The sequence below is a fragment of the Vibrio sp. D431a genome (genome assembly GCF_030248655.1).
Taxonomy (GTDB): Bacteria; Pseudomonadota; Gammaproteobacteria; order Enterobacterales; family Vibrionaceae; genus Vibrio; species Vibrio alginolyticus.
The window spans coordinates 1-115,343 of sequence record NZ_JAHGAP010000033.1; the positions used below are offsets into that span (position 1 = coordinate 1).

Genomic DNA, 115,343 nt, shown 5'->3' on the forward strand with positions numbered 1-115,343 from the left:
ACTGTTATGTTATAACATTTCCTTGTTTAGGGCTCTACAATTTGTTGTTTAAAGAATTGATCTCACAACCAGTAGTCTCCTATTGAGAGAGAGTAAACGTTGATTTCTTCACAAGCGCTGTCTGACTTGACTCTACATGGGGTGGGACTGTGTCAATATGTCCGTGAACTAGAGCGAAATCGTAACGATTACTAGGTCTCATAGCCCTAGAAAATCAACGTTATTAAAACCTTTACCTGACCTTTTTAACGCTTGGGAGGAAGATATATGAGCATTGATGTAGTTGAGAACCCGCTTCGTGTCCAAACAACATCATCGTTGGCGATATCGACATCAGCGAACATACTTAGCGACATCTACAAACCAGAGCACAATATTGCCATATGGCAGCGAACGCTCTCGAAAGAGTTGACGAAGGACATTAATCTGATGCTGGCTCAGGAGCCTAGATTGGCACTGGTACAAAGTGTCACGCCAGATGATGCTGCACAATGGGTACGAAGCAAGTTAGAGGGCTATGCGTGTGCTGATGCGCTGAGTGAAGATGTTGCTTTAATCGTCGATATGTTCTGCTGTTTGTTTGAGGTTAAAGAAGCAGGTTTGAGACTAACTCGCCTAGACAGCCCGATGTGCCCGAAATTTCACTTTGATCGTGTGCCTTGCAGACTTGTCATAACTTATACCGGCCGAGCGACCGAATGGTTAACCAACGATACCATTGATCGCACTAAACTCGGTGCCGGTAGTCTTGGTCAACCTGATCACCTATCGGGCTTATACGACTCTGAAAGTGCCATACGACGAATGCAGCCTGGCGATGTTGCCCTGCTCAAAGGAAGTGGTTGGGAAGGCAATGAAGCCACTGGACTTATACATCGCTCTCCACATGTTGCAGATAATGAACGTCGCTTACTACTCACATTGGATTTCATCTAGAGATATGAGAAAGCTCAAAACGGTAGATGACGTCATGAAGCAGGTAGAGAAAATCTGCCTGCTGCGAGGTAAACAACTCACTACTAAACGGAAATTGATACTGACTTCGCTGCTATATGCGGAGAAGCCGCTTTCTGCCTACGAACTAGTTGACTACTGCAATCACAACTTTTCTCAAAACATTCAAGCGATGTCGGTTTATCGAATACTCGATTTCCTTGAAGCAGAGCACTTTGTCCATAAGCTCAATACATCTAGTAAATACGTCGTTTGTTCTCAAATCGCGTGCGATCAGGAGCATGGCGTTCCACAGTTTTTGATTTGCTCTCAGTGTGGAAAGGTTAGTGAAATAGCGGTTGAAGCCAATGTTATTTCTAGCGTATGTGCGAAAGCCATACAAGAAGGCTTCACCGTTCTTAGCCCACAATTTGAGATTTCCTGTGTTTGCGATGAATGCGCAAACCGCCCCCTATGAGGCAGACACACGATCTCCCCTTATAGCTTCACAAGGTGACCGAGTATTGGCCACCTTTTCAAATTATCTAAAAGAATGAATTATGTCAGCAACATTGATTAAAAACGCGCGGGTGGTCAACGAAGGAGCCATTACCGAAACAGATTTACGTATTGTTGATCTAAGAATTGACAAGATTGCTACTAATATATCCGTACAACACGGAGATATTGTAATTGATGCTAAAGGGGCTTATTTACTGCCAGGCATGATTGACGATCAAGTGCATTTCCGAGAACCTGGGCTGACACATAAAGGCACAATTGCAAGCGAGTCGCGGGCAGCGGTAGCCGGCGGTATTACAAGCTACATGGAAATGCCCAATGTTAGTCCGGCTACAACGACTATTGACTCGTTAGAGCGCAAGTTCGCTCTCGCTAAAGAAAGCTCGTTTGCGAATTATTCTTTCTACCTCGGTGCAACCGAAGACAATCTTGAACAGATTAAACAACTTAACCCCAAACAACATTGTGGTGTGAAAGTATTTATGGGGGCATCAACAGGAAATTTGTTAGTCGAAGATCCGCAAGCGTTAGAGTCAATTTTTCGTGACTCTCCAGTACTCATTGTTACTCATTGTGAAAGTGGGACTGTTATTAAACAAAACCAGCAAAAGCAAAGGCTTAAGAAGCCAGGTTTCACTATCGAAGACCATCCCATTTTGCGTGACGAAGAGGCCTGTTACGCTTCATCTTCTTATGCGGTAGAACTTGCCAAAAAGTATCACAGCCAACTGCATGTGCTGCACATCACAACGGCGAAGGAGCTAGCACTTTTTGACGAGGGAGACATTCGAGATAAATCAATCACCGCGGAGGCTTGTGTTCACCATCTTTGGTTCAGCAACAAAGATTATGGCGCTCTTGGTAATTTGATCAAATGTAATCCTTCAATCAAGTTTCCTAGTGACCGCGATGCGTTGTTAAAAGCGTTAAATACGGGGCAAATAGATATCATTGCAACAGATCACGCTCCTCACACTTGGCAAGAAAAACAAGTGCCTTACGAGCAGGCTCCAGCCGGACTGCCGTTAGTTCAGCATGCGTTACTTACTCTCTTCGAGCATGTCCGTTTAGGTCATATGAGTTTGACTCAAGTAGTCGAAAAAACTGCGCACAACCCGGCCATTCGCTATGGCATTCAAGGCCGAGGTTTTATTCGTGAAGGTTACTACGCCGATTTGGTGTTGGTTGATGCTCATACCCCAACACGAGTTAGCAACGAAAACAGTTTATATCACTGTGGTTGGTCGCCTTTTGCTGGACATGAATTTTCAGCTCAAATTCAAAAGACTTGGGTCAATGGCGCGCTAGTTTATGCCAATAACAAAGTCATCGATAAACCAGCTGGAGCGATGCGTTTATCCTTCAATCGTTAAGTCGCTGACCGTAAAAAAAGAGCCATAAACAAACTGGAAGCATTATGTTAAGAAGAAACCCAACGGGCCATATGCCACAGGTGTCCTCAACAGCCTTTATCGATCCAACCGCTATTATCTGTGGCAAAGTCATTATTGAGGATAACGTTTTTATTGGACCCTATGCTGTTATTCGAGCTGACGAAGTTAATAACCATGGAGACATGGAAGCTATCGTCATCAAACGTGACACCAATATCCAAGATGGTGTCGTAATTCACTCTAAGGCAGGGGCTGCGGTGACCATTGGTGAGCGCTCATCCATTGCTCATCGTTCGATTATTCATGGTCCTTGCCAGGTTTGTGATGATGTTTTCATTGGCTTCAACTCCGTCGTGTTCAATAGCGTCATCGGTGAGAGGTGTGTTATTCGTCATAACTGTGTCGTCGATAGCCTCGATTTACCCGCTTATTTCCATGTACCACCGATGACCAATATTGGTGTCGGTTTTGATTTAGAGAGTATCTCTAAAGTGCCGCCAGAATATTCAGCTTTTTCCGAATCCGTCGTTTCTGCCAACCATGAACTAGTCCAAGGCTACCGGAGAATTGCCAATGAACTTTAATAAGCCACTGATTTCGCGAGTGCCGACTAACATCATCACTGGCTTTCTCGGGGTGGGGAAAACATCGGCAATAATGCACTTATTGACCCATAAACCGAGTCATGAACGTTGGGCTGTATTGGTCAATGAATTTGGCGAAGTTGGTATTGATGGCAGCTTGTTACAAGGCCCAAAAAAACAACAAGACCAAGTGTTTATTCGAGAGGTCCCCGGGGGATGTATGTGCTGTGCAGCAGGTCTTCCGATGCAAATCGCCTTAAATCAATTATTGTCTGAAGCAAGGCCAGATCGATTGTTGATTGAGCCTACAGGTCTTGGTCATCCTAAAGAAGTACTGCAAGTGCTATCGACCGAGTATTATCGTCAAATTCTCGCTTTGCAAAAAAACATTACTTTAGTCGATGCACGTAAACTATCGGATCCTAAGTACACTGAGCATGAAACGTTTAACCAGCAAATCACTATCGCAGATACAGTGGTAGGTAATAAGCGCGATCTCTATCAAGATGAAGATGAGCAAAAGCTGACGGCTTATATAGCAAAGCTCGGTCTGCGGGAAACAAAATTGATTTTCGCTGAACATGGCGTTATCCCTTTTCATGAATGTGAGGGAGCGACTCGTATTGACGTGCAAAAAACGCCCTCTGTTCTTTATCGTGAAAGAGAGAAAAAGTCACTTGTTCCTGAGTTGCCTATGCCTGAGAGCGGCATTCTAAAAGCAACCAATCAGGGGGAAGGTTTCTACAGTATCGGTTGGCGTATCTCCGCTGAAAACGTGTTCGATCATCAAAAGCTGAGATTATTGCTGCTCGACCTCAAGGTCGAACGAATGAAAGCGGTTTTTATCACGGGAAGCGGTATTTTTGGTTACAATCTAACATCAGATGGACTCACAGAGTTTGAACTAGACGAGTGTTCAGAAAGCCGCCTAGAACTGATCTCTTCCGGTCTAGATGACCAATTTGAAGATAGATTATTTCGATGTTTGGAGAAGGCATCATGATAGAAAAGAGAAAACTCTCCTTTTAACCATAATGTCTTACCTCCTTAAAATTCTAGTGGGGTTTCTTTTAAAGCTGCGCTTAGGGCACTTATGCTGCCGTATTAGGGTGGGGTTAGTACCCGTATTTTCTGCCTATACGGTTCAGGCACAGTTTTATTCATGGGGTGAGGTATCCACGTTACACGTGGCCTAATTACTTGCTTTAAGTTACACGGAAGAAACACGTCTTTTTTTAGCGAGGGCCATTGCTATATTTGCGGTACTGTAGGCGCTCTCATTGATAAAGTGCGGGTAAATTTCCCCTTTGCCATTCCAATGGATATCATAACCAGCGAAAGTCGCTAATAAAGGTGCTCCTGGTTTGACCACCTCAAAATCTCTGCCACAAATAGTAGGGTGTACTAGTGCTTGCCGCATACCCTCTTGATCAAGTGGAACCCTGATTTCTTCGGTGTAAAAAAACGCCTCATAATCGCTCAGTAAGCCTATTTGGTTGAGGTTGTGCTTTTCAACATAGTCCAATACTGCGGTAAGCATCTGTTTCATCAACTCCAACGTACTGTACTCTAGCGCACCATGTGCTTGCGCCCCGACCTCAATCATTATTCCATATTGCCCAGCAGTGCAAAGGTAAGGTTGCTCTTGCCATTCTTTTCGCTCTTCGAAAAGGACATGTGCTGATGGCATTCGTTGTTTGACGTACGCGCCCAGTTTCCGATAAAACACATCGTTAGAAAGCAAAATCAACGTCGCTCCCATATTGCTTGTTGTATTGTGCAGGTCAACAATCAACAGTTTTTCTTGGTTTGCATATTTCTCGATAAATTGATGTGCAATCTTGCTTTCATGCAAATCAGGACAATGATTGCTATTCATTGCTGAGAACTCGCGATTTAAGTCTGTATCGATGTATCGGACGTTGTGTTTTACTGCATCGGAGTTTGCGATGATCGAGCAGGCTGAAAAGGTTGATCTATTGACAGAGTAACGTTTTTCTTTGATTAGTTTATGTAAATAAATACCAGAAAGTTCGTTTCCGTGTGTTCCTGCAACGATAAGTGCTGAATTGAATGTGTTCATTATTGAGCCTTCTCAAAGAGAATGGGTTGAATGACTGGTCTTCTCTTAGCCAATCCAGTGAACTGGATAAACGTTTACTAAACTGAGTAAAAATAATTCTAGATATGTTATAACATAACAATCGTTGTTATTGATACTTAGTTTCTCATGAGTCAGTTTAAATTTATTGTTTTAATCGTTGCTGTGTTTTGTTTTTCGGTCGCTTTGCTTCTACCTACAGAGGATGAGCCAAATCAAGATAGTCATAGCACTCAACTGAATCAAAGCAGTGATTCGTCACCACCTCCATCTTTAAAGATAGTGACTCCCTCAGATGTCAGTTTGACTCCGTTGCCTAAACCTAAACAAATACACTACATAGTTAAAGTGGGAGATACGCTCAGTGGTATCTTCGCTCAATTGGGTCTCCCTTACGGTATTTTGCAGCAAATTCTCTCAGTTGATCTTGATCACCTCCAGCTAGATATGATTAAGCCCGGAGAAGAGCTTGAATTAGTGATGGATGACATGGGGCAATTGAGTCAACTAATTTATCATATGAGCCTTGTAGAGAAGGCTATCTACACTAGAGAAAACGATGGCTCCTTCTCTTACGAATTTCAGGAAATTTCAGGGGAATGGCGTGAAACCTTATTTTCGGGAGAAATCAAAGGGAGTTTTTCAGTCTCGGCACATCGAGTTGGATTGACATCAGGCCACGTCGCAAATATTACGCAGGTGATGAAAGATAAGATTGATTTTGCGCGATCTCTTAGAGCCGGTGACCGTTTCGATATATTAGTGAAACAGCAATATTTAGGTGAACACAAAACTGGCAATAGTGAGATTAAGGCTATTTCTTTTAACTTAGCGAAGGGCGAAGTCGCTGCATTTCTAGCCGAGGATGGACGGTTCTATGATAGAGCTGGTAACAGTTTGGAGCGAGCGTTTAACCGTTATCCTGTCGATAGGGCATACCGCCGAATCACCTCTGGGTTTAACCCTAAGCGTAAACACCCAGTGACGGGAAGAGTCACCCCGCATAACGGAACGGATTTCGCGACACCAATCGGTGCGCCAGTTTATTCTACTGGGGATGGAAAAGTAATTGCGGTCCGCAAGCACCCTTATGCCGGTAATTATTTAGTGATTGAACATAACAGTGTGTACAAAACTCGTTACCTACACTTGAATAAAATCTTGGTTAAAAAAGGTCAAGTTATAAAGCGTGGGCAAAAAATAGCCCTCTCTGGGAATACTGGTCGTTCAACCGGACCACATTTACATTTTGAAGTTTTAGTTCGTAATCGTCCGGTTGATGCAATGAAAGCCGACTTACCTATCGCGAAGTCGCTTCCTAACATCCAGAAACCTTCATTTTTGGCGCGAGTATCAGAGTTTGATTATCTAGTAGAAACGAAAAACTGAGTCCCGACAATTTGTTAGGGCTCAGTTATGCTATTTTGTGTTGTGAGGTTGGAGCAATAGGTGAGTCTCAATATGTGTTCCTAGAAGAATAATGACTGCGATTTTTTCTTTTACGTGCGTCCACATCCGCAACATCGGACGCTTTGCAACAACCTCCGCCTTTGATCGGCCTACGAGAAAACATCACACCAATTGCGAGCATCGCAATACAACTTAGGAAAATAAGAACGGTAAGAACTAAAGTCATAACACCACCTCCTATAAATCGCTGTATTGTCATCTTTCTCCAATTTTATAAACAAAGCAATGGTCGTTTTGTAACCACTTATTGTTTTTATCAATAGTCAGACCTTTGCTGGTGATGAAACGTGCTGAGAAACGAAGGCGAGTTCTGAAAAATCAGTCTCTGTGGTCTTTACCGATTCTTAAGCTTTGGGTCTAAGACAGCAATTGGATTCCTTCTATAACTCATCAAATTGTTATGTTATAACATGTGTTTATTCAGAGTTTGTAGGTCAAAGGTATGCCATCAATTCCAGTCACTATTTTGCATGGGTTTCTCGGGTCAGGGAAAACCACTTTTTTACGCAACATTCTTCAACAAGCCGATTCTTCTGGTATTGATCTTTCCGTTATTGTGAATGACATGAGTGAGTTAGACGTTGATGGCGTGCTTATCTTAAATACCGATGCGGTGAGTGAAGAGCAGGGCAACTTTGTCACGATCAGTGGAGACAGCATCAGCAGCCCGAGTGGTGTAAAGCAGCTCGATAAAGCCCTTAAAAAGCTCTGCGCAGAAAAATGGCCAGAATGGATTGTGATTGAAACGTCGGGCAGTAGTCATCCTTTGCCTTTGGTCGAGTACTTCAAAAGTAACGCACAATTCGCACTCAAAGACGTAATTACGTTGGTGGATGCGACTTGGTTGCGAGATGACTATCGACAAGGTTCTGCCTTAATCCCTAAGTGGCAGGAGAACGTGCAGCAGGGTGTTCGCGGCGTTGAAAACTTGTTGGTAGAGCAAATCATGTTCTCAAACCGTATCATGCTCACCAAGACGGACAAAGTGGACGACAATACCGTTCGCAACATCGCGCAGGCGATTCACCCGCTTAACGTTTACACCGAGATAATCAAAACGTCGTGGGGAAACTTGGATATCCGCATGTTGAAAGGTGAGCAAGACTACAATTTCTTCCTTGTTGAGCAGTTAATCGCAGAACTTCGTGAGACGGTGAATGAGCCGTTGAATCTCTCTGATAAAGACGAACAAAGCCTTGTCGCGAAAGTGATCAAAGATGATCGACCTTTTCATCCTGCGCGTTTGTGGAATACCTGCCACCAGTATTTAACTAAAGGTGTGTTCCGCAGTAAAGGGTTCTTTTGGTTTCCAACTCGAGACGATGTTTCACTGCTTTGGAGCCAAGCAAGCGGCAATGTGGGGCTTGAAATTACAGGCTTTTGGCGCGCTTCGGTAATCAATGACGAATCGCAAAACTTCACTGAGGAACATCGTCAAATCCTGCAAGATAAGATAGACAGTGTTGAAAGCCGCTTTGGTGATCGTCGTTGTCGCTTAACGGTGATTGGGCAGGAAAACGAAGTCGATGCGTTTATTGATGCGCTGGAAAACTGCTTTTTAACGGAAGGGGAATTGGAGCAATGGCAACAAGGGGCAACATTTGAAGATCCTTGGCCAAAGAAAATAGCTAAGTTGAGCCAGAAGAAGACGGTTTGAATGCGCTGGTGAGGATTCCCTCGCTGCATGCTTGAATCTCAGCTTGTTCCAAGACGGACTTGCTGCGTTGGTTCTATATAACAAAATTGGCTCAGTGTAACTAAAAAGCCTCCCGAATGGTGGGAGGCTTTTTTGTATCTCAGTCGTTTACTGTTCCCATTCAGGGAAAGGGTCTTCCAGAGATAACCAATAGTCGAGCCCTTGCTCCATCTCATCTTCTGTTAACAAGCATTCGTTAAGACGAGCAATCAATTTCTCTTGCTCTAATCCCTGACCAATAAACACCAATTCTTGTCGCATATCGCCGTATGGTTCTTGCCAAATGTCGTTTATAGCATCTAGGTAATCTTGATCCGTCGGCCACTCCTCCTTCGGAATCGCTTTCCAAAACATACCCGCAACACCATAACGTGCGATGCCTCCCGCTTGGCTCCATTGGCCGACAAACTCTGGTCTGGTTGCTAGCCAAAAGTAACCTTTGGAACGAATCAGTTTGCCGTAATCTTTCGCATTGTGGAGGAAGTCGTAAAACTTCTCTGGATGGAAAGGGCGTCTCGCATGATAGGCAAAGCTGGAAATGCCGTATTCTTCGGTTTCAGGTATGTGCTCGCCTCGCATTTCCTTCAACCAACCTGGGGCTTGTTGTGCCTTTTCAAAACTGAAGCTTTGTGTGTCGAGTACCGCATCAAGTTCTACTTCACCATTCGAGATAGGAAGAATAGTGGCCGATGTATTGAGAGTTTTAAGAATAGCAAGAAGCCTTTCGATTTCTGATTTCTCAGCGAGGTCGGTTTTACTTATCAAGATAACGTCAGCGAACTCTACTTGATCAACGAGCAAGTCGGCGACGCTGTGTTCATCGTCTTCACCTAAGGATTCGGCTGTCTCTGTTAAGAACTTAGCTTCATCGTAATCACGCAGAAAGTTAATCGCATCAACTACTGTAACCATGGTGTCTAAACGTGCAACGTCTGAAAGTGAGAGCCCGTTTTCATCAGCAAACGTAAAAGTCTCTGCAACGGGAAGTGGCTCGGCGATGCCAGTGGACTCGATAACTAAGTAATCGAATCTGCCTTCTTGCGCGAGTTTAGTAACTTCTTCAAGTAGATCCTCACGCAGGGTACAACAGATGCAGCCGTTACTCATTTCAACCAACTTTTCTTCACTGTGGTTGAGAGAAACTTCATTCTGAACGGTCGCTGCGTCGATGTTGACTTCGCTCATGTCGTTGACGATGACCGCCACTTTTCTGCCTTGTCTATTGTTAAGAATATGACTTAAAACGGTTGTTTTTCCTGCGCCTAGAAAGCCGGACAAAACCGTAACAGGGAGTTTCTGGGTGTTCATGCTCATGCTCTTTATAGTGTAATGTTATAATATAACAATTAATATGGTCGGTGATCTTAACTCTGGCATCAAGCAGTTTGTGACTGTGTCGAGTACTGCACCTTATTGGCGCATTCATTCGTCGTTAAGTTATACAGATTCAGATGTACGGAATTTAGAGAGCGAACTCTTATCTCGGTGTGGAGGTTCTATGAACGAAGAGAAAAAGCATGTCATGACAGAAGAAGAAATTCTTGCAGCGCCCGAGGCGGATTATATGAATGAAGCTCAGCTCGCATTTTTTGAAAACCGATTATTTGAGCTTTATGAATCGACGTTAGCGCATATTGAACGCGCGAAAGAAGAGATGATTGCGCCAATGGAATTCAGTGACGAAAGCGATAGGGCGTCCAGTGAGGAGCAATCTGCAATCGCATTAAGAATCATAGATAGAGAGCAAAAGCTGTTACCTAAGATTCAACGATCGTTGGCTCGCTTGCGCGCAGGGGAGTATGGCTATTGTTTAGAGTCCGGAGAACCTATCGGCATTCCAAGGTTATTGGCACGACCTACTGCTGAATATAGTGCAGAAGTAAAAGCTCAAATGGAGTCAAAAGAGCACTGGTATAAACACTAAAGCCTCACTATCTTATGACGTCGATATTCTTCTCGTTCACTTGTTTTTTTTGATGTTCTCTGAGAAGTCTAAAGCGATGGCGACTACCGTTAGGTATGGTAGTCATTACCTTTGAGATATTAATAGTTATCGATAGGATAGAAGTAAGTTCTGTATTGTAAATAACGCACCATTTTTGTTTTTCTGAATGAGCTCTCGCTATGTTAGCGTCAAACATTTTCTCTGCTACTTCAAGCTGATCTTCTATCCTTAAAGCTAAATTGGTACTGGAGAAAGTAGCATGATTGACTTTGTGGCAACTTTTATCTTTTTCTTTGCTGTCATCGATCCCATAGGTACTGTGCCCGTTTTTATCGCAGCCACAAAAAGCTATGAAGAAGTGGCAAAGCGTAAGGTCGCTCTGTTTGCGACTCTATTCTCCGCTGCTATCCTACTGTTTTTTGTTGTTGCTGGTGAAATCATACTTACAGCAATGCGTATTCCCTTGTCTGCGTTTCAAATCTCGGGCGGTATCGTATTGTTCTTGTTTGCTTTGACTATGATATTTGGTGAGAGTAAACCAGCAGAAGAAATCAGAACGCTCAATAGTCATCATGATACAGCAGTTTTTCCTCTAGCCATTCCATCAATTGCTAGCCCTGGCGCAATATTAGCCGCCGTTTTACTCACAGAGAACGTGCGGTTTAATATTTGGGAGCAAGTCCAGACCGTGGCTGTGATGCTACTGGTACTATTGGTTGTTTATATCTTGCTATTAATGGCCAGCGGCATACACAGGATTATTGGGAATACAGGAGCTAGCGCTGTAAGTCGGATCATGGGGTTGATATTAGCCGCTGTGGCCACGACCAACACTCTGAATGGGATTGAAAGTTACTTTGACCTTTAAGGCTGTTTCGCAAACTGAGCTGAAGGTATACGTTAAGAGCTAATTTTACGGCGAGATGACCGACCACCTGACAATCACTTTTCTGGCTGTTACTTCTAGCCGGATGTAATCCTTCAGGCTACTCGTGACGACCTTGTTTAAGAGGACCACGGAAAAGTTGAAAGTAAAATGCATAGATGTTGAGGGTATATATCAGATGGGGGAACTGGAGCAACACTTGCCCCCATTGAGCTGTGCCAATACTCAAAGATTAGCTGCTAGAAAACAATATCGATAATTTCTCCGCCTAGGCACTACTCTATAATCTTGTAGTCTCGCAGTATATAGAGCCTAGCATGGAGGAATTTATTAGCTTCAACGTGCCAAGACAAGACTTTTTCATGCCGTGAGAGTATCTGAAAAGTCGGGAGGCTGAGAAGTTTATTCAGTATGGCTCTTATTGGGCAGTTTATGGATCAGCCAGTAACCAAGACTCATACTAAGAACTACAGCCGCAATTCCAATCAGGTACATTGGAGACAAGGTTTCAAAGTCTATAATAATGACCTTTCGGGAGATTGCCATCAGCGCGGTGGCCATGACGATTTTTACATGAATAACATTTTCTCTCAGGTAAATAGTTATATTGATGAAAATTTCAATAGCAATTAAAACGGCCATAAAAGCACCAAAAGTGGCTAGCATATCTGAAATCGTCAGAATGAGTTTAGGTGGCGTGATAAGTTTTTGATATATCGTCCATGCAACATCTATCACACCCATGACGATTACAAACAACATAACTATCGACAATACTCTTACAGACCAATGAATCACTATCTGTAATTTTTTTGTTAACTTATCATTTTTATCGACTTCCATGGCCCTGTTTCCTTCGCTTGTTTATGTTCACTTAACCTTCATATGTTGAAGCTAGACAATTGAATACATGTCGTTTAAAGCATAGTTGCTGTGGTGAGAGATAGAAGCGTCCGAGGGAAGGAAGTTATGAAACTTAGGAGTGGGCACAATGTTGGACACATAATGTAATCTCTGGTGTCATGCGTTATTACCTCATTACCTCATTACCTCATTACCTCATTGCCTCATTTCTGATCGTGACGAGTCGACTGGTGAGGTGGTGATTCATCACCTTCACGGCAAACTGAATGAGCGGATACCACAACGTATTGATACTGGGCAAATCGATGCGCTTGTTGCTGGTTCCTCCGTGCGTTGTTAATAGAAATACAAGCGAATAAGGAGTGGGTAATCGCTCAAAAGTCGGGTGGAAAAGCGGTAAAACGGCGAAAATTATTGGAACTAAGTCAAGGCCCTTTTTTTAAATGAAAAGGCTTATTGATCTGAACACACCACTTCTCCATATAAGTATATCCACAAATACAAACCTCAAATTGGCGATAAAGAGCTTTAATATTGATAAATATATAAACAACTTGGGTGCTGAAGAAATTTCAGTATACTGCGCTTAGGTTACACTGGAGAAAAAATCGCCGTATTCCCTGCGGGGTCCTTTGATAAGAAATAGAAATCGCGTTTGAATATGCAACCAAACGATTTTGCCGCTTGCAGTTTATTCGGTATACAAATAATAAACCTTTGACTAATCCGAAGGTCGGTCAAATGAGAGAAAGTCATGTTTTTTAATAAGTCGCTTCAACAAGAAAATCAACGATTAAAGCAGGAGTTGCAAATCCTGCAGCAAATCCAAACCAGTTTAGATGAAGAGATGATCCGCTTAACATTGGATAGTAAAGGCCTCATTACTTCTGTAAATACTAAGCTACAGCAAGAACTTTTCTTAAATGATGATGAGATCTTAACGAAATCAATTACTGAATTGGTACCGTCAAATTCGCGCAATACAGATCACTTTCATCGAATGAAGAAAGCCGTCCAAGATAAAGTGTTCTGGAATGGGGCATTGCAAGTACAGAAAGGTAATGGTGAGGAAGCCTGGTTAAGAACGATTATCCAGCCTGTTTTAAATGAGCACAGAGAAGTAGAAAGCTTTTTTGTTTTTGCTTCTGAACTTACGCGAACGATCAAATCATCCCGTGAGCAAGAGGACATGCTAAATGCATTAAGTCGTTCTATGGCGGTGATTGAGTTCACATTAGATGGCCATGTTTTAAAAGCCAACGATAATTTCCTAAACACAATGGGTTATACGCTTGATCAGATTCAAGGGAAGCATCATCGCATGTTTTGTGATCAGGAAGAGTCGAGCTCTCAAGCTTACCGTGAGTTTTGGCAACGTTTAGCAAAAGGGCAATTTTCATCAGAGCGATTCAAACGAGTTAACCGTTATGGTGAAGAGGTGTGGCTAGAGGCTTCATATAACCCTATCCATAACGACAGAGGAGAGCTCTACAAGGTCGTTAAGTTCGCGACAGATATTACCCAGCAGGTGATGCAGGAACAGAAAATGGCCCAGGCTGCGCAATTGGCGAACGAAATCTCCCAAGAAACTGGTACACAAACCCTGCAAGGGCAAGAGGTTATAGGCTCAACGTTAGAAAAGATGCAGATACTTTCCGAGCAAATGCAGCAAGCGAACACCGCGATTGACGAGCTTAAAGCGCACTCATCGCGTATTAGCGAGTTGGTAAATAGCATCAGTGGTATCGCTGATCAAACTAACTTATTGGCGTTAAATGCGGCGATAGAAGCGGCTCGTGCGGGTGAGCATGGTAGAGGTTTTGCCGTTGTTGCTGATGAAGTCAGACAGCTTGCTACAAGAACCAATGCAACCACCGATGAAATTGTCACAATGGTCAGTGAAAACCTACAGCGAACAGATAACGCAGTTAAGCTGATCGCTAAATGCCAAAAAGAAGCACTAGATACGCTAGAGCTCTCTGAAAAAGCAGGCAATGTGATGAATGAAATACAAGATGGCGCTAGCCGTGTTGTAGAGGCCGTGGAGCAATTTAACCGCTCGTTGTAGTTAATCAATAGGTTTTCATTGTAGGGGCGATGGGTAAAAAGCAATTCACCTTATTCAACCTGTATTGAGGAGCGTTGAAGTCGCAATACTACTCCTGCCGCAGTCAAGTTAAGCGTTTTGAAGGAGGGGTAGTTCGACACCCGGTACAGGTTTTAGCCAGTTTGCTTGCTGTATAGAATGCTAAAGTAATTTAGTATGCGAAAAGGCTTGCCTTAAGACTTTGCCTGCATTTAATGTATCTAGCAGCAGAACTTCAATCTGCGTGACAACAATACAGGAGAGGATCGGGCTTTCACTTTTTCGCTCGACACAAACCCCTTTCAAATTTACACAATAGCGCAGTAAAACTCTCTTGCTGCGCTATTGTGTGTTCCATATTTTGTGAGTACTTATGTTTAACTCAGAACGTAAAGCGACGGTTATTCTGGTTGCGACGACGATGATCGCGGCACTTGGCTGGATATTCTCTAAGGAAACAATACAGGGTTTACCACCTTTTGGCTTTATTGGGGCGCGATTTACTATCGCTTCGCTCTGCTTACTGCCTCTATGTTACAGACCTTTGCTGAAAGCAAACTTAAAAGATGTGCTTTCTGCTGGTGGTGTCGGGCTCCTGTTAGGCAGTGCCGTTATGACATGGATTTACGCTATTTCTATCAGTGATACTCTCGGGGAGGGCGCATTTATCATGAGCCTTTCCATGCTGTTTGTGCCGATTGTTGCATGGGTTATGTTTCGTCAACGACCACAACGAATTTTCTGGCTTTCTTTGCCTATCGCTGTATTAGGTCTTGCTTGTCTTTCTTTAGTTGGTGGCTGGAAACAATCGGCCAGTCAATTGTGGTTTCTTGGTGCAGCACTGGTTTTGGCGCTTCATTTTAATGTGAATAGCAAATACTCTCAAAAACTACCTGTGCTGCTGCTTACTTGCGTGCAACTTTTTTCAGCAGGTTGCTTAGGTTTGTTGGTTTCATTTTTTATGGAATCTTTCCCGGCAGAGGTTGACTCCTCTATTTGGTGGTGGTTTGCGTTGAGTACCTTATTAGCGACGAGCTTGCGTTACGTAATGCAAACCATGGGGCAAAAATTTGTTCAGGCAGGTAACGCTGCTCTAATTATGATATTAGAACCAGTTTGGACGGTTATTCTGAGCGTGCTGTGGTATGGCGAAGTGCTAACGGCAAATAAACTAGTAGGTTGTGTGCTTATCTTATTTTCTCTAATTATTTATCGTACTGGCGGGCGGTTTCGCTTCCCTACTCGAAAGTAGAGCAAGTTAACTTGGGTTGGGAGAATTTGAGGTGCCGGATGGCCTTCTACGAAAGTGATAATACGCGGTTACGCAATGCTAATGACACTTTTGATGTAGGCTGCCGACCCAGCTCTTCGCTGATCATCCAGCCAGCTTTAGCCAGTAGCTCTAAGTCGATCCCCGTTTCTATTCCTAACCCTTGGCATAAATATAGTACATCCTCCGTTGCGACATTTCCTGATGCGCCATGAGCGTATGGGCATCCACCCAGCCCAGCTACACTGCTGTCGATGGTATTGATGCCCATACTCAATGCTTGATGAATATTGGCGAGTGCTTGTCCCCATGTATCGTGGAAATGGACAGCAAGCTGGGGAAGAGGTGCAACCAACATGACGGCTTCTAGCATAGCAGCGATACGGTTTGGCGTGCCTGTACCGATTGTGTCGCCTAGAGACACCTCATAACACCCTAAATCGATGAGTGATTTGACCACGCTCGCCACTTGTTTAGGGGCTGTCGGGCCATCGTAAGGGCAGTCGGCAACGCAGGATAGATAGCCACGAACAGGGATGCCGTGTTTGGTGGCTAATCGCATTACAGGTTCGAAGCGAGTTAGGCTTTCTGCAATCGAGCAATTGATATTGTGTTGGCAGAATCCTTCTGAGGATGAAGTGAAAATTGCGACCTGATTGGCGTCAGCCTCCAACGCTTGTTCTAAGCCTTTTAGGTTTGGAGTCAGGGCAGAGTAGGTAACATGATTTCGCCGTGTTATTGCTTTCATGACCTCTGTTGAGTCCGCCATTTGTGGCACCCATTTGGGTGAGACAAAAGAGCCCACCTCAATATGCGTTAACCCAGTATCAGAGAGTAAGTTGATCAGCCGGATTTTAGTCTGGGTCGCAACAGGAGATTCATTTTGCAACCCATCTCTAGGACCTACTTCGACAATCTTTACTTTGGAAGGTAGCATTACTTGTCCTGTGACTTGGTGACCCAACTTGGGCTACGTTTTTCAAGAAACGCTTGCAGCCCATCTTGACCTTGGGGTGATACTCTAATGTCCGCAATGAGCTTGCTAGTATAGTGAATCAGTTGTTGATCGATGGGGTTTTGATGACATTGATGGCAGAGCGTTTTCGCTTTACGCATCGCATCTGGGCTATTAAGTAGCAACGTCTTGATTACGCTATCGACCGCATTTTCAAGCTGTTTGGCTTCTTTCACTTCGTGCACAATACCAAACCGTTCGGCATCTTCGGCTGAAATGACTTCACCACTTAAGATATAGCGTCTAGCTTGTCTATTCCCCATCGCGCGCATGACGTAAGGCGCAATGGTTGCTGGAACTAAACCAAGCCTAACTTCACTTAAGCAAAAGTTGGCACTTTGGCTTGCGATGGCGATATCACTACAACAAATCAACCCTAAAGCACCACCATAAGAGGAACCTTGAACAACTGCGATGGTGGGTTGAGGGAACGAATCTAATGTTTCCATGAGTCTTGCCAAGTTTTGGGCATCAACGAAGTTATCTTGCCTCGTGCTTTCGGCCATCGACTGCATCCAATTCAAATCGGCCCCGGATGAAAAATGCTTACCGTTACTTCTTAATACCAAGCACCGCACATCCGTTCGTAAAGCGAGATAATCTAGGCGGTGGATCAGCAAGTCGATCGTACAAGCGTCAAAAGCATTGTGTTTAGCTGTTCTGTTTAGGGTAATGGTCGCTACGCCATTATCATCGACATGCCAAAGAACATCATCTTGCCTTTGGGCGTTGGGAATAATGCTTGGTTGCATTTCCTGCATACTTACTTCCTTAATTCATCTTTGGATATTTACATTCTGAAGACGCCAAACTCGCTATCAGGAATGGGGGCGTTTAATGCTGCCATTAACGCTTGACTCAACACCTGACGCGTTTTTTTAGGGTCAATAATTCCGTCATCCCATAGCCGAGCACTCGCAAAATAGGGATGTCCTTGTGTTTCATACAAGTCTATGATCGATTCTCTAAAAATGTGCTCTTCTTGCTCTGACCACGCTTCCCCCTGACGTTCCTTCGCGTCTTTTCGAACTTGTGTTAAAACGCCTGCTGCTTGTTCTCCGCCCATCACAGAAATACGCGCGTTCGGCCACATCCACATCATGGTTGGATCATACGCTCGGCCGCACATGCCGTAATTACCAGCGCCGTACGATCCACCGATGATCACGGTAAACTTCGGCACGTCAGCACAAGCGACGGCCATCACTAACTTGGCGCCATGTTTTGCGATGCCTTCTTCTTCAACCTTTTTTCCGACCATAAAGCCGGTAATGTTTTGGAGAAAGAGAAGCGGTGTTTTCCGTTTGGCGCACAGCTCAATAAAGTGCGCGCCTTTTTGTGCCGATTCAGAAAACAAGATACCGTTGTTTGCCACAATACCAATCAAGTGTCCTTGAATACGAGCGAAGCCACACACTAGCGTTCTGCCATACAAGGCTTTGAATTCGTCGAAATCAGAATCATCGACGATGCGGGCAACAATTTCTCGAACGTCGAATGACAGTCGTAAGTTGGCATTCACTATTCCGTAGATTTCTTCTGCGTCGTAGCGGGGAGGAAGCACGGTGTTTTCTGGCTTAACAGGTCTTGTTCTATTGGCATTGGCAATGGCTTCTCTCGCAAGCATTAGGGCATGTTCATCATTTTCAGCGTAATAATCTGCGACACCAGATTTTCGACAATGCACGTCTGCACCGCCGAGCTCTTCACCCGTCACGACTTCGCCAGTGGCCGCTTTCACCAAAGGTGGCCCCGCCAAAAAAATGGTGCCTTGCTCTTTAACCATAATGGACACATCCGCCATGGCAGGAACGTACGCGCCCCCAGCAGTGCAAAGCCCCATCACAACAGCAACTTGGGGGATGCCTTTCGCCGACATTCTCGCTTGGTTAAAGAAAATGCGACCAAAGTGTTCTTTGTCGGGGAAGACGTCGGACTGATGAGGGAGATTTGCGCCACCGGAGTCCACCAAGTACACGCAGGGGAGTTGGCAACGTTGGGCAATCTCTTGCGCTCTAAGGTGTTTTTTTACCGTGAGTGGGTAGTAGGTTCCGCCTTTTACCGAAGCATCGTTGGCGATGACCATGCATTGAATCCCCTCTATGATACCAATGCCGGCGATAACGCCAGCGCAGGGGATCGCTTCGTCATACACTTGCCAGGCGGCAAACTGGCTGATTTCAAGAAAGTCAGTGTTGTCATCAAGCAAGCGCGCGATGCGTTCTCGTGCGGGGAGTTTTCCTTTTTGCCTCTGGTGCTGAATGGCTTTTTCACCGCCGCCCTGTTTGATGGTCTCGATGTGTTGATTAAGTTGAGTGACCAACGTTTCCATCGCAGCTTTATTGGAAAGAAATAACTCGTCAGTTGGCTTAGTTTTACTTTTGATAATGGCCATAATGACTTCCTTGTCGTATGTTCCGTTAGCGAGATTCTTCGAACAACTCTCGGCCTATTAACATGCGGCGAATCTCTGAGGTACCCGCGCCGATTTCATAAAGCTTTGCATCACGTAGCAAACGACCAGCAGGGTATTCATTGATGTAGCCATTCCCACCGAGCAGTTGTATTGCATCGAGTGCCATTTGTGTGGCGAGCTCTGCACTGTACAAAATCGCTCCTGCCGTATCTTTGCGTGTTGCGTTACCTCGATCACAAGCCGCTGCGACGGTATATACATACGCTTTTGCTGCACTCATTCGAGAGTACATATCGGCGATCTTGCCCTGAACTAACTGAAACTCGCCAATGGATTTTCCAAACTGCTCTCGTTCATGTACGTACGGGACCACAATGTCCATGCAAGCTTGCATTATCCCGAGTGGTCCGGCAGCGAGGACGACGCGCTCGTAATCCAGCCCACTCATTAACACCTTGACGCCTTTATTCAACTCGCCAAGAATATTCTCTTTTGGCACTACGCAATGGTTAAATACAAGTTCGCAAGTATTCGAGCCTCTCATGCCTAGCTTGTCCAGCTTTTGAGCATGAGTGAAACCTGCGAAGTTACGTTCAATAATGAATGCGGTAATGCCACGTGAACCTGCGCTGACATCCGTTTTAGCGTAAAGCACCACTACGTCAGCATCGGGCCCGTTTGTTATCCACATTTTGTTGCCATTCAGTACAAAATGGTCGCCCTTGTTCTCCGCTTTCAGTTGCATGCTTATCACGTCTGAACCGGCATTGGGCTCACTCATCGCTAGGGCGCCAACGTGCGTACCATCAATGAGTTTTGGAAGGTATTTTTCGCGTTGAGAAGGCGTGCCGTTACGAAAGATTTGGTTGACGCACAGGTTAGAATGAGCGCCGTAGCTTAAAGCGACAGACGCAGAGGCACGGCTGATTTCTTCCATGGCAACAACATGAGCGAGGTATCCCATGCCTGCACCACCAAGCTCTTCATCGACGGTCACACCAAGCAACCCCATTTCTCCCAACAAAGGCCATAAATGATTCGGGAACTGGTTATCGCGGTCTATCTCAGCGGCGATGGGCGCAATATGTTCCGTAGCAAAGGCATTAACGTGTTCTCGGAGCATATCGATGGTATCACCAAGTCCGAAATTGAGTGGGGTATAGGTGCTTTTCATAACGTCTCCCGGTATCAGAGGTAAGGTGGAAAAGCCGGTAGCGGTGTTGCTAATTGAGTATAGCGTTTATGTCTGCTTGCTTTTGAGTGTTTGAATACAACGCTCCTTAGCGGCATTCAACTCAGCCATAACGACGCTGATGTCGTTGAGTTGTTGTTGTAGGACGGCTTGTTTCTCTTCAATGATATTGAGCATTTTCAATAACTGTCCTTCGGTTTGTTGCATGTCGTAGAGCTCGAAAAGTTCACGAATTTCTGCCAGCGAAAAACCGAGCCGTTTCCCTCTTAAAATCAGTTTGAGGCGAATTCTATCCCTGCGTTGATAAACGCGCATATTGCCTTTTCGCTCTGGTTCAATCAGACCCACGTCTTCATAAAACCGGATACTGCGAGTAGTAATATCAAACTCCTTGGCGAGGTCACTGATCTTGTATTTTTCCATAACATACTTACCTCGAATAAAAATCCAGTTTCTGGAAATCGAACCTTAAATGGGAAGGCCGAACATCAACTTTGAAATATAAACGTCTGCTTGGTGTGTTTTTTCATCTCATTGTAAAGGCTAGTGCTATGCTTACGTAAACGTCAAGAAATCGCGGAATGAAAGTTTGTTAGTGAAAAAGGCGATAAAGGCTGGTGTGGCGCTTGGTGAGTAATTCTATGTAGGGTGTCATCAGTCTGCCAAGTGTTCACATATACCTTAAGGGAATGCGAATCATGGGAAAAGACATCTGGATTGTCAGCGCGAAAAGAACGCCAATTGGGCGCTTTCAAGGCAAGTTGCAAACTTACTCTGCTCCTCAATTAGGCGCACTGGCGATCAAGGCGGCAATGCACGAAGTGAATGTGACTTCGGTGGATGAAGTGTTCATGGGATGTGTGCTTCCAGCAGGGTGTGGACAAGCTCCTGCGAGGCAAGCATCTATGGGGGCAGATCTTCCTTTGGGTGTAGGGTGCACCACCATTAACAAAGTGTGTGGCTCTGGCATGAAGAGCGTCATGTTAGCGCACGATCTCATTAAAGCTGGAACGATTCGCTCTGCCATTGCTGGTGGTATGGAAAGTATGACCAATGCGCCGTATTTGCTGAGGGAGGCGAGAAAGGGAATGCGTATGGGGCACCAGTCTGCGTATGACCACATGTTTCTCGATGGGCTACAAGATGCTTACGAAGGGCACTTAATGGGTGTTTATGCTCAGCAAGTCGCTGACAGGCTTAAGTTCACCAGAGAGCAAATGGATGAATGGGCCGTGATGTCGGCAAAACGTGCGTTGGAAGCTCAAGAGCGAGGCTTGTTTGCCGATGAACTTTCGCCGGTTTCACTCAATACCAAGTCAGAACAAGCGGTGCTGAACTACGATGAGCACCCTCGCTCGATTGACCTTGGTAAAATTCCTCAACTCAAACCTGCATTCGATGAAAAAGGTACGGTGACCGCTGCTAATTCGAGTGCCATTTCAGATGGCGCAGCGGCTCTTGTGCTTATGGATGAAGACACTGCGCGTCATCAGGGGCTTAAACCACTTGCGATCATCAAGGCGCACTCTACACATGCCAGAAAACCTGCAGAATTTACTTTGGCACCCGTCTACGCAATTGAGCAACTGCTGTTCCAGCTAGATTGGTCAATTTATGAAGTGGACCTGTGGGAAATCAATGAAGCCTTTGCCGTCGTGACACAAATAGCGGTGGCGGAACTTGGACTAGATACGAGCAAAGTAAATATTAAAGGTGGAGCCTGTGCGCTTGGGCATCCGATAGGGGCTAGTGGCGCACGAATTCTGGTGACATTGATTCACAGTTTGCGTCAGCTACAAGCGTTAGGCACCAATGGTGATCTCGAAGCCAAAAAAGTGATGCGGGGTGTTGCGTCACTTTGTATCGGTGGTGGAGAAGCCACGGCGATAGGCATTGAAATACCGCTTTAATTGAAATCAGAAAGGAGTAAATGATGACTCGTTTGGTTCCCTTGTTTATTGGTGGCGAGTTTCGTGAATCTCAAACATCGGATTGGGTTGAGGTAACCAATCCCGCCACTAATGATGTCATTGCGTACGTTCCATGTTCCACAGAGCACGAGATGGAAGCCGCCATTGATAATGCGAAAGAGACATTCCAATCTTGGAAGGAAGTGGCAGTATCCGAGCGTGCCAGAGTCATGCTTCGCTATCAGCACTTGCTCAAAGAACATCATGATGAGCTTGCCACACTGCTTTCTCATGAGACGGGTAAGATTTTAGCGGATGCCAAAGGCGATGTGTGGCGTGGTATCGAGGTGGTTGAGCAGGCGGCAAACATTGCTAGCAACATGATGGGAGAAACCGTCGAAAACGTTGCCACGGATATTGATAGTTACTCAATGATTCAGCCCTTAGGTGTGTGTTGTGGGATCACGCCGTTTAACTTTCCTGCCATGATTCCGTTGTGGATGTTCCCAATCGCCATCGCTGCGGGCAATACGTTTGTGCTCAAACCCTCCGAACAAGTGCCATTGACCTCTATTCGTTTAGCCGAACTATTTGAGCAAGCCGGCGCGCCAAAAGGGGTGTTGCAGATCGTTCATGGCCGCAAAGAGCAAGTCGACTTTCTGCTGGCTCATCCTGATATTCGAGCGGTGTCATTTGTTGGCTCGGTTCCTGTTGCCCGTTATATCTACACTACGGGTACGAAACACTTTAAACGCGTTCAAGCTTTTGCTGGTGCTAAAAATCACATGGTGATCATGCCTGATGCGAACAAGGAACAAGTGGTGAATAACTTAGTGGGGTCCTCCGTTGGGGCGGCGGGGCAGCGTTGTATGGCAATTTCTGTTGCGGTATTTGTCGGCGATTCAAAACAATGGATTACAGACCTTAAACAGGCAATGGCGAAAGTACACCCAGGGCCTTGGGACGATGAGCAAGCTGCTTATGGCCCACTGATCAGTGAGCAAGCCAAACAACGCGTATTGGACCTAATCGAAGATGGCAAACAACAAGGCGCAGTGTGTGAACTGGATGGCAGTCAGTGTGAAGTGGAAGGCTTTCCCGATGGAAACTGGATTGGCCCAACCTTGTTTAGCGGTGTAACAGCGAATATGTCGATTTACACGCAAGAGATATTTGGCCCTGTTTTAGTTTGTATGGAAGTCGAAACGTTGCAAGAGGCCATTGAGTTGGTGAATCGCAACCCATACGGGAACGGCACTTCCATTTTTACGGCTAATGGCGCTGCTGCGAGAAAATATCAGCATGACATTCAAGTCGGTCAGGTTGGGATCAATGTGCCTATTCCAGTCCCTTTACCATTTTTCTCCTTTACTGGTTGGAGAGGCAGTTTCTATGGTGATTTACATGCGTATGGTAAACAAGCGGTACGTTTTTATACCGAGACTAAAACGGTGACGGCACGTTGGTTTGATGACGATATTCCAACGGGGCCTAATTTGACCATCCAACTGCGCTGAGTGAATAGAAGGAGCTTTTATGGACTTTGAACTTAATGAAGATCAACGTGCATTTGCCGATACCGCTCAGCAATTTGCCGATGAGTGTTTAGCACCGATGGCGGCGGAGTGGGATGAAAAGCAGATCTTCCCCAAAGACGTATTGAGAGAGGCGGGGGAACTGGGGTTTCTCAGTCTCTACACTCCAGAAGCGCAAGGTGGCCTAGGGCTGAGTCGCTTGGATGCTTCAATTATCTTTGAACAACTGGCCATGGGATGTACGTCCACTACGGCGTTTATGACGATTCACAACATGGTCAGTTGGATGATAGCCAGTTTTGCTACCGATGAAGCCAAAACGCAGTTCTGTCCGAAATTAGTTACGGGGGAGTGGTTAGGCTCCTATTGCTTAACCGAGCCTAACGCAGGATCAGACGCCGCTGCACTGACCACTTCCGCTACAAAAAAGGGAGATAAGTATGTCATCAACGGCGGCAAAACCTTTATCTCTGGCGCAGGAGAGACAGATGTTTTGGTCGTGATGGCGCGAACCGGAGAAGCGGGTGCCAAAGGCGTGTCTGCATTTGTTGTTCCTGCTCACGCAGATGGTATCAGCTATGGGCGCAAAGAACCCAAAATGGGTTGGAACAGCCAACCAACACGAGCGGTTACTTTTGAAAATGTCGTTATTCCAGCTAGCCATTTACTGGGCGAAGAAGGGCAAGGTTTTGTCTTTGCGATGAAAGGGCTTGATGGAGGGCGTATAAATATTGCGACCTGTTCCGTCGGTACGGCTCAACAGGCCCTTGAACAGGCGACACAATACATTCAGGAGCGTAAGCAGTTCGGCAAGTCGCTTGCGCAGTTTCAAGCCTTACAATTCAAATTAGCAGACATGGCTACAGAGCTAGTGGCTGCTCGGCAGTTAGTGCGCTATGCCGCCAGCAAGCTCGACCGAAATGACCCAGATGCCACGGCTTATTGCGCGATGGCAAAACGGTTCGCAACCGATGTGGGCTTTCAGGTTTGCGACCAAGTGCTGCAGCTTTATGGCGGCTATGGTTACATCAAAGAGTATCCAATGGAGCGTCATTTCAGAGATGTGCGTGTGCATCAAATTCTGGAGGGAACGAACGAAATCATGCGCTTGATCATCGCGCGCCGTTTGCTCTCTGAGGAGTCGGCCTTGCTGTAGCGAAGTATTGGATTTGCTCATTGAGAAAGGATTCAGATATGCCATTAACCCAAGAAGCCATTCAACATACGATCACTAATCACGTTGCGGTGGTGACGATGAACAACCCGCCAGCCAATACGTGGACAGCAGAGAGCCTCAAGGTACTGAAGTCGCTGATACTCACACTTAACAATGATAAGCAGGTCTACGCACTGGTTTTAACCGGCAGTGGAGAAAAGTTTTTCTCTGCTGGTGCAGATCTCAAGCTATTTTCTGACGGTGACAAAGCGGTTGCGTTAGACATGGCGCGATGCTTTGGTGAAGCCTTTGAAATGCTCTCGGAATTCCGTGGTGTTTCCATTGCCGCTATTAATGGTTACGCCATGGGTGGAGGTTTAGAAGTGGCATTAGCTTGTGATATTCGAGTCGTTGAAGAGCAAGCGGTACTTGCTTTACCTGAAGCCAAAGTCGGACTTTTGCCCTGCGCTGGCGGTACCCAAAACCTCACAGCGTTAGTAGGGGAAGGCTGGGCAAAGCGTATCATTTTATGTGGAGAGCAAGTCAGCGCTGACAAAGCAAAAGAACTAGGCCTAGTTGAGGAGTTGGTTCCCAAAGGTGAAGCTTTAAGTAAAGCGCTGGAACTTGCTGAATCTGTTGCGAACCAGTCGCCATCTTCTGTCGCCGCATGCAAGGCGCTCATTCAAAATATGCGCTCGGCGCCACTGAAGCACGGCTTAATGAAAGAGCGAGAGTTGTTTCTGAATCTTTTTGATACGGAAGATCAAGTTGAGGGTGTTCGCGCCTTTTTAGAAAAACGCCCACCGCAATGGAAAAACCGATAGGAGGCCACATGGCAGGGATGGTAACCATTAGTGAAATAGAGTGCTTAGATGGCGTGCACCGCATTGGTATCGCAACGTTAGACAACACCGCTTCATTGAATGCATTGACGTATGACATGTTAGTCCAACTTAACGATCAGCTTATCAAGTGGCAAGACGATCCGCATATGGCTTGTGTGGTACTGACTGGCGCTGGAGAAAAAGCATTCTGTGCTGGTGGTGATGTTCGAGCTATGTATCACGTCATGCATAACGAGAGTAAAGAAAAAATCGTAGAGTTCTGTACGAACTATTTCTCGTTGGAGTATGAGTGTGACTATCTCATCCACACTTACAACAAACCCATTATCGGTTGGGGAGAAGGTATTGTCATGGGCGGTGGGATGGGGCTTTTTATGGGAACCAGCCATAAAGTTGTGACAACAACATCACGCCTTGCTATGCCAGAAATCAATATCGGACTGTATCCTGATGTGGGAGGTACGTGGTTTTTAAGCCAGATAGATCCGCAAGTGGGCTTATTCCTCGGATTGACAGGTTCAATGGTAAATTCAAGTGACGCTGTCACTATTGGTTTGGCCGATTGGTTACTGTTGGAAGAGCAGTATCCCACCTTACTGGATGAGCTAAAGCGGCTCCAGTGGGGCAAAGAAGATGCGAAAGAGTTGGTAACTGCACTACTACAGTTAATGGAAGAACAAGTTATTGATAGCAAACCAACCACGCAAATTTGTCCATACTTAGATCAGATAGAGGAAGCGTGCAAAGGCTTTGATCTTAATACGATAGCACAGCGAATCATGGCTATCGACGGGAACAGTCAGTGGATAGAAAACGCGAAACAAACGTTCGCCGCAGGCAGTCCGATCACCGCGCATATTTGCTTCAGACAAGTGAAAGAATACCACAGCTTACCACTTGCAGGTTGCTTCCGCTTGGAGCTGAGTTTATCGGTTCGCAGTGCCTTATTAGGTGAGTTTAAAGAGGGCGTCCGTTCTCGGCTTATTGACCGGGATGGCGAACCTAACTGGATGTTTAACAATGTCAGTGAAGTCGATGAAGATATCATCGATACCTTGTTTACCTCACTTTGGCCGGATGACGAACATCCGCTTGCTGATTTGGGTGAACAAACACTAGGTCAATAAGGAGAATGATCATGAGTACCATCGCATTTATCGGTTTAGGAAGAATGGGGCATCCGATGGCGCAAAACTTATTAGCGTCTGGATTTAACGTGCAAGTATTTGATGTCGATAGCGAAGCGGCAAAGCAACTTGCACCTTTTGGTGCGGTGGTGGCGAGCTCTATCGAGGAAGTCGTGGATGGTGCAAGCACGGTCATCACGATGCTACCAGCAGGATCTCACGTTCGTTCCGTGTATCTTGGCGACTTACACGGCGGCGTAGGTGTCCTCAATCTTGTCTCGCCAAGTACCTTGATGATTGATTGTTCAACCATTGATCCGGACTCTGCGCGATTAGTCGCCAATGAAGCGGCAAATAAACGCGTGTTGTTTGTCGACGCGCCCGTTTCGGGGGGCGTTGCTGGCGCTAAAGCGGCGACATTAACCTTTATTGTTGGTGGTTCGGATCAAGCGTTTTCTAAAGCCAATGCGATTTTGCAGTATATGGGAAAAAATGTTTTCCATGCTGGCAAAGCAGGCGATGGTCAAATGGCGAAAATCTGTAACAACCTTATGCTCGGCATTTTAATGTCTGGTACGTGCGAGGCATTAAACCTAGGTATCGATCATGGACTCGATCCAAAAGTGCTATCAAACATCATGCTGCAAAGCTCTGGCCGAAATTGGGCATTGGAGCTTTACAATCCTTGCCCAGGCGTGATGGACAGTGCGCCAGCCAGTCACGATTACCAGCCGGGCTTTATGAGCAAACTCATGCTAAAAGATCTCGGCTTGGGGTTAGATGCGGCGTTACAAACACATTCTTCGGTTCCGATGGGGTCGTTAGCGCGCAACTTATATTCTTTCCACAACGCGAGCGGCCACGGCGAGCTCGATTTCTCAAGCTTATTTGAGTTATACAAGAGTAAGAAAGGCTAGACCGAGTTTTGTGACAAACCAGCCCGAGATGGTGACCTAAAACGCGCATCATTTCGGCCAACTTAGACTAGTTGAGATAGAGAACATTACGAGCTATGGAGTGCACCAATATGGACATAAAAAGTAGTGTTATTGCCATTACAGGAGCAGGGCAGGGGCTTGGGCAAATGATGGCCATTACCCTTGCTCAAGCTGGCGCTGATTTAGCGTTGTTGGATGTAAACGCCAGTGGCTTAATGGAAACACAAGAGCAGTGTCGAATGCTGAGTGCGAAAGCGTTGACATATCAAGTGGATGTCACCAACGAAATCGATGTTGAAACCACGTTTGAAGCGATTATCCAAGATTTTGGTCAACTCAATGGGTTAGTCAATAACGCTGGCGTGTTAAGAGATGGGTTACTTGTAAAAGCAAAAGATGGCGTGATCAGTAAGATGTCTTTGGATCAATTCAATTTGGTCATGAACGTTAACGTGACAGGAACATTTTTGTGTGGGCGTGAAGCTGCCGTCAAGATGATTGAGAGTGGCTCCCGAGGCGTTATCATCAATATTTCTAGTGTTGCGAGAGCAGGGAATATCGGACAAACCAATTATTCTGCATCTAAAGCGGCGGTCGCGACCATGGCGACAACATGGGCTCGTGAGCTCGCAAGATACGGTATTCGCGCGGCGGCGGTTGCACCAGGTGTAGTTCATACCGCGATGGCAGAGCAAATGAGACCCGAAGCCATAGAGCGACTAGAAAAGATGATCCCAGTTGGCAGGATGGGCGAAACAAGCGAAATCGCGCATGCAGTAAAATACATTATTGAGAGTGATTACTTTACTGGCAGGGTTTTAGAAGTGGATGGCGGCATTCGTATGTAAGTGACCACTGAAATAAGGCTCTGATAGACCTGAATAATAAGTCTCTTTCCATTTCAACATTTTCTATGTTGTGGAGTGCTAATTCTGCGCAACCCAAATGTATTTACAACTTATGTTTGGATTTACCTTGAGAATGATTTCTCACAATCCAATAAAGAGATGTAAATACCACTCAAATATTAAGTGAAATCATTAATTTGATGTTGATCACACTTTTGATTTTTTAGCTTCCGCTTCTCATTAAGGCTATCTGCGTAAATGAAGTTGATAGTCAGTCTCATCAATTTTTAGTTTCAACTGTTTGTTTTTAAATAATTAATTGTTGAAGCACGAGAAATTCGTGTTGAGGTTAATATTCTATTTAAAGTGTGTAACTTCCATTAATGGAAGGTTAGTTTCCAGTTGTGGCTAATGAGCTTTAACTTTTTACTCCTCATAATGCGCCAAATGTAACATAGTGTTTCAAAGTGTAACAATAAACTCACACTAAGAGTGTGGTTTTGATCTCCACTCAATTCCGTTTTGTTTCGCTCTGAGCCCGACGTTACTCATGCTCAACACATAAACATTCTAATGACTATAACAACTGGTTCTTGGCTTGATACCAATCGTATCGTAGCAAATAACGGTTCATCCTAGCTGGTAAAATGCTTGATGACGAAGTTGAAAAAATTGTAAGTAGAATAACTACTTATCGAGGTTTTTTCTTGTTCTCATACATTACCTCTGCGCTATTTGTGAGCTCTTATTTACTTTGATTGGCATCTGCTTTGAAACCAGACAACCATCGAGAAAGTTAATGGAAGCCTCAAGATATAAACGCATCTTGTCGAGGGGAAGTTTGGCGTCCGTCATACTTATGCTCTCAGGATGTAATTCAGCTTTACTTGACCCCAAAGGTGCCATTGGTGTGCAAGAAAAAGAGTTAATTATTACTGCTCTTTTGCTGATGTTGATCGTTGTAATCCCTGTGATTTTAATGACGATTTACTTCGCTTACCGATACCGCGCCTCTAACACTGAAGAAGAGTACGCACCCGAGTGGTCACACTCGACCAAAATCGAAGTGGTGGTATGGACAATTCCAATCATCATCATTGCGATTCTTGCGACGATCACATGGCGTTCGACTCATGAACTAGAGCCATCCAAACCTTTGGAAAGTGATGTTAAACCAATGACCATCGAAGTGGTGTCACTCGATTGGAAATGGTTGTTCATCTATCCAGAAGAAAACATTGCGACGGTGAACTATGTGGCGTTCCCGAAAGACGTGCCAGTGCAGTTCAAACTGACTTCGGACAACATCATGAACGCGTTTTTCATCCCTCGCTTAGGTACACAGATCTACGCGATGCCAGGCATGGTAACCAAGCTCAACCTCATAGCGAACCACGAAGGTGACTACAAGGGTTTTGCATCGAACTACAGCGGCGAAGGCTTTTCGCAAATGAAGTTCACAGCTTCAGCAATGTCTGATCGTGCTGCGTTCCTAAATTGGGTGCAGAAAGTGAAGGCGAGCCCTGATCGTATTGAAGATTGGGAGCAATACAGCTCACTGGCAGCGCCAAGTATCGCAGAGCCAGTCACTTTGTTCTCTAGCGTTCCTCCGTTCTTGTTCACCGACGTTGTGACTCAGCATCCTGGTTCAATGAACTGTTTGCCTGAAAACCAAGGATAATCGTAATGTTTGGAAGATTAACTCTTGATTCAGTTCCATTCCACGAACCTATTATTGTCATCACCCTAGCGGTTGTGGCGCTGGTTGGTTTAGCCGTAGTTTACGCGGTGACCAAAGCCGGAAAGTGGCAATATTTGTGGAATGAATGGTTTACTTCAGTAGACCATAAAAAACTTGGCTTCATGTACATCGCAGTAGCGATGGTGATGCTTGTTCGTGGTTTTGCTGACGCAGTCATGATGCGTAGTCAGCAACTCCTTTCTTCTGCGGGTGAAGCAGGTTACTTACCACCGCATCACTACGATCAAATTTTTACTGCCCATGGCGTGATCATGATCTTCTTCGTAGCGATGCCATTGGTCATTGGTCTGATGAACATCATCGTGCCATTGCAGATTGGTGCGCGTGACGTAGCTTTCCCGTATCTGAATAACTTGAGCTTCTGGCTGTTTGTTGTAGGTGTCATCCTAACAAACATGTCTCTCGGCTTAGGTGAATTTGGTCGTACCGGCTGGTTGGCGTATCCGCCGCTTTCAGGTATTGAGGCTAGCCCAGGAGTCGGGGTCGACTATTGGATTTGGGCGCTGCAGATATCAGGTGTTGGTACGACGTTAACAGGCGTGAACTTCTTCGCGACCATTTTGCGTATGCGTACACCGTCTATGCCAATGATGAAGATGCCAGTTTTCACTTGGGCGTCTCTGTGTGCAAACATTTTGATCATCATTTCATTCCCAATCCTAACGGTGACTATCGCTCTGCTTACGCTGGATAGATACCTAGGCATGCACTTCTTTACCAATGATCTTGGCGGCAACGTAATGATGTACGTCAACCTGATTTGGGCTTGGGGTCACCCAGAAGTGTACATCTTGATCTTGCCAATTTTTGGTGTGTTCTCAGAAGTCACCGCAACCTTCTCACGTAAAAAGTTGTTCGGTTACACATCGCTAGTTTGGGCTACCGTAGTTATCACGATTCTTGCCTTTGTCGTTTGGCTACACCACTTCTTTACGATGGGGTCTGGCGCGAACGTAAATGCCTTCTTCGGTATTGCCACGATGATCATTTCTATCCCAACAGGGGTGAAGATCTTCAACTGGCTATTCACGATGTACAAAGGCCGCATCCGCTTTACGACGCCAATGATGTGGACGGTGGGCTTCCTTATCACCTTTACTGTTGGTGGTATGACGGGCGTACTAATGGCTGTTCCGGGCGCAGATTTCGTTCTGCATAACTCAGTATTCCTTATCGCTCACTTCCACAATGTTATCATCGGTGGTGTGGTGTTTGGATGTTTCGCTGCGATCACTTACTGGTTCCCGAAAGCGACCGGTTTCACCATGAATGAAACTTGGGGCAAACGCGCGTTCTATCTTTGGATTATTGGTTTCTTAATGGCGTTCTTACCGCTTTACGCGCTGGGCTTCATGGGGATGACTCGTCGTTTAAGCCAAGACATCAACCCAGAATACTTCCCACTGTTGTCGATTGCCGCAGCAGGTACGGTTGTGATTGCGCTGGGCGTATTGTCTCAGTTCATCCAAATTTACGTGAGTATCCGTGACCGCGAGCAAAACCGTGATCTAACTGGTGACCCGTGGGGTGGTCGTACTCTTGAGTGGGCAACATCGTCTCCACCGCCGTTCTACAACTTTGCGCACCTACCAAAAGGTGATGTGCTGGATGCCTTCTGGTACCAGAAACAAAGTGGCGAGTTCGATCCAACTAAAGAAGTGGAATACGAACGTATTCATATGCCAAAAAACACGGCAACAGGCATCTACGTGTCGGCTTGGTCGCTCCTATTTGGCTTCGGCATGATTTGGTACATCTGGTGGCTAGCGGCGGCAAGTTTGGTCGGTATTATCGTGACGTGTATTCAGCATAGCTATAACGATGATGTGGATTACTACGTGGAAGTTGAAGAGATCAAAGCAATTGAGGCTGAACGTCGAGCTCAGCTTGAAGAAGCGAAGAAAAACTCAGTGAAAGACAGCGAAAGTAAAGATGATCTGGAGGTGACGTATGCAAACTAATATCGCAGCACATCACGACCATGATCACCACCATGACACGAATGGCAACAAGCTATTTGGCTTCTGGGTTTACCTGATGAGTGACTGTGTATTGTTTGCGACCTTGTTCGCGACTTACGCTGTGCTGTCGAGCAATTCAATTGCGGGCCCAACAGGTAAAGACATTTTCGAACTCCCATTCGTGTTTGTCGAAACCATGCTGCTGCTGTTTAGCAGTATCACATTTGGTTTTGGCATTATCGCGATGAAGCGCAACAACGTTGCTGGTCTCAAACGCTGGATGTTAGTCACGTTCGCGCTTGGTCTTGGCTTTATCTGTATGGAGGTCTATGAGTTCCATCACCTGATTGAAGAAGGCTATGGGCCACAAACAAGTGCATTCCTGTCGGCATTCTTTACGTTGGTTGGTACGCACGGCCTGCACGTAACCTTTGGTCTGATTTGGTTAGCGGTAGCGTATCATCAACTGTCGACGAAAGGTCTGAACGACAATATGGCAATGCGCTTTAACTGCTTAAGCCTATTCTGGCACTTTCTAGATATCGTTTGGATTTGTGTCTTTACCATCGTTTACTTACTGGGGGTAATGTAATGGATCAACATGTAGAAACCAGTTCGTCAGATTACGTGAAAGGCTTTATTGCCTCACTGATTCTGACGGTAATTCCGTTCTACTTTGTTTGGACGAAATCATTACCAGATACAACGACCTATGCGATTCTATTTGGATGTGCATTAGTGCAGATATTTGTTCACTTTAAATACTTCTTGCACATGGAAACAAAAACATCCGACGGACGTTGGAACCTTGTATCACTGATGTTTACCGCCATTGTTGTACTTATCCTTATCGCTGGCTCGGTATGGATCATCTACAACATGAACGTCAACATGAAGTTGTAGGTCAAGGTATGCTGAAAAGTTATTTGTCTATCACTAAACCGGGCATTATTTTCGGCAACCTGATTTCTGTTGCGGCGGGGTTCTTCCTCGCCGCAAAAACAGAACCAGCCAGTCTAATGCTGTTCGTTACGACGTTAGTTGGTGTTGGGTTAGTCATCGCTTCAGGTTGTGTGGTGAATAATATTTTCGATCGTGATATCGACCAGAAGATGGCACGTACACGAAATCGTGAAACAGTGAAAGGCAATATCAATATCGATATTGCGTTTGTTTATGCACTTGCTTTATTGCTGGTAGGAACCGCACTGTTATTTATCCGAGTGAACCCACTATCCGCTGTCGTCGTGTTGCTTGGCTACGTGTATTACGTGTTCTTTTACACGATGTGGTACAAACGTAACTCGGTGTATGGAACCTTAGTGGGAAGTATCTCAGGCGCAGTTCCGCCATTGGTGGGTTACTTAGCGGTAACAAACTTCATTAGCTTGGAAGCGATTTTACTCTTTACCATGTTCTGTCTCTGGCAAATGCCGCACTCGTATGCCATTGCCATGTTCCGCATGCAAGACTACCGAGAAGCCGGGATTCCCGTATTGCCACTTAAAGAAGGCATTCATAAAGCGCATCGACACATGAAAGCGTATGTCGTAGCGTTTGGAGCAGTATCGTTGGGGTTATTTTTACTAGGTGAAGCAGGGTATGAATACTTAGCAGTTGCAGCGGTTGTTTGCTTTATGTGGACGAAAGTGACCTTTCGCAGCATTGATGACAACAACTACATCGCTTGGTCAAAGTCGGTGTTTAAAGTCTCACTGCTAGTGGTGATGGGGATTAGTGGTGTGCTTGGCGTCGAGTTGATTCCTCTAGCTCTGTAACAACCAAACCTAAGCGTTTGCTAAGCGCCAATATCTTTTGCTGCTGAATGCATGAATGACCTTACCTAGAAGTAAGGTCATTTAACTTTCTATTGTCCTTTATTTTCCCTGTTTTTCCTGTTCCTCCTCTAGCTTCACTATCACGTATTCATATCTAAAAGCAAAAACAACCAGTGTGTAAAACATAGTAGATCGCGCGTTTCCGCTGACTCGTAATAATGTCAAGAGATAGCGACGATTAAGCTAAAAAGTATAAACAGCGCAATAACTCTACTTACCATATGAGAATTCAATATCGATAGTTTGTAATGTAAACATTTGGGGGGAGTGCTAGTTCCCATAGCAGCATACAAACTAACAATGTGAATGTTTGAGTTGAATCACCAGCTAGCGAAATACAAAAGTTTTACGACTGAAAGTAGGTGAGGAAGCATCTTAGCTCCAGTGAAATGAACACGATTAAGAATCATCTTTTTACATAATCTAAAAACTCACTAAACATTAACCCAGATTAAAGTTTTGTCGTCTCCGAGGCATTAAGGTGCGCCTGTAGTTTGCAGGTCTCAAGGATTCAGAGAAGGAACAGCCATACATCGTGTATCGCTGTTCCTTTTTCGTTCTTGTTTACTTGCGAAAAGATAAAACATAAAGACAACTTTAAGAGGACTGGTTTTGAGCATTTTGTTTTCCGAAGCCCGCATTGGCAACATGATCCTAAAGAACCGTTTTGTGCGAAGCGCAACGTGGGAGAACATGGCGACCGAAGATGGTCACATGACGGTAAAGCTTTACGATATTTACGAAACGCTTGCGAAAGGGGAAGTTGGGCTTATTGTCACGGGTTATGCCAATATCGTTGAAGAAGAGAAACCCAACGCAGGTATGATGGGGATCTACAACGACTCTTTTATTGAAGAATACAAAAAGCTAACAGAGCTAGTACATCAACAAGATTCTAAAATCGTGATGCAAATTGCTTACGGTGGCACCAAAACCACCCATAACGTCGGTGAGCGTGTCATCTTCGCTCCGAGTGACGTGCCTGAGCGTGGTACAAATACGCAAGGCAAAGCGATGACAAAGGACGAAATAGACTACATCGTAAAGGCATTCGCATTGGCGAGTAAACGTGCTCAAGACGCTGGTTTTGACGGCGTAGAGATTCATGCGGCGCACACTTATTTAATTAACCAGTTTTTAAGCCCGTACTATAATCGTCGAGAAGACGAATATGGTGGTGACTTAGAAAATCGCATGCGCTTTCTTTTAGAAATTTATTCTGAAACCAGAAAGCTGGTTGGAAGCGAATTTCCCATCCTCGTAAAACTGACGGCAACAGAGTTCTTTGACGGCGGTTTAACGTTCGATGAAACTCGCGTCGTCTGTAAGAAACTTGAAGAAGTAGGCGTTGATGCGATCGTCGTGTCTGGCAATATTCACGGCAAAGCAAACGAACTTGTTGGTCAAACGTTCGATGGTTACACACTACAAGAAGAAGGTTACTTTCACGAATATGGTCACGTGATCAGTCAGGACGTTAGCATACCGGTGATTACTGTCGGCGGGCTGAGCGACATTGATGCGATTGAGAAAATTGCAGAAAACACAGATATCCAATTTTTTGCTGTGTCACGCCCTTTATTGGCTGAGCCGCAGTTGATCAAACGTTGGAAAGAAGGCAATCGCGCACCAGTAGATTGCGAACGTTGCTCAAAGTGTCGTACCAAGCGTGGTAACTTTTGCGTGGTGTATAAGAACCGAAATCGTCGCAAAAAATAAAACGAAGCGACTACACAAATACAAATTAGCCTCCACTCTGAATATGGAGGCTTTTAATTATCCGCATGTTAATCGAACCATTATTTATCTTCTTTTTGATAGTTTAAATAATGCACACAAAGATCGTGAAATGCTTTAGCTTGAGGCGAGATCGTGCGATCGGTTAACGTAAATATACCAATTTGCCTTTCAAGTGGTGGATCGATAAGCGGAATCCAAACCAAGCGTGTTTCATTGGTTGGGAAAGCAAGCTTCGGTAGGGTCGTGACACCAATCCCAAGTTCTAAGACAGAAAATAGCGAAGTAATATTTTCGACCGAATAGAGCGCTTGCTGACTCAGAGCTCTTGCTGGGGTTGGATCTAGAAGTGTACAAGTGCCGTTACGGATAAAGGGTTGTTCCAACAAAGTTTGCCACTCGATTCCTTCTGGATGACTCGCAATAGGGTTGTCCTTTAAACACACCACGCCTATTGGATCGGCTAACAGCGGCGTAAAGTCAATGCCGCCCTCATCGAGGTGAGAGGGGTTACCGAGCGCTAAGTCGACTTCACCGGAGAGTAAGCGAGCCTCGACGCCCGCCGCGTTATCATCGATCAAGCTTACTTCTACATTTGGATACTGCTCGCAAAAGGCACCCAACACGCTCGGGATGAGTTTCGCTGCAACAGAAGGAACGCTCGCAATTCGCACTCTCCCTTGCTGTCCGGCCGCGGCAGCTTTGAGATCGTTGTCCAGCGCACTGTAGATATTGAGAAACTGAACCACTTTGGGCAGACAAACTTCACCAAACGGGGTCAATTTGGTTTTGTTTCCGGGTTCAAACAGCGTTTGCCCTAGAATTTTTTCAAGCTCTTTTATCGATGTGGACAGTGCCGCCTGAGAACGATTTGCACGATGTGAAGCGGCTCGAAAGCCTCCTTCCTCGACTACCATCACAAAATGCATTAATTGTTGAAGCTTAATACTCATCCCTAATGCCTCTTAATCCCTTTATTTACGTTATTTTAAATAGAGTGATAAGTTTAATTTATCAAATGTCAAAAATTTACCGTTAGATTTATCGCCTGTCAATGTGCATCATTTAACCATATTGAAACAAAGCTGTTACAAAGGTTGAAAGGCACGTGAATACTCCTACTAAAAAACACCCAGTTAAAACCAGTCTATTTGCTTCTAAAGCGCCGCTTGAATGGGCGATAGTCAACAACGGAACCCTGTATACGGCTCAAATTCCTATTGATGACACAGGCGCGGTTGTGGAAGGCGGTATCGAAGCACAAACACGTCAAACCTTTAACAATCTCATTCACACCCTGGAGTGTGCAGGGGAGTCTTTGGACTCGGTGTTGCAGGTCCTGATTTATGTGACCGACAGAGAATACTTAAAGACCGTTAACCAAGTGTACGCGGAATATTTTGAAGCGCCGTACCCAAATCGCGCCGCCATGGTGGTTGCAGGGTTAGCGCGAGAAGAGATGTTGGTGGAGTTTGTCGTCTACGCGTCGGCAAGCCAACCAGAATAAATCCAATAAGAACAATTAGAGATCAGTGAGTGGGTGGCTTGCCATCACAAATCGGAAGAACAAGGAAAGAACCATGACTTTTATTAACAATGTTCAAGCAGAAAAATCCCTCTATATAGCGGGTGAGTGGCAATCGGGCATGGACACCATCGCCAATATTAACCCTTCTGATATCAGCGAAAACATTGGCGATTTCGCACAAGCGAGTGTGTCGCAAGTAGAGCAAGCGATTCAAGCGGCTAAATCAGCGCAGCCAGAGTGGGAAAAAACACCAATCGAGCGCAAGCAAGCAGTGCTACAAGCGATTGGTGATGAGCTCATTGCACGATGTGACGAATTGGGCACCTTACTTTCGCGTGAAGAAGGTAAGCCATTTGCTGAAGGTCGAGGTGAGATATACCGTGCTGGCCAATTCTTCCAATACTTTGCTGCTGAGGTTCTGCGTCAAATTGGCGATAACGCTGCTTCCGTCCGTCCAGGTGTCTCCGTTGAAGTTACTCGTGAAGCCGTCGGCGTTATCGCCATTATCTCTCCTTGGAACTTTCCAACAGCAACAGCGGCTTGGAAAATCGCGCCAGCACTTGCGTTTGGTAACAGCGTCGTCTGGAAGCCTGCCAACCTAACCCCAGCAAGTGCCGTTGCGCTGACAGAGATTATCCATCGCCAAGGTTTACCTGCCGGCACGTTTAACCTCGTTTTGGGTAGCGGTTCGCAAGTCGGTAATACCCTTATCAATTCGAAGGATGTGAACGGCGTGAGCTTCACTGGTTCTGTGGACACAGGCCGTAAAGTTGCAGCGGCAACGGCACCAAATTTTGTGCGTTGTCAGCTAGAGATGGGTAGCAAAAATGCGCTCGTAGTGGCAGATGATGCAGACATTCAAATTGCCGTTGAAGCGACAATCGCAGGCTCATTCTCGGGTGCAGGTCAAAAGTGCACCGCGTCTTCTCGTCTTGTGGTTATGGACGGAATTCACGACGCGTATGTTGAAGCGCTAATCAAACGCATGAGCGAATTAAAAGTGGGTCACGCACTGGAAGAGGGCGTATTCATGGGTCCTGTTGTTGATGGTAACCAGCTGAATGCGAACTTTGAGTGGATTGAAAATGCACGCCAAGCAGGCGCGGAGCTGGCTTTCGGTGGTGAGCGTCTGAGCCTAGAGCATGACGGTTACTATATGTCACCAACCCTGTTCTTGAACACACAAAACAGCTGGGAAGTGAACCAAGAAGAAGTCTTTGCACCAATGGCAAGCGTGATTCGCGTTTCTGATTTGGATGAGGCGATTGCAGTCGCGAACGATACGCGCTTTGGCCTGACAGGCGGCATTATCACGCAAAGTCTGCGCAATAGCGCGATCTTCAAACAGCAAGTCCAAACGGGCTGCGTCATGGTTAACTTGCCAACTGCGGGTACAGATTATCACGTCCCATTTGGTGGCCGTAAAGAATCTAGCTTTGGCCCTCGTGAGCAAGGGCAGTACGCCAAAGAGTTCTACACCGTGGTGAAAACCGCTTATCAGCGCCCTTACTAAGAACAGCAGGGTAGCTGATGGTGTCAGTTACCCGCACTGAAAGGCTAAGAAATTGTTTAAGGAGTGGTTATGTACCAACAACGGATTGTGATTGACGGATTGCAGTACTGCAATTGGGATCGAGAGTATTTCCAAACGCTTAAGGCGAGTGGCATTACCGCCGTTCATGCCACTATCGTCTACCACGAAACTGCGCGCGAAACCTTAACGCGTTTTGCTGAATGGAACTTGCGCTTCGAGCAAAATGCGGACCTCATCATGCCTATTTATTCAATGGCAGATGTAGAAAAAGCCAAAGCAGAAGGCAAAGTCGGCATCTTCTTCGGCGCGCAAAATTGCTCACCTATCGATGATGAAATTGGTCTGATTGAAGTGATGCGCCGCCAAGGTCTGCTGATCATGCAACTGACCTACAACAACCAAAGCTTACTGGCGACAGGTTGTTACGAACAAAACGATTCCGGCGTAACTCGCTTTGGTAAGCAAGCGATTGAAGAGATGAACCGAGTCGGGATGATCATTGATATGTCCCACAGCGCGGAGCGTTCGACGTTGGAAGCTATCGAGCTCTCTTCGCGTCCAATTTGTATCAGCCATGCTAACCCGACGTTTGCGCATGACGCACTGCGCAACAAATCCAACACCGTGATCAAAGCACTGACGGAGCGCGGTGGTTTGATTGGATTCAGTTTATATCCATTCCATTTGCCAAATGGCAGCCAGTGCACGCTGGATGATTTCTGCCAGATGGTAGCGAAAACCGCAGACATGTTTGGCGTCGACCATTTAGGTATCGGTAGCGATTTGTGCCTAAATCAGCCGCAACAAGTGTTGGAGTGGATGCGCAACGGTCGTTGGTCAAAAGCGATGGATTACGGCGAAGGTTCAGCAAGTAACTCGGGATGGCCAGATGCGCTGCCATGGTTCTGCGGCAGCGCAGGGATGGAGAACATCTACAACGGATTAATGGGTCACGGATTCAGTGAATCTGAGGCTGGAAAAATATTGGGTGAAAACTGGTTCAACTTCCTTAAAGAAGGATTAGAGCCTATTTCATAGCATTCCCCAAAGTAGGAACCGCCTGCCCACATAATAACAATACGGCAGGCGTAAAACTCACATTTGTAGCCAGTCTTTGGCTGCTGCAAAGAACCTCTGGAGCCAGAGTATGTCTGATTTAACCAATAGCATGAAAGCTTCCACGATGAACGTGTCATCGGGCAAGTCGAAAGCAAAACACAACACATCAACAACAGAAAACACGACGGACAAATTAGGACTGAATAACCCGGCCTTTTGGTATAGCGGTGGTTTCATCGCGTTGTTCGTTGCTATTGCACTTTATGACGGCGAGCTGTTATCTACGATCGTTAACGCTGGCTTTGGCTGGGCAGTTCAGGTATTTGGTCCATACTGGCAGTTACTGCTGCTTCTCACTTTTCTTATTGGTCTTGGCTTGGCTGCAGGGCGAACAGGCAAGGTGATGTTGGGCGGGATTGCAAAACCAGAAATGGATTCTTTCCGCTGGATGGCGATTATTTTCTGTACCTTATTGGCTGGTGGTGGCGTTTTCTGGGCCGCGGCTGAGCCTATCGCACACTATGTTAGCCCACCCCCTTTATACGGCGCGCAAGATAACCCGCAGCAAGGTGCGGTGAATGCGTTGTCGCAATCCTTTATGCACTGGGGCTTTCTGGCTTGGGCGATTGTAGGTAGCTTAACTTCGATCGTGGTGATGCACCTGCATTACGACAAAGGTTTACCACTAAAACCCCGTATTTTGCTTTACCCAGTCTTGGGCGAACGAGCACTTAAAGGCCAACTCGGTGCATTGATTGACGCGTGCTGCATTATCGCGGTAGCCGCAGGCACCATCGGGCCAATTGGGTTTCTAGGCTTGCAGGTTAGCTACGCGTTAAATGCGCTGTTTGATATTCCTGATGGCTTTACCACTCAGCTTATCATCATCTTGTTTGCGATTGCTCTTTACACCTTGTCAGCACTCAGTGGATTAAGCCGAGGCATGCAACTGCTTAGTCGTTACAACGTGATTCTGGCAATGGCATTGATGGTTTACATCCTGTTTTTTGGCCCTACGAATTTTATCTTTAACGGATACATTCAAGGTGTAGGAAGCATGTTGGATAACTTTATCCCAATGGCGACTTATCGCGGTGACGAAGGTTGGCTAAGTTGGTGGACAGTATTTTTCTGGGGCTGGTTCCTGGGTTATGGTCCGATGATGGCAATCTTTATTGCGCGTATTTCCCGTGGTCGAACTATTCGCCAAGTTATTTCCACCATCAGTATTGTGGCTCCGTTAACCACCTGTTTTTGGTTCACGATTGTGGGCGGCTCAGGTCTTGCGTTTGAAATTGCTGAACCGGGTAGCGTGAGTGCGGCGTTCGAAGGCTTTAACCTGCCAGGTGCTTTGCTTGCGGTGACTCAGCAACTACCAATGCCAATGCTGACTTCAATTCTATTTCTGATTTTAACCACGATCTTCATCGTCACGACGGGCGACTCAATGACCTACACAATCAGTGTCGTGATCAGTGGTGAAACGGAGCCGAATGCGATCATCCGTACCTTCTGGGGAGTAATGATGGGTGTGACGGCATTGATCCTGATTTCTCTTGGCTCTGGTGGCATCTCTGCACTGCAATCTTTCATTGTGATTACCGCGGTTCCGGTTTCGTTGATTCTGTTACCGTCACTTTGGAATGCGCCGCAAATCGCAATCAAAATGGCGAAAGAGCAAGGGCTATAACAATTATCTAATTCAAACAACGTGGAGCTTGTGCGGGTGTTTTCCTCCTGCATCCGCACAAACCCTAGTATTCTTACAATAACAAATAGGTGGTGAGCAAAATGGATGCACATCGTTCTACTTATACGGAAGCAACTATGCGCGATGCAGCGATTGTCATGGCAGCCGAAAGGCTTGGCGCAATGCACCAAAACCGAATCAGCTTTGTTCGCAGTCTGATTCGTAATATGGCAAGCCAAAACTGGCAAGTAACCAAGCATGAGTGGCAGCTTTGTCCTCGTGGTTATGGTCATGTGATTTACAAATTGACCACGCCAGAGCACGTTTATCATTTGGTGGTATTCTGTGATGAAATTGCCGACGACGAGCGTAATGATCGCGTAATTGCTGAAAAGTGGGACGTCACATTTGCACTGGTTCAAGGCTATGTTGATGTTACTTTGTTGGAAAGATTGCGAGAAAATGTACCGCTGCAAGAAGCGGGACGTAATCCAAACAACGTACTTGTTCTTGCTCGCGCAAACAAAAGTGTGCGCGTGTTTGAGCACATTGTTAGCGCGCTTTCTCAAGGCGAGCAGCCTGAGCCGAAAGAATTAGCGGAAGTGGGTTATATCCTGCGTACCACAGCTGTTTATGGTAACGGAAAGTTTGGTATCGCCGACTTCAAACTGTTAGAGAATAACTCAGATTTCAGCCAGTCTTTTAGTGCGCAAATGTGTGCCGTATATATGTTGCGTGAATTCAGCCTAGATTGGGTGCACTATCTGGCACTTCAACAAGGTGGCGACAACGCGGTGGCTTTGCATCGTGGCTTGCAGCGCTACCTTGGTGTCGGTAATGCTACTGGCTTAGGCATGGCTCCATACTTGATTAATCACCCGTGTATTGTTGACCAATGGATGACCTCTCGCGAACGTGCGGTAGCGCGAGTCTTTGCGATGCCGTGTGAAGCGTCGTTCCATGATCCTTTGCAAGGATTGCTGCAAAAAGCACAGCGTCATTTAGAGCAAGTCATCACCATTAATGAACATCAAGACAGGCTCAATCATCAAGCGATAGCAGACATCAAACAACTGCTATCGGAGCTAACAACGTTAATGGCATTACATCCGAACTGGGCGAGTTTGGTCGAGCATAAGAAAACAATGAGTGTGGAAGCCCAAGAAATCCTCACCTCTTGCTTGATCGAACTCTACCCATCTTTAGTGGATGAATTTGCTAGCCAAATGAATACGGATGAAACGTTATCTATTCCGGGCGGGAAAAAGATCCAAGATTTACTGGAAGTGTTGCAAAGCAAGTACCGCTGGGCGATTGATGCGGATTACTCACTAGCCGAGAACAACTACTGGTTCTGGTATCGCTCACAAGATAAAGAAGAGCCAAGGCTTGGTGTTCGCGGGGAAGAGGCTGGAGAAGAAAAAGAACTGCCGCTTGATATTGGCAGACAAGTGAATCGCTTGTACCAGGCCTTGCTTGACTGTGATGTAGAAATGTCCGTAGCAGAGTTTCTATTGCAAAAACCGGCTTATCGTTCGATCACACGTCGCGTATGGACGTTAGGCAACCGTGCGATGGGGGATATTCAAATGAATGTGCTGCGTAAAGATGCGTTACCAATGCACTTACTGCGCTGTAAATTGGCGATCTTTGGTGCGACTAAGTTTGATCCGCGCTCGGATCGTTGGGTTCGAGTAACTTTCTTCCAAGGTGCGCCGTTGTTAGATGAAATTCACGCCCCTAAACTGGCAGACACATGGATTTTCCCTAGCATGCCGCCGCGTGACGAAATTGCGCAAAGTGATAATCAAAAAATCAATGGAGGATTTGCATTATGATCGTCTCTCACAACGAATTGGTGGCCGCGGTTAATAAGGCATTTCTTGGCATGCGCCGTCACTGTGGTGAGGCGGATGTCATTGCGAACATGGTGGCGGACTTGCAAATGGTTGGCTTACATGGAGTTCGCCATTTTAATAACGCCAGTCTGTTTCTTGGGTTAGATTCAGACTGCGCCGTATCGGTGACCAACAGCACACCGTCAAGCATAGAGGTAGAACTGCACAACGGGAGTGTGGCGTGTCATTTACCCGCGGTGTTGGATTTCGCGCTCGAGAAAATGATCAACCGTAAGTCGATTACCATTACGTTGAAACAGTGTCATAACCGTTGGTTGGGTTTCAGTGAGTTGTTGAAGCTCTCTGCGAAAGGCATTGCGTGCCGTGCACAATGGGTCAATGGCTCTAGTCCCAAGCGAACGCTTTATGTGTTAAACCGCGGACGAATCGCACCAGAAGTCTTTTTCTCGGATCAGTTTGATGGGCATGATACGGATTTGCATAGTATGGTTATCGAGCTCTCCGTGAACGATTTCGATATCGAGAAAAGTGCACAAGGATATACCACCCACATTGAAGGCGATGAGTTAAGCCGTACGCAACAAGCTTCTTGGCAAAATGGTATCTTTGTCGAAGACCAAGAATGGGAAACGCTGAAACAAACCGCAACCGCGTTGCTGGTGGAGAACAGTGAGCGTTCTATGCTCGGTGCTGGTGGTGTGGTTTAAGCGATGAAAGGCGATGATTCCAAGTAGAAGTGATGAAGGCTGCTCTTTAGCGGCCTTTTTTGTGCGCGAAGTTTGGTCACTTCTGAAGTTCAAAGACTATGATTACCGTTATCCGCAAGATGGATCAACACAGGTAAGAAAAATGGTTCTGCAAGAGAATAAAAGAAATGCCATTGCGTTTTACGAAACCGCCTATAGAGGTAATCCAAGAAAGGCAGTTGAAGACTACGTAGGTGATGAGTACATCCAGCACAATCCATTAGTTGGAAATGGCCCCGAGGCTTTTATCGAGTATTTTGAGCGGATGCAAAACGAGTATCCCGATAAAGATATTACGTTTGTGCGAGCTATTGCTGAAGGGAATTTGGTGGCACTACACACTCACCAAACATGGCCTAATGATATTGAATACGTGACAATGGATTTCTTTCGTTTTGATCATAATGGGAAGATTGTTGAACATTGGGACGCTCTGCAAGAGATCCCTAAAGAAACATTGAATGGTCACACCATGTATTAACGAGTCGTTGACGAGTCTCCCATGCCGTTTATTCAAACGGTATGGGAGGTTAAATGATTTGTGGCACTCGAAGTATTAATCATCAAAGCGCTTTTTCGATTCTCACCGCGACGTCTTCAGATACCCAGCCTTTCCACAAGTCAGGGTAGGTATTAAAGAAGTAAAACATCGCTTCTTCACCGTCCGCGTAGTTATCTTCCATCCAGGCCAGCATTTCACTCATTTGCTCGTTGGTAAATCCGCGTTTCTGCAAGTACGCGAATGCTTGGGGTTCTTTGCTCGCAAACGCCTCCGTTGTTACTGTGCGAACTGGAGAAGGTGGGTACATTGTTACTTTTGGTGAAGTGCAATCAGGCTGAGTGGTACAGTTGCGATACTCTTCTAAATCTGTTCCGCTACCAAAATCCACTTTGACCATATCATACTTGCCCAATACGGGAGTCGGTGACCAGTAGTAACCAAACCAAGGTATTTTGCGGTCATAGGCTTTAGCGATGGTGCCAGCTAGTGCTGCGCCAGAGCCTGGGTCAACCATCTCAAAGCCGTGCTCACTTAACCCTAATGCATTAAACAAGTGACCGGAGGTGATTTGGCATGTCCAACCAGCAGGGCAGCTATAGAACGCGAACTTGTCATCATCCTCTGGGTGTTCAAATAGTTTGGCGTGCTTGATGACGCCTTCTATCGTCGCGAGTTCTGGATACTGTTTTACCAGATAGGCGGGAACCCAAAACCCTTCTTCACCACCATTGACAAGCGATTCACTAGCGATGCGCAAGCGTTTATCCTCAATCCCTTTATCAAGTGCTTCTTTAATACCGTTTGTCCATAACTCTGGCGCAACGTCAGGCTGTCCCTTTTCAATCATAGAGGTGCCTGTAGGAACGCTATCACCAGGGATCAATTCCGCATCGCACTGGTAGCCTTCATTTAAGACAAATTGGTCGATGTGCGCCATTAAGCTTGCCGAATTCCAATTCATGTCTGCGATGGTTATTTTTCCGCATTCGTCCGCATTTGCATGAGTAGATAATGCTGATAGCAGCAGAACAGAGAGCATTGAAGGTGTCGTCTTCATGTGACTGAATTTCCTTGTCGTTGTCATTTACTTCAGTATATACATCGGTTTATAAAGATTCAGTGAACAAGTTTTTTTCAGTGACGTTGAGCATAAAAACGGCGATTTATGAAGCGTTTGGTGAGAGGGGTTGAAAGGGAGTTAATGTAGCAAGAACACTCCTTCGTAGCCGCCAATCTCAATATGAGAAACATAGTCGCCGATGTTACCGTCTTGATCTACAGGTCGCATAGGCTCTGGAAGCGCGATTGTCATCTTCGGTGAGGTGAAATAATCGATATTCTTGCCAAAGAAATCAGTTCGATACAGAACTCTGCCTTTGGTGAATTCTCGGGCTAACACCATCTCTGTAGGGCCATGCATCACTACCGTATCGTCTGAGTGATACGCAAAGTACGTATGGGTTGGTAACAAATCGATAGAGCCATTGGGCAAGTCAGGATGAGCCACTTTGCTCATAGAAGCATCTCCAATGACTGTGTAATCGGCAGGATAGGGCGTGCTGGTGGACATCATTACCGGAGTCGCCTGATATCCCTCTGGTGTTTGATTGGCAGGCTCTCCCAAATCAACGGCAAGCAAGGTGCTAGGTTGATAAGCAATATTCTTTGGTACGCCTGCTTTCCAGAAGTTGTCACCTGTTGTGTTATTACTTCCATATAAGTAGCCATTGTTCCACTGATTAAAGTAACTGCGCTCAGGGTGATAGTTTAAGTAGAACACCGCTAGTGCAGAGTATTGGTCCTGTTTCCAGTTATCCTCAGTGTTGCCAAAGTATTGAACTCGACCATAACGCGTGGTCGCTTGATAAATCACTTTCTGACCCGCTTTGGCGAGTGCAGAGTTATCCCAAAATTTAGCCAAGCCAGCATAGCCACTAAAGCCGGTAGCAGGGAAAAGGTAGTGCTCGCGCAAGTACAAGGAGCCAGCGTTAACCAAGTGGTTTTGCCCATTACGACCGAATAAGTTTGCCGTACCTATGTTGAGGCCAATTAACGCATCTTCATCCAGCGTTGCCAGTTTATTCAAGAACGCCGAGAATTGCGCTTTGTAAGCATCGTCAGCAGCTTGGCTACCCGCCACCAAACCAAGTTCATCCACTGTGCCTCCGGAATATATGTAGAACTGATTTGCACCGAGTAACTTATTCGTATCGTCGTTGTACGCACCATTTAAACCTTGTTTCGCCCATTCAGCTTGGTAATAGTGGCGCATTGTATTGGTAAAAACGGGATTACCGAGATTGGTCAATGCCCAAGAAGAGGTTTGATTCCACATACGACCAAATGGAATAACCCGTGACTCCCAACGAAATCGGGCCGTTGCATTCTTATTCGAACGGTTTTTGTATTCATTCCAAGAAAGATAATTGTCTTGGTTTCGATCTGCAGATTTGTCGAAGCCACGAATTTTACGCCAGCGTTGAATGGTTTGGCCTTCCGGTGTCTCCGTTGGTGCTCCTGAGATATTGACGGCAGGGAAGCTATTTTTGAGTTGAATGTTTTCGAGACGTGGGCGGTTTTCTATGTTGCCGTCATGCCAAGTAATTTTCGCAAAGTAAAGGCGGCCGCCGTCGCGTAAAAAGGTGGAGCCAAAGTACTGACCGCCACCATAAGTTTTTCCGCTACCATCATGCGTTGTAGCGCGAACCCAATCCGAAGGAACAGACCAGTTTACTGTTTGGTTTTTAGTCATGTTCTCAGTTTTGTCTTTTTTAATCGCGAAGCGTTTCCATTCTGTTACCCGACCAAACGAGTCGATAGCAGAAGGGTATTCAATCGTGAAGCTGCCGCCTTGAGCAAACTGAGAGAACGTAAAGGCTAAGCGGTCGAACTTCTCTGAGTGATAGACATAGAGGGCTCCACCATTATTCGCCTGGCCAAATACATCAGCATCCCATGGCGGTGGTTGATATAGCCAAAAGCCGGCGTGGTCAGCGCTGGCGGTATAGCCAACGATCATCGGTTTTCGATTGAGTAAGGTATTTTCACCATGGCTTGAGTCGACTTCAGCTAGGATAGTGTCTTCAGAAAAGTGGAGAAAGAAATCTTCGTAGTCAATTCCATTCAGTTCTGCTTGGTTACGTATATCGTTTTCCAGCCAACCTGAGTTAAGTTCCAGCTTTTGGTTGTACATGTAACCAAGCGCTTTTACACGCTCGTTATCACTCTTATCTTTGTAAGCTCCAAACACGATATCAGCATGATCCAGTTCCCATTCACGTGTAGCCACAGCAGAGATAGGCTTATCTTGAAGATCAATACCCTGTTCATGCAATCCAGGTAACACGATTGCTGTTCTACTCCAAACGCTGGGTATAGAAAGTAAGCTCAGAGAAGCAAGTGCAATGAGAGAAAAACAATGCGACTTCAACATGGGGTTATCTCACTCATACTTAGATGACTCGAATTAAAGGCCAGAATACAAAGAGAAATTATAGTCCATTCACAAAGTCCTAATCAGGAACCCGCCGATAGAAGGCTTTACCGGAAATCGAGGGGAGCCCGGCAAAAATGAGAAGGTCTGCGTCGGGTGTAGTACGCTCAAAGACTCAAAATTCCGTCTACACAAGCACAAAAGTAACCAGAATTTTAACCTTGTTTCGATTGCCATCATATTGTTGGATTTTCATCAACAATTTCAGTTAAAACCAACTGATTAAACCAGTCATATTCTCTGTTGTATTGATTGCTTATCATACAAAAATTTAACAAAATTAATTTTTATACATTTTTATTGCATAAAAAATCCTTTTGAGTAATATAAATGCCAAGTGACAATTAATGCGGTATGTCAGCATGACTATTCAGGTAAGCGGAATCAATAAATCCTACGGTGAGACACAAGTGCTTCACGATGTCAGCTTTAAGTGTGAAAGCGGCGAAACACTGGTGTTACTTGGTCCAAGTGGTGCAGGGAAGAGCTCTCTACTACGTGTTCTTAACCTTCTTGAAGGTGCGGATAACGGCAAGCTAAACATCGCAAATGATGTTTTTGATTTCTCTACTGAAATCAAAGAGAAACAAGGTTTAGCACTTCGTCGTAAAGTAGGCATGGTGTTCCAGCAGTACAACCTATGGCCACACATGACAGTGATGGAGAACCTGATTGAGGCTCCGGTAAAAGTCGCTGGCATGGATAAAGAAGAAGCGAAGAAGCAGGCAATGCAAATTCTTGCGACGCTGCATTTGGCAGACAAAGCGGATGCATGGCCGATGCAACTTTCTGGTGGTCAGCAACAACGTGTGGCGATTGCTCGTGCATTGATGATGAAACCGGAAGTCTTGCTTTTTGATGAACCGACCGCTGCGCTTGATCCGGAAATTACTAACCAAGTCGTTAAGATTATTAAAAATTTAAGCGAAACCGGAATTACACAAGTAGTTGTGACGCACGAAGTGGATTTCGCCAAGAAAATCGCTAGTCACGTACTGTATTTAGAAAAAGGACACATCGTTGAGCACGGCACAAATGATTCGTTTTCTAACCCGCAAACCGCCCAGTTTGCTGACTACTTAAATCACTAAATCACTAAATCACGTTTTTAAAGTTCAGTCTATTTAACAGATAAGCTCGGCTGTCATTGCGAGTGTCAGCCCACTAAGTACACACGGAGTATTGCAATGAAAAAGATTCTACTAGCTTCACTAATCGGCCTTTCTTCTGCAACTATGGCAGCAAACGCAGCAGCACAAGAAGAGATCAAATTCGCGATGGAAGCGACTTACGCACCGTTCGAATACATGGATGAAAACAACCAAATTCAAGGTTTTGATGTGGATCTGGCGAATGCATTATGTAAAGAAATGGAAGCAAAATGTACCTTCCACAACCAATCTTTTGACAGCCTGATCCCTGCATTAAAATTCAAGCGTTACGATGCGGCTATCTCTGCCATGGATATTACTGACGCGCGTTTGGAGCAAGTGAATTTTTCTGACCCTTACTACGACAACTCAGCAGCGTTTGTTTCTATCAAAGAAAAAGTGGCTGATCAAAAAGCACTAGAAGGTAAGCGTGTTGGTGTTCAAAACGGTTCAACACACCAAAGTTACCTAATTGAGCAAATGCCAGGTGTAACAGCGGTTCCTTACTCAAGCTACCAAGACGCATTCATCGATATGAAGAATGGCCGTATTGATTCTGTATTCGGTGACACAGCAGTCGTAGCAGAATGGTTCAAGAAAGAAGATAACCTAGCGTACGTTGGTGAGCACGTTACTAACCCTAAATACTTCGGTAACGGTTTCGGTATCGCAGTAAACAAAGGTAACGACGAGCTAGTGAACAAGCTGAACACGGCACTGAAAACAGTGAAAGCGAACGGCGAATACGACGTAATCTACAACAAGTACTTCGGTAAGTAATATGGCACTAACGGGTTACTCTTTATCGCTTGTTCAAGCTAGTTGGATGACTGTCCAGCTGGCCTTCACAAGCCTTTTAGTCGGTTTGATTCTGGCAGTGGTATTCGCCAGTGGTGAAATGTCTCGCCGCGTTTTCGTTAAATGGCCAATGACGGCGTTTGTGACGATTGTACGTGGTTTGCCAGAAATCCTTGTCGTGTTGTTTATCTATTTTGGTTCGACGCAGGTTCTGTTTTTAATCACCGGCGACTTTATTGAAGTTAGCCCGTTCTTGTCTGGCGTGGTGGCGTTGTCATTGATCTTCGCTTCTTATGCTTCTCAAACTCTACGTGGCGCATTAAAAGCCGTTGGAAGAGAGCAGAGAGAAGCAGCAAGTGCACTCGGCATCAGTCAAGCACACGCTTTCGTTCGCATTGTTTTGCCACAAGCAGTAAGACACGCGCTACCAGGCTTAACGAACCAATGGTTGGTTTTGCTGAAAGATACCGCGCTTGTATCACTGATTGGTGTAACGGATTTGTTGAAGCAAGCGCAGCTAACATCTGCAGCGACGCATGAAGCGTTTACTTGGTACGCAACCGCTGCGGCGATTTACCTAGGCATTACTTTGATTACACAACGTGCCGTCAAACTGATTGATAAGAAGTTCTCAATTCAAGGCATGAGCATGGGACAGGAGGCAACTGCATGAACGAACAACACGTTTGGCAAATGCTGGATGGCTTAGGCACTAGCCTTCAATTGACCGCCGCTTCCTTGGTTGTCGGCTGTCTCTTAGCTCTGATGATGACGCTGACTCTGATCCTACGTACTCCGGGTTTGCATTGGGTAAGTCGTGGCATCATCACCTTGTTCACAGGTACGCCTTTGTTGGTACAGATCTTCTTGGTGTACTACGGTCCGGGCCAGTTTGATGCTGTAAGAGAAAGTGTATTCTGGACATGGTTAAGCCAACCTTGGTTCTGTGCGATGTTAGCGCTAGCACTCAATACCGCGGCATACAGCACTCAGTTGTTCAAAGGAGCGTTTAACGCGATTCCTTCCGGTCAATGGCAAGCGTGTCGTGCATTAGGCATGAACAAAACCGCGACACTGAAGGTGCTGCTGCCATACGCCATTCGCCGCGCTGTTCCGGCTTACTCGAACGAAGTGATTTTGGTCTTCAAAGGCACCTCACTAGCAAGCACGATTACGATCATGGATCTGATGGGTTACGCGCAGCGCATTAATGCACAAACTTACGATACGTTGACGGTATTTGGTATTGCGGGCGCATTTTATTTAACGGTAAATGGTGTGCTAACTCTCATTTTCCGTCAAGTAGAGAAGAAAGCATTGGCGTTCGAAGCCGCATAAACCTTCAATCAACACTCAATTTAGTTCCACAGTGCCTCTGCAACTGACTCTCTTGCAGGGGCATTTTTTATATTCGTCATGGAAAATTCCTCAAGTTCCACCAAACTTAATTCAACGCAATTGCATTGGTGGCATCATGGAAAGAAGACACTTTTTAGCGCTGTGGACATTGTTGTTCGCACCCTCTCTAAAAGCGAAAACACCAATGCGGCCGACGCCAGCACAAACAGAAGGGCCATTTTATCCAGTGGTGGACATTCCTCTTCGTCAAAACTTGATTCTGCAATCGGAGGGCTTGCTTGGTGAGCCTATTGTGCTGCAAGGCAAAGTCGTAGATACAACAGGAAACCCCGTTTCAGGCATCAAGGTAGAAATCTGGCAATGTGATGGGCAGGGGATTTACGATCATCCTAAGCAGCCAAGTAATGATAAGTTTGATGCTCATTTTGCAGGCTTTGGCGCGGCAGAAACCCAATCGGATGGTCGCTACTTATTCCAGACTTTGTATCCAGTGCCTTATGCCACTCGTCCGCCGCACATTCACGTTAAGTTGTGGCGGGATAACCAAGAGCTCCTGACCACTCAGTTGTACTTAAAAGGCAATACTGGTGACGAATGGTGGGGTGGTAAAGCCCGTGATTATCTACAGTTTGAAACCATACGAATCGACGGGCGATTAACGGGCGAATTCAACTTTGTGATTGGTTAGCGAGTTTAGTTAAGCCATTAACTCAACCAATTGCGCCAAGCATTCTTTATCCAGTATCGGATGAGGCTCGACGCCCGTGACCAAAACGATATCCACGGAAGGTAGCGATGGCATATCGTCTAAGATCTTAAGATCCTCGCTAACGCTAATACTGCCCATCGCACCGATAGCCATGCCTGAACGTACAATCGCTCGTTGTGCAGAGGCCGTATTGCAACATGCCAGTAGTTGATAAGGAGTACCACGTTTGGTTAATCCGTCTACTGCTGCCGCATGGTATTTGCAGTCGGTTTGGAATAGGGCGAGAGGGAGAGGTTGGGCTTGCTCGATGTCAAAATCAGGATGAGCAATCCACACGCCTTTGTCGCTTGCTAGCCAGTAACCTTCCTCACTGTCCGGTGCTCTTGTCACAATAGCGGCGTCTAGCTTTCCTTCATCAAGTTTTTCTCTCAAGGTGATGCTCGGCTCACTAAAGACTTGAATCGAACATGTGGGCTCAGATTGCTGTAATACGCGGATGACTTTAGGCAGGATATTATCGTTGTAATCCTCGGGGCAACCCAAGCGAAGAGGGCGCTTATTTTCATAGCGTTTCACTTGTTTCAGTGCTTGATTGTGCAAGCTGACCAATTGTTCGGCGTGAGAGCGCAGTGCCAGCCCTGCTTCACTCAATACTAGGTTGCGACCTTCTTTTTCAAACAAGCTGACGCTGAGTTCGTCTTCCAGCTTACGCATTTGTGCACTGAACGCTGATTGGGTGCGATTGATCTGCTTGGCTGCTCGAGTGAAACTGCCCGTTTCTACAAAAGCAAGAAAGCTGCGTAACGCATCGATATCCATATCTAAAACTCATCCATCGTTTTTGTTGAAGTGTTCCATCAAAACTATCCGTTAGTCCCCTTAAATACAATCAGATATTGTGAATGGGTACTCAAAACACGAACCGCATGGAGGCGTCATGAAACTGTTTATTGCTAACCAAAACTACTCAAGCTGGTCACTGCGCGCATGGGTGATCTTTTCTCAATTCAAATTGGATGTGGAAGTCACTAAGCTGACGTTATTTACGGAGGATTTTTACAAGACCTTGGAAGGTATTACACCAACGGCTAAAGTACCGACCTTGGTGGATGGCGATGCAACCGTGTGGGATTCATTAGCGATTTTGGAATACGTAAACGAGCAATACCTGCAAGGTAAAGCATGGCCAAGCAACTCCGCAGAACGGGCTAAAGCACGCGCCATCGCTTCAGAAATGCACTCGGGTTTCTTTGATTTAAGAAACGAACTCCCAATGAATATCCGCGCGCGCAGAAAAGTCGATTTAACTGAAGGTGCACGTAAAGATATTGCACGTATTGACGCTATTTGGGCAGAACAAGCCAATCTGTATCCAGACGGCTGGTTATTTGGAGAATGGTCGATTGCAGATGCCATGTATGCACCTGTGGCATTGCGTTTCCAAACTTACGGTATCGAGCTATCGGAAGGTGCCAAAGCTTACCAACAGAAGGTGCTAGCAAGTGAATCTCTAAAGCAATGGTTGGAAGAGGCGAGCCAAGAAACGGATATCGTAGAAGAAGATGAAGCAGGGGTAGAAGTATAAGCGCATCTTGCGATCGCCTGTAGCAAGGGAAAGCATGACAAAGCACGCTTTCCTCTTCTAGGATGGTTGTCGTTTCCGGCGCGTTTAAGCTAGGTGTTCAACAATCGCTCTGCCTACGCCGTGTGCGCTCGTTGGGTTTTGACCTGTGATGACACGGTCGTCCACAATCACAAGCTCTTGCCATGGTTGCACTTTAGAGTATCGCGCTGCGCCACGTGCTAGAGACTCTTCCAATAGGAATGGGATGTCGTTGATGGTGCCGAAGTCGATCTCTTCTTCGCGAGTGAAACCTGTTACTGATTTAGACGCAAGCAGCTTTTCACCATTGCTAAGCGTGATAGGGAGAAGAGCGCCCGGACCATGACAAACTGCTGCCACAATACCGCCATCTTCATAGTGTTTCGCAGAAATCTTGGCAAAATCTTCGTTGCTCGCCAGGTCTGAAAGAAGACCAAAACCACCCGGATAGAAGATCGCATCGTAGTTGTCACCGTTGATTTGTGACACTGGAATCGTGTTGTTGATGCGGTTCTGGAAATCATCATCCGCCAAGATTTTCTCGTTTACTGCGTCGCCTTCGATGTCGGTTCCGTACAGTGGTGCTTGTCCACCTTTGATAGAGGCAATGTCGTAATCGAAGCCAGCACCCAGTAGCTCGCTAAGGGCATGAGTGAGCTCTGGCGCGTAAGTTCCGTTTGCTTGGTCAGTTTCACCAAGGGTCGCATGGTTCGTCACAATGATGAGTACTTTCTTCATGATGGTTTCCTTTTTGGCTTACGTGTATTTGTTGAACACCTTCATACTAATTGCTAAACAAATAAGTGATAATACGATTAATTGGCAAAACATTATTGCTATATAGCAAAGGTAAGTATGGACAGTTTTGAAGGCATCAATGAGTTTGTTACGGTTGCTGAGAGCTTAGGGTTTTCTGCAGCGGCAAAACAGTTAGGTTGCAGTACCAGTCACGTCAGCCGCCAAGTCACAAGATTAGAAGAGCGACTAGGTGTCGCTTTGTTAGCGCGTTCGACAAGAATGGTGAGTCTAACGGAAGCGGGGCAAGCGTATTATCAGCAGTGTAAAGAATTGGTTATTGGACTTCAGCAAGCCAATGAGCAACTCACCACGCAGCAAACTCAATTGAGCGGTACGTTACGCGTGAGTGCCGCTGGTGCGTTTTCTGAGAACCATGTAGCGCCTGCCTTGATGGCGTTTGCCAAGCAACATCCTAATCTCACGGTGGAGATCAACTTCAACACCAGTATGGTCAACTTTATCGAAGATGGTTTCGATTTTGCCATTCGTTACGGCAGGTTGAATGATTCAGGCTTGGTTGCGAGAAAGCTGGTGGATCGTCCCATGGCTGCGGCAGCCAGTCAGCGTTATCTTGATGAACATGGTTTGCCAACGCACCCTGAGCAACTCAAGCGTCATAGCTGCATTATTGCCAACAAAGACGTTTGGTTGTTTGAAAAAGACGGCAAGCCTTTAGATGGCGTAAAAGTGCAGGGCAGGTGGAAGAGCAATAACGCACACACGGTTTTGCAAGCCTGTGCGGAAGGGTTAGGCGTGGCGTACTTACCCAAGAGCAGTTTCAACGATGCTATTTCGTCTGGTCGTTTGGTTCCAATCCTTGAACCCTATTGGGGAAGTGGTAACAGCAGCTGGATTGTGTATCAGAATCGTCACTTTTTGCCACTAAGAGCGCGATTAGCTATCGATTTTCTGCTTGAACATTTTGCCGATTGGCAGGAGTAATGATGCTCTGCCAATCGGTTTATTTATCCATTTGTTAGATCGTAAACATACTAACGTTTCTACATGTTTTGATAGCTCGGTCCGCCGCCACCTTCTGGTGCTTTCCATGTGATATTTTGCGAAGGATCTTTGATGTCACAGGTTTTGCAATGCACGCAGTTTGCGGCATTGATTTGGAACATTCGCTCGCCTTCGACTTCTACCACTTCATACACACCAGCAGGGCAGTAGCGCTGGCTTGGCTCATCAAACTTCTTCAAATGGACTTGAATTGGAATATGAGGATAGGCGAGTTGCAAGTGGCAAGGTTGATTTTCTTCGTGTTGTGTACCAGACAAAAATACTGATGAGGGTTTATCGAAGCTGATTACACCATCTGGTTTCGAGTATTGAATAGGTTGGCACTCATCAATTGGTTTCAGCTGTTCGTGATCGTGCGAAGGATCTGTGATTGTCCACGGGATTGGTTTCTTAAGCAGAGGCTGCCACAGATTGTGTTCGAAGGTGGAAAGTGCGCCGCCGAGTACGCTGCCGAATTTGTGAATGTTCGCACCAAAGTTGCGTGTGTTACTGAGTTCTTCATACAACCATGAATCTTCAAACTTGGTTTGGTAATCCGGTTCCGAATTGGATTGTGTGAATGCTTCGGCAATGGCTTCTGCGGCTAACAAACCGGATTTCATCGCAGTATGGCTGCCTTTGATCTTAGCGACGTTTAAGGTGCCCGCATCACAACCAATCAATAAACCGCCGGGGAATTGCTGTTTCGGCAGAGAAGACAGTCCGCCTTTCGCAATGGCTCTTGCGCCGTAAGCGATGCGTTGAGCGCCTTTCAAATGTTGTTCGATTGCAGGGTGGTGCTTAAAGCGTTGAAATTCGTCAAACGGACTTAAGTAAGGATTGCTGTAATTCAAGTCGACAATAAGCCCGACAGCGATTTGGTTGTTCTCCATGTGATAGAGAAAACCGCCGCCTGTGGTATTTGTTTCACTCAAGGGCCAGCCAGCGGAGTGGATAACACTGCCAGATACATCCTTACTGTCAGTGGGTAACTCCCATATCTCTTTTAGGCCAAGCGCGTAGTGCTGTGGTTGCTTTCCTGCGTCTAGGTCGAACCTTTGAATAAGTTCTTTACCCAGATGTCCGCGACAACCTTCAGCAAAAAGGGTGTATTTTGCCCTTAGCTCGATACCTGGTTCAAAGTTAGGTTTGGCCTGGCCGTTCTTATCTAGTCCCATATCGCTCGTGTTAATGCCTGTCACGGCGCCAGTCTGATCATAATTGATGCTTGCAGCGGCAAAGCCCGGAAAAACTTCCACCCCAAGATTTTCTGCTTGGTTAGCGAGCCAACGGCAAAGGTTGGCAAGGCTAATTACGTAATTATTCTCGCCATTTATCATTGGACGCGGTGTAAGGATGTGAGGAACTCGAATATGGTTTTGTTCAGTAGTAAGATAAAGGAAATTATCTCGTTGAACCGAGGCTGCTAGCGGGGCCTCCATTTCTTTCCAGTCGGGGAAAAGCTCATCTAAGGCACTAGTTTCAAAAACAGCGCCAGATAAAATATGTGCGCCCACTTCTGAGCCTTTTTCTACAACGCAAATTGAAAGTGCGTCACCTTCACTGTCTTGGTTGAGTTGAGCTAGCCGACAAGCGGCGCTTAAGCCTGCGGGTCCGGCCCCCACGATCACGACATCAAACTCCATGCATTCTCGTTCCATCTTTATGCTTCCTTTCTATTATCGTCATCTGCGTGACAGGTTTTTGGTTTCTATACAGAAAACTATAGCTCAGTTGACGTTAACGTGAAGTGGACTAAGCTCAAGTAATGGATCTGACGTGTTATATGAGGCATGACCATGGAAGACCGACCATTAGCAACACTTGTGCTCGCAGAGCATGACAACCAATCGTTGGCTGTAGGGACGCTGTGTGCAATTAAAGCGGCATTTGAGATTAAGGATGATGATAAATCGCTTCCTGTTTCTGTGTTGCTTATTGGATATCAGTGCCAATCAGTTTTGGATGAGTTGAATTGCGTTCAGGGTGTTGCAGAAATTATCTGGGTTGATGCGAAGGGATATGAACATGGCTTAGCGGAAAATATCGCACCTTTGATCTCACAAGTAGCCAAAAACTACTCACACATTCTTTCTCCTGCCAGTACATTTGGTAAGAATGTGATGCCTCGTGTGGCGGCGTTGCTTAATGTTGGTCAACTTTCTGACGTGATGACAATCGAGTCTATCGATACGGTGATTCGTCCAATTTATGCTGGAAATGCATTGGCGAGAGTCACGTCGAATGATCCCTATAAAGTGATGACCATAAGAAGTACGGCTTTTGATGCCGCAGAGCTATCTGACACGCCAGTTGTCCCTAAGCTTACTCAAGTCGACACGGTGATTATCAATAAACTTAGTGAGTTTGTTTCGCAACAAACGCCAGAAAGTGAGCGACCAGAATTGCCAGCGGCTAGAGTAGTGGTGTCGGGGGGGCGTGCATTCGGGAGTAAAGAGAAGTTTGTTTTAGTAGAACAATTGGCTGACAAGCTAGGTGGAGCGGTAGGGGCGTCACGAGCGGCGGTCGATGCGGGCTATGTGTCTAATGACCATCAAGTTGGGCAAACCGGCAAAATTGTTGCACCGGAGTTATACATTGCCGTCGGAATTTCTGGCGCGATCCAGCATTTGGCGGGAATGAAAGATTCCAAGGTGATTGTTGCAATTAATAGCGATCCTGATGCGCCTATTTTTGACATTGCAGATTATGGATTGGTCGGCGATTTGTTTGTGGTAATGCCTGAGCTGTTAGAGAAGCTGTAGATATAGTCTTGTTCCCTAAAACAAAAGGCTTCCAAATTGGAAGCCTTTATCATTTGATTTTTATAAGTTACTTTTCGCTCGGACGTTGCAGGTGCTCTGCAAGTACTTTCGTAAACCTTGCAGCTTCACCACCAGTACAAGCGCGATGATCAAACGTTACGGATAGCGGCATTGCTTTCACCGAAATTGCTTGACCGTTTCTTATCACTACTCGGTCGAGTATTCGGCCCGCGCCGACAATAGCGACTTGTGGCGGTGTGACGACAGGTGTTGCGTAAATACCGGCAATCGCGCCGAAGTTGGAAAGCGTAATCGTCGCGTGCTGCAATTGCTCACGACCGATTTTTCTCTCTCTGATCCCTTCAACGGTTTGATCGAGCCAACGACGAACATCTTGTGGCTCGTATTCATCTGCGTGGCGCAAGACTGGTACGTACAATCCATGACGGCTATCTACTGCAATTCCTACATTGACCGTTGTGTGTACACAGCGTGTCATGGTTTCGGCATCAAACCAAGCGTTTAAAGCAGGCTCTTCTTGACACGCATGAACAATCGCTTGAACAAGGCGGATACTGATATCTTCGTTTGGCAGCCAATCTTCCAACAACGCTTCTTCCGTAATGGTTACGGCAGCAACATGTTCGTGCGATTCGGTCATAGACGATACCATGGTACGTCGAGCACCTTTCAAAACTTCGGTGCCTGGACGCTGTTTTCCGGCTTCGTCGTAAATATCGGCATCTACGATAAGTCCGTTCGGGCCACTACCTGACACAAGGTTAAGATCTACCCCAAGTTTTTGTGCCAACAAGCGAGCCGAAGGCAGGGCGGTAACGAGGTTACTTTCTGTCGTGTTGTGGTTGCCACCAATCCAGAAATCATCAACGTTAACATGATGCGCTTGGTGAGAAACGCTACCGACGACGGTTGCGGCGTCAGCAGTGGCTTTTTTCTCTGCCGTTACTTCTCTCCCGGCACCTGTTTCATCAATCTCTAGCAGTAATGCACCAATATTGACGATTTCACCTTCCTCACCATGACGGCTGACCACACGGCCCGAATAGGGGGCAGGGACGTCGACCGTCGCTTTTGCTGTCTCTACGGTTAAGATCACTTGATCTAATTTAACCATGTCACCGACATTAACGTGCCATTTTACAATTTCTGATTCAGCGAGGCCTTCGCCGAGATCGGGTAAGTTAAACGTCTTCATTTCCAATCCTCCACGAGTTCGCGCGCTGCGGTCACAATGTCTTCTTCCTGAACCATGAAATAATCTTCGTTACGGTAATAAGGCATAATGGTGTCCATTCCAGTTACTCGTTTAGGTGGGGCTTTAAGTAAGCACATGGCGTGTTCAGCGGTTCGAGCTAATAGCTCAGATCCCACACCACAAGTTTTACTCGCTTCATGAACAACGAGTAAACGTCCAGTTTTTTCTAGTGAGCTGAAAATCGTCGCGGTATCAATTGGCTTAATACTCGCCAAATCAATCACCTCGACTTCAATTCCCTGACTAGACAAGGTTTGCGCGGCCTGAAGTGACTCTACGACGCATGCGCCCCAAGTAACGAGCGTGATATCTCGCCCCTTGCGTAAGGTGAAGCAGGTGTCGAGTGGGAGTGCTTCGCCGTTATCAACGACTTCAGATTTAACGGTGCGATATATGCGCTTCGGTTCGAAGAACATGACGGGATCATTGCTTCTAATTGCAGCGAGAAGTAAGCCGTATGCGCGTTGTGGAGAAGAAGGAATCACCACTTTAAATCCAGCAGTGTGAGCAAATAACGCTTCCACGCTTTCTGAGTGGTGTTCCGGAGCGTGGATACCGCCGCCAAATGGCGCACGGAAAACCGCGGGACAAGTGAGCCGACCGCGAGTTCTGTTACGCATTCGAGCCGCGTGGCACATTAAGTGCTCCATCGCAGGAAAAACGAAACCTTGAAACTGAAATTCGGCGACAGGTCGTAATCCTTGCGTTGCCATACCGACCGCAACCCCGCCGATTAAGGCTTCAGCGAGTGGCGTATCGATGACTCGTTTAAGACCAAACTCTTGCTTGAGTCCGACAGTGGCACGAAATACACCACCATTATCGCCCACGTCTTCACCTAATACGACAACATTGGGGTCTTGTTGCATTTCGTGGTGCAGGGCAAGGTTTACTGCTTCAACCAACGTTAGCTCAGCCATGTCTGCCTCCCTGCATTCTCATTGCCTTGTTGATGAGTTCATCTCTTTGTGCATGAAGCTCTTGAGGTAGCGATTCATACAAATAATCGAAACCGGTTTCTGGTGCTTGTGGCGGTAAGCTCAGATAGCGTTCAACAGCTAACTCTACTTGCTCTTTACAGTAATCTAGCCATTGCTGTTCTTGTTCGTCGCTCCAAGCGCCTTGATTAAGGAGATACGTTTTAAGACGTGCGATAGGTTCGTATTGCCATGCGGTTTGAACATCATCTTCTTTACGATAACGAGTCGCATCATCGGCCGTAGTGTGGTCACTCAGTCGGTAACTCACCGCTTCGATGAGTGTTGCGCCTTTCCCTTTTCTTGCTCTCTCAAGGGCGGTTTTAGTTGCATCATAAACGGCGACGACATCGTTACCATCGACAGTAATACCCGGTATACCTGCACCTTGCGCTTTTTCTGATAAGAAATCGGCGGCACATTGGAGACTACGCGGCACTGAAATTGCCCACTGGTTATTGTTTACGACGAAAACAAGTGGAATATTCCAAGTACCTGCGCAGTTTATTGACTCAAGAAAGTCCCCTTTGGATGTACCACCATCGCCGCACATGACTAGCGCAGCTTCATGGTTACCTTGAATTTTTAGCGCGGAAGCCACCCCGACAGCATGCGTACATTGCGTCGCTATGGGTACACAGTAGGGAAGGTCTCGGCTAGGAACCGGACTGCCCTCAGGAGCAAAATCACTCCCGCGCTCATCGCCACCCCAGTATTGAAGGTTCTTTTCCATGCCAATGCCACGACACCACATCGCAGGCATATCGCGGTAGTAAGGGACAAACACATCATCGGCTTTAAGTGCTCTGCCGACCGCAATGCCTATGGCTTCCGCGCCTAAGTGTGAGGGATAGGTCCCTAGCTTACCGGTGCGTTGCAAGGCAACTGCTTTGTTGTCGTAAGTGCGAGTTAATACCATGTCTCGGTAAAACCCGACCAATGTTTCAGTGTCAGCCCAGTTGGGTAGTTGGCCGACGAGGTCCCCACGATGGTCGATAAACCGATGCATGGGTAATGCCTGAACGTTCATCTCAAGCTCCTTTTGACGCTGCGGGTCTTTTGGACTGCAGCTGTTCATACAAAACCAGAGTTTGTATGGGTACTCAAACTCTGATATCAGCGCAAAGGCCATACCTAAGGTTGCGTGTGCTTTCGATAGCGGTAGGCATCTGTTCGTTCCTTAAACTATTTGTCGATAACATCGCTGCGACTATTTCACCGCAAGATACAGAGAAAGGCTTTTCTGTATCTAACCCTCTAACTAAATCGTGGTATAGCTAGATACAATAAGTGTAAACAAATTGTTAAATTATGCTTCATTTTGACTTTCGATCAGTAGTAAAGTTTTGCTTACACCCTGATTTTGCAGAGTAATATGCTGATATTTTGTTGGTGGTATTTTTAAACTCGAATTTAATTACTGGTTAATGAAACATATTTGCAACAAAATTTGGCTGTAAAATTTGACAAAGTGAGTCATTATTAATGAATCAACTCAAACAGTTGCTATATGATGAATTGCAAATTTTTGTTGTGCTCGAAGCCTCGACCTTATGAGAATGCATAACTTCTTCCCAACTGAGTGGAATCAAGGTAGGGTGACGGCATTACAAATGTATACCCTCGGCAGTCCTTGAGCTTATCCAAAGTAGGTGGTGCTCAAGCGGAAGTGATTATGGAGAAGTTATGTACCACGCTCATGTTTATTTTCCCCTAAGAGAACAAGATAAAGCGCAAGCCTTGAACGAGATCATCCGTCAAGAGCGTCAAGATGTGCTGCGTGTGTTTCCATTAGTTGGAAGGTTAGTTGGCCCACACAAAATGCCGATGTTTGAAATTCACCTAGAATCATTGAGTGAAGAGTTCTTGGCGTGGCTTGATACGATTCGAGGCGATTTTTCTGTGCTTATTCACCCAGTAAGCGAAGAAGAGTTGCTCGATCACACAGAACGCGCGATTTGGTTGGGCAGAGAGATTGGTGTATTTGAAGAAAAGTTAGAGAAATAGTTGCCTTCTCGCCCATGCATGACCGCTTTGAATCCTTCTCTTCTCATTGCGGTCGCAGCTTCTGCTTAACGCCTCATCTTCATTGATGGGTGCGGAATCCCTCTCTTACGCTTTGCTGTAGCCATTTTTGTGCTAAACCTAAAAGTAGGCTTTCGAACTTCACGCACAAAGCGTGAAAATATCGCTGTTTAGCATGCCATTAAATGAGTTTTGGTGGTAATAAAATAATAAGTCTTTGATAAATCAAATAGGTATAGCAGGGAAGTGCAGTTTACGACCCCAACGCCATTGGCAGTGGCGCCGATAATTTCTGAGGGGGAAGGGTATGTTTTCAATACTCTTGGTTATACTTGCACTCTATATATTTTGGCTGTTGTTTCGCAACGGGCCTGAGTTTGCCGAGCGTACCGCCCAAAAAAAACGTGACTGGGTAGGGCCTACCGCCAACAAAGAAGAATGGCGAGGATTTTGTAGGGATGTATTTCAGCCGTTCAGTTCTCAAACGACTTTCTACGCTATTGCTTATTTTGCCAATTACGTAGCAGCAGCGAACGCAATATCTTGGTCAACGATATACGAAGGCGATTATCCGGTCATCATAAGCCGATTTGGTAGCTACTTCATTTTAAGCACGCATGATGCACTGGTCGTAGCTGGGTTTATTGCGCTTGCTTTCTTTATCATTAATTGGCAACTTGCCATGCGCTGCTCCGGTATTCTTAGCCAGTATCTAGTGCGGATTCTTATTATTAATCAAAAGCGCTTTGTCGCGATTAGCTTGGTGTTTTGCAGCTACTTTTCGTACCTACTGACGCTTGGTATATTCTGGCTGTTCCATGATGGGTATTCAATCTGGCATGGATTAATGCTTAGCCCTGTGTTCCTGCTGTTAGCTTTATTGGTAGCGGTTGTTGTGCCATCTGCAAAAAGAGAAAATAGTGTACCTAAGTAATCCCGAGATGGTTTGTTCAGCGGGAATAGTTTGGCTTGTAGACTAGGTAGTGATGTAAAGGACTAGCCAGTCTAAATCACGAAGCGGCAACAAAGTATACGAGCCGAGATCTTTACTTCATCAGGTATTTGGATGGCTTTGGGGCGTTTACTTAAGCAAGGTAGGCTGCACTTTTAACTCGATCAGATTATCACGTTCTGGTTTAGCCTTATCGAATGACAAAATAAAGCTGCAATTCGATAACCCTAGACAAGATGATATGTCTTCGTAAAAGGGTGAAGTGTTCGTACTGGGAACTTAGAATTAAAAAACGCGGCCAAAGAATAGCCGCGTTTATTAGAATAAGAGATTTAACTTTCTGTCACAGGTTCAGAGGCTTGTTCAGCGCTTGAATCCACAGCTTTTACAAGTAGTAGACCAACACCTCCAACGATGGCACCACATAGAATAAACACTAAGCGCCCCCATACTGGGTTAGGTAGCAGAGCCATAAACATGACACCTATACCTGCGACCGCGATAAGTTTACCCAGCATTTGACGTTGCTTGTTATCGAGCTTTCTCTGTGCCACTGATTCCGCTACAAGAGGCGTTGATAGGTTTTCAAAGAACTTATCGACATCTGCTTGACGTTTGTCAGTTAGAGGTTTGTAGAATAGAGTCGACAACATGAAGAAGCCACCAGTTAGCGTCATGTGTCCGATTAGACCTATTGCTACTTTCACATCAGACCATTCTCGGCTAGTCAACTCCTCAAGGCCAAACGCCGATGACACCATATCAGCTGTGATAACAAACCCAACAAGGTAGGAAACGATGCCACCCACGACTAGAGTTCCCCAACCGGCCCAGTCTGGAGTTTTCTTGATAAAGAAGCCTAAAAACGCTGGAATTGTCATTGGGAACCCGATGAGCGCACCAACGTACATCATAGTGTCGAATAGACTCAGACCTTTTAGAGAGTTTATAAACTGCGCGATTAGAATAATTGCAACGCCAAATACCGCCGATGTTGCTTTAGAAACAGCGACTAGCTCTTTCTCTGATGCTTGGCCCTTACGAACGATCGGTTCATAAAAGTTCTTTACGAAAATACCTGAATTGCGGTTAAGACCAGAGTCCATAGAGGACATCGTAGCAGCAAACATTGCAGCGACCAGAAGTCCAACCATACCTGCTGGCATGTACTCTTGAACGAAATATAGGTACGCGAAGTCGCCTGCTTTGTTACCAGCATCTGGATAAGCTGCCGCTAAATCAACACCTTGGCCTGCAATATACCAAGAAGGCATGAACCAAATGAAAACTCCACCCAGCATCAATACACATGCTAGCAAAGCTGCTTTTTTTGCATTTTTAGAGTCTTTTGCAGCTAGGTAACGGTAAGAGTTCAACATATTGTTTGTAATAGAGAACTGCTTAACGAAGATAAAGAACGCCCAAATACTAAAGATGCTTAAGTAGTTCAGGTTGTTACCTGCAACAAAGCTCCCACTTTCTGCGACTGGGAAGTTAGAGATAATTTCAGTAACGCCACCACCTTGAACAATAGCAACGGCTGCACATGTGATCGTTACCGCCATGATGATGACCATTTGCATGAAATCGGAGGCGATAACCGCCCAAGAGCCGCCAGTTACCGACATCGCAAGTACAACTAAACCGGTAATCCAGATGGTTGCTGTCATATCAAAACCAAAAATACCTGAAGCTATAATAGCAAGGGCGTTAAGCCATACACCTGCAGAGACAACACTGTTTGGCATCGAAGACCAAGTAAATACTTGTTCGTTTGTTGTACCAAAACGCATACGAATGGCTTCTATGACAGTTACGACGCGTAACTGACGAAATTTCGGTGCAAAGTAAGCGAAGTTCATGAAGTAACCAAACGCGTTTGCAAGGAAAATAATGGCGACAGCAAAACCATCATTGTAGGCTTTACCAGCGGCGCCAGTAAATGTCCAAGCAGAGAATTGAGTCATAAACGCCGTTGCTCCAACCATCCACCAAAGCATGTTGCCGCCACCTCGGAAGTAGTCGCTTGTAGTACTAGTAAAAGTTCTGAACATCCAACCTATTGCGATTAAGAATAGAAAATAGATGCCCACAATGAGAGTATTGAGTTCCATCTTTAGACCTTTGAAGTAGTTTATTGTCCTAAGTAATAGTAACGTTCGTTCCTCTTATTTGTAGTACAATAACTCAAAACCGTGACCAGTAAGGCGTAATAAACCCTTTAATTAATCATACAAGTGATCGGTGTCAGATATTGCTTTTCTCTGAAGCTGCTAAAAGTGTCGAGTTTAGGTATGGGTTCTATGAATATACTTATAAAGAATCTTAAGTCCTCTAATAAGAATGGACGCGGATTTATGCATATCTGGCAGAGGGATATAACATCGATTGATGTAGGATTGTTAAAAAAAAGCCCATGCAAGCCTGTACTGCATGGGCCAAACGGTACTAGTACCGCGAGCTGTCGGCTGAAGTTCGCAACAGCGGCTTTACATGATTACTAACCACTACAGATGACGTTCGAGGGGACATCACCTGAATTCGGTTGTTTATGTAACGCTGCTAGATCTTCGACAATCATTGCGCACATGCAATGCTAAGCTCTCTAAAATGTAGTTATGATATGGAGCAACTAATCAGTTTACACTCGCTCTGATGTTGGCAAGTGACAATGGCTATTCGCTGCATTTTGCTAACGTCGCCTCCATTAATGATATTGTATTATTAATCAAGGTAAATGCTGATGATACCAAATTGTGACAGAGAACATGTTTAGCAAATAGGCCTGTGATCTGGATGATTACAGGCTAAGCCGGTAAAGGGGCCCGACTGTCGCTTTTGTCTGAGGTGCGATACGGGTTTGTTGAACTAATAGTAACTCTGCAGTTGCAATTGCATCTGCAAGTGCATTATGGCCGTTGTAAGCGGGTAACCCGTAACGTTCCCTTGTCGCTGCTAGAGTCACATCTGATTCATCGGAAGCATTGATAGCTCTTTGTAACCTTTTTTCTATTCGCAAGGTGTCTATCCAAATGAGCGGCAACTCTTTTATGTTGAAAACTCGCTGTAAATATTGATTAATAAAGCTAGTTTCGACTATACATCCGTGCGCAACAATAACTTTGTTTTCTGCTGCTTTAAAGAATGTCCGCATTGCTTCATGAATAGAGATTCCATCAGTCAGCATTTGTTGGGTAATATGGTTAACAACTATGGTTTCGGGCTTAATTTTTGAGTCGCTATGTACATAAAGGTGTTGGCTTGTTGCTAAGTCAATATGGCCTTGTCGAATCTCTACCCAGCCCATGGAAAGAATGACTTCTTCCTCACTGTCTAAGCCAGTTGTTTCAAGATCAAGAACGATGAACTCAGTGTCAAAAGCTCGTTGATTTACGTCCAGATTTGGCGAGCGAAGCAGCTTTTTAAGATAAAGAGGGATGTGCTTCTTTTTACAGTGCTTTTGTCTCTGACGATTTTTTCGTGTCAATGGATGAAAGTACTCAAGTAAGCGCTTCATTATCGGCTCCCAAAACGGAGTTTGGCGACTTCTTGTAGATCTGCAATGATGCGGAACGCGTCTTTTAAATGTTGACGTTCAAAACTACCGAACGTATTGGGGTCAATGTGGTTATTTGGCTCATCTCCACTTTTTAGTGCTTCTAATTGATGGGCAAATCGAAACGACAAGATGAATTGATATGCGTTTATTATATTTTTGTACGCGTCATGGCTGAGCAGCCCTTTTTCGTTAGCTGCTTTAAAACGCTCATCAGTTGCAGTGAGGTCACATTCAACTGCAAGACCATAAATCCTTGCAAGATCAATGATTAGATTAATCGCGTATTTTTTTACGTCGAGCGTTTTCTTGTTCTCTCCCGATTTTTGTAATACCAGGCTATTGAATATTCCTAGCGGTGGGTTTGTTTTCACCGCATCGTTAACTAACATCGTAAGGAATTCTCTATTAGCGTTGATGTTAGAGTGAAGCTCATCGCGGAGTATCTGTTCAAAGTCTTTGTTTCCATAAACGGTTCGGATTTCTAAAAAGACACTGATATTGAGGAGGCGCTCGTATTCAGGATTTGCCACCCATTTCTTATAGTACTTTTTCCAAACAGAGAGAGGCTGGCACCATTTAGGGGTCGCTGCCATAAATTTCCCTGGACACAATGGATAGTTACATTTATTCAGACCATTACTTACTATCATTGCTAAATGTTTGAAGTAGATACGGTCGTTATCTGTTGCCGAATCATCTAATACGATGGCGCTATCTTGATCTGACAGCATATGTACTTCTTGGCGAGCATGAGAGCCTGCCACAATCCAAGAGAAGTCACAGGGAGGTGTTCCCAACTTATCAATGGCTATTTGTATTAACCTACGAGTGTACGCATCCATAATCATGGTCATCACTTTACCAATGATTTCTGGTGAAACCCGTCCTTCGACTAATGCTTCAAAAATAGCTTGGCGCTCAGACGTAAAACTAGACAAAGCTTTGACACTGCCAGCATATTTGATCTTTTCAATTAAAAATATTGCTTGGACTCGATGGTTTTGAACCAAGTGCGTTGTTGTCAAAACGCCAACGACGTTATTGTCTTTGACTAGGGGTAAATTTCTTATGTTGTGCTGCATCATAATGGAGGCAGCATGCAGAACTAAATCGTCAGGATGAATTGTTTTAGGATCAGGCGACATGACTTCGACGACTGGTGTTGAGATGCTTAATCCTTTAGCGATGACTCGCTTTGTCATATCTCGGTCGGTAATCAGTCCAACTATTTTATTATCACGATAAACGACAGCGCAGGGAGAGCACTTATCGATCATCTCGTTGGCGACTGACTGAATGGATTGCTCAGCGGTTACAATTGCAACTCGACCACTAGCAACTTCCTCTACACGCCGAATAAACAACCCTTTTTCTTTGTTAGACCACACGACATCTAATGCTGACTTTAGCCGTACCTGAGCTTGTGATGCAAAATGTTCAGCACATTCAGGATGAGAAGTGCACAACTTTTTCAGCGCAGCATTTGGAATTACATAAACTAATGAATTTTCGATTGCAATTGCTTTGTATTCTTTTCCGCTTTCGACTTCGTTACCAAGAAAAGTGAAGCCAAACAAATCTTCCGGACCAAGTTTAGCTCTCAATATGCCATCAGATTTACGCTGTTCGATAGAGCCAGTTCTAATAATATAAAGTGACTTTTCGTTCTTAGAAGAATACTGATCAACAACATCCCCCTTGCTTAAATAAGTGATCTTAACAGATGAAGCAAGCTCGCGAAGTGCACCTTTAGGTACCTTGTCAAACGGATCAATCTGGCTGATAAACTGTATGATATTTGGCAGTAGCGAGTCGGTCATAACACAACATTCTCAAAATACATTTGTATTACTATATATCAAAATGTTGATGGTGTGCCATAAAGAATGGAGGAAACGAAATTAAAAAAGCACGCGAGATGCGTGCTTTTGCCTAGTTATTAGATCGCCCAAGCCCTAAGCTTAACTGGCTTCAGGTAAGCGATGTTTTGACTCCAACAAGTGGTTAGCCGAAGCTTGACGTGCTTTTTCAGCATTGCCTGCCATTATTGCTTCATAAATCTCACGATGTTCTTCGATGCACGTATTGCCTTCCTCAGATGAGTGAGCAATAAAGTTAATGAACATTGTAGTCAGAACATGCCCAAACGGTAAGAAAAAGTCGTTTCCGGTTGAGTTAAAAATAATGCTATGGAAACGAATATCTACATCCATCCAGCGCGCTTTGTCCAGTTCGTCTGCTTTAGCGACTTCCAACATATCTTGGAATGCTTCTGATAGCTGAATTCGCTGTTCCGCAGTGGCATTTTTCGCTGCGAGTGCACAAGCTTCAGGCTCTATCGCGCGTCGTAACCCCAAAAATTGATGACAGAACTGATCTATCTCTGTTAGACCGTCCATCCATTCAATTAATTGTGGGTCTAAAAAGTTCCAGTACGCTCGGTTGATGACTCGAGTACCAACTTTTGGACGTGACTCGAGTAAACCTTTTGATGTTAAAAGTTTTACGGCTTCACGCAAAGCTGTGCGACTGATACCAAACTGTTCACACAGGGACATTTCTCCTGGAAGAATGGACCCTTGAGGGATCTTGCCTGACAAAATGCTACGAGCAATTTCGCGAGCTACTTGCACATGTAAGCTGCGCTTGGAACCGGAGATAGAATGAAATTCACCAGACATAAAATCACTTATCGTTAAAATTGTATTATTTAAGCTTGGACTATATCATCCAAAGTGTAGCTCACCAAGAAGATGTTTACGTAATAACAGTTGTCTTCACAAATCCATTTTGAATCTCCGACTGCTTTATGAAGCCTTCATGATTATGATACTTAGCGTATAACAGATGAGGCCACTGATTCTTACATCATTCCTTATTTATTTGTTAGCTCAATATGTTAGTTAACTCTAGTCGCGCCTACTTATTGTACTCACTGATTTTCAATACACAGCACACAATTTGAATAGAAGGTCAGGTTTCTTGTTAAATAAAGTGATATTGTATTATTATATACTAAAGATCGGTGTGCATGATGTTACTACTCGACCATTCAATATTGAGTTTGGCCAATATACCTCGCGAGTAAAAATCATATTCATAAGATCGTTAGATTTTAGACGCTAAATAACAGTGCTTTACATTTACACAGAAAGTCTCCGCCTTCAAAGCGTGTTTCATTTGGCCTTTTCTAATTATTAGCTAAACAAGTCGTTTAGGCTGCTAGCAATGAGGAATATAGATGGCAGAGTTTTCACTTCTCGGGAATTCAAATCACAAGATACATGTACAAGTAGCAAGACAGATTTCTCGCAAAATATTGTCAGGAGAATTAAGTCAAAATGAGAAGCTCCCGAGTGAAATAGAACTGTGTAAGTTGTTTGGTGTTAGTCGGACAGCACTACGAGAGTCGACGAAGTTGCTGTCTGCTAAAGGCTTAATTATCTCTAAACCAAAAGTTGGAACTACGGTACTACCAAGAAACTATTGGCATTTTCTTGATCCTCAACTCTTAGAGTGGATCCAAGATTTAGAAGATACTAAGCCGTTTCTATCTCAGTTTTTAGGATTGCGTAAAGCCATAGAACCAGAGGCGTGTGCGCTGGCAGCCCAAAATGCCAATGCTGAGCAAAGAAAGCTGTTGTCAATTGTATTTCAAAGAATGACGATGGCAGCACGATGTCACGATTATGATGAGTGGATTGCTAACGATCATTTGTTTCATCAAACGATATTCCTTTGTACCGATAACCAATTCTACGTTCCCTTCAGCAATATACTTTCGACCATATTTAAGGTGTTTATTGACAAGTCAGTTGAAGGAGGGAGGTTCTGCCTTAATGAGCACCGTGCAATTTATGATGCAATTATGGTCGGAAACTCATTTCAAGCTCGTTTAGCCTCTCAAACGCTGTTAAATGATGAGAATCAGAGGCTTTCCGACGCCGTGAATAGTTAAGAGCTTGCGTACATTTTATTGACTAAAAAGAGTTTTCTGTCGTTTCTTTTTGTCATGAACTTTGCCTAATGACAGAGCTCTTTAGTTTAAACGTTTAACCTCATTACAAAGGTTTACTAATGTTTTCCCAACCATATATAAAGAAAAACTTATCTCTTGCTTGGCCGCTTGCTCTTAATGCTTTGTTGATGCAATCAATGCTTATGATTGATACGCTGCTTGTTACGCCATTAGGTGAAGTTTCACTTGCTGCTATGGGGATTGCTACAACAATAGTTTCTTTTGTTTTAGGTATCCAAATAGCTCTAGCAAATGGGTCTCAATTGGTACTTAGCCGTGCCGTAGGCTCTGGTCATTATCTATCGTTAAATAAAGGTTTCTGGGCAGCTTTAGTTATCAACGTTCTAGTCGCATCCTTATTCTGGCTGTTGATTACTGTCTTTGATGAAGCGTTAATCAGTAAGTTGACGGATAACGTTGATCTCTATGCGGAGACAAAATGCTACCTTGCAATTGCTAAGTTCATTGTCATATTCAATGCCATTACTCAGGTTATGATTGCGGTGTTCAATGCGCTTGGACGGACCAAAGTTCCATTTAAAGGCTATTTGATTGAATTGCCAGTCAACGTGGCGATGTCTTATGTTCTGATTCACGGCCTGACTAATTTTGAAGGTATTGGCGTTCAAGGCGCCGCGGCGGGTAGTTTGGTTGCTATTAGTATTCGGCTGTTATATTTAACCATGTGCATTAAGCTTGATGATTCTATCATCTTGTCTATTAAGAAGCTTGATGCGTCATTGAAAAGCAATATACATAAGCATTTTAAAGAGATTTTCCCCGTCGCGGCGAACGTCACAATGTTACAAACTGGCGCAACTATATACATGTTGCTGTACTCGCAACTGACCTTAAATGCTTATGTCGCTATGACTATCGTGATGCCTTGGATCAAAGCGGGTACTCAGTTCATTACTGCTTGGGCGCATTCATCGGCAATCACGATTAGCCAAACAATTGGCTCAAGAAAAATGGATGAGCTGCGTAACAATGTCGATATTAGTATTGATATGGCCGTGATGATCTCGTTCGTGTCAGCATTTTTCTTTTTTGCACTTAGTTTCGTTCTTCCTGATTTGTATCCCTACTTAGACCCGAGTACTTACAAAGCGTTATCCGCGATTGCTCCACTTTACATACTGCTACCGATAGTACGTGGCTATAACACCGTTCATGGTCATATTTTGAGAGCGTTAGGTAAAACAACGGAGGTGTTTAAGATTAACTTTACCGGTCAGTGGGTAATCTCTATACCGTTATGTGCTTTGATGATTTTATACTTGGACCTTTCAGTGTTTTGGGTGTTTGCAATCATGCCGTTTGAAGAAATTGTTAAGGCATGGCCATTTAGGCATTTAGCACGTAAGTCTCTGAAAGATTTCGATATTAATAAGGCAGACAAGCTAATGTACGATTGATTCTATGACTATTGGATTAGGTCGAAAATATTCGTAGATGCTATGGACTAAAGAGGAGTATGTCTAGCTTATCATTTTGGCGTTTATCGAGTTTATAAATTGTGATCAATAGAGCACATCATAACTTCTTTCCTCGAATCATTCCTTTGCAAACTTTATTATATGTATGACAATATTACATATAATAAAGTTTGAACATGAAACTCAATCTACTCGTAGCCGCAATGGCTGTTACCTTACCAACTCTTGCTATCGCTTCTGATTTAAATAATGGCGTTGATTATCCAGTCCCTGCCGATAAATTTGATATGCGAAACTGGAAGATCACTATTCCTTCCGATATCAATGAAGACGGAAAAGTGGACGAAATCGAGGGTGTGGCGATGCTGAGTTATTCACACAAAGATTTCTTCTTCTTGAACGAAGAAGGCAACTTGGTGTTTGAAGTGCAGAATAAAGCGGTAACGACAAAAAACTCGAAGAATGCACGCTCTGAACTACGTGAAATGCCTCGTGGCGCTGACTTTTCTATTCAAACCGATGATTTAGCAAACCATTGGGCTTTATCGAGCCACCCTCAGGCTGCTAAACACAGTCGCGTAGGTGGAACGTTGGAAGCGACCTTGAAAGTGAACCATGTTTCTGAACACGCCAAATTTCCAGAAAAAGGGCCTGCTCATTCTGTTGTTGTCGGTCAAATCCACGCGAAAAAAATTGATGCAAGAATAAAAGAGGGTAAAGGTTATGGACATGGAAATGAACCCATTAAAATCTTCTATAAAAAATTCCCAGAACACAAAATGGGCTCTGTATTTTGGAACTACGAGCGTAACCTAGCGAAGGAAGATCCAAATCGTATTGATATTGCATATCCAGTATGGGGAAATACTTGGGATAACCTTGAAGAACCAGGCCAAGCAGGTATCGCTCTTGGTGAAGAGTTCAGCTACAAGATAGAAGTTCAAGGAACTATGATGAACTTGACGTTTGAAACAGAACGCCACGAGACAGTGACTTATTCCATAGATCTCAGTAAGGGGATTGATAGTAAGGACTTTGAGCATGGCTACGCAGAAGACATGTTCTATTTTAAAGCAGGAGCTTATGGTCAATGTAGCGTCAGTGAGTCTCACCCTGTGTGGGGTACAGGATGTGCGGGCACCGGTGATTTTACAGTCGACAAGAAAAACGGTGACTATAACAGCGTGACATTTTCTAAGCTCAAGCTAAATCAAAATTGAAACTAATAGAAAACTAAGAGCTACTCGATTTCTACTTAAGCCTCATCGATTTGATGAGGCTTTTGTTTTCAGTGGAATTCTTTAAAAGGTAAGAAACAAGATAGAGCAAGCAATCACTGGGACTGGCTTGAATTTAGAGTATTGTGTTGAATTTTGTTCTTCTGAAGAGGTAAAAAAATAAAGCCAGGCTCGAAAGCCTGGCCTAGTATCAAGTGCTACAAAATAACACTAGAGTTGCTTTGAATCGATGTTATCGAAATATGCTTTTGTTGAAGCACCACTTGTGTCCCCTACATAAATAGTCAGTTGTGATGGTGTATTCGTTGCGTCTAAGCCTGTTTCGGACTGACTTGGTGCATCAACCGTTTTTCCATTAATAGAAACGTTAATCTCATCACCATCCCAAGCTAGGGACATTGAGTTCCAAGCGTCAGTCGTAATAGTGCCTATTTCTACGTCATCTGATCCTGCTTCGGCTTCAACTTTACCACTGCCCGAAATTCTCAATTCGTAGTAACGATCTGAGTTGTTTTTACCTGAGCCAACATTAATGTATGTAGTTTTTTCGTTGTCTGACGGAATGTAAACATCGAATGACACGCTACCGTTTGATGTTGCTCCGTTTGAAAACTCGCGCGTAACGTATGGTTTGTTGGTCGTATCTGTGTCGGATATTAGCAGAGAGTTAGTGCCGCTCTTTGATACGTCATCACTTACTACAGCCACGGAGGTCAAGGTGGAGGAGTCATCAGCAACCGTATTGTATTCTTTCCAACTAGAGTTTGCTGAACTGATATTTGTTCCTACTGGGTATGAGTCAAAGTTTTCACTCACGTCTTCTGACGGTTTATCAGGATTAGAACTTCCGTCTGAAATGACAACCGCTTCGCTTGATGCACTGTTGTAAATTGTCGCAAGGTCTAAGCCTGGAATGTAGTTGTCAAAATCCTCTTCTAGAACCAACACTTCAGAGCCCGAATCACTAGAGTAAATCTTCAAGTTGTCTGCATTTAATTCAAAGTTTGTAGTGTTGCCATTATCACCTAGTCTCAGTGATACATAAGTTACAGCGGTGCCATCAGCGACAGGTAACATTTCACCTATTTGTTTACCGTTAACCGAAAAAGAGAAGAAGTTTTCTATCCAACTGACTTCTATCGCGAGGTTTTCACCTAACTCAAACGTGTCGCCTGTTTCCGTCAAGTTTCCACTTGCATCGCGGTATTTGATTTTGCCGTTTTCAAATGCCACTTCGCCATGCAAGTTGGAATTCGAGGTTTTTGCTGCATAAAATGAGATGTAAGCATTGTCACCAGAACCGTCGGCTTCCTGTTCTGTTTCTTCATGATGCTGGTAAGTTAGATCTACAGTTAGTCGGCCTGTTGAAATTTCTGAAACACTCGTTGAATCAGACAGCTTGATTCGTAACTCACCGGTGTCTTCTTCTGTTCCACCTTTATTGGTATCCAAAATTTGTACGACGTTGTTATCGCCAGCGTCATTATTTGCCGCTGCAACTGCATCTTTCACCGCATCGTTTTCTGATTCATCGTTACCGGTGAAGTTTCCGTCATTCGTTCCTGAGATGGTTAACATGCCGTTTGAAACTTCATAAGTCCCTGTTAACTCGGTAGGGTTACCTAGATCGCTCTCGTGATAAAGGTTGAATGTAAGCGTCTCTGTATCTTTATCTTCGGTATAAGTTGAAGTGTAGATTGTGTAAGTACCGAAGTTATCATCATCGTTATAATACTTTTGCGTACCGTCTTCAAAGACATAGACGTTTGGCAGGTCGTGCTCATCATCGGATTTCGCCACAGTGGCTGGTGTTGAAATATCCCACATACCTTGGCTCAACTCAGACTCAGTTTCTGTTGGTGGGGGAGCCGATGGTGCATCCCTTAAATCAGTGTTACATCCGGTTAACAAACCTGTGGAAATAGCAATTGCTGCTGCAATTTTTGTTACTTGCATGGTAGGTACTCACTTCTATGTGTCTTTATTTATGTAATATTGTTAGACAAATAATTTCTGTCATCTAGATGGTTTTATCAATAGAATGATCCGACTCACACTAGATACAATGATTGCTCACTGAAGTGATGAATAAGTCACACAAAATAGTTGAATATTAACATCAATAAGAGCTGAACCTTTATGAGGTTGACAGCTTTCTTTATAGAGGAACAGCAAAAACTAAAGGTGATTTAGGAAAGAAATTTGATTTTACATCAAGATTTTTGATTTTAAGCCATTGAAGTTATTGCTGTTTATATTTTTTTAATCTTCTTCTTTATCATATGAAACGAGTTAAAACATTTCTCTGTAAGTGATGTCTACAAAGGTCGTTTTAGAATCAGACATAGCTAACACTTTTGAATATATAATAATACAAATTGTCAGTTAAGGGGCACTTACATGATTAATATCACAGAACTCTCATGATGAATTAACTAGTATTTGTCATACATTAACTCAATAGTGTTGAATCAAATCCAGGGATTTAAGTGGTATCCCAAAAAATATATACAGAGAGATATAATCATGAAAGCAGTTACAACAATGTCCCTATTCGTTGCTTCCACATTAATGGCAGGAGCGGTTTCCGCAGCAACTTTAGACTATCGCGCAGAATATAAGCATGAGAGTGAAACTTATGCCCAACGTATCAAAATTAGTGGTAGTTCTAAAATTAACGATCAGACCAAACTGAACTTTGGTGTTGAACAAAAATTCCATAGTTACGACAACTCGCATTTTTGGGATCAACTCGTTGCTGGTGATTCTGAGTTTGATTGGGGAGTTCGCTACCAAATAAATAAACAATGGTTTATCCAACCAGGGATGCCTATTACTTTTGGCGATGATGACGAAAAAACCACTTATAAACCACAAGTTCGTGTTGGTTACAAATCCTCTTTTGGCTTAAGTACCGCTTTACGTTACCGACACGAATTTCAAGTTTATTCAGATGGTGCAGGTAACAAAACACTAACGGATGGTACTTCGGTAAGCGTTGCTGGGAAAACAGTTGAACAAGGTAAGTGGACACTGACAGGCTCTTACGATATGCGTCAGTTTGATAACGAGTACCTTGATAACGTCAAGCTGAGCTATGAGATCAACTACAACAAAAACTATGACGAAGTGCGTTTATCTGATTGGAAAGATTCTGAGTGGGATGCTGGCTTAATTGTTGGTTACCAAATGGGAGATTTCCGTCCTTACTTTGAATTGTGGAATGTCAAAGGTAAGGATGGTTCAACCACGGATGACCGCCAATTGAGAACACGCCTTGGCCTTAAATACAGCTTTTAACCCGAGTGTTATTGCCTAATTGTTGTTACAGCAAAAGAGCTGTTAATTCATTTTTATATTGTAGGTGTTAGATTACATGAAGCATATTTTCTTCAAAAGCTTGTTAGCTTCTTCTATTTTACTTGCTGTGGGCTGTAATAGTACGGCGACCATGGTAGATCCATTTCCAAACAACCAAGAAACTGGTGCTGATATTCTGACTCCCGTTACGATAACGGCGAGTAGTCATGATGGTAATGTTCCAGAGCAGTTGTTTGACCAAGATATTATGACACGTTGGTCAGCAAATGGTGATGGTGAGTGGGCGATGTTGGATTACGGCTCGGTTTATGAGTTCGACGCAATTCAAGCCTCGTTCAGCAAAGGTAACGAACGCGTCAGCAAATTTGATGTTCAGTTTAGTACTGATGGTGAAAACTGGGTGACGGTTATTGAGGGTGCGCAAAGCTCTGGTCGCGCACTTGGCTTAGAGCGCTTCCAGTTTGAGCCTGCAGTAAAAGCACGCTATGTTCGTTACGTTGGCCACGGTAATAGCAAAAACCAATGGAACTCAGTTACTGAGTTAGCTGCAGTTAATTGCGGAATTAATGCCTGTCCGGCAAGTCACATCATTACTGATGACGTCGTTAACGCTGAAGCGGCTATGATTGCGCAAATGAAAGCGGAGCAAAAGGCACAAAAGGATTTACTCAAAAAGAATCGTAAAGGCGACTTTGGAGCACCAATCGTCCGTCCTTGTGAAACGACTGTGACGTGTGATCTTTCTAAAGCGATGCCTTACCCTACGTTACCGAAAGAGCCACTCGCTACAAATGCTCCGGGTGAAAACTTTGACTTAACACGTTGGAAACTGACGACACCTTTCGACCATGACAAAGATGGTCGTGCTGATGATATTGATGAGTGGGACTTGGCTAACGGCTTCCAACACTCTGATATATTCTACACAGCAGATGATGGCGGAATGGTATTCAAGAGCTATGTGAAAGGCGCTCGAACTTCTGAAAACACTAAATACGCGCGAACTGAGTTACGTACCATGCTTCGTGCTGGTGATAAGTCTTACAGCACAAAAGGTGTAAATCCTAATAACTGGGTATTCAGTTCTGCACCAGTTGAAGATCAAAAAGAAGCGGGTGGTGTAGACGGTACGCTTGAAGCGACTCTGAAGATTGACCACGCAACTACAACTGGTCAGTCGCATGAAGTTGGCCGCTTTATTATCGGCCAGATTCATGACAAAGATGATGAGCCAATTCGTCTTTATTATCGTAAGCTACCAGACCAACCAACAGGTACAGTTTACTTTGCTCACGAAAAAACCAAAACTGGAACAGAGGATTACTACAGCTTAGTGGGTGATATGACTGGTGAAATCGGTGACGATGGCATCGCGCTAGGTGAAAAATTCAGCTACATCATTGATGTGAAAGGCAACACAATGACAGTTACGGTAAAACGTGATGGTAAAGATGATGTTGTTCAAGTCGTAGATATGAGTGACAGTGGCTATGACGAAGGTGGCAGATATATGTACTTTAAAGCCGGTGTCTATAACCAGAATATGTACGGTAATCCAGATGATTACGCACAAGCTACTTTCTATAAATTAAAACAATCTTTTGGTAAGTACCAAGGCTAGTTCTATCACTTTTAGTTGATTGAAGTCCTTTGCCCTCAGCGTTGTAGCTGAGGGCTTTTGCTTTCTATAGAAGAATAAAACAGCTCAAATATGATTTTAATTGACATAGATAAATTAATTTAAAAATTTATTACCATAGATAGGTAATAATTATTGATTGGTTTTATCTTCTGACAATGTTTATTTTTAAGTGCGAATGTATATTAGAGTAGTTTAATTGGTTAAATTTAAAATAGCTCAGCGTTAGGGTAGATAAATATCTCATGAAACTATAGAAGCTGTTTTTAAGCTGCCTAAGTGGAGGTTGACTTATATATTTATCGTAGAAGGAAACACTATGCGTGAAGCGAGTTGAATTGTGATGTTCTAAAAGAAGAGGCCACGAGAAAATAAATTTCCCGTGGCGGCAGTATGAGCTTTGTTCGTTGCTTTAGAGCAAAGTAACAAGCCTATTGCTAAGAGATTGAAATGACTATTGATGAAGAGTGCTCAAAGCACTAAAGCTCACATCAAAGATTTCTCCTCGATATGCATTATCAGGTTTAAACTGAGGGTAAATTCCGGCTTTGAAGTAAAACGCAATATCAGGCGACGCCCATCTTTCAGTAAGAGTATAGGACTTGTTGCTAGCGGTGTCTGAGTATGCTTCTCCCCACTTCAGTGTGTGCGAGACCATATTACTGCCATCTGCATCGTAGGTGGCTAAAAACAGTCCTTCCTTATCGGCACGGATCGTATATTGCCAGTCTTCGTTTACCGCGTAGGTACCAAGCTTAACGCTGAATGCGTTGCAATCAGTACAGTCTTTGTTGTTATCAAGTTTGTAGTTATCGTTCAGAATAACTCGGACTGGCTTATTGTCACCTTCCCAAAGTAACTTCACGAGTGCTTGGCTGATTTTCCAACCATGTATCTGGCCTACCACGACTTTTGGTAATTGACCGTCGATTTTAGGGTATTCGTTAATTCTTAGTGTTGCGTTTAGCGTATGCGAAGTTGCACCGGTGCGACTATCTTCAATATACCAACTTGTCTCTTCATCGCTGGTGCTGCAATCCGGGGAGTTAGTACTGATGTAGAGCTCTCGCAATTCTGAACGGATGTAACTGGAGTTGGCCGTTGACGTGCCGTAACCCATATCGGCGCGGAAATGCATGCTACCGTCAATAACATTGAAGTATGATAAATCAATCTCGCGTTGGTAAACGCTCTCTTCGTTAGACAGAAGATCTTTACTTGAATTACAACGCTCAGGCTCTAATTCAGCCGCGCTGTCACCGCCAAAACCATACCAATCATTTTTGCTTGCAGGAATGGTTAATTTCCAATCGTCAATATTCCAAGCTATTGAATCAGTATGGTCAGTTTTGGTTAGTCCTAACTGCTTAAATTGTACCTTTGCTTCACCGTTTTCAAACTGGTTATAAACTCCGGCTTTAAAGTAGCTCAGGAGGTGCTGCCAGTAGGATACATCTACATTTACCTTTTGCTCATCGTTCACTTTAATGGTTAATGTGTTTTCTCCGATTTTTACTTCGAATCGCGTGAATGCGTTGAGATCGGCTTTTCCTAAATCATAACGATTGTATGATGTTGCATAACAATCTGATGCGCTAGAAGGTAGACTGCAATCTATGGCATTGTTCTTTACTACCGCCCAGTAATGACCAGTGATACTGTTTCGTTCTTGTTCCCAAACGATTCGTAACAAAGGGTGTGGGATAGCACCTATACCAGAAGTATCTGTGCCTTTGTTATGAATTTGCAGGAAAGTGACTTCATCGTGGTTTGCAGGGGAGCTAGCCATTGCAAGGTTAATCTCTGGTAATCGAACATCTGCATACAAAGTTCTAAAGACGCCTTGTTCTGAAATGTTAAAGTTTTCTCGCTCACGAACTTCTGAGCGCATTTTGTAGTTCGACATTTTAAAGACAAGGTAATTGGAATCATTTTCTGCGTAAAAGTGGTCACTCTTATAATCCGAGAATGCTCCATTTTTGACGTCACTGTTTTTGTTTCCCTCCTCCCCATTGGGATCTGATACTTGTAAATCTGAATTACTCAATATGTTTTGAAATTTTGCTATTGAGTATGGTGCTACATGCTCTTGGTGTGGAATATTTGGTTTATCATCTTGGCTTGTAGGGGAGGTATTTCCTCCACACCCTATTAATCCAAGCCCAGAGAAGCTTATTAGAAGCAATTTAGTTGATTTTATAAACACAGTAGTACGTCTCTTACACCATCCAATATTTGTAATACAATATCATTTTAGTGTTGTTGGGGAGTAGTTTAGTCATAAGTTAAATAGTAAAAGTGTTAATTAAATCTCAGAAGAGTTCTATATCTATAAGTGGTGTCTTTGATAAGGCGTAAGGTTAAGTTATGTTTGTTTTTCCTAAGAGTTATTAACGGTTTTACTATGATTAAACGCTAATTGATAAGCTCATGTAGAGTCATGTAAACAATCAAAAAAAGCCGAACATGACGTCCGGCTTTGAATTAGTTCCCGATTTTTACATTAATTTTTAGTGACTATCTAAAGATTAAATTTGTGCGAATGCGCCTTCCCAAGTGTAAGTCACACCGTCGAACTCAACGCGATGTGCCGCGTTTTGCTTGTCTTCGTCTAGGTTGCAGATAGCGAAGTGGTAAGCGTTGCCTGTGGTGGTTTGCAGACGAATCACGGTACCCACTTCGTTGTTGCCAACGACGGTTACTGACTCTACTAGACCACGAGCGCCAACCGATGCTTCGATAGACTCGTTGAAGTAACCGTGTGTCTCTAACACAGAAGCAAACACGTGGTTTTGACCAGATTGACGTAGGATCAGTGCTGGTTCGCTCTTCAAGTTGAAGTCTGGATCATTTGCGCCAGTGCGAGTGAAGAACACTTTGCCGCCGTTTGTTGCGCTTGTGATTAGCGAGTAGTAGCTGTTGTCGTGCAACCAGCTTACAAGCGAGCTGCCTTGAACTTGGCCTGAACCCACATTCCATAGATGCTCGTAACCGTTGTCTTCGCCCATTGGACGCAGTGTGCTTTCTACATCGTATTCAAAATCCGTACGGATGATTTGACCAGAGTAGTGCACCGGCAGGTCGTATTGGTGCTCTTGATCTGCTTCGATGCGGTAAACATCAATCACAAGCGGTTTTTCGAATTCTGGCAATTCAGCAAGAATGATGCTGCGCTGCATGTCTACACCGTTGTAGTAACCAGAAATACGACCGCTCATGCCTTGCAGCTTTTCATCATCAGCTTTGAAGAAGTGCTTAGAACCGAACTTGGTTTCTGCTAGCGCTGTGTCGAAGTTGTTTTGCGTTTTTTGGTCAACCGTAACTGTGTTGTGCGCGATTGTCTGCTTACAGTAAGACTTGTTCTCTGGGATGTAACGACCGCCAAATTTAGGCTCAACGTTTACCCAGCGACCAAAGCCGTAATCGTGCAGCACTTCATGACCGCGGTTAAACACGCTCAGGTGCAGACCATCGTAGTGACCGTGGTCTAGCGCTGAGTGGTACTGGTGATCGGAGCCGTGCTGACCAAACCAGATAAGCGCCATGGTGTCGTCGTCTTGTTCGTCACGATGACGAAGAATGCTTACACCGCCTTTTTCGCCTTCTGGGCCGTCTGTTACGAATAGGCTACCCCAGTTGAATGGCTTGATGTTGTCTGCAGCTGCAACCGCATCAGACAATGTTTTGCCTGAGATATGAACCCAAACGTCTTGTTGGTGGTCTGCCATGCCAAGTAGCGTTTCAGACTGCTCGTAACGGTGGAAACATACTGACGTTGCCATGATTACGCCTTCATCGTTAATCGAAATCGTCTTCGACGAATCGTTCAATGCTGGCAAAGTACCATCTGGGAATGCCGTCTTAAATACTGCGTAAGACGTGGTCTTGATGACGGAGTCGTTGAACTCGTAAATACCAAGCTCAGGCTGACGACGTTCAATCGCTTCTGCGAATAGGTAGATTGGACGTAGCGAGAAACGGTGGTAGTAAGGACCTTCCATGTAGTAGCCGTCTGGCGAGAACAGTTGGTCTAACTGAGCTAGGAAGCCGCCGCTAACTTTGTCCAGTTTCAAGCCGTAAAGCGCTTTGTCTACTGCATCTTGATCGTTAATTGCGTAACCACAGATACCGACTGCTGCTACTGCCCACAGACCGTGGTTGTGTACGATGTCGAAGTCGTGACCGTAAGTGACTACGAACAGCTCAATCATTTGTTTGAACAGGTCGTTTTCGATCAGTGTTTTTTGCTCTTCTTCCAATGTGTGGTAAATGCAGCTGTACGCACAAGACGCATATAGCATCCACATGTTCTCGTTCAGAGTTTGGTGGAAGATCTTACCCGGAGGGTTAGAGTCACGGCTGGTGTTGCTCTCTAGCGTCGGGTAAACCTTCGCGTAAGCCGTTAGCATGTCCACGATGTAATCACGGTACTTCTGTTCGCCAGTGATAAGGAATAGGCGACCCGCTAGATCAATGTGGATGTAGTTTTGCTTGTGGCGGTTGTGCTCGTAACCACCGCCTTCGCCGTGACCTGGTACTTCAATCCCCACCTCTGCCATGTAAGCGTCAGTTTGTTTGATGTCACGTGCTAATGCATTTCCTAATAGGCTATCCGTGCCAAGTGCTTTGCTTAGTTCTGCCGCTTCTTCAAAGTTCATTAATAGCGGTTGGTAAGACTGGGTTTGGTAGCTCATTATTATTTCTCCTGCCCGAGTGCGTTCACTTCTAGAGAGTAGAAGCCATTCCAGCTGTAGGTTTTACCGTTCATTTCTACTTGGTGTGGGGTTTGGTCGTCAGCGCCTAGCACATTGCTGATCATCACAGTAACTAGTGATTTTTCAGTCGTGATTTCTACGATGCTGCCAACGGCGTTGTAACCCACGACGCGGATATCTTTCACCTGACCACGTGCATTCACAGACTGCTCAAACTCTTCGTTGAAGTAGCCGTGTGTTTCTAGCACAGAAGCAAATAGCGTCGATTCGCCCTTGCTGCGTAGAATGAATGCCGGTTCGCTACGTAGGTTAAAGCTTGGGTCATTGGCGCCAGTGCGAGTGAAGATTACTTCATTATCACCGTTTTGTTTCGCGCTGCTGCTTGTGCCTAACCAAGTGTAGTAGGTGTTGTTTTGTAGCCAGCTAACCAGCGCCGTATCTTGCACTTTGCCGCTTGCTACTTTCCAAAGGTGTTGGTAACCGAAGTCATCGCCAAGCGTGCTCAGTTCACCAAAGGTTTGGTAATCGAAGTTAGTACGTACGATTTGACCATCGTATTGATGAGAGTAGTCGTACTGATGCCCGCCTTCACCTTCGATGCGGTAAAGGTCTAGCAATAGCGGTGCTTCAAGCTCATCTAGGTTAAGCATGAACACACTGCGCTGCATGTCTGTGTTCGGGTAATGGTCGTTCGCAAACGCGCTCATACCGTTGATTTCAGTGCCTTCTACTTTAAAGAAGTGAGGCAAACCGTGCACTGAGTCAGCGCGGTCTACATCGAAACCATTCTGACATTGCTCATCAATCGTTACCGCGTTGTGCGCGATAGTTTGACGTGCGTACGATTTGTTTTCGTCTAGGTAACGACCGCCGAATTTAGGCTCTACATTTACCCAGCGACAGAAGCCGTATTCACGCAGCACTTCTTGACCACGGTTGAAGAAGGTAATGCCAAGCGTATCGAAGTTACCATGTCCCATGCCGTGTTGGCCGTAGTTCATCACAAGCTGTGACACATCACCGGTTTTATCCTGCATACGGATAAAGCCTTGCGCTCCGTTGTTACCCGTTGGACCTTCGTTTAGTTCCACACTTGGCCAGAAAGGCATACCGATTTCACGGTCTGCGATGGCTTTATCATAGGCTTGAGAAAGCTCAAGACCACAAGGGTGCATCCAAACGGCGTTTTGAATCTTCGCCATGCCTAGGATGTTGTCATCCATACCGTAGTGTTTGCTGTAAACGCTCACTGCAACTTGAACACCCATGTCGGTAATACTCATGGTACGAGATGCATCGTTTAGGGCAGGGAACTCACCATTCGGGTAAGCCGTTGCCAGCATCGCTTGTACTGTGTTGCCAATCACTTTGTCTTTGTAGTTGTAAATGTCTACTTCAGGCATATGACGGTGCACTACTTCTGCAAATACACAAGTTGGACGAATCGCATAACGATGGTAGTACGGACCTTCCATGTAGTAACCAGAAGGGGCGAACAGTTGTGAGATTTGCGCTAGGAAGCCACCGGTATCATCACGGTCTTGACCGTATACCGACATCTCTAGATATTCAGGTTTGCCAATAGCTAGACCACAAATACCAACAGCAGCAACTGCCCAGATACCGTGGTTGTGAATACGGTCGAAATCGTGCGCGTATTTCACTGTGAACATGTCTAGCATTGGTTCGAAAATGCGCTCAACAACGGCTGTGCGCTCTTCTTCTGTCATCACTGATGCCACGCAAGAGTAAGCAAGGCTAGTAAACATTAACCAACAGTGTTCATTAAGGATCTGGTGGAAAAGACGACCTGTTGGGTTAGTGTTTTTCTGTACGTGGAAATCAAAAGTGAGGTACTTCTCTGCGTAAATAGCGAGAAGATCTTTAACGAACTGCGCGTACTTTTCTTCTTGAGTGATCAAGAACAAACGACCCGCTAAGTTCATGTAGGTATAGTTTTGTTTGTGACGGTTGTGCTCGTAGCCACCCGCTTCGCCGTGACCTGGTACGTCTAGAGGTAGACGCATGAAGGCTTCAAGTTCCTTGCGATTCGCTTCAATGGATTTGCCCATTAAGCTCGGCTTTCCGACTTCCTTTCTTAGTAGTTCGACTTCTGCTTCAGTCAACAAAATCGGTTGTGTAGTCATTTCTTTACCACCCTCAGATGAAGTGTGTTGTTTTCTTAAACTTTCTATAAAGTAATACAATATTAAGTTTGGGTGTAGTTTTTGTGGCAAAAAGGGAGAGTGAAATCACGCGAATTTAGCTAACCCATTGATTTATATTGTTGTGGTAATCCTTGCTGTGACTGATGTTTCGGCGTTATCAATCGTTAAGTGGAATGCTTTAGCTAGCACCGTTTGATGAATATCACATATTTTTAGATATATTGTATTACAATTAAAATAGATCGGATATGCTCGTTACCAATTCGACAGCAGACCCTTTCGCTTCGCGTTTCACTTTTATCAATACGACGCTTTTTTAAGAGGACCTTTTAATTAAGCATGGTTAAGAATGAAGTGCCGTAGGGTTCGCTTTAATAGAGACTTTTTAGGAGTATGACGATGAATTCTTTCTTTGTATTAGATGAGAACCCGTGGGAAGAGCTAGGCGGCGGTATCAAACGTAAAATTGTTGCTTACACAGATGACCTAATGGCGGTTCACCTATGTTTTGATAAAGGCGCGATTGGCGCTCCGCATACTCACGAAATCCACGATCAAATCGGTTACGTAGTACGTGGCAGCTTTGAAGCGGAAATCGAAGGCGAGAAGAAAGTACTAAAAGAAGGCGACGCATACTTTGCTCGTAAGCACATGATGCACGGTGCGGTTGCACTAGAGCAAGACAGCATTCTTCTAGACATCTTCAACCCAGCACGTGAAGATTTCTTAAAATAATCTATAGCGCAACCTCAGTTGCTAAGGTGACAACATGAAATCATTAAACATCGCGGTCATTGGCGAATGTATGGTTGAGCTACAGAAAAAGGAAGGTCAGCTAAAGCAGTCATTCGGTGGTGATACGTTGAATACCGCACTGTATTTATCTCGTTTGACCAAAGCTCACGATATTAAAACCAGCTATGTAACGGCTCTGGGTAACGATCCTTTTAGCCAAGAAATGCTATCAGCATGGCAAGAAGAGGGCATCGATACTAGTCTGGTTCTTTCTGTTAAAGAAAAGCAACCAGGTATCTACTACATCGAAACCGATGAAACTGGCGAACGTTACTTCCACTACTGGCGTAACGAAGCGGCCGCTAAGTTCCTATTCGAACAAAACGAGTCTCCGCTATTAGTCGACAAACTTTACTCGTACGATGCGGTTTACTTGAGCGGTATTACATTAGCGATCCTTACTGAAGAAGGTAAGACGCAACTGTTTGGCTTCCTTGAGCGCTTCAAGGCACAAGGTGGTAAGGTTATTTTCGATAACAACTACCGTCCTAAATTGTGGGAAAGCCGCGAGAATGCCATGTCTTGGTACCTTAAGATCCTTAAGCACACAGATATCGCACTGCTCACATTTGAAGATGAGCAAATGCTTTACGGTGACGAGCATCTAGAACAGTGCATCGAGAGAACCTCTGCACTGGGCGTGGATGAAATCATCATCAAACGTGGTAGCAAAGATTGCTTGGTTGTCGCGAATGGCGAAGCGCAATATGTGGCGCCAAACAAAGTCGACAACGTGATTGATACAACAGCGGCTGGTGATTCTTTCAGTGCAGGCTTCTTGGCGAAGCGTTTGACTGGCGGCAATGCAGCGGAATCGGCTTACTCTGGCCACTGTATGGCTGGCGCGGTAATTCAACATAAAGGTGCCATCATTCCACGTGAAGTGATGCCAGATCTTCCTTTGTAATTCTTTTGCGGAGCGTTGAGTAATCGGCGCTCCGCAGTGATTTATTGAACTCAAGTTAACGACGACGAGTACACTCTTATGACGACATTAAACGAACAACTAGCAAACCTAAAAGTAATTCCTGTTATTGCCATTAACAAAGCAGAAGATGCGATTCCTCTAGGCCGCACTTTGGTTGAAAACGGTATGCCTTGCGCTGAAATCACGTTCCGCACAGAGTGTGCTGCAGAAGCGATTCGTGCTATGCGCGCTGAGTTCCCAGAAATGCTGATCGGTGCAGGTACGATCCTAACTAACGAGCAAGTTGACCAAGCGATCGAAGCTGGTGTGGACTTTATAGTAAGCCCTGGCTTTAACCCTCGCACGGTTCAATACTGCCTAGACAAAAGTGTGGCTATCGTACCTGGCGTAAACAACCCAAGCCTAGTTGAGCAAGCGATGGAAATGGGTCTGCGTACACTTAAGTTCTTCCCTGCTGAGCCATCTGGCGGTGTTGGTATGCTTAAAGCACTTACGGCGGTTTACCCTGTGAAATTCATGCCAACAGGTGGCGTGAGCCTAGGTAACGTAGACGAGTACTTGTCTATCCCTTCAGTACTGGCATGTGGCGGTACTTGGATGGTTCCAACAAAACTTATCGATGAAGGTAAGTGGGATGAACTAGGGACACTGGTTCGCGACGCAGTAGCTCACGTAGCATAAGTGTCGTAACACCCCGATAAAACTAGCGAAAAGAATGAAAAGCGAGCCTCAGTGCTCGCTTATTTGTGTTTGAAAGCTTTAAAGAGGCGAGAGTTAAGAATCGCATTCATATAAATCCTACTTTCTATCCAATTTTTTCGAAACATCTCATTACGTTTCCTTCAAAGAAATGCCGCGCATTTTTGATCTTCAGACAAAGCGCGAAGAAGAAAAATATTCCATACTCTAATAAATTTCAATTAGACAATTTGTATTACAATATGTTGAGGCGTTCTGAGTGGCAATTATCTCCTAGAAAGCCATTGGTCTAAGAAAGTAAGGGATTTGACGTGTTTTTTTCGTTAAATAACTTATGCTTTAGATCACAATTAAAGCTTATTGTAGTACAAATGGGGTTATGAGAAGAGTAGTCTAGACGTTAGAAAATGATCAAACTTGAAAGGCTGAAAAAATGACTATTGATACTCTTGTTGTTCTTGCCTACTTCTTCTTCTTAGTTGCAATTGGTTGGATGTTCCGTAAGTTCACTACCTCAACCAGTGACTACTTCCGAGGGGGCGGTAAGATGTTATGGTGGATGGTAGGTGCTACCGCCTTCATGACGCAATTTTCAGCATGGACGTTTACAGGTGCCGCAGGACGCGCGTTCAACGACGGTTTCGTTGTTGTAATCCTATTCTTAGCCAACGCATTTGGCTACTTTATGAACTACCTCTATTTTGCTCCAAAGTTCCGCCAACTACGTGTAGTGACGGCGATTGAAGCAATTCGTCAACGTTTTGGTAAGACTTCAGAGCAGTTCTTCACTTGGGCTGGTATGCCAGACAGCTTGATCTCGGCCGGTATTTGGTTGAATGGTCTTGCGATTTTCGTGGCAGCGGTCTTCAACATTCCTATGGAAGCGACCATCATCGTTACGGGCTTAGTGCTAATGCTAATGGCGGTAACAGGCGGCTCTTGGGCGGTTGTTGCATCTGACTTTATGCAGATGCTGGTTATCATGGCAGTGACGATCACTTGTGCGGTGGCGGCATACTTCCATGGTGGCGGTATTGGAAACATCGTGTCGAACTTTCACGGCGACTTCATGCTGGGTAACAACCTGAACTACTTCAGTATCTTTATCCTTTGGGTTGTGTTCATCTTTGTTAAACAGTTCGGTGTCATGAACAACAGCATCAACGCTTACCGCTACTTATGTGCAAAAGACAGTGAAAACGCACGTAAAGCTGCAGGTCTTGCATGTGTGCTGATGATTGTTGGTCCTATCATCTGGTTCCTACCACCTTGGTACGTTGCGGCATTTATGCCTGATTTCGCAGAGCAATACGGCTCAGTAGGTGGTGATGCAGCATACCTAGCATTCGTACAAAACGTAATGCCAGCAGGTATGGTGGGTCTTCTTATGTCAGCAATGTTTGCGGCGACCATGTCTTCAATGGACTCTGGTCTTAACCGTAACGCGGGCATCTTTGTGATGAACTTCTACAGCCCGATTGTGCGTCCACAAGCGTCGCAAAAAGAACTGGTTATCGTGAGTAAAGCAACGACTATCGTGATGGGCTTCATCATCATTGGTATCGGTCTATTCATTAACTCACTACGTCACTTGAGCCTGTTCGATATCGTACTGAACGTCGGTGCATTAATTGGCTTCCCAATGCTGATTCCTGTACTACTTGGTATGTGGATTCGTAAGACGCCGGATTGGGCTGGTTGGGCAACACTGGTTGTTGGTGGCTTTGTTTCTTACATCTTCGGTATCTCACTACAAGCAGAAGATGTAGAGCGCCTATTCGGTCTAGAGCAAGCGTTTACAGGACGTGAGTGGGCAGACCTAAAAGTTGGCTTGAGCTTAGCGGCACACGTTATCTTCACCGGTGGTTTCTTCTTGCTGACAACGCTCTTCTACAAAGGTCTATCACCTGAACGTGAGAAAGAAGTGGACCAATTGTTCGATAACTGGAATACGCCACTTGTGGCTGATAGCGAAGAGCAGCAGAACCTAGATACAAAACAGCGCGGCATGCTTGGTAAGCTTATCAGCGTAGCGGGCTTCGGTATCCTAGCTATGGCTCTAATTCCAAATGAACCATCTGGTCGACTACTGTTTATCTTGTGTGGTGCGATTGTTCTCTCGGTGGGTGTTCTATTGGTGAACGCAGCCCGAGGGCCTAAAAGCCCAAAGTTAGCTAACGCGAAAAGCTAACCAAAGTTAAAGACTCTCAATGAAAAATCCCGCGGTGTTAAAGCCGTGGGATTTTTTGATCACGCTGACTGAGAAAGCGTGGCGCATCGTTTGTTGTTATTCGTTGTATTGGGGAACTCCCAATAAGGTGCGACTATATTCGCATTAGAGTCGTCAGCCTAAAGCGAAAAAGCAATCTAACTTTCTTTGCACGCTGTGTTTACACTTTACACCCCAAACCTGATGCTTTGTCTATTTAAATAAATATGTGTGCCTTCTTAGCAAAGAAAAAGCATTAAATCAGACGTAGCTTTAATGAGGCGTACGCCAGAAATAGGAGAGAGGTTTTGAAGTGTTAGTGGAAAATATATAAGAGAATTGGAAGAGGCAGCCCTGCAAAACCTTAATGGAGTGGCTAGGGTATCAAGGAGTGATGAGCGTCAGGGGAAGAGGAAAAACAAAAAAAGCCCAGCTACATTAGTAGCTGGGCTTTTAGTCACAACTGAGTGTGACTAAGCTTCTAGCTCTGCAAAGTAGTCGAAGATGACTGGAACGTCATTTTGACCAAGGCCTTTATCAACTGCTGCTTGTAGACTCTTAGAAGTGCCCTCTGCAATCAGGGAAGTTGTACCAAGCTCTTCGCATAGAGCAAGGAAGTAACCGAGGTCTTTGTTTGCGTTTGCAACAGAGAAGCCTAGTTTTTCTTCGCCATCTACGGCGTAAAACTTACAGAATTGCATAAATGGTGAGTTTGATGGTCCTGCAGACATGATGTCGAATAATTGTTGACCATCAACACCAGCACGTTTAGCAACAGCAAATGCCTGAGACATGGTTGCTACGGTTGTCATACCCATAAAGTTATTCACAAGCTTAGTTACGTGACCAGAGCCTAGTGCGCCAAGGTGGAATACGTTTTCACCTTGATCGTCCAGCACTGGCTTAACCTTATTGAATGTTTCGACGTCGCCTGCGGCCATGATGTTCAGTAAACCATCTTTTGCGTGGGCAGGTGTACGACCTAGAGGCGCATCAATCATACCAGCCCCTTTCTTAGCAAGGTCAGCGCCAATCTTCTTCGTTGAAGCTGGAATAGATGTACCGAAGTCGATGAGTGTTTTACCTTCTGACATGCCAGCTAGAACACCAGTGTCTCCGTAAACAACTTTTTCGACAACTTCAGATGTTGTTAGGCACAGCATCACGATATCACTTTTCTCTGCTAGCTCTTTACCTGAAGAAGCTTCAGAAGCGTTTCCACGAGCTAGTACTGCGTCAACAGCATCTTTATTGAGGTCCATTACAGCAACTTCGTAACCACGTTTCTGTAGGTTTTCAACCATGTTTCCGCCCATCAAGCCTAGGCCGATGAAACCAATGATAGGTTTAGTCATTTTAACTCCAAAAATACTATTGTATGATTATATTGCTTGTTAGTAATCATAATGACTATTGTGGCTTTTGCAATTGAAAATTATGAGCATAGCGGGCTTGGGATGAATTTTTTCTAAAAGTGAGATGTAAGTAAGGTTTGTGGGGGTTTTATTCATTAGTGTATATAAGAAAAGCGGATTCATTACGCTTCCATTTTATCGTGAACAAAGCCTTTAGGAGGCTTAAATAACGTAAAAATAAGATTTATTGTAATACAAGTGATTTTGTTTCAGCTAGAGGAATACTGTCTATACCAAAAATGGGTGAAACGTTCCAGATGGGGTGAAAGGCGAGGTGGTATAAGGATAAGCCGCAGTACAAACATACTGCGGCCGTTATCAAATCAGTACTAAAGCGTACTTACTGATAGGTAAAAAGACTTATTGGTACTAAATGCCTAAAGCTTGACCACCACCAATTTGCAGTGTTTCTGCGGTAATGAATGATGCATCTTTACTTACCAGAAAAGAGATAGCAGAGGCGACTTCCTCTGGCTGGCCTAGGCGTCCAAGCATAATACTGTCTGCCCAAGAAGCAAATACTTCAGGCTTGGTTGCTTTGATTTGAGCATGGAATGGTGTATCGATAGTGCCAGGAGATACTGCATTGACTCGAATTCCTGCCGGAGCTAACTCTTTAGCTAAAGCGCGAGTTAATGTATGAACGGCGGCTTTTGATGTACCGTAAATACCTGCACCTGGACCACCTGCATTCCAAGCAGCGTTTGAAGTGAAGTTGATAATTGATGCGTTATCAGACTTTTTTAGAAATGGAATCGCTGCGCGTGATATGAAGAATGCACTATCGAGGTTTAAAGCCATGACTTTACGGAAAAAAGCAGTTTCCATACCTTCAATAGGACTACGACCACCAAGACCACCTGCGTTATTAACGACAACATCGATTTTGCCGTATTTTTCACCAATAGCATTGATGTTTTCATCGACGGCATGTTCATCTGTAACGTCAAAACCGTAGTATTCAGCCTCAATCCCTGCGTTATGTAGTTTGGAGACACACTCCGAACCTTTTTCATCTTCAATGCCGTTTAGAATGACCGTGTATCCATCCTGACCAAGACGCTTTGCCACTTGGAAGCCGATACCGCCAGTAGCACCAGAAATAAATGCAATTTTAGTAGACATAATGGTGTTCTCTCATGTTTGTAGAGTTGGAAAGGATTTTTCATTTAACATAGGGTATTATTGTAATACAAATGGTTTTAATAAACAGAGAAACACCAACAATGAGAAGTCGATCACGTACTTTTTTGAGATGCTGACTCATCCAGTGGCATATATCGACTTTTACGGTCGTGCATGATTTGTATCTAGTCAGGAGAATCGGGATATATAAACAATTGAGCATATAGCTGCCGGCTTAGCTCGTTGGGCTGAGGTTTGTTTCAAGTAGAAAGAAAGCCGATTAACAGTGGGTCTTTGTTGCCAAACTTATGATTTCATTTAGGCTTGCCAAGTGATGGTTGGAGAACTTTGTCGAGAGGTTGAGTTTTAAGCGGGTAGGGAACCTTTTTAGGATCTTAAGTCTTTCAAGGTCATTCTGAATAGTGAGGGACGAGCGTGATTTAGAATCTCTTGCCCGAGCACGCTGTTATGATATGTGACCCCGTTTCGCCGAGCGTTATTCATCACCATTATTCTGAAGAGTCGAGTTAGGATCTACCGGAATAATGATTTTGACTAAGCTGAGATAAAAATGCCCGCTAAATCAGCGGGCACTTTTGTTTACGTCATTAATGGTGCATGTGTTTTTCCATGTGACCTTGTTTTTCAACCGCCATTTCTACTTCCACTTTACCCGCGTTTTTGAATGTTAACGTCATAGGGAAGCGGTCGCCTTCTTTAAGAGTTTGTGTTGGGTTAAAAATCATTAAATGGAAGCTGCCTGGCTTAAACAACACTGAGTCATTGGCTGGAACGCGCACTTCGTCAATCTTAATCATTTTCATCACACCATCTTCTTTCTTATGCGTGTGAATTTCGACATGCCCTGCGATTGGGCTTTCTGCTGCGATCAATGCATCTTCACTGTCACCGTGGTTGGTTAATTGAAAAAAACCACCGATAACAGGTGCGTTTGGTGGCGCTTCGCGGCTCCATGGATGGTCGATATGAATTTTTCCTGCTTCATAATCGTGCGCTAAACTCAGTGGGCTAGCGATGACAGCAATAAGCGCGATAGCGGCGGTTTTTAATGATTTAAGCATGTGTTTTTCCTTTTGAATTAATAGCTTCTCTGAATGGACAACAAACAGAGTCATCGTTATTTTTGAATAAGGTTGTCAATGATTAGATGCCTGTTAGGCAGGAAAAACACTCGGCGGAGAGTGCTTAGGCGCGATGTGTTTGTAAACGAGCTTATCGCATTTAGAAAAGTGATAAGTCGTCAGTGCATACTTTACTCGGCGCAGCCAATGGATGGTTGTCAGGTAAAGCCCAATCGCAACCAGAAGAAAGAATTGAACAGCTTGAAGAAGCGGGCATTCAAACTGAAAGCCGTCGTGTAAGTTAAGATCTTGGATAAGCTTAGAAGAAGATTGAGCGTTAGCCTCAATCAACGTATTGATATCCACCCATTTGAAACCATCTGCGGTACACAGTAAAACCTTTTCACTTTGGACTTTGTTGAGCCAAGTTGTGCTGTGAACTTGTGTAGGGTTAAGAGCGGCTGTGGACGCTAAATACAACTGAAACAACACCGCGATAATAACCGCAATAGCGTGCAAGCGATGGTGTTTGTGCTGTATTAGAGTGTTTTCCATACAATTGAGTGCTTATCTTCTTCGGCGCGGGATACTAACAAATTAACCAAACAATGTAATTATCAGTTTACTAAAAGGTGATGCAAGTGTGCGTTATTTGTTTTATTGTCTATTTTTAACGCTTTAATGTCTTGATTCGGCTGATATTCACAACCTCCAATTCAACTTGTCAGTCTTGCCTAGTCGCTTTTGAAGATACCGAATTAATCTCTCTTATATGTCACTGAAGCTTCGGTTAGTGGGTGTCGTGGTGGTGTTTTTACGTGCTAGATTTGGCTGATATCGATTCAAAATGCCTACCGAATCTTCACTTGTTTTTCATTAACGGAATTATGACAGTAATTTAATAAAGGATACGGTATTCTGCGCTCCTTTGTACATGCCAGAAACGTCCGTCCTACTTAGTAGGAGGGGCGATTAATCTTAAGAAATTTCTCAAATGAAATACGAACAACAGATTGGATATCGATACCCTAAAGGTCGATTTGCCATGGTGAGTGTATACGCATTCACTGGTGCTGCGATTTTAGCATCGACTATTTTTTCTCTATTGCTATTTTTGTCTATCGACGAAAATCCGATGATGCAAACCTTATTTGGTGGTTTAGCGATCATTTTTGAAGCGGGTAAATTTTACGCTTGGTATGAATACGGTGAGCGCCGAGCCCATCGCAACTACACAGGAGCAGCAACCGCTCTCGTGTTGTATTTAGTCTTAGCTGCGATTTCCATTGGCGGTAGTATTGGTGGCATTAATAGTGCAACCAATAGTGCACAAAGTCATATTTCGGTAGAGCAGGCGAAAGTGGAAGCGTTTAATCGTCAGATTGCGGCAATCGATAAGCAGATTGAGCTCAACAATATGGCAGCGCAGAAATACATCGAGATGGAGCGTATCGCGACTGGTGTAACTCGCATTCAGGATCAAAACAAAACCTTACGTGAAGAGCAGCAACGCTTGGCTATGGAGCGTGATAGTTTACCGCCGGTTACGCAAGGCTCAGTGATTGGTTTGATTGATAGCCTAGCCAACGCATTTGGTACCACCTCTCAGCAAGCTCAGCTTGGCTTGGTTGTATTTCTTTCGATTCTTTTGGACTTCTTTGCTGCATTTTTTGTTGGCTTGATTGGTGAAGAGCAACGGTTCCGATATTTCTATCGCAGAAATGAGGGCATGATATTGAAAACAGTTCGCGATATAGACCCAGCGCCTGCGGGTTATCTTCCTCATATAAAAGAGGAAGAAGAGCAAGAAATACCAGTAGCGCCGGAGCCAGAAGAACCAAAGGAACCGAAAACCTTGTTAGAGCAAGTTAGCGATGCACTTAAAACGCATCAAATTACGTGCACCAAAAAAGCCGTTGCTAAACAGTTTAGGCTGTCTGCGGAAGAGGTAGACAAGGTATTTGAAGAATTGGCAGAGCTCGGTTTAGTGGGGAAAAAAGCTAACCACCATTATCATTGGATAGGTGAAGCAGAAACCGCATAATTGGTTATCTATTAGAGTTCGGAAAGAGCGTCAATCGGCGCTCTTTTTTTGGGGAGGGGGGAGTTTCGCTATTAAAGTTAACTACAAGAAAGCGTATCAATCTTTATTGAGCTTTTTGGTTACGTCTTTCACCGTTTTCTTCTCTTTTTCCGGTGTAATTGCATCAACAGCTTTACCCGCCACCCCTTCATCTGGCAATTTGTCTTTTCCTGCATCAACTGCGGTATCTTTCAGTGCCTCTTTAGGCGTACAGCGACCACCAACACCAACCACGGCTTTTGTCGCAGCGGCTTTAGCTGCCTTTTCTGCATCGCAGTCAGGATCCATAACGCTAGCTAAGCTCGTGGCTGAACCAAAAAACAAGATTAACAAAATGAGGTTGCGTTTTTTCATATTCGTCACCAATGTTGTGAAACATAGGTAAAGTGTAACGGAGAGAAAAGGCTTTGACTGAGAATTTGTTGGTTTGAGCTTGGGAAGCAAAGTAAGGTGAAAAGAACAAGTGCCACCGAAGTGACACTTTTTCTTAAGCGTAGAAGGGATTAGTTGTCGTAAACGTCTAACTCCACTTCACGGGCAATATTTTGCTCGTTAATGATCACACCTTCGACTTCGACACGAGCACCATTTAGGTTAAGTTCTTCAATGCCTTGGAAGCGTGTTTGTGCATCAATCACAACGGTGGTGTTAGTTAGTACTTGATCAGCATCATTCTCACAATGCTCGATTTCAAATGTTCTTGCTTCAGCATCGTAGTTTGATACGTATCCTTCACATTCAAATTCTTTACCTTGCCATTGGTTGTTATCGTCAAAGTCTGGTTGCTCAAACTCAATAACGGTAGCGATGCGTTTGCCATTTTTCATGACAGACGTTACTTCCACTTCTTGGCCTTGTTTTAGGTTCGCTTTGCTGCCATCTTCAAATCGTGTTGCGTTATCGATGAAGAATGCACCTCGGTAGTTTAGTGAGAACTCACGGTAGTCATTTGCAACCCAAGTGACGATGCCTTCCACATCGCTGTCATTGCTTATGACGTCGTAGCCTTCAACTTCTACCTCATGTGCCATGAAGATACCGTTTTGCATTTCACCTTCGGCTTCAATCCATTGACCAATGCTAAGCTGGTTAACGTTGTTATATGTCACCGTTACTTTTCCACCTAACTTAAATGTTCCAGCATTTGCATCGATACTGGTAATACGGCCTTCCAGTTCGTAGTCGTTATCAAGTGCTGGGTAATCGTTATCTACGTCGAGCTCGACCACAGACAACACTCGATAACCCGCATCAGCAGTTGGCAATGATGACACCATCACCCAGTCGTTGACCTCTATATCATCACTGAAATCGTCAAGCTGCAGCTCTACGCCGTTTACCGTGAATTTTTTCTTCACATGATCAATTGCTGTCACACGTCCAGTAATGGTTGGTTCAAGTATGACTCGGACGCCATTGTCCGAAGTTTGCCGAATATCTGAACCCACGCGAACCACCATTTTTGGTTTTACATCGGCCAGTTGCACTTGTGTGTCGTCATAAACCACCTCAGACACACGATACGTATGTCCATTGACGGTTAACGTGCTTTCTTCAGCGTTGACCGCTTCAACAGAGCCAATCGCTACACTTGGTTTCACTGCTGGTTGAGTTGATGTGCTATCGCTATTGCTGCCACCACCTGAACCACCACAACCAGACAATGCCAAACCTACTACAGAAATAAGAGCGAGTTTTTTCATTGTATTAACCTCAATTTACGAGCGAGTTTAGGAAATTGCCTGTATCTTATTGGGCATATCGTGAAGAGATCGTGAAGAAATGTGATTTTATGAAAATTTTAATTGTAGATGACAACCATAACGTCTCGGAGACGATTGCAGACTATCTTGAGCTAGAAGGCATGATTATCGATTGTGCGTTTCATGGAGAGGCTGCGATTAAGTTAATCGAGGAAAATCATTACGATGTAATCATCATGGATATCATGATGCCGAAGCTCGATGGCATCAGTACGGTACAGAAGCTTCGACAAGATAAGTTATGTGGAACGCCAATTCTCTTCCTAACGGCAAAAGATACGCTAGAGGACAAAATCGCGGCTTTTAAAGCGGGGGGAGATGATTATTTAATGAAGCCATTTGCGATGGAAGAGCTCAGTTTGCGTGTTCATGCTTTGGCTAATCGTGGTCCAAGACAAGATATCGGAACGCTCAAATTTGCAGATATTTGTTTAGATGCGCGGACAGGAAAAGTAACGAGAAAAGACAAAGAAATTAAGCTGAGTCGAATTCAAACTAAAATTTTAAAATTGCTCCTCCAACGTGCTCCAGCAGCGGTCTCGCGCACAGAAGTGATCGATAGTGTGTGGGGAGACGAACCACCCGGAAGTGATGCACTTCGTAGCCATATTTACGGTTTAAGAACCGCGCTAGACAAAGGTTTTGAAGAATCACGATTAGAGACTATTCATGGACAAGGTTACCGACTTAAAGCATAACGAATATCCAAGCATTTATCGCAAGATCCGTTGGGGTTTTGGGGTCATGACGTTTGTGATGTTTACTCTTTTTTGGTCGCTGATTTATGTGGCAGAAAACAAACTGGAAGTGCTGAGTTTACATCACTGGCTAGATACTGAAGCTGCGCTTTATAGTGAGAATTTCGAGAAACAGGGCTGGGATGCGCCATTGCCAAACGTATTGGAATTCAACTCATATTGGAGTGAAGCACCGACACCCGATTGGTTGCTCTCTTTTACTTCACCTGGTTTTTACGAATACCTGCTTGGTGAAGAAGACAAACACTTTGTTGTATTGAACCACCCCTCAGGGAAGGGGCTTATGTACATTGTATTTCAAGATGACTCAGATGATTACTTGGACGAATACGAAAGCTCGCTGCATCAGTTTACGCTGCTGCTCGGTGGTTTGTTTTCATTTGTCATGGTTGGGTATGGCATTTACATGGTGCGAATATTGTCTCGGCCATTAGCGCAAATTGAAGACAAAATTAGCCAAATGTCACCGGATCAACCCGCTTTCCAAGTTGAAACTAAGTTCAGCGAAACACGCCAGATAGAGCAGACTTTGCTGGATAATAAGAACGATATCGCGGGCTATTTCAAACGAGAACAAGAATTTAGCCGTTTTGCATCGCATGAGTTGAGAACGCCAATCATGGTGATTAAAGGCTCAACAGACATTCTGACGCGTCTTCCTGATCAACCTCGAGTTGCGCAAAAAGCCATCACGAGGATGCAGTCAGCTTGTGACGAGATGCGTGTACTGACAGAAGCGTTTCTCTTACTTGGTAAAGAGAAAATAGAGCCTCAACATTACGGAGAGCATCAGCTTCTTACTTGTTTACAAAAACAACTGGAAGAGCTGGCTCCTTTATTTGCCAAGCAAGATTCGAACTACGCTTTGCACGAACAACATAGTGGTGTAGTGAAGGCACCAGAGAGTTTTGTGACCATTGTTATCAACAATCTGATTAAAAACGCCTTTAGCTATAGTGTGGGAGATATTGAAATTGAGTTGAAAGGTCATGCGCTTAAGATCCTAAACCGTCACGATGGCAACGAGACGTACAACGCTGGTTATGGTTGTGGGCTTGTTATCGTACAACGAATATGTGAACGGATGGGGTGGGCGTTAGTACTGGACGATGATGGTGTTCGATTTAGTGCAAAAGTGGAGTTCTGCTCTTAGCTTTGCGCGTATTGATTCAAGTGAGAATTAACGCTCTGGATTTTTCTTGTCGTACGCATCTAACCCGTAGTCAAACAAGAAAAAACTGGAATTTGAATTAGACTGAAGTTAGTGAAGCGGAAACTCGAGGAACCGTTATGCTCTCTTATCAGGTCAGCCGAAGTATTGAAATTAATAAGAATCAAAGTGAAATTATTGGCTATCTCAAGAACTTCAATAACTGGCCCAGCTGGTCACCATGGATCATTCTTGAACCAAGCTGCGAGCTGACATTCAGTGATAATCAGGGCCACGTTGGAGCTGGTTATCAATGGAATGGTCAGCGTATTGGGACTGGCGCGATTGTACTGGAAAGTACTCAAGAGCATCGATTAGATATGGAGCTACATTTCTTTCGCCCAATCAAGAGCCATGGAAAGGTGACTCTAATCGTGACGCCGTCACAAAATGGCTGTTTAGTCGAATGGCAAATGCAATCTCGCGTCCCTTGGTATCTGTTCTTTCTGAAAAGTATGTTTAAGTCGATGATAGAGATGGATTATCAACGTGGGTTACGCATGCTCAAAAGTAAGCTTGAAACCGGAAGAGTGCATTCAGACTTAGTCGAAATAGGTAACCGAACGTTGCCTCAAATTCATTACATTGGGATCAAGGGTGTGGCTAGCTTGCAGGAATTAGGTTCGGTAATTGAGAAGCATGTTCAGCAACTAGAACAGTTAATTAGTGACGAAACCCTATCCGTGAATGGTGAATTGTTTTGTTATTACCAGTCGATGGATATGCAGAAAGGTACATTCGAGTTTATCACTTGCTTTCCTCTTCATAACTCAGTACCAGCGCCTCAAGGGGCGGTTACCGGTACCATTCCTGAGAGTGAAACATTTGTCGTTGAACACCGAGGTGAATATCAGTTTTTGGGAAATGCATGGGCTTTAGCGATGAACTTGGTTCGTCAGAGTGGTATGAAAGTCAAAACCAGTCCTTTAGGAATCGAACGCTATCTGAATAGCCCGAAGGAAACCACGGAAGAAGAGCTAAGAACGGAAATTATTTTGTTTAAGAAATGACAGGCGCAGGCGAGTAGGGTGTTTAGGTATCATACTGGTTATGCGAAATGTTATTAAAGAATAATAGCCTATCTGTTCCTACCCATAAAAATGCCTCAGCAATCGCTGAGGCATGGTTTTACAGGCCAACTTCTCTTGTTAGAGAATTATTGTGCACGGTATTTACCGCTGTTTAGTTCAATTTTAGACGCTTTTACCCGGCTGTCTGCGTTTAGGTAGTCGCTAATACTTAGCAGATCTTGATCTTGAGATGCTTTTAACACCGCTGATTCCCCCTCTGCGAAGATAACTTCTAATTTTAACTCTTTGGCGACTGCTTTCGCTTCGTTAGGATTGTTTACGGTGATATAAACCAGTCCAGTGGCTTTGGATACGTTACTAAACGCATTCTTAAACACCTCATCACCCGCTTGAAGTTTTACGTCTTCAGATAGGGTTCTAATAGTGCCAGTTTGCACTTTTCGATAATCTTGGCCATTAATCTCAACCGCTTCTGATGGCACAAACAGTTCTGGTGCAGGCTGTTGAGAGAGCTGTTGCTCAGCGTATACACTCGACGTCATGATAACGAGAGCCAGCATAGAAAATGATTTGTATTTCATGTTATTGACTCCTTAGTGTCCAAATATGCGCATCGACCAGTTCTTAATAACACCGGGCTGAGCGTTGTTTGCCATCGGAACGTCATAGATGGTGGAAGAGTTGAAATATGCAATGTAAGAATAGACTTCATCGCCGTTCGTATCTATTGCTCGCAACGTCCATTCGCCTTTTGCATCTTCGCCATAAAATTGGTTAGACAACATTAATTGATCTTTGTAGCCAGTAATCGATGAATCAAGAGATTGACCAACAAGACCATTGCGCGGTGTTTGCAAAACGGAACGAGTCCCTGATGGCGAAATGAGCTCGATAGCTAAGTCGGGCAGACGAGCGTGGTCCAGTGTCAATGTCACTTGAACGGATTCTACTGTCAGCTCATCGGCAATGGCGATACTTGAAGAACCACCAACTAGACTTGCATCGGGTACACTTACTTCTGTAGCGTTATTAACCCATGGCGTAATGACTTGAGTTGGCAAAACACGATTCGTCATGCGAGCACGTTGCATCGCTTCATCTAAATCTACAGCGCCGAAGCCATAAAAAGTATGGAAATCTACGCCTGCTGCGTTTTTTTGCCAAGGGGCAATTGCCTCGTAGCTAACCTGTTCACCTTTATGGTTAGTAAATTCAAGCTGTACGCCTGGATGCGCTTTATCCGTTACTTTTGCTGTCTCCGCTAGTAAAGCACGTACATCACGAGCAGAAAGTGCGTGGTTGGTTGACATGATTGCCGCGATGGCACCCGATGTGTTCGGCGCAGCCGATGAGGTTCCGTTCATCGTACTGGTATAGTTACAGTTCGGATCGAGCTCCGTTCCGCCGTGTAACCCATTAATGCCAAGGCCATCACTGGTATTTTGCCCTTCTTCACAACCCATTAAATCAGTGGTGACCATAGCAGGGAAATCTTGCCCATATTCACCTGCTGGTGCTGCAACCCACACGTTCGAACCCACAGATGAGTAACTCGCTCGCGTACCATCCGCTCGTAGTGCACTAGTGACTAAATTGAAGTAATTGGCGTTATCATAAGACTGAGCAGAGTTGTGCATCGGTAAGCCTTGATTGTCTCCACCAGCAAAGAAGTTACTTGGCAATACGAAGAATCGCCCTGCATTGAAATAACGGTAACCATTACCTGCTGACTTTACAAATACAGCACCTCGACCCCAGGCGTTACTCTCGCTGACGTTTTTCATCACGTCCATTTCAAGTTTTAGTTGAGGGTCGCTTTCATCAAAAGTAATCGGGTTTATAGGGCTGAAACCGTAACTTTGGTTAAATACGCGAACATCACGTGTTGCTGGGTCCATGCCATGGGAGATTAACCAGCCTTCTAATGTCTGGTTGGCTAACCAGTTAAAACCGATGAGGGAAGAGAGAGAAGCGACACCGCGTCCGCCTTCACCGTTGTTGCCGACGGCGCTAATCAAACCGGCTACAGCAGTGCCATGACCATTAGTATCAACCGGATAACTTGGTGGGAATGAAGAGTCTTCGACGAAGTTTCTGCTACCTGTAACTATATTACCTGCAAGGTCGGGGTGATCGATCTGCACTCCAGAATCAATAACGGCAACTTTCACACCAACACCTGCAATCCCCATTGCCTGAGTGAGCTTAGTGTTTAAGTCGTTCCCAGCAACAGCAGGATTAGCCGCAAACGCAGTTTGCCCCGTGTTGTCTAAGTGCCATTGTTCAGAATAGAGTGGATCAAACGCCGAGACGGCAGGTGCAATGCCTACTGCCAACATAGCAGCAAATAGGCGATTAATGCGTATTTCCATTTTTGACCTCATGTCTTTGTTTGGAATTTTTTAGTTCCTGTTTCATATTCCGCTAACAGGAACAAACAAAGCTAACGACAAAGAATAAGGACGAAAACCATTTACAACTTGTTTACATTAAAAGTTCGATGGACAACATAAGTCTTTGTTAATTTACTGAAACTATGAGGTTTTTATATGTCGCATCGAGCATGCATGAAAAGTGAAAAGCAGAAAATACGAGTGTACCGTCTGCTTCAAGAGGGGGGGTTATTTAGTTGGAGCGGGTTGAATAGTTGCCATTGGTTTCTTAGGTTCGGCTTTTTCCTTAGGCAGCACGTTATCAATCCACTTTTTAATGTACAACTTATCGAATTCTTTATCACACCACTTTTTGTTTAATCCACGTCGATTGAACTCAGCACCAATCGCCACTTTGGTTTGGTTAGTTGCACGGTTGTAGTAGAGAGTTTCACATAGTTGAGTGTTACTCATTTGCTGGGCATATACGTTGACACTGCTGCTGCGCATTCCCAGTTGAGATGCTTGCTGATTACTACACGCCATAAGAAATAGAGGCGCAAAAGTAATAATGATTAGATTTTTTTTCATGTGTGCTTTTTTATGATGTAGGGTGAATGACGAACTGGTTTCTACCAGCTTGCTTCGCATCATACAAAGCTTGGTCTGCCAAGAAAAACCATTGATCCCATTCTTGTTTAATTATTTGTGCCGACAGTTTGTCCACTGCTCCAAGGGAAATTGTCGCGTTTAATGGTTTAGAGTCAACCACCAATGGCGTGTTTTCAACAGTATATCTCAATCGCTCCAAAAACTTAGCGCAATCTTCAGCTCGCTGTACTTCGAATAATAGGACAAACTCTTCTCCACCCCAACGAATGAGTAGGTCACCAGAGCGAGTGGATTCATTAAATAGCGTGGCAATATGAGTCAGCATTTTATCGCCAATATCGTGTCCATATTGATCATTAAAGGTTTTAAAATGATCAACATCTAAAACTGCTAAGGCAAATGTTCTATCTGGGCTTCTACGAGCCATTTTGTCCAGCCAAATGTGAAGATAGCGACGGTTATGCAGTTGAGTTAACGGATCGGTAGTATTTTCTTGAGTGAGTGCTTTATTAATACGTCTAACGCGCAGTACGTAACGAAAACCAACGACACCAATTGCCGTAATAGCGATAAAGTAGAACATTTCTCGATAGCGCTGCGAACGCAGTTCAGACGCTTGTAGCGCATTTTTTGTTTCTAGCAATTTGAGTTCTTTCTGGGCTAACTTAGCTTCGAGATCAAACTTAATGTTAATCATCTCTTCACCATGAATATGATGAGAAAACTCAGCCTCCAGCTCTCTTAATTGGGTTAAATAATGAAAAGCGGCTTCATAGTCATTAAGAATTTGATGAGCGTTTACCAGTACCGAAAGCATATCAATACGCTGCCGCAGCTCTAATTCACTGGTTGACTTGGTTTGTTCTAGAACGTTAAGCGCTGTTGTAATAGCTTTATCGTATTGTTTGTTTGCGAGGTAAGCCTCTGCAAATGCCTCGTAACAAGACGTTTTTAGCATTTCTAGATTTTTTGGAATGGGCAGTTCTACGCAACGTTGTGCGACCATTAATGCATCATCAATTTTTCCTACCGAGCTCAACATTTGTGAAAAGCTGGATAAAGAGTGGTGCTTGACTGTGTCAGACCCCGTTTGCATTGAAAGTCGAATGGCTTCATTGAAATAATATTCCGCTTTTTTGTTATCTCCGAGGCTCGAGTGAACGATGCTAAGGTTTGCGTAGATAACCCCCATAAAAAAGCTATTATCGTATTGATATTCGCTCTCTAGGTAAGTGTCGAGAGCTTGCGTTAGGTAACTGTTGGCCCGAGCCCAATCTGATGCGTCGATGTAGACCGTCCCAATGTTGTTCAGTGTCATCGCGACTTGTATTTCAAATACTGTTTTTTCTAATAACTCATAGGCATTGCGATAATATTTTAGGCCACTGCGTAGTTGATTTCGAGATACTTCTAGATTGCCTAACCAGCGGTAAGCACGGCCTTCTAATGCTAGATAACCAAGATCACGGGCTGTAGAAACAACGTCATGGAGTAACAATTCTGCGTTCCAGTTATCGTCTTGCTCAATCATTGTTACAGCCTTATTGAGCTGTGCTTCAGCGACGACCCATTCCAAATGGTGCTTTTTACCGAATTCGATTAAATCGGGCATATCTTTCGGTAATGGAACGCCTTCGTAACGCTTAAGGTACTTTCGTGCAAAGTAATACAGAGCAAGAGACTCCGCTGATGCATTCTGTGGCGCATTTAACTCACCTTTTTGAATTGATCGCGGCTTACCCATCGAGCGAAAGTAGAGTTTTAACATGGGCTTGCTTTCTGCTGAAATGTGTTCTTCCAGATAAGCTTGCTTTTCGGTACTCGCCAGTACGTTGGTGGGATGCAAGAAAAGTCCAAGTGCAGTACAAAGTGCGCAAGCCAGTTTTTTAATTGAGAAGTGCATGAGCGTATTAATAAAATGTGATCTCTTAACCGAATACCAGTTAAGTCTACCATTTCTTGTTGGTTAAGTGCGGATGGATTCCCAGTGGCAAAGTGTTTTGGGAGTGAGATACGAGAAGGAGCTCTATAATATTATGATTTATAAAACAAAATCTATTGAAAACTTATGCAATGATTAGGCGATGGTATAGACAAGGTAACGATGACAGGTAGGCGAGCATATTCGGTGGACTCAATCTAATGATTTAAGCCGCGGATTCATCGCTCAAAATCAGGGCGAAGTGTAAAAAATTACGCTTCTGTCATAAATATTTAATGTTTGTATGGGTTGTTAAAAAACTGGATATTAGACATAGTGTTATTAAGCCAATAAAAAATGGCTTTTATAATAAATAGGAGATTAACTATGCATAATGAAATGATTCAACCTTCGCACTTCGGCATTATCGGCCGTACCTGCATCGCTTCAGTACTTATGATTGCGGGTGTTTTCGCTCTTATTTAAGAGTCAAGGGTAACGATGATTACCTTTTAAAGAGTAAGAAAATTCAGGGAATCACCTTAACCTTGTGTAAGGTATTCCCCTGAAAATCCAAGCTAGTCTTTAGTTATTAGCTGAAGAAGCTAAAAATCAATGCACTTACCGCCACAATGCCTGCTGCTAGAACAAAGTAAGTAGAGACATTTCCTCGATATTGTTTCATCGCCTCGATTTTATACACCGCTAACATTGGCATAATAAATAAGATCATTGCAATAACAGGCCCTGACAATGCTTCCATCATACCAAGAATACTTGGGTTCATGATCGCGGCCGCCCAGATTGAGAAGAACAGTGCTGCCACGCTGATACGATCAACACGCTTCTCAGATAGGTTAAAATGCTTGTTAATTAAACCATTTAAGCTTTCACGCGCACCTAAAAAATGCCCAAGGAAAGATGAAGTGATAGCAACAAACGCTACTAAAGGACCAAGTGTTGCAATAAATGGATTATCGGTTGCGTTCGCTAAGTAAGACAATACGGATACGTTTTGTTCTTTTGCTTGAGCCAATTGTTCAGGTGACAGTGTTAGTACACAGGAAAATACAAAAATAAGAACAAAGGCAATCAGCATGATGCTAGTGCGACGAAGAATAACTTCGGATTTGGCATCTGCCTGCTTACCGTAATGGCGACGTTGTACATTTGCAAAGCTTGAAATTGCAGCTGCGTGACTAAACGAGAAAATCACTACAGGAACTGCTAACCACATAGTGCTAGCAAAAGCTGACGCTTCTGGCACATCCATGACAGGCATGGTCCAGTTCGGTATTAAGTAAAATGATAGAAAGGCAAGAATGGCAACAAGTGGGAACACCATAATGGCAAAGGCCCGTAGCATTACTTTTTCACCCGCCATCATAATAGCAATTAGTGCAAACACTAGTACGCCAGAAAGCAAAGGTCTAGGTAAAGAAGCCATATCAGCCTGATTTACCATGAAGCTATCTACTGTGTTTGTTATTCCAACCCCATATATCAACAGGATCGGGAAGATCGAAAGAAAATACAGCAGTGAAATAGAACGGCCTGCTTTTGCGCCGAAGTGCTCTTCCACTACATCAGTGAAGTCTGCGTTTTTGATCTTAGAAGATAGTACAAAACGAGCTAAGCCACGGTGCGCAAGATAGGTCATTGGAAAAGCAAGTACTGCCATCGCGACTAAAGGCCAAAAACCACCAATCCCAAGGTTAATTGGCAGAAACAGGATGCCTGCGCCAACGGCCGTTCCAAATAGGCTAAGAACCCAATGTGTATCATGTTTTGACCAAGCTGTGGTTGTGTTTATTTCACTAGGATTTAAGGCATTTCGAGATTCTTTCACTTTAAAACTCGCTTTTATAAAAATAATAATGCTGAAAATGGTAAAGGTTTTAGTGTTTATTATCACATGCGAAGCTTGGTGAATAATGCTGTGGATTTGGTGTGGTTGTAAATTATCCAACTATGAATTTTTCAATAAACCAGAATAAAGTTCTTAATTTTAATGCACTTAATGGTTGTATGTATTGAAATTTTCATCTTGTGTGGTTTTTGATTTTGCGGTCAAAACTTAATCACGGATGTATGTTCTAAGTGAGTTAGGCCTAATTTTCAGGAAGAATATTACATATCTTAAGCACTTAATTGAGATGTTTGTGTCCCGTCATTTAGATGAGATTTAGGTATACTGCTGCCATTCATGTTAAAGAAGGAGTCATTGAATGGACATCTTGTCTGCGCAAAAAGAGGACTTATTTGCCATATATAAGCTCGAAAATACTTTATTTGGAGAACACGCCTATCCTCAATTTTTCTTTCGGCAAGCTTTTGATTGTTGGGGAGAGAGCTTACTGGTAGCAAAAGAGGGAGAGCAGGTCGCAGGGTATATATTGCTAACGACTAGCACAAATGCACATCAATATTGGATCATGTCATTGGCCGTCGATATTCAACATAGAGGTAAAGGTATTGCGCGTTCCCTCCTAGAAAACGTTATTGCGCCGTTGAAGTTAGGCTCAAGCGTGAAATTGACTGTCGATCCTAAGAACCAACCTGCATTGTCTTTATACCTCTCCCTTGGCTTTAAAACGTTAGAAGAAGAAGCGCATTATTTTGGTGACGAAGAATCCAGGTTAGTCATGGAATTAGTAAAGTAATACTGCACGATAATGACCGAAATTTGCACACAATCAGTGCGTAGCATTACGTTGCTATAATTGGTTTTAAGCTAACTCGTTGTATAGTAAAAGGTTTTTGATCTTGGCACCTCACTTGCTTTACATAAACGTTCATCGATAACTCGATGCGCCGCTCTCAATAGCAGGCGAGAGCGGTATAGGGTATTACTTTTTGAAAATGTACTAACAGCGTTAAAGGCATTGCTGCCTCTCTCGATTCGGGAGAGGCTTTTTTTTGCTAGTAAGTTGGGCTGAATCGCACTGGAGGTGTTATGTCGCAAGGATGCAAAAAAACCACTTGTCCCTATTGTGGTGTTGGATGTGGTGTCGAGGTCAATGCGAAAGGAATCGTTGGGGATGCGTGTCATCCTGCAAATGCGGGATCACTGTGCGTAAAGGGCGTCGCGCTGGCAGAGAGCTTGAATATGCCTTCGCGCTTGCTGTATCCAAAGCTTGTCACCAAGCAACGACCTCAAGGGCAAGAAGTGCAATGGCAACAAGCCACGGATCTGATTGCAGAAAAGATTCATCAAGCGAAAGCGGAGTTTGGACCTGATTCCGTCGCTATGTATGTGTCAGGCCAGTTGTTGACGGAAGACTATTACGTCGCCAACAAACTCATGAAAGGCTATGTTGGCAGCGCAAACATCGATACGAACTCGCGTTTGTGTATGTCTTCGGCGGTTGCGGCTCATGTACGAGCATTTGGTGAAGATGTCGTTCCCGTCAATTACGACGATATTGATAAGACTGAGCTATTGATCATTTGCGGTGCTAATACCGCTTGGACGCACCCTGTTTTATTCCGACATATTCAACAAGCGAGAGAAAACAATCCTAACCTCAAGCTGGTGGTCATTGACCCGCGTGAAACGGTCACCGCACAGCAAGCGGATTTGCATCTACCGATTAAAAACGATGGTGATGTGTCACTCTTCAATGGGCTGCTCAAGTTTCTTATTGAACAACAATTGATTGATTCTGAATACATAAATTCTTATACCGACGGATTTAATGCACTTAGAGAAGAAGTTTCTGATTTGCGTTACGATGTCACTAATTTGACGTCTTCCATTGGCATTTCAGAAGAAAAACTCACGACATTCTTCCAATGGTTTGCGCAAAGCCCAACCGCAATTACGTTGTTTTGCCAAGGGGTAAACCAAGCCGAAAATGGCGTCGACAAAGGCAATGCAATCATTAATGCACACTTGGCGACGGGTAAAATTGCCAAGTCAGGTTGTGGGCCGTTTTCTATTACAGGTCAGCCCAATGCGATGGGTGGGCGAGAAGTCGGTGGTTTGGCAAACCAGTTAGCGGTTCATCGCGCTTTTGACGCAGAGTCTATCAAGCAAGTGCAAGCGTTTTGGGATTCGCCAGAAATTGCCACTCAGCCCGGTTTAAAAGCCGTTGAGCTGTTTGAGGCGGTAGAACGTGGCGAGATTAAAGTTCTGTGGATCATGGCAACCAATCCCGTTGTCTCTTTACCAGATAACCAATTGGTAAAACGTGCACTAGAGATTTGTCCGTTTGTGATTGTTTCCGATATCACAGCGGATTCGGATGTAGCGCATTTTGCGGATCTGTTGCTGCCCGCCGCTGGTTGGGGTGAGAAACAAGGTATGGTAACCAACTCTGAGCGTCGACTTTCTAGGCAGCGTCAGTTTCAAACGCCTCCCGGTGAAGCAAAATCAGATTGGTGGGCGATAAGCCAAGTCGGGCAAGCTCTGTGTGCATTGGAAAAGACACAAAATGGCTTTGCATTTACTTCTGAGCGGGCGGTATTCAGGGAGTATGCGGCGATGACAGGCATGAATGCAGATTCACCTTTGAAGCTCGACCTGTCTCAACACGCGAACTTAACCGAGCAAGAATACGAAGAGTGGGTACCGACACAATGGGGAGGAGAGCGTCCTTTTGCTGATGGCATCTATTCGCACCCAGATGGTAAAGCGCGTTTTGTCGTGACCAGTGAATCTCCAACGCGTTTAGAAAGAACAAAAGGCTGGTGGCTCAATACGGGCAGGCAACGCGATCAATGGCATACCATGACGCGCACAGGTCATATCGCACACCTTGCCGCCTCTGAGTTAGAACCAACCGTGTACATGAACACACTCTCTGCTACTCAAAATCGCTTAAAAGCAGGACAACTCACCAAGCTGTTTCAGCCTACTTCAAACACCGGTATTTATGCCAAAGTTGCCATTGATGAAGGTTTGGGTTTTCAAGAGCTGTTTATGTCAATGCATTGGGCGGGTCGATATGGCGGTGAAAGCAGCGTTAACGCGATAGTAAACAGCGCAAAAGACCCTATTTCCGGGCAGCCTGCATTTAAGTCATCTTATGTTGAAGTGCAAGATGCGGCGGTAAAAACCTACGGTATGTTCATCGGTACACAGTTTGATTCCGGCAAGTTTCTCTACAGCGCATTTCAAGCAGAAAGTAACTTGGGCATCTGGCGCTTTGCACACGATAAACGACCAAAGAAACAGAGCTTTTGTCGAACGGAAAAGAGCCGCAGGATTACGATAGATATTGCCCAAGGTTGGCTAGCGGTGGATTACGACCTTGTTGGAGACGTTCGTATCATTCGCTCTGTTTTAGTGGTGTCTAGCGAACCGATTCAAACTGACTACACCAACTTTACTGGCTTGATTGGCAAGCCGATGGAGCTATCGCAACTGCTTGCCATCACTCAATCGCAAAGCAGTGCCAAACTGGTTTGTAGTTGTTTCCGCGTCACCGATAAACAAATACATGACGCGATGGAGAAACAAGACTGCACTTCACTGACTCAACTTCAAAACAAACTCAAATGCGGCAGTAACTGTGGCTCGTGCGTCTCTCAAATCAAACAAATGGTCGACAGCCATCAGCATCAAAAGGGCAAACAGCAAGCGAACCAGCAAAGTTTGGCTATTCAAATAAAGTAAGTCATAAAGAGGATAAGCACATGGAAGCGCCTTATCAAAAGTCTTGGTTTAAGAAAGGACAAGCGAGTCAGAATCAAGAACGCTCGTCTCGCTTTTCTAAGCATGACCAAGCAAGCAAACTGAACCAACTTTTAGAAGACCATTCACTAGACCTGGACGCGAACCACAAAGGTTTTGTCTCGATTGTCGGAGCAGGGCCGCACGATCCTGACTTGTTAACCGTGAAGGCTGTGAAAGCGATTATGTCGGCAGAGGTGTTGCTTTACGACCGTTTGGTTAACAAAGATATTTTGGAGTTGGCTCCGCCACAAGTCGATTGGATTTACGTGGGCAAACGATGCGGACAACCTAGTATTGGTCAGGAAGAAATTTGTGATTTGATGGTGTCGCTCGCTCAGCAAGGAAAGCGAGTTGTACGCTTAAAAGGGGGAGATCCTTTTGTATTTGGTCGTGGAGGCGAAGAGGCGTTAGCGCTCGTCAAAAACTCAATCGCGTACGAAGTCATTCCCGGCATTACCGCTGCGATTGGATGTTCAGCAAACAGCTTAATTCCGCTGACTCATCGTGGCGTTGCTCGCAGCGTTACCTTTGTGACGGGGCAAGTGGTAACAGGCGCATTTGAAGCGTGGAGCCAACTGATGCAAAGCGGACAAACGTTAGTCTTCTATATGGGGTTAGAAAAGTCATCGCAAATACAAACGGGTTTAATAGGCTCTGGTTTGAGAGAAGATTTTCCAGTCGCGATCATCACTCATGGTTGCAGCCCTCAACAACAAGTGCACGTTACACAACTCAATCAGCTCAATGATTTATCGATTACACTTAAAGGCATGAGCCCAGCATTGATTGTGATGGGAGAAGTTGTCAAACTGCGCGAACAACTAATAGAAACCGTACAGTCAGTGACGGAATACGAGGGAATATGAGCAGCATTTTGGAGTGTATCAGAACAGTCGGTCGTGGCGAACGTGGTAGAAAACCACTGAACTTTGACCAAGCGTTTCGAGTTATGGATGAATACCTAAACGGTGAGTGCGACGACGATCAGATGGCAATGTTATTGATGCTGATCCGTGTACAGAACGAAACTCAACAAGAAATCGCTGGCTTTGTGAAAGCATTCCAATCCCGCATGCCTGCTATTGGTGCAGACATTGATTGGCCATGTTATGCAGGCAAACGTGAAGCGGCAGGTCAACCTTGGCACCTGTTGGCAGCGAAGATCCTCGCCGATAATGGTCATAAAGTGCTGATGCACGGCTATCACGACCGTCAATCTGGTCGTTTACACGCTGAAGACTACCTCGACAAATTTGCTATTACGAAAGCAGAATCAGCAGAAGACGCAAAGCGTGTATTAGAAACACAAAACATTGTGTATCTACCGCTAAGTTCGTTTGCACCCCAAGCCGAAACCATGATCGGTTGGAAGAATCGCTATGGGCTTAGAACGCCGATTAATACCGTGGTTCGAGCACTGAATCCGGGGCAGGCGACGGTTGGTATTCGTGGTAGCTTCCATCCTGGATTCCAACAACTTCATGCTGAAGTCGAATACGAGATTGGTCAAACCGCTCATGCCGTTGTGTCATTCAAAGGACAATCGGGTGAGTCAGAATACAACCCGAAAGTAAGCCAAACCGTATGGTTAAGCCAAACAAGCGGCGTGACATCGCACTACTGGACGGAGCAAATGCTGTCTGAGGTACCAATGCCTGTGAACTGCCCGTTTGGGACGTCAGAAGATGACATGAACCAAATGGTGAATACGGTTCTCGCCACCATGACAGTGGTCTTGTTTGCACAAATGCATGACAGGGAAAAAGCATTCGAACGCGCTTTCTCTTACTGGCAAGCCTATTGCGGCCAGCAATAAGATACTATTGTCAATTAATGTAAAACCAACGACGCAAAGTTGTTGAATCTGAATCCATTATCTATTGTTTGAAGAAGGTAAAAGATCCTAGCTCGCCAATGATGTGTTTCACCACCTTGCTCCGTATCAGAGTGGTGAAACCGCAGTTTTAGCCTCAATCGCGTTCGTTTTTAGCTTCGCGTTTGAGAATGAGAAAATCCCATATGGTAAGACACAGAGGACATGGATAATGGTTCTAAAGCATACCACTCCTAGTGAAAAGGCTTCTCACCCAATTCCGCAAGAAGCCTTCGATTGGTACGACGAATACGCCCACGGAAAAATCTCGCGCCGTGAGTTTCTAAATAGGCTGGGTGGCCTTGCGGTGCTTGGCTTTAGCATGACAGCACTGGTCGACGCGCTAACCCCGAATTACGCACTTGCAGAACAAGTTTCATTTAACGATCCTGACATCAAAGCAACTTACGAAACCTTTCCATCTCCAAATGGGCATGGAGAAGGGCGTGGTTATTTGGTGATGCCACAGAAGAAGACCTTAAAATCGCCGACCGTGTTGGTGATCCATGAAAACCGAGGTCTGAACCCTTATATCAAAGATGTCGCAAGACGACTTGCAAAAGATGGCTTTATTGCTTTCGCTCCAGACGCGCTTTACCCACTCGGCGGCTATCCGGGGAACGACGATGAAGGTCGCGCAATGCAGAAAGAGATGGACAGAGCCAAGATCGAACAAGACTTTATTGCAGCGGCTAACTTCCTTAAGCAATACGAGGGTGGTAACGGTAAATTGGGCGCGGTTGGATTTTGCTTCGGTGGATACATTGTCAACATGCTTGCGGCGGTAATGCCAGAAGAGCTCGATGCAGGTGTGCCTTTCTATGGAACACCAGCGGCGCAAGAGATCCAAAAGCAAGTCAAAGGACCGTTGATGATTCACTTTGCAGGGCTCGATAAGCGTGTTAACGACACATGGCCTGCTTATGAGCAGCAATTGATCGCAACCGACGCACGGTATCAAGCGTTAATGTATGAGAACGTCAACCACGGCTTCCATAACGACTCAACAGCACGCTACGCACCGGAAGAAGCAGCACTCGCTTGGGAGCGCACACTCGGCTTCTTCAAAGAACATCTTGCCTCTAGTTAAAACGCGTCTATTTTAGTTGGCACATTCCTTGTTATGTCTCTCTTAGTGAGTGAGATATAAACAAGGAATGTGCATGACTCAATCAACGTCAAAAACACCCATCATAGTATGCTGTGATAGCCTCCAAGAGCTGGCTCGATTGTCGGGCTTATTGAGCAAAGATTACGACAACATCATCGGCTGCCAATTGGCACAACTAGAAACGCTTATGCAGCGAGAACCGTCGGCAAGCGTTGTGGTTGGATGGCAGCAACCAACCGCGGAACTGCGTTTGATCGTCGATTTCTGCCGCAGAAAATCGGCACCACTTCTTATCGTCTTAAAGCAATTATCATCCAATGATATCAATCGGTTATCAGAAAAAATGGACTATGTTCTTATGCCGCACGATAGTGAATTTGCACTTCAACCTTGGATTGAGCATGCGGCATTAGTGAGAGCGAAATTCGAAAGTATGCAATCGGAAATTGAATCGCTGACCCACAAGATTGAAGAGCGCAAGCTGGTGGAAAAAGCCAAAGGTCTGCTGATGAAGATGCACAGCGTTGATGAAGATCAGGCTTATAAAGCGCTTAGAAATTCGGCCATGCAATCGAGCCAAACGCTCGCACAAGTTGCCAAAAATTTGATAACTACTTTGGAAGTGTTGGATTAGTTGCTCTACCACTTTGGGGTTAGGGTGCGTTTTCTAACGTGGTGCGTGTTGCACTATCAGCAAGCAATAACAGGGAATTAGAAATGGT

The 115,343-nt window shown here is 44.7% G+C and carries 97 protein-coding genes and 1 pseudogene; 62 read left to right on the top strand and 36 right to left on the bottom strand.

Annotated features, from left to right (window positions below):
* The first annotated feature begins 267 nt into the window (after positions 1-267).
* The 5 genes from KJB35_RS24480 (at position 268) to KJB35_RS24500 (ending at position 4,436) form a co-directional block, all read left to right on the top strand.
* Positions 268-936 carry a DUF1826 domain-containing protein gene (locus KJB35_RS24480; protein ID WP_025767648.1) on the top strand — a complete coding sequence of 223 codons (669 nt, stop codon included), beginning with the start codon at positions 268-270 and terminating at the stop codon, positions 934-936.
* A gap of 4 nt (positions 937-940) precedes the next feature.
* Complete coding sequence (locus tag KJB35_RS24485) at positions 941-1,411, top strand: Fur family transcriptional regulator (protein WP_017821073.1); 471 nt, start codon at positions 941-943, stop codon at positions 1,409-1,411.
* Positions 1,412-1,493: 82 nt separating this feature from the next.
* Entirely contained in the window at positions 1,494-2,828 is a 1,335-nt protein-coding gene (locus KJB35_RS24490; protein ID WP_213910286.1) for a dihydroorotase, read from the top strand.
* A 44-nt stretch (positions 2,829-2,872) separates the two neighbouring features.
* Positions 2,873-3,433, top strand: a complete 561-nt coding sequence (locus KJB35_RS24495; RefSeq protein WP_213869700.1) for a carbonate dehydratase — start codon at positions 2,873-2,875, stop codon at positions 3,431-3,433.
* A complete protein-coding gene (locus KJB35_RS24500; RefSeq protein ID WP_213914810.1) occupies positions 3,423-4,436 on the top strand; it encodes a GTP-binding protein in 1,014 nt (337 codons plus the stop codon). Before KJB35_RS24495 ends, KJB35_RS24500 begins: the two co-directional genes overlap by 11 nt.
* A 207-nt stretch (positions 4,437-4,643) precedes the next feature.
* On the opposite strand, the gene KJB35_RS24505 is transcribed toward KJB35_RS24500, so the two are convergent.
* Entirely contained in the window at positions 4,644-5,516 is an 873-nt protein-coding gene (locus tag KJB35_RS24505) for an aspartoacylase (protein WP_238842967.1), read from the bottom strand.
* A gap of 147 nt (positions 5,517-5,663) precedes the next feature.
* Here KJB35_RS24505 and KJB35_RS24510 point away from each other — a divergent pair, with 147 nt between their 5' ends.
* Both KJB35_RS24510 and KJB35_RS24515 read left to right on the top strand, forming a co-directional pair.
* Positions 5,664-6,923 (top strand): peptidoglycan DD-metalloendopeptidase family protein, encoded by a 1,260-nt coding sequence (locus tag KJB35_RS24510; protein ID WP_238842966.1) that lies wholly within the window; start codon positions 5,664-5,666, stop codon positions 6,921-6,923.
* A gap of 523 nt (positions 6,924-7,446) precedes the next feature.
* Positions 7,447-8,661 carry a GTP-binding protein gene (locus KJB35_RS24515; RefSeq protein ID WP_213971861.1) on the top strand — a complete coding sequence of 405 codons (1,215 nt, stop codon included), beginning with the start codon at positions 7,447-7,449 and terminating at the stop codon, positions 8,659-8,661.
* A gap of 147 nt (positions 8,662-8,808) precedes the next feature.
* Here KJB35_RS24515 and zigA read toward each other — a convergent pair whose 3' ends face one another.
* Positions 8,809-10,008, bottom strand: coding sequence for a zinc metallochaperone GTPase ZigA (gene zigA, locus KJB35_RS24520; RefSeq protein WP_285356097.1), 1,200 nt, complete (start codon positions 10,006-10,008; stop codon positions 8,809-8,811).
* Between the two features lie 190 nt (positions 10,009-10,198).
* Between zigA and KJB35_RS24525 the strand changes: the two genes are divergently transcribed.
* Both KJB35_RS24525 and KJB35_RS24530 read left to right on the top strand, forming a co-directional pair.
* Positions 10,199-10,624, top strand: a complete 426-nt coding sequence (locus KJB35_RS24525; protein ID WP_025767657.1) for a TraR/DksA C4-type zinc finger protein — start codon at positions 10,199-10,201, stop codon at positions 10,622-10,624.
* 280 nt (positions 10,625-10,904) lie between these two features.
* On the top strand, positions 10,905-11,513 hold the full coding sequence (locus KJB35_RS24530) for a MarC family protein (protein ID WP_005375727.1): 609 nt from the start codon (positions 10,905-10,907) through the stop codon (positions 11,511-11,513).
* Between the two features lie 420 nt (positions 11,514-11,933).
* Here KJB35_RS24530 and KJB35_RS24535 read toward each other — a convergent pair whose 3' ends face one another.
* Positions 11,934-12,374 (bottom strand): phosphate-starvation-inducible PsiE family protein, encoded by a 441-nt coding sequence (locus KJB35_RS24535; RefSeq protein WP_005375731.1) that lies wholly within the window; start codon positions 12,372-12,374, stop codon positions 11,934-11,936.
* An 868-nt stretch (positions 12,375-13,242) separates the two neighbouring features.
* Between KJB35_RS24535 and KJB35_RS28465 the strand changes: the two are divergent.
* The 3 genes and pseudogenes from KJB35_RS28465 to KJB35_RS24545 all read left to right on the top strand — a co-directional run.
* Positions 13,243-13,929 (top strand): annotated as a pseudogene (locus KJB35_RS28465) (PAS domain-containing protein); the annotation flags it as partial.
* A 129-nt stretch (positions 13,930-14,058) separates the two neighbouring features.
* Positions 14,059-14,463, top strand: a complete 405-nt coding sequence (locus KJB35_RS28470; protein WP_372082083.1) for a methyl-accepting chemotaxis protein — start codon at positions 14,059-14,061, stop codon at positions 14,461-14,463.
* A 391-nt stretch (positions 14,464-14,854) separates the two neighbouring features.
* Entirely contained in the window at positions 14,855-15,733 is an 879-nt protein-coding gene (locus KJB35_RS24545) for a DMT family transporter (RefSeq protein WP_005375761.1), read from the top strand.
* Positions 15,734-15,779: 46 nt separating this feature from the next.
* Here KJB35_RS24545 and KJB35_RS24550 read toward each other — a convergent pair whose 3' ends face one another.
* From KJB35_RS24550 to KJB35_RS24570, 5 genes are all read right to left on the bottom strand, one after another.
* Positions 15,780-16,688, bottom strand: a complete 909-nt coding sequence (locus tag KJB35_RS24550; protein WP_285356092.1) for a hydroxymethylglutaryl-CoA lyase — start codon at positions 16,686-16,688, stop codon at positions 15,780-15,782.
* Positions 16,688-17,527 carry an enoyl-CoA hydratase-related protein gene (locus tag KJB35_RS24555; RefSeq protein WP_213960748.1) on the bottom strand — a complete coding sequence of 280 codons (840 nt, stop codon included), beginning with the start codon at positions 17,525-17,527 and terminating at the stop codon, positions 16,688-16,690. Before KJB35_RS24555 ends, KJB35_RS24550 begins: the two co-directional genes overlap by 1 nt.
* Before the next feature lie 29 nt (positions 17,528-17,556).
* A complete protein-coding gene (locus KJB35_RS24560) occupies positions 17,557-19,161 on the bottom strand; it encodes a carboxyl transferase domain-containing protein (protein WP_238842839.1) in 1,605 nt (534 codons plus the stop codon).
* Positions 19,162-19,186: 25 nt separating this feature from the next.
* Positions 19,187-20,356, bottom strand: coding sequence for an isovaleryl-CoA dehydrogenase (locus KJB35_RS24565; RefSeq protein ID WP_285356090.1), 1,170 nt, complete (start codon positions 20,354-20,356; stop codon positions 19,187-19,189).
* Positions 20,357-20,422: 66 nt separating this feature from the next.
* A complete protein-coding gene (locus KJB35_RS24570; RefSeq protein WP_017821195.1) occupies positions 20,423-20,797 on the bottom strand; it encodes a MerR family DNA-binding transcriptional regulator in 375 nt (124 codons plus the stop codon).
* Between the two features lie 275 nt (positions 20,798-21,072).
* On the opposite strand from KJB35_RS24570, the gene KJB35_RS24575 reads away from it, so the two are divergent.
* From KJB35_RS24575 to KJB35_RS24635, 13 genes are all read left to right on the top strand, one after another.
* The gene (locus KJB35_RS24575; RefSeq protein WP_025767662.1) at positions 21,073-22,284 is read left to right on the top strand and encodes an acetyl-CoA C-acyltransferase; all 1,212 of its coding nucleotides are present in this window, start codon (positions 21,073-21,075) and stop codon (positions 22,282-22,284) included.
* Positions 22,285-22,307: 23 nt separating this feature from the next.
* The gene (locus KJB35_RS24580) at positions 22,308-23,801 is read left to right on the top strand and encodes a CoA-acylating methylmalonate-semialdehyde dehydrogenase (RefSeq protein WP_017634263.1); all 1,494 of its coding nucleotides are present in this window, start codon (positions 22,308-22,310) and stop codon (positions 23,799-23,801) included.
* Positions 23,802-23,820: 19 nt separating this feature from the next.
* Complete coding sequence (locus KJB35_RS24585) at positions 23,821-24,975, top strand: acyl-CoA dehydrogenase family protein (RefSeq protein ID WP_213906893.1); 1,155 nt, start codon at positions 23,821-23,823, stop codon at positions 24,973-24,975.
* Between the two features lie 38 nt (positions 24,976-25,013).
* On the top strand, positions 25,014-25,799 hold the full coding sequence (locus KJB35_RS24590; protein WP_053349982.1) for an enoyl-CoA hydratase: 786 nt from the start codon (positions 25,014-25,016) through the stop codon (positions 25,797-25,799).
* Positions 25,800-25,807: 8 nt separating this feature from the next.
* Positions 25,808-26,947 carry an enoyl-CoA hydratase/isomerase family protein gene (locus tag KJB35_RS24595; RefSeq protein WP_053307784.1) on the top strand — a complete coding sequence of 380 codons (1,140 nt, stop codon included), beginning with the start codon at positions 25,808-25,810 and terminating at the stop codon, positions 26,945-26,947.
* 11 nt (positions 26,948-26,958) lie between these two features.
* A complete protein-coding gene (gene mmsB / locus KJB35_RS24600) occupies positions 26,959-27,864 on the top strand; it encodes a 3-hydroxyisobutyrate dehydrogenase (protein WP_053307783.1) in 906 nt (301 codons plus the stop codon).
* Positions 27,865-27,974: 110 nt separating this feature from the next.
* Positions 27,975-28,733, top strand: coding sequence for an SDR family oxidoreductase (locus KJB35_RS24605; RefSeq protein ID WP_213906892.1), 759 nt, complete (start codon positions 27,975-27,977; stop codon positions 28,731-28,733).
* A 799-nt stretch (positions 28,734-29,532) separates the two neighbouring features.
* Complete coding sequence (gene cyoA / locus KJB35_RS24610; RefSeq protein ID WP_005388604.1) at positions 29,533-30,414, top strand: ubiquinol oxidase subunit II; 882 nt, start codon at positions 29,533-29,535, stop codon at positions 30,412-30,414.
* A gap of 5 nt (positions 30,415-30,419) precedes the next feature.
* On the top strand, positions 30,420-32,456 hold the full coding sequence (gene cyoB / locus KJB35_RS24615; RefSeq protein ID WP_005375781.1) for a cytochrome o ubiquinol oxidase subunit I: 2,037 nt from the start codon (positions 30,420-30,422) through the stop codon (positions 32,454-32,456).
* Complete coding sequence (gene cyoC / locus KJB35_RS24620) at positions 32,446-33,048, top strand: cytochrome o ubiquinol oxidase subunit III (RefSeq protein WP_005375782.1); 603 nt, start codon at positions 32,446-32,448, stop codon at positions 33,046-33,048. The genes cyoB and cyoC overlap by 11 nt, the downstream gene beginning before the upstream one ends.
* Complete coding sequence (gene cyoD, locus KJB35_RS24625; protein WP_005375783.1) at positions 33,048-33,359, top strand: cytochrome o ubiquinol oxidase subunit IV; 312 nt, start codon at positions 33,048-33,050, stop codon at positions 33,357-33,359. Before cyoC ends, cyoD begins: the two co-directional genes overlap by 1 nt.
* On the top strand, positions 33,320-34,234 hold the full coding sequence (gene cyoE, locus KJB35_RS24630) for a heme o synthase (protein WP_165401665.1): 915 nt from the start codon (positions 33,320-33,322) through the stop codon (positions 34,232-34,234). The genes cyoD and cyoE overlap by 40 nt, the downstream gene beginning before the upstream one ends.
* Positions 34,235-34,906: 672 nt before the next feature.
* The gene (locus KJB35_RS24635; RefSeq protein WP_171345438.1) at positions 34,907-36,013 is read left to right on the top strand and encodes an NADH:flavin oxidoreductase; all 1,107 of its coding nucleotides are present in this window, start codon (positions 34,907-34,909) and stop codon (positions 36,011-36,013) included.
* Between the two features lie 80 nt (positions 36,014-36,093).
* On the opposite strand, the gene KJB35_RS24640 is transcribed toward KJB35_RS24635, so the two are convergent.
* Positions 36,094-36,984, bottom strand: a complete 891-nt coding sequence (locus tag KJB35_RS24640; RefSeq protein WP_268208323.1) for a LysR family transcriptional regulator — start codon at positions 36,982-36,984, stop codon at positions 36,094-36,096.
* 155 nt (positions 36,985-37,139) lie between these two features.
* Here KJB35_RS24640 and KJB35_RS24645 point away from each other — a divergent pair, with 155 nt between their 5' ends.
* The 7 genes from KJB35_RS24645 (at position 37,140) to KJB35_RS24675 (ending at position 44,928) form a co-directional block, all read left to right on the top strand.
* Positions 37,140-37,538: a RidA family protein gene (locus KJB35_RS24645; RefSeq protein ID WP_005375789.1), complete on the top strand. Its 399-nt coding sequence runs from the start codon at positions 37,140-37,142 to the stop codon at positions 37,536-37,538.
* A gap of 73 nt (positions 37,539-37,611) precedes the next feature.
* On the top strand, positions 37,612-39,072 hold the full coding sequence (locus KJB35_RS24650; protein WP_053349978.1) for an aldehyde dehydrogenase family protein: 1,461 nt from the start codon (positions 37,612-37,614) through the stop codon (positions 39,070-39,072).
* A 69-nt stretch (positions 39,073-39,141) separates the two neighbouring features.
* A complete protein-coding gene (locus KJB35_RS24655; protein ID WP_053303711.1) occupies positions 39,142-40,131 on the top strand; it encodes a membrane dipeptidase in 990 nt (329 codons plus the stop codon).
* A gap of 109 nt (positions 40,132-40,240) precedes the next feature.
* A complete protein-coding gene (locus KJB35_RS24660) occupies positions 40,241-41,842 on the top strand; it encodes a BCCT family transporter (RefSeq protein ID WP_115386696.1) in 1,602 nt (533 codons plus the stop codon).
* A 101-nt stretch (positions 41,843-41,943) separates the two neighbouring features.
* Positions 41,944-43,680: a hypothetical protein gene (locus KJB35_RS24665; RefSeq protein WP_169644561.1), complete on the top strand. Its 1,737-nt coding sequence runs from the start codon at positions 41,944-41,946 to the stop codon at positions 43,678-43,680.
* Entirely contained in the window at positions 43,677-44,408 is a 732-nt protein-coding gene (locus KJB35_RS24670; protein ID WP_025767672.1) for a DUF3726 domain-containing protein, read from the top strand. Before KJB35_RS24665 ends, KJB35_RS24670 begins: the two co-directional genes overlap by 4 nt.
* A gap of 142 nt (positions 44,409-44,550) precedes the next feature.
* Complete coding sequence (locus KJB35_RS24675) at positions 44,551-44,928, top strand: nuclear transport factor 2 family protein (RefSeq protein ID WP_104976614.1); 378 nt, start codon at positions 44,551-44,553, stop codon at positions 44,926-44,928.
* Between the two features lie 82 nt (positions 44,929-45,010).
* On the opposite strand, the gene KJB35_RS24680 is transcribed toward KJB35_RS24675, so the two are convergent.
* Positions 45,011-46,006, bottom strand: coding sequence for an ABC transporter substrate-binding protein (locus tag KJB35_RS24680; protein WP_268208333.1), 996 nt, complete (start codon positions 46,004-46,006; stop codon positions 45,011-45,013).
* Positions 46,007-46,147: 141 nt separating this feature from the next.
* Positions 46,148-48,382: a hypothetical protein gene (locus KJB35_RS24685; protein WP_136976438.1), complete on the bottom strand. Its 2,235-nt coding sequence runs from the start codon at positions 48,380-48,382 to the stop codon at positions 46,148-46,150.
* A 422-nt stretch (positions 48,383-48,804) separates the two neighbouring features.
* Between KJB35_RS24685 and artP the strand changes: the two genes are divergently transcribed.
* From artP to KJB35_RS24710, 5 genes are all read left to right on the top strand, one after another.
* On the top strand, positions 48,805-49,533 hold the full coding sequence (gene artP, locus KJB35_RS24690; protein ID WP_086013014.1) for an arginine ABC transporter ATP-binding protein ArtP: 729 nt from the start codon (positions 48,805-48,807) through the stop codon (positions 49,531-49,533).
* A 96-nt stretch (positions 49,534-49,629) separates the two neighbouring features.
* On the top strand, positions 49,630-50,373 hold the full coding sequence (locus tag KJB35_RS24695) for an arginine ABC transporter substrate-binding protein (RefSeq protein WP_005431576.1): 744 nt from the start codon (positions 49,630-49,632) through the stop codon (positions 50,371-50,373).
* Position 50,374: 1 nt separating this feature from the next.
* Positions 50,375-51,064, top strand: a complete 690-nt coding sequence (gene artQ / locus KJB35_RS24700; protein WP_268208339.1) for an arginine ABC transporter permease ArtQ — start codon at positions 50,375-50,377, stop codon at positions 51,062-51,064.
* Positions 51,061-51,729: an arginine ABC transporter permease ArtM gene (gene artM, locus KJB35_RS24705; RefSeq protein WP_005388569.1), complete on the top strand. Its 669-nt coding sequence runs from the start codon at positions 51,061-51,063 to the stop codon at positions 51,727-51,729. Before artQ ends, artM begins: the two co-directional genes overlap by 4 nt.
* A 136-nt stretch (positions 51,730-51,865) precedes the next feature.
* Positions 51,866-52,438: a protocatechuate 3,4-dioxygenase gene (locus KJB35_RS24710; RefSeq protein ID WP_205391136.1), complete on the top strand. Its 573-nt coding sequence runs from the start codon at positions 51,866-51,868 to the stop codon at positions 52,436-52,438.
* Between the two features lie 9 nt (positions 52,439-52,447).
* Here KJB35_RS24710 and KJB35_RS24715 read toward each other — a convergent pair whose 3' ends face one another.
* Positions 52,448-53,278 (bottom strand): LysR family transcriptional regulator, encoded by an 831-nt coding sequence (locus KJB35_RS24715; protein ID WP_061008461.1) that lies wholly within the window; start codon positions 53,276-53,278, stop codon positions 52,448-52,450.
* A 118-nt stretch (positions 53,279-53,396) separates the two neighbouring features.
* Between KJB35_RS24715 and KJB35_RS24720 the strand changes: the two genes are divergently transcribed.
* The gene (locus KJB35_RS24720; RefSeq protein ID WP_205391138.1) at positions 53,397-54,044 is read left to right on the top strand and encodes a glutathione S-transferase family protein; all 648 of its coding nucleotides are present in this window, start codon (positions 53,397-53,399) and stop codon (positions 54,042-54,044) included.
* 84 nt (positions 54,045-54,128) lie between these two features.
* Here KJB35_RS24720 and KJB35_RS24725 read toward each other — a convergent pair whose 3' ends face one another.
* Complete coding sequence (locus KJB35_RS24725; RefSeq protein ID WP_017821211.1) at positions 54,129-54,800, bottom strand: type 1 glutamine amidotransferase domain-containing protein; 672 nt, start codon at positions 54,798-54,800, stop codon at positions 54,129-54,131.
* A 117-nt stretch (positions 54,801-54,917) separates the two neighbouring features.
* On the opposite strand from KJB35_RS24725, the gene KJB35_RS24730 reads away from it, so the two are divergent.
* Positions 54,918-55,802, top strand: coding sequence for a LysR family transcriptional regulator (locus tag KJB35_RS24730; protein ID WP_268208346.1), 885 nt, complete (start codon positions 54,918-54,920; stop codon positions 55,800-55,802).
* Positions 55,803-55,861: 59 nt separating this feature from the next.
* Here KJB35_RS24730 and KJB35_RS24735 read toward each other — a convergent pair whose 3' ends face one another.
* Entirely contained in the window at positions 55,862-57,523 is a 1,662-nt protein-coding gene (locus KJB35_RS24735; protein WP_268208348.1) for an electron transfer flavoprotein-ubiquinone oxidoreductase, read from the bottom strand.
* A 138-nt stretch (positions 57,524-57,661) separates the two neighbouring features.
* Between KJB35_RS24735 and KJB35_RS24740 the strand changes: the two genes are divergently transcribed.
* Positions 57,662-58,627, top strand: coding sequence for an electron transfer flavoprotein subunit alpha/FixB family protein (locus KJB35_RS24740; protein ID WP_005375829.1), 966 nt, complete (start codon positions 57,662-57,664; stop codon positions 58,625-58,627).
* A 67-nt stretch (positions 58,628-58,694) separates the two neighbouring features.
* Here KJB35_RS24740 and KJB35_RS24745 read toward each other — a convergent pair whose 3' ends face one another.
* Genes KJB35_RS24745 through pdhA form a run of 3 tightly spaced genes read right to left on the bottom strand, consistent with a single transcriptional unit; the run spans position 58,695 to position 61,910 of the window.
* Positions 58,695-59,843, bottom strand: a complete 1,149-nt coding sequence (locus KJB35_RS24745; RefSeq protein ID WP_005375831.1) for a dihydrolipoamide acetyltransferase family protein — start codon at positions 59,841-59,843, stop codon at positions 58,695-58,697.
* Positions 59,840-60,823, bottom strand: coding sequence for an alpha-ketoacid dehydrogenase subunit beta (locus KJB35_RS24750; protein WP_017634235.1), 984 nt, complete (start codon positions 60,821-60,823; stop codon positions 59,840-59,842). The genes KJB35_RS24745 and KJB35_RS24750 overlap by 4 nt, the downstream gene beginning before the upstream one ends.
* A complete protein-coding gene (gene pdhA, locus KJB35_RS24755; protein WP_025998586.1) occupies positions 60,816-61,910 on the bottom strand; it encodes a pyruvate dehydrogenase (acetyl-transferring) E1 component subunit alpha in 1,095 nt (364 codons plus the stop codon). Before pdhA ends, KJB35_RS24750 begins: the two co-directional genes overlap by 8 nt.
* 65 nt (positions 61,911-61,975) lie before the next feature.
* Here pdhA and KJB35_RS24760 point away from each other — a divergent pair, with 65 nt between their 5' ends.
* The 3 genes from KJB35_RS24760 (at position 61,976) to KJB35_RS24770 (ending at position 63,839) form a co-directional block, all read left to right on the top strand.
* On the top strand, positions 61,976-62,161 hold the full coding sequence (locus KJB35_RS24760) for a hypothetical protein (protein WP_258482138.1): 186 nt from the start codon (positions 61,976-61,978) through the stop codon (positions 62,159-62,161).
* 405 nt (positions 62,162-62,566) lie between these two features.
* Positions 62,567-62,887, top strand: a complete 321-nt coding sequence (locus KJB35_RS24765; protein ID WP_005375836.1) for a DOPA 4,5-dioxygenase family protein — start codon at positions 62,567-62,569, stop codon at positions 62,885-62,887.
* Positions 62,888-63,212: 325 nt separating this feature from the next.
* The gene (locus tag KJB35_RS24770; RefSeq protein ID WP_005388545.1) at positions 63,213-63,839 is read left to right on the top strand and encodes a hypothetical protein; all 627 of its coding nucleotides are present in this window, start codon (positions 63,213-63,215) and stop codon (positions 63,837-63,839) included.
* A gap of 350 nt (positions 63,840-64,189) precedes the next feature.
* On the opposite strand, the gene KJB35_RS24775 is transcribed toward KJB35_RS24770, so the two are convergent.
* From KJB35_RS24775 to KJB35_RS24790, 4 genes are all read right to left on the bottom strand, one after another.
* Positions 64,190-65,971 (bottom strand): transporter, encoded by a 1,782-nt coding sequence (locus tag KJB35_RS24775; protein WP_031781211.1) that lies wholly within the window; start codon positions 65,969-65,971, stop codon positions 64,190-64,192.
* A gap of 686 nt (positions 65,972-66,657) precedes the next feature.
* Positions 66,658-67,374, bottom strand: coding sequence for a 3'-5' exonuclease (locus KJB35_RS24780; protein ID WP_005388533.1), 717 nt, complete (start codon positions 67,372-67,374; stop codon positions 66,658-66,660).
* Positions 67,374-69,236 carry a putative nucleotidyltransferase substrate binding domain-containing protein gene (locus tag KJB35_RS24785; RefSeq protein WP_053307762.1) on the bottom strand — a complete coding sequence of 621 codons (1,863 nt, stop codon included), beginning with the start codon at positions 69,234-69,236 and terminating at the stop codon, positions 67,374-67,376. Before KJB35_RS24785 ends, KJB35_RS24780 begins: the two co-directional genes overlap by 1 nt.
* A 141-nt stretch (positions 69,237-69,377) precedes the next feature.
* A complete protein-coding gene (locus tag KJB35_RS24790; RefSeq protein ID WP_005388529.1) occupies positions 69,378-70,097 on the bottom strand; it encodes a FadR/GntR family transcriptional regulator in 720 nt (239 codons plus the stop codon).
* A gap of 560 nt (positions 70,098-70,657) precedes the next feature.
* On the opposite strand from KJB35_RS24790, the gene KJB35_RS24795 reads away from it, so the two are divergent.
* From KJB35_RS24795 to KJB35_RS24805, 3 genes are all read left to right on the top strand, one after another.
* On the top strand, positions 70,658-71,374 hold the full coding sequence (locus KJB35_RS24795; RefSeq protein ID WP_017634231.1) for a FadR/GntR family transcriptional regulator: 717 nt from the start codon (positions 70,658-70,660) through the stop codon (positions 71,372-71,374).
* Between the two features lie 188 nt (positions 71,375-71,562).
* On the top strand, positions 71,563-72,852 hold the full coding sequence (locus tag KJB35_RS24800) for an MATE family efflux transporter (protein ID WP_372051952.1): 1,290 nt from the start codon (positions 71,563-71,565) through the stop codon (positions 72,850-72,852).
* Positions 72,853-73,049: 197 nt separating this feature from the next.
* Positions 73,050-74,093, top strand: coding sequence for a polysaccharide lyase family 7 protein (locus KJB35_RS24805; RefSeq protein WP_033906976.1), 1,044 nt, complete (start codon positions 73,050-73,052; stop codon positions 74,091-74,093).
* Between the two features lie 228 nt (positions 74,094-74,321).
* On the opposite strand, the gene KJB35_RS24810 is transcribed toward KJB35_RS24805, so the two are convergent.
* Positions 74,322-76,067, bottom strand: a complete 1,746-nt coding sequence (locus tag KJB35_RS24810; protein ID WP_258482136.1) for a LamG domain-containing protein — start codon at positions 76,065-76,067, stop codon at positions 74,322-74,324.
* Positions 76,068-76,637: 570 nt separating this feature from the next.
* On the opposite strand from KJB35_RS24810, the gene KJB35_RS24815 reads away from it, so the two are divergent.
* Positions 76,638-77,411, top strand: a complete 774-nt coding sequence (locus KJB35_RS24815; protein ID WP_017634227.1) for an oligogalacturonate-specific porin KdgM family protein — start codon at positions 76,638-76,640, stop codon at positions 77,409-77,411.
* A 76-nt stretch (positions 77,412-77,487) separates the two neighbouring features.
* Positions 77,488-79,053, top strand: coding sequence for a polysaccharide lyase family 7 protein (locus KJB35_RS24820; protein ID WP_017821221.1), 1,566 nt, complete (start codon positions 77,488-77,490; stop codon positions 79,051-79,053).
* 472 nt (positions 79,054-79,525) lie between these two features.
* Here the strand turns inward: KJB35_RS24820 and KJB35_RS24825 are convergent, their stop codons facing one another.
* The 3 genes from KJB35_RS24825 to KJB35_RS24835 all read right to left on the bottom strand — a co-directional run bounded on the left by KJB35_RS24825 (position 79,526) and on the right by KJB35_RS24835 (position 85,933).
* Complete coding sequence (locus KJB35_RS24825; RefSeq protein ID WP_238952574.1) at positions 79,526-81,277, bottom strand: polysaccharide lyase family 7 protein; 1,752 nt, start codon at positions 81,275-81,277, stop codon at positions 79,526-79,528.
* A gap of 322 nt (positions 81,278-81,599) precedes the next feature.
* Positions 81,600-83,765 carry a heparinase II/III family protein gene (locus KJB35_RS24830; RefSeq protein ID WP_258650179.1) on the bottom strand — a complete coding sequence of 722 codons (2,166 nt, stop codon included), beginning with the start codon at positions 83,763-83,765 and terminating at the stop codon, positions 81,600-81,602.
* 2 nt (positions 83,766-83,767) lie between these two features.
* On the bottom strand, positions 83,768-85,933 hold the full coding sequence (locus KJB35_RS24835; protein ID WP_258650177.1) for a heparinase II/III family protein: 2,166 nt from the start codon (positions 85,931-85,933) through the stop codon (positions 83,768-83,770).
* Between the two features lie 420 nt (positions 85,934-86,353).
* On the opposite strand from KJB35_RS24835, the gene KJB35_RS24840 reads away from it, so the two are divergent.
* The 4 genes from KJB35_RS24840 (at position 86,354) to KJB35_RS24855 (ending at position 90,567) form a co-directional block, all read left to right on the top strand.
* On the top strand, positions 86,354-86,689 hold the full coding sequence (locus KJB35_RS24840) for a cupin domain-containing protein (RefSeq protein ID WP_005450851.1): 336 nt from the start codon (positions 86,354-86,356) through the stop codon (positions 86,687-86,689).
* 34 nt (positions 86,690-86,723) lie between these two features.
* The gene (locus KJB35_RS24845) at positions 86,724-87,656 is read left to right on the top strand and encodes a sugar kinase (protein ID WP_005437155.1); all 933 of its coding nucleotides are present in this window, start codon (positions 86,724-86,726) and stop codon (positions 87,654-87,656) included.
* A gap of 78 nt (positions 87,657-87,734) precedes the next feature.
* Complete coding sequence (locus KJB35_RS24850) at positions 87,735-88,358, top strand: bifunctional 4-hydroxy-2-oxoglutarate aldolase/2-dehydro-3-deoxy-phosphogluconate aldolase (protein WP_262634917.1); 624 nt, start codon at positions 87,735-87,737, stop codon at positions 88,356-88,358.
* A 451-nt stretch (positions 88,359-88,809) separates the two neighbouring features.
* Positions 88,810-90,567 (top strand): transporter, encoded by a 1,758-nt coding sequence (locus tag KJB35_RS24855; protein WP_268208369.1) that lies wholly within the window; start codon positions 88,810-88,812, stop codon positions 90,565-90,567.
* Between the two features lie 491 nt (positions 90,568-91,058).
* Here KJB35_RS24855 and KJB35_RS24860 read toward each other — a convergent pair whose 3' ends face one another.
* The 4 genes from KJB35_RS24860 to KJB35_RS24875 form a co-directional block, all read right to left on the bottom strand.
* On the bottom strand, positions 91,059-91,955 hold the full coding sequence (locus KJB35_RS24860; protein WP_372051950.1) for an NAD(P)-dependent oxidoreductase: 897 nt from the start codon (positions 91,953-91,955) through the stop codon (positions 91,059-91,061).
* Between the two features lie 414 nt (positions 91,956-92,369).
* A complete protein-coding gene (locus tag KJB35_RS24865; RefSeq protein WP_268208372.1) occupies positions 92,370-93,125 on the bottom strand; it encodes an SDR family NAD(P)-dependent oxidoreductase in 756 nt (251 codons plus the stop codon).
* A gap of 608 nt (positions 93,126-93,733) precedes the next feature.
* On the bottom strand, positions 93,734-94,207 hold the full coding sequence (locus KJB35_RS24870; RefSeq protein WP_005375841.1) for a copper chaperone PCu(A)C: 474 nt from the start codon (positions 94,205-94,207) through the stop codon (positions 93,734-93,736).
* Between the two features lie 93 nt (positions 94,208-94,300).
* Positions 94,301-94,762: a hypothetical protein gene (locus KJB35_RS24875; RefSeq protein ID WP_005388493.1), complete on the bottom strand. Its 462-nt coding sequence runs from the start codon at positions 94,760-94,762 to the stop codon at positions 94,301-94,303.
* Between the two features lie 439 nt (positions 94,763-95,201).
* Here KJB35_RS24875 and KJB35_RS24880 point away from each other — a divergent pair, with 439 nt between their 5' ends.
* The gene (locus KJB35_RS24880; RefSeq protein ID WP_268208375.1) at positions 95,202-96,251 is read left to right on the top strand and encodes a Preprotein translocase subunit SecY; all 1,050 of its coding nucleotides are present in this window, start codon (positions 95,202-95,204) and stop codon (positions 96,249-96,251) included.
* Between the two features lie 96 nt (positions 96,252-96,347).
* Here KJB35_RS24880 and KJB35_RS24885 read toward each other — a convergent pair whose 3' ends face one another.
* Together KJB35_RS24885 and KJB35_RS24890 are read right to left on the bottom strand one after the other, a co-directional pair.
* Positions 96,348-96,644: a hypothetical protein gene (locus tag KJB35_RS24885; protein WP_086047333.1), complete on the bottom strand. Its 297-nt coding sequence runs from the start codon at positions 96,642-96,644 to the stop codon at positions 96,348-96,350.
* 149 nt (positions 96,645-96,793) lie between these two features.
* Entirely contained in the window at positions 96,794-97,993 is a 1,200-nt protein-coding gene (locus KJB35_RS24890) for a DUF5666 domain-containing protein (protein WP_268208380.1), read from the bottom strand.
* Positions 97,994-98,082: 89 nt separating this feature from the next.
* Here KJB35_RS24890 and KJB35_RS24895 point away from each other — a divergent pair, with 89 nt between their 5' ends.
* From KJB35_RS24895 to KJB35_RS24905, 3 genes are all read left to right on the top strand, one after another.
* Entirely contained in the window at positions 98,083-98,751 is a 669-nt protein-coding gene (locus KJB35_RS24895; protein WP_017820242.1) for a response regulator transcription factor, read from the top strand.
* Positions 98,723-99,964, top strand: coding sequence for a HAMP domain-containing sensor histidine kinase (locus KJB35_RS24900; RefSeq protein ID WP_017634216.1), 1,242 nt, complete (start codon positions 98,723-98,725; stop codon positions 99,962-99,964). Before KJB35_RS24895 ends, KJB35_RS24900 begins: the two co-directional genes overlap by 29 nt.
* A 137-nt stretch (positions 99,965-100,101) precedes the next feature.
* Positions 100,102-101,031: an SRPBCC family protein gene (locus tag KJB35_RS24905; RefSeq protein WP_017820241.1), complete on the top strand. Its 930-nt coding sequence runs from the start codon at positions 100,102-100,104 to the stop codon at positions 101,029-101,031.
* A 146-nt stretch (positions 101,032-101,177) separates the two neighbouring features.
* Here KJB35_RS24905 and KJB35_RS24910 read toward each other — a convergent pair whose 3' ends face one another.
* From KJB35_RS24910 to KJB35_RS24930, 5 genes are all read right to left on the bottom strand, one after another.
* Entirely contained in the window at positions 101,178-101,633 is a 456-nt protein-coding gene (locus KJB35_RS24910) for a hypothetical protein (protein ID WP_005375850.1), read from the bottom strand.
* A gap of 12 nt (positions 101,634-101,645) precedes the next feature.
* Complete coding sequence (locus KJB35_RS24915) at positions 101,646-103,424, bottom strand: S8 family peptidase (RefSeq protein ID WP_017820240.1); 1,779 nt, start codon at positions 103,422-103,424, stop codon at positions 101,646-101,648.
* Between the two features lie 249 nt (positions 103,425-103,673).
* The gene (locus tag KJB35_RS24920; RefSeq protein WP_017820239.1) at positions 103,674-104,015 is read right to left on the bottom strand and encodes a hypothetical protein; all 342 of its coding nucleotides are present in this window, start codon (positions 104,013-104,015) and stop codon (positions 103,674-103,676) included.
* Between the two features lie 10 nt (positions 104,016-104,025).
* Positions 104,026-105,939, bottom strand: coding sequence for a tetratricopeptide repeat-containing diguanylate cyclase (locus KJB35_RS24925; RefSeq protein ID WP_132936405.1), 1,914 nt, complete (start codon positions 105,937-105,939; stop codon positions 104,026-104,028).
* Positions 105,940-106,549: 610 nt separating this feature from the next.
* A complete protein-coding gene (locus KJB35_RS24930; RefSeq protein WP_017820237.1) occupies positions 106,550-107,806 on the bottom strand; it encodes an aromatic amino acid transport family protein in 1,257 nt (418 codons plus the stop codon).
* Positions 107,807-108,185: 379 nt separating this feature from the next.
* On the opposite strand from KJB35_RS24930, the gene KJB35_RS24935 reads away from it, so the two are divergent.
* The 6 genes from KJB35_RS24935 (at position 108,186) to KJB35_RS24960 (ending at position 115,255) form a co-directional block, all read left to right on the top strand.
* Positions 108,186-108,620, top strand: a complete 435-nt coding sequence (locus KJB35_RS24935) for a GNAT family N-acetyltransferase (protein ID WP_031781129.1) — start codon at positions 108,186-108,188, stop codon at positions 108,618-108,620.
* 293 nt (positions 108,621-108,913) lie between these two features.
* Positions 108,914-111,577: a nitrate reductase gene (locus KJB35_RS24940; protein WP_268208387.1), complete on the top strand. Its 2,664-nt coding sequence runs from the start codon at positions 108,914-108,916 to the stop codon at positions 111,575-111,577.
* A gap of 20 nt (positions 111,578-111,597) precedes the next feature.
* A complete protein-coding gene (gene cobA, locus KJB35_RS24945; RefSeq protein ID WP_213907633.1) occupies positions 111,598-112,503 on the top strand; it encodes a uroporphyrinogen-III C-methyltransferase in 906 nt (301 codons plus the stop codon).
* Positions 112,500-113,453, top strand: coding sequence for a glycosyl transferase family protein (locus KJB35_RS24950; protein ID WP_213907634.1), 954 nt, complete (start codon positions 112,500-112,502; stop codon positions 113,451-113,453). The genes cobA and KJB35_RS24950 overlap by 4 nt, the downstream gene beginning before the upstream one ends.
* A gap of 229 nt (positions 113,454-113,682) precedes the next feature.
* A complete protein-coding gene (locus tag KJB35_RS24955; protein WP_105067271.1) occupies positions 113,683-114,600 on the top strand; it encodes a dienelactone hydrolase family protein in 918 nt (305 codons plus the stop codon).
* Positions 114,601-114,673: 73 nt separating this feature from the next.
* The gene (locus tag KJB35_RS24960) at positions 114,674-115,255 is read left to right on the top strand and encodes an ANTAR domain-containing response regulator (protein WP_213907635.1); all 582 of its coding nucleotides are present in this window, start codon (positions 114,674-114,676) and stop codon (positions 115,253-115,255) included.
* The last annotated feature ends 88 nt before the right edge of the window (positions 115,256-115,343 follow it).

Bases quoted from the DNA above. Each gene is read 5' to 3' on its own strand.
- KJB35_RS24480 (WP_025767648.1), top strand. From the start codon at position 268: ATGAGCATTGATGTAGTTGAGAACCCGCTTCGTGTCCAAACAACATCA.
- KJB35_RS24485 (WP_017821073.1), top strand. From the start codon at position 941: ATGAGAAAGCTCAAAACGGTAGATGACGTCATGAAGCAGGTAGAGAAA.
- KJB35_RS24490 (WP_213910286.1), top strand. From the start codon at position 1,494: ATGTCAGCAACATTGATTAAAAACGCGCGGGTGGTCAACGAAGGAGCC.
- KJB35_RS24495 (WP_213869700.1), top strand. From the start codon at position 2,873: ATGTTAAGAAGAAACCCAACGGGCCATATGCCACAGGTGTCCTCAACA.
- KJB35_RS24500 (WP_213914810.1), top strand. From the start codon at position 3,423: ATGAACTTTAATAAGCCACTGATTTCGCGAGTGCCGACTAACATCATC.
- KJB35_RS24505 (WP_238842967.1), bottom strand. From the start codon at position 5,516: ATGAACACATTCAATTCAGCACTTATCGTTGCAGGAACACACGGAAAC.
- KJB35_RS24510 (WP_238842966.1), top strand. From the start codon at position 5,664: ATGAGTCAGTTTAAATTTATTGTTTTAATCGTTGCTGTGTTTTGTTTT.
- KJB35_RS24515 (WP_213971861.1), top strand. From the start codon at position 7,447: ATGCCATCAATTCCAGTCACTATTTTGCATGGGTTTCTCGGGTCAGGG.
- zigA (WP_285356097.1), bottom strand. From the start codon at position 10,008: ATGAACACCCAGAAACTCCCTGTTACGGTTTTGTCCGGCTTTCTAGGC.
- KJB35_RS24525 (WP_025767657.1), top strand. From the start codon at position 10,199: ATGAACGAAGAGAAAAAGCATGTCATGACAGAAGAAGAAATTCTTGCA.
- KJB35_RS24530 (WP_005375727.1), top strand. From the start codon at position 10,905: ATGATTGACTTTGTGGCAACTTTTATCTTTTTCTTTGCTGTCATCGAT.
- KJB35_RS24535 (WP_005375731.1), bottom strand. From the start codon at position 12,374: ATGGAAGTCGATAAAAATGATAAGTTAACAAAAAAATTACAGATAGTG.
- KJB35_RS28470 (WP_372082083.1), top strand. From the start codon at position 14,059: ATGCAGCAAGCGAACACCGCGATTGACGAGCTTAAAGCGCACTCATCG.
- KJB35_RS24545 (WP_005375761.1), top strand. From the start codon at position 14,855: ATGTTTAACTCAGAACGTAAAGCGACGGTTATTCTGGTTGCGACGACG.
- KJB35_RS24550 (WP_285356092.1), bottom strand. From the start codon at position 16,688: ATGCTACCTTCCAAAGTAAAGATTGTCGAAGTAGGTCCTAGAGATGGG.
- KJB35_RS24555 (WP_213960748.1), bottom strand. From the start codon at position 17,527: ATGCAGGAAATGCAACCAAGCATTATTCCCAACGCCCAAAGGCAAGAT.
- KJB35_RS24560 (WP_238842839.1), bottom strand. From the start codon at position 19,161: ATGGCCATTATCAAAAGTAAAACTAAGCCAACTGACGAGTTATTTCTT.
- KJB35_RS24565 (WP_285356090.1), bottom strand. From the start codon at position 20,356: ATGAAAAGCACCTATACCCCACTCAATTTCGGACTTGGTGATACCATC.
- KJB35_RS24570 (WP_017821195.1), bottom strand. From the start codon at position 20,797: ATGGAAAAATACAAGATCAGTGACCTCGCCAAGGAGTTTGATATTACT.
- KJB35_RS24575 (WP_025767662.1), top strand. From the start codon at position 21,073: ATGGGAAAAGACATCTGGATTGTCAGCGCGAAAAGAACGCCAATTGGG.
- KJB35_RS24580 (WP_017634263.1), top strand. From the start codon at position 22,308: ATGACTCGTTTGGTTCCCTTGTTTATTGGTGGCGAGTTTCGTGAATCT.
- KJB35_RS24585 (WP_213906893.1), top strand. From the start codon at position 23,821: ATGGACTTTGAACTTAATGAAGATCAACGTGCATTTGCCGATACCGCT.
- KJB35_RS24590 (WP_053349982.1), top strand. From the start codon at position 25,014: ATGCCATTAACCCAAGAAGCCATTCAACATACGATCACTAATCACGTT.
- KJB35_RS24595 (WP_053307784.1), top strand. From the start codon at position 25,808: ATGGCAGGGATGGTAACCATTAGTGAAATAGAGTGCTTAGATGGCGTG.
- mmsB (WP_053307783.1), top strand. From the start codon at position 26,959: ATGAGTACCATCGCATTTATCGGTTTAGGAAGAATGGGGCATCCGATG.
- KJB35_RS24605 (WP_213906892.1), top strand. From the start codon at position 27,975: ATGGACATAAAAAGTAGTGTTATTGCCATTACAGGAGCAGGGCAGGGG.
- cyoA (WP_005388604.1), top strand. From the start codon at position 29,533: ATGGAAGCCTCAAGATATAAACGCATCTTGTCGAGGGGAAGTTTGGCG.
- cyoB (WP_005375781.1), top strand. From the start codon at position 30,420: ATGTTTGGAAGATTAACTCTTGATTCAGTTCCATTCCACGAACCTATT.
- cyoC (WP_005375782.1), top strand. From the start codon at position 32,446: ATGCAAACTAATATCGCAGCACATCACGACCATGATCACCACCATGAC.
- cyoD (WP_005375783.1), top strand. From the start codon at position 33,048: ATGGATCAACATGTAGAAACCAGTTCGTCAGATTACGTGAAAGGCTTT.
- cyoE (WP_165401665.1), top strand. From the start codon at position 33,320: ATGGATCATCTACAACATGAACGTCAACATGAAGTTGTAGGTCAAGGT.
- KJB35_RS24640 (WP_268208323.1), bottom strand. From the start codon at position 36,984: ATGAGTATTAAGCTTCAACAATTAATGCATTTTGTGATGGTAGTCGAG.
- KJB35_RS24650 (WP_053349978.1), top strand. From the start codon at position 37,612: ATGACTTTTATTAACAATGTTCAAGCAGAAAAATCCCTCTATATAGCG.
- KJB35_RS24655 (WP_053303711.1), top strand. From the start codon at position 39,142: ATGTACCAACAACGGATTGTGATTGACGGATTGCAGTACTGCAATTGG.
- KJB35_RS24660 (WP_115386696.1), top strand. From the start codon at position 40,241: ATGTCTGATTTAACCAATAGCATGAAAGCTTCCACGATGAACGTGTCA.
- KJB35_RS24665 (WP_169644561.1), top strand. From the start codon at position 41,944: ATGGATGCACATCGTTCTACTTATACGGAAGCAACTATGCGCGATGCA.
- KJB35_RS24670 (WP_025767672.1), top strand. From the start codon at position 43,677: ATGATCGTCTCTCACAACGAATTGGTGGCCGCGGTTAATAAGGCATTT.
- KJB35_RS24675 (WP_104976614.1), top strand. From the start codon at position 44,551: ATGGTTCTGCAAGAGAATAAAAGAAATGCCATTGCGTTTTACGAAACC.
- KJB35_RS24680 (WP_268208333.1), bottom strand. From the start codon at position 46,006: ATGAAGACGACACCTTCAATGCTCTCTGTTCTGCTGCTATCAGCATTA.
- KJB35_RS24685 (WP_136976438.1), bottom strand. From the start codon at position 48,382: ATGTTGAAGTCGCATTGTTTTTCTCTCATTGCACTTGCTTCTCTGAGC.
- artP (WP_086013014.1), top strand. From the start codon at position 48,805: ATGACTATTCAGGTAAGCGGAATCAATAAATCCTACGGTGAGACACAA.
- KJB35_RS24695 (WP_005431576.1), top strand. From the start codon at position 49,630: ATGAAAAAGATTCTACTAGCTTCACTAATCGGCCTTTCTTCTGCAACT.
- artQ (WP_268208339.1), top strand. From the start codon at position 50,375: ATGGCACTAACGGGTTACTCTTTATCGCTTGTTCAAGCTAGTTGGATG.
- artM (WP_005388569.1), top strand. From the start codon at position 51,061: ATGAACGAACAACACGTTTGGCAAATGCTGGATGGCTTAGGCACTAGC.
- KJB35_RS24710 (WP_205391136.1), top strand. From the start codon at position 51,866: ATGGAAAGAAGACACTTTTTAGCGCTGTGGACATTGTTGTTCGCACCC.
- KJB35_RS24715 (WP_061008461.1), bottom strand. From the start codon at position 53,278: ATGGATATCGATGCGTTACGCAGCTTTCTTGCTTTTGTAGAAACGGGC.
- KJB35_RS24720 (WP_205391138.1), top strand. From the start codon at position 53,397: ATGAAACTGTTTATTGCTAACCAAAACTACTCAAGCTGGTCACTGCGC.
- KJB35_RS24725 (WP_017821211.1), bottom strand. From the start codon at position 54,800: ATGAAGAAAGTACTCATCATTGTGACGAACCATGCGACCCTTGGTGAA.
- KJB35_RS24730 (WP_268208346.1), top strand. From the start codon at position 54,918: ATGGACAGTTTTGAAGGCATCAATGAGTTTGTTACGGTTGCTGAGAGC.
- KJB35_RS24735 (WP_268208348.1), bottom strand. From the start codon at position 57,523: ATGGAACGAGAATGCATGGAGTTTGATGTCGTGATCGTGGGGGCCGGA.
- KJB35_RS24740 (WP_005375829.1), top strand. From the start codon at position 57,662: ATGGAAGACCGACCATTAGCAACACTTGTGCTCGCAGAGCATGACAAC.
- KJB35_RS24745 (WP_005375831.1), bottom strand. From the start codon at position 59,843: ATGAAGACGTTTAACTTACCCGATCTCGGCGAAGGCCTCGCTGAATCA.
- KJB35_RS24750 (WP_017634235.1), bottom strand. From the start codon at position 60,823: ATGGCTGAGCTAACGTTGGTTGAAGCAGTAAACCTTGCCCTGCACCAC.
- pdhA (WP_025998586.1), bottom strand. From the start codon at position 61,910: ATGAACGTTCAGGCATTACCCATGCATCGGTTTATCGACCATCGTGGG.
- KJB35_RS24760 (WP_258482138.1), top strand. From the start codon at position 61,976: ATGGGTACTCAAACTCTGATATCAGCGCAAAGGCCATACCTAAGGTTG.
- KJB35_RS24765 (WP_005375836.1), top strand. From the start codon at position 62,567: ATGTACCACGCTCATGTTTATTTTCCCCTAAGAGAACAAGATAAAGCG.
- KJB35_RS24770 (WP_005388545.1), top strand. From the start codon at position 63,213: ATGTTTTCAATACTCTTGGTTATACTTGCACTCTATATATTTTGGCTG.
- KJB35_RS24775 (WP_031781211.1), bottom strand. From the start codon at position 65,971: ATGGAACTCAATACTCTCATTGTGGGCATCTATTTTCTATTCTTAATC.
- KJB35_RS24780 (WP_005388533.1), bottom strand. From the start codon at position 67,374: ATGAAGCGCTTACTTGAGTACTTTCATCCATTGACACGAAAAAATCGT.
- KJB35_RS24785 (WP_053307762.1), bottom strand. From the start codon at position 69,236: ATGACCGACTCGCTACTGCCAAATATCATACAGTTTATCAGCCAGATT.
- KJB35_RS24790 (WP_005388529.1), bottom strand. From the start codon at position 70,097: ATGTCTGGTGAATTTCATTCTATCTCCGGTTCCAAGCGCAGCTTACAT.
- KJB35_RS24795 (WP_017634231.1), top strand. From the start codon at position 70,658: ATGGCAGAGTTTTCACTTCTCGGGAATTCAAATCACAAGATACATGTA.
- KJB35_RS24800 (WP_372051952.1), top strand. From the start codon at position 71,563: ATGCAATCAATGCTTATGATTGATACGCTGCTTGTTACGCCATTAGGT.
- KJB35_RS24805 (WP_033906976.1), top strand. From the start codon at position 73,050: ATGAAACTCAATCTACTCGTAGCCGCAATGGCTGTTACCTTACCAACT.
- KJB35_RS24810 (WP_258482136.1), bottom strand. From the start codon at position 76,067: ATGCAAGTAACAAAAATTGCAGCAGCAATTGCTATTTCCACAGGTTTG.
- KJB35_RS24815 (WP_017634227.1), top strand. From the start codon at position 76,638: ATGAAAGCAGTTACAACAATGTCCCTATTCGTTGCTTCCACATTAATG.
- KJB35_RS24820 (WP_017821221.1), top strand. From the start codon at position 77,488: ATGAAGCATATTTTCTTCAAAAGCTTGTTAGCTTCTTCTATTTTACTT.
- KJB35_RS24830 (WP_258650179.1), bottom strand. From the start codon at position 83,765: ATGAGCTACCAAACCCAGTCTTACCAACCGCTATTAATGAACTTTGAA.
- KJB35_RS24835 (WP_258650177.1), bottom strand. From the start codon at position 85,933: ATGACTACACAACCGATTTTGTTGACTGAAGCAGAAGTCGAACTACTA.
- KJB35_RS24840 (WP_005450851.1), top strand. From the start codon at position 86,354: ATGAATTCTTTCTTTGTATTAGATGAGAACCCGTGGGAAGAGCTAGGC.
- KJB35_RS24845 (WP_005437155.1), top strand. From the start codon at position 86,724: ATGAAATCATTAAACATCGCGGTCATTGGCGAATGTATGGTTGAGCTA.
- KJB35_RS24850 (WP_262634917.1), top strand. From the start codon at position 87,735: ATGACGACATTAAACGAACAACTAGCAAACCTAAAAGTAATTCCTGTT.
- KJB35_RS24855 (WP_268208369.1), top strand. From the start codon at position 88,810: ATGACTATTGATACTCTTGTTGTTCTTGCCTACTTCTTCTTCTTAGTT.
- KJB35_RS24865 (WP_268208372.1), bottom strand. From the start codon at position 93,125: ATGTCTACTAAAATTGCATTTATTTCTGGTGCTACTGGCGGTATCGGC.
- KJB35_RS24870 (WP_005375841.1), bottom strand. From the start codon at position 94,207: ATGCTTAAATCATTAAAAACCGCCGCTATCGCGCTTATTGCTGTCATC.
- KJB35_RS24875 (WP_005388493.1), bottom strand. From the start codon at position 94,762: ATGGAAAACACTCTAATACAGCACAAACACCATCGCTTGCACGCTATT.
- KJB35_RS24880 (WP_268208375.1), top strand. From the start codon at position 95,202: ATGAAATACGAACAACAGATTGGATATCGATACCCTAAAGGTCGATTT.
- KJB35_RS24885 (WP_086047333.1), bottom strand. From the start codon at position 96,644: ATGAAAAAACGCAACCTCATTTTGTTAATCTTGTTTTTTGGTTCAGCC.
- KJB35_RS24890 (WP_268208380.1), bottom strand. From the start codon at position 97,993: ATGAAAAAACTCGCTCTTATTTCTGTAGTAGGTTTGGCATTGTCTGGT.
- KJB35_RS24895 (WP_017820242.1), top strand. From the start codon at position 98,083: ATGAAAATTTTAATTGTAGATGACAACCATAACGTCTCGGAGACGATT.
- KJB35_RS24900 (WP_017634216.1), top strand. From the start codon at position 98,723: ATGGACAAGGTTACCGACTTAAAGCATAACGAATATCCAAGCATTTAT.
- KJB35_RS24905 (WP_017820241.1), top strand. From the start codon at position 100,102: ATGCTCTCTTATCAGGTCAGCCGAAGTATTGAAATTAATAAGAATCAA.
- KJB35_RS24910 (WP_005375850.1), bottom strand. From the start codon at position 101,633: ATGAAATACAAATCATTTTCTATGCTGGCTCTCGTTATCATGACGTCG.
- KJB35_RS24915 (WP_017820240.1), bottom strand. From the start codon at position 103,424: ATGGAAATACGCATTAATCGCCTATTTGCTGCTATGTTGGCAGTAGGC.
- KJB35_RS24920 (WP_017820239.1), bottom strand. From the start codon at position 104,015: ATGAAAAAAAATCTAATCATTATTACTTTTGCGCCTCTATTTCTTATG.
- KJB35_RS24925 (WP_132936405.1), bottom strand. From the start codon at position 105,939: ATGCACTTCTCAATTAAAAAACTGGCTTGCGCACTTTGTACTGCACTT.
- KJB35_RS24935 (WP_031781129.1), top strand. From the start codon at position 108,186: ATGGACATCTTGTCTGCGCAAAAAGAGGACTTATTTGCCATATATAAG.
- KJB35_RS24940 (WP_268208387.1), top strand. From the start codon at position 108,914: ATGTCGCAAGGATGCAAAAAAACCACTTGTCCCTATTGTGGTGTTGGA.
- cobA (WP_213907633.1), top strand. From the start codon at position 111,598: ATGGAAGCGCCTTATCAAAAGTCTTGGTTTAAGAAAGGACAAGCGAGT.
- KJB35_RS24950 (WP_213907634.1), top strand. From the start codon at position 112,500: ATGAGCAGCATTTTGGAGTGTATCAGAACAGTCGGTCGTGGCGAACGT.
- KJB35_RS24955 (WP_105067271.1), top strand. From the start codon at position 113,683: ATGGTTCTAAAGCATACCACTCCTAGTGAAAAGGCTTCTCACCCAATT.
- KJB35_RS24960 (WP_213907635.1), top strand. From the start codon at position 114,674: ATGACTCAATCAACGTCAAAAACACCCATCATAGTATGCTGTGATAGC.